This is a genomic window from Acidovorax sp. SRI_002, from assembly GCF_057586455.1.
This window is the reverse complement of sequence record NZ_JBYCZW010000005.1, coordinates 381189-491717: the sequence shown is the minus strand read 5'-3', so window position 1 is coordinate 491717 and position 110529 is coordinate 381189. Positions and strand designations below refer to the sequence as shown.

Below are 110529 nucleotides of genomic sequence, written 5' to 3'. Positions count from 1 at the left end.
GCCATGGGTGATGCAGGCATTGGCAAGGTGGTGGCGGTGGCCGACTGGCTGCCCAATGTGCCAGGCGCCCAGAGCGAGGCGTTCTACCAGTCTTTCCGCGAGCGTTTTCCCAAGCCGCAGGACGACTACGTGCACATGCGCATGCAGCTCATGGTGGAGGCGCTGGCCCAGTCCATCGAGCGTGCGGGCAGCACCGACGCCGTGGCCGTGGCGCGCCAGATGGAGAAGGCCGATGTGCGGCTCTCGGGCCAGGGCGGCAGCATGCGCGCGGCGGACCACCAGTTCCAGCAGGCGCTGGTGGTGGGCGTGATGGACAAAAAAGGCGCGCCGGGCGTGAAGTTTGATGTGGAAGGCTCTGGCTACGGCTTTCGCGTGGTGCGGCAGATTCCTGCTGCCAAGGCGCAGCAGCCGCACAGCTGCAGTATGCAGCGGTATTGAGTCCACGTCCTGAACCGTTCACGCTGAGTCCGCCGAAGGGCTCAGCCTGAATGTTTTTGGGGCGGCGGGCTCAACGCCGGATGCGGCGCCCCGTCTTGAACACCCACCACACCACGACGAGGCACGCGGCCATGAACACCAGCGTCATGCCCGTGCTCACGCCAATGTGGACATCTGCCTGGCCGTAGAACGCCCAGCGCAGTCCGCTGATGAGATAGACCACCGGGTTGAACAGCGAAACGGTCTGCCAGAACGGTGGCAGCATGTTGATGCTGTAGAACGCCCCGCCCAGAAAGGTCAGCGGCGTGATGACCAGCAGTGGGATGACCTGCAGCTTTTGGAAGCTGTCGGCCCACAGGCCGATGATGAAACCGAACAGGCAGAACGTGACGGCGGTGAGCACGAGGAAACCCACCATCCACACCGGGTGCGCCACTTCGTAGGGCACAAACACCCGGGCCGTGGTAAGGATGAGCACCGACACCAGCAGCGACTTGCTGGCCGCCGCGCCCACGTAGCCCAGCAGTACCTCCACCCAGTTCACCGGCGCGCTGAGCAGCTCGTAGATGGTGCCCGACCACTTGGGCATGTAGATCCCGAAGGCCGAGTTGGAGATGCTCTCGGACAGCAGCGACAGCATGAGCAGCCCGGGGATGATGTAGGCGCCGTAACTTACGCCGCCGATGTCGCCCATGCGTGAGCCGATGGCGGAGCCAAAGACGATGAAGTACAGCGCGGTGGTGAGCACGGGTGCGATCAGGCTCTGCATCCAGGTGCGAAACGCACGGTTCATCTCAAAGCGGTAGATGGCGCTGACGCCATGCCAGTTCAGGCCGTTCATGCTTGGGGTGCTTTCTGCTGAGGGGTGTCCTGGTGCACCAGGCTCACAAAGATGTCTTCGAGCGAGCTTTCGCTGGAGTGCAGATCCTTGAAGTCAATGCCGTGCTCGGCCAGTGCGCGCAACAGTGCGGCAATGCCCGTGTCCTCCTGCTGCGTGTCGAAGGTGTAGGTCAGCGCGGTGCCGCCCTGGCTCAGCACGAGCGGCCAGCGTGCCAGCGCGTCGGGCACTTGGTCCATCGGCTGCTGCAGGGTCAGCGTGAGCTGCTTCTTGCCCAGCTTGCGCATCAGCACGTCCTTGTCTTCCACCACGATCAGCTCACCCTTGCGAATCACACCGATGCGGTCGGCCATGTCTTCGGCCTCTTCGATGTAGTGGGTGGTGAGGATGATGGTGGTTCCCGCGTCGCGCAACTCGCGTACCAGGCGCCACATGTCATGGCGCAGCTCCACGTCGACGCCAGCACTGGGTTCGTCCAGAAACAGGATTTTGGGCTCGTGCGACAGCGCCTTGGCGATCAGCACGCGGCGCTTCATGCCGCCCGACAGCGCGAGGATCTTGCTGTCCTTCTTGTCCCACAGCGACAGGTCCTTGAGGATCTTCTCGATGAACGCCGGGTTGGGCGCCTTGCCAAACAGGCCCCGGCTGAAGTTGACTGTGGCCCACACGGTTTCAAACGAATCGGTGTGCAGCTCTTGCGGCACCAGGCCAATGGCCGCGCGGGCGGCGCGGTAGTCGCGCACGGTGTCGTGGCCGTCTGCGGTGATGGAGCCGGCCGTGGCATTGCTCATGCCGCAGATCACGCTGATGAGCGTGGTCTTGCCCGCGCCGTTGGGCCCGAGCAGGGCAAATATTTCGCCGCGCCGGATGTCCAGGTCGATGTTCTTGAGCGCCTGAAAGCCGCCCGCGTAGGTTTTGCTCACGCCGCGCACCCGGACGATGGCGTCCACAGCGGGCGTTGGAGAAGGTGATACAGGCATGAAGAAAAGGGGTGGGTGGGGGTGGGCAAAGAGGTGTGCCGCTGCTGCAGGGCTGCCGGGCCAGCGGTCCAAGCCGGGCATTGTGGACTGACTTGCGCAAGCGCGCTTGCAGGCGCCGCCAAACCCCGCATCGGCCGTCCGGCCGTCCTCCTGCCGGGCCTGCGGTGCGCCGCAGCGCCTCCCCCAAAAAACGCCCCGGTGCGCCTGCGCGGGTCAGCGCGCGCGCGCCGCCGCCACTTCGCGGCCCAGCTCGATCACCGCCATCGCGTAGTAGCTCGACCAGTTGTAGCGGGTGATGGCGTAGAAATTTTCGGTGCCCGCCACATAGCTCGGCGCCTCTGCGCCGTTTTGCAGCTCCACCAGCGCAAGCGGGCCGTTGTGTTGTACGCCAGCCGCGTCGAGCACAGCGCCCTTGGCTTGCATGCTGGCCACGCTGAAGGTGGGCAGGATGTCGGGCGCCAGCAGGTCATCCATCTGCAGCCGTGCCGTGTCGAACTGCACGCCAAAGTGCGTGGGCATGCCCGGCGTCCAGCCGTGGCCCCGGAAGTAGTTGGCTACCGAGCCGATGGCGTCGGCCGGGCTGTTGAACAGGTCCACGCGGCCATCGCCGTCATAGTCCACGGCGTAACGCACCCAGCTCGACGGCATGAACTGTCCCAGGCCCATGGCACCAGCGTAGCTGCCGCGCGGCTCGAACGGGTCGGTGTTGCTGCGGTTGGTGAGGCTCAGGAACTGCTCCAGCTCGCGGCGGAAAAATTCGGTGCGCTCCTTGGCGCGAGGATGGGCTGATGGGAAATCAAACGCCAGCGTGGCCAGCGCGTCCATCACGCGGAACGTGCCCATCTGCTGGCCGTAGATGGTCTCCACGCCGATGATCCCCACGATGATCTCGGCAGGCACGCCGTACTCGCGCTCGGCCCGCTCCAGCATGGCCTGGTTCTCCTGCCAGAACCGCTGGCCGGCGCGGATGCGGATGGGGTCGATGAAGCGGCTGCGGTACACGCGCCAGTTCTTGGCCGTGCCCTTGGGTGGCGGCAGCATGAGCCGGGGCACCTGCGGCAAAAAATGCGCCTGCCCGATGGCCTGGCGCACCCATTCGCGGTCCAGGTCGCGGCGCGCAGCCAGGTCGTCGGCAAACTGCAGCGCCTCGGGGCGCGATGCGTAGAGCACGGCTGGCTTTTGCTTTGTGATGCTGGTTTTGGAGGATTTTTGCGGGCTAGCGCTTACTGGTAGTGCGCAAGCAGCTATCAAAAATATAGCTGTTGTGATCCATGGAGCTGTCTTCTTCATTTGGGTTGTTCGTTACTTTGTTTTGTCCCTGCGCCCCGAAACCGACGCGACCCAGGCCAGGGATGCCAAGCAAGGGCCGCCCCGCAGCAAGGGCATCGTCCCCTTGGGGGGAAGCGGCGAAGCCGCTCAGGGGGGATTCATCGGTTTGGCCAGGGCAGTGCGCGAAACTCGCGCCGCAGGGCTCCCAGTTCGGTGTCGGGGTGGGGGGCGTAGCGCAGGCGTTCCAGCCGCAGCAGCCAGTCTGCCACCCCAGCAGCCTGCGGGCCGAAGTGCGCGCGCACCCGTTCGGCCATGGCGCGAGGGGGCAGGGTTTCGGGCAGCGTCAGGCCGGCGCGCGCCAGGCGCTGGCGCGTGCGGGCCAGTAGCCGCAGCCAGGGGTCGTGCTGGGCACGTTCCCAAAGGCTCCAGCCCATGCCACCCAGTGCAGCCGCGATGACCAGGCTGCCCAGCACGGTGGTGAGGTCCTGCCAGCTGGGAGATTCAAACCCCAGCGCCTTGAGCAGGTCCATCTGGCGGCTCTGGGTGTAGTTGAGCACCCACTGGTTCCAGCCGTTGTTGACGGCTTCCCACACGGCCCGCAGGTTCTGCACCATGCCCGGGCTGAGAGTGCCCAAGGCGTTGGCGAACGCACCCTGGGGCGCGCGCAAACGCTGGAACTGGCCCACGCGGTTCGGCGAGACGGCGCCTGTGGGATCTACACGCACCCAGCCACGCCCCTCCATCCAGACTTCGGACCAGGCATGGGCATCGGCGTTACGCACCGTCCAGTAGCCATCCACGGGGTTGCGCTCGCCGCCCTGGTAGCCCGTGACGATGCGTGCTGGCACATCCATCGCGCGCATCAGCACCACGAAGGCCGAGGCAATGTGTTCGCAAAAGCCTTCCTTGCGGTCAAACCAGAACTCGTCGGCGGTGTGCTGGCCATAGACGCCTGGATCGAGGGAGTAGTTGTAGCCCCCTGTGCGCAGGCGTTGCAGGACGGCATTCACCAGAACTTCCGTGCGGGCGTTCGCCAGTGCAGGGTCTGCCCGCATCTGTGCCGCCAGCTCCAGGGTGCGCGGATTGAAGCCCGGTGGCAGCTCGGTGTACACGCGCAACTGCCGCACCGACTGCTGCGGGCCATGGCGGAATTCCGGGTAGCTCACGGCCTGGTAGCGCATCACCTCGGTGATGGGACGTGCGGTCATCCACTGCAGATCCTGCGTCATGTAGGCCTGCATGTTGTTGGGCAGCTGGGGCGCCTCGGGGGTCGCCTCCAGCACCATCAGCCAGGGCTGGCGCTGGGGTTCGAGCGTTACTTCATAGCGCACCGCCGGGCCGCTGACCTGCAGATTGGCGGGCAGGGCTGCACGTGCGGCCCAGGCGCTGTCTTCGCGGAAGGGCTCGGCCTGCCATTCCCGGCCATCGAACGCGGTCATGACGGGTCCACGAAAGTACAGCGTGGATTGCGCAGGCACATCGGTGGGCGCCCCCTCAAAGCGCAGGCGGATGGCCACGCGCTCATCCAGTGCGATCTCGGCCATGTCCCCGATCTTCATCGTGCCCGACAGGCCGCTACGCCCGGAGAGGTTTTCGCCGGGCATGCCCCACAGCGGTGACATGCGTGGGAACAGCATGAACAGCGCCACCATGATGGGCGCGCCCAGCAGGGCCATGGTGCCCGCCATGCGAAAGGTCTGCGCCAGCGGCGGGCGCCCTACCGGCATGTGGGCATTGACCAGTGCCATGAGCAGCCCCAGCAGCGCCACCAGCATGGCGGCGGCAGTCAGCAGAGATTGCGAGAAGAAGAAATTGCTGAGCATCGTGAAGAAGCCCAGGAAGAACACCACCATGGCATCGCGGCGTGCGCGCAGCTCCAGCATCTTGAGGGCGAGCAGCATGACGATGAGGGTGACACCCGCATCCCGCCCGAGTATGGTGCGGTGCGTGAACAGCGTGCCTGCCACCGCTACCAGGAGCAGGGCGGCCACTGTCCAGCGGCCGGGCAGAGGGCGGCCCGTCCAGGCCAGCCAGCCGCGCCACAGCAGCAGGCCGCCAGCCAGAAGGCTGGTCCACACCGGCAGGTTGGACACCTGCGGCGCGATCACCCAGACGATCACGAACAGCAGAAAAAGCGTGTCGCGGGCGTCGCGAGGCAGGGAAACAAGGGTCTGTCGCAGGTTCATGGCAAGGGGGCACGCCCGACAGGTGGTGATTGATTTGCTATCAAAAATGTAGCTTTCTGCGCTTTTCTAGCAAGCGCAAGGTGCCAGTTTGATCTAAATTTTGAGGGACGAATCAGCACAATGCCAGTGCCTCCAGGCAATTTCTGCGATGGGCCGCCCCCGTGTCCGGGGCGATCTCCACACCCGGCAGGCGCAAGCCATAGTCCAGCCCCAGCCGGTCGGCCTGCAGCACCCAGGCGGTGAGGCGCGAGATGCGGGCCTCGTGGTCGGGCAGTGAGGCACGGGCCAGGTCCAGCCACAGCTCGTGCCGCTGGGCCTGCTGGGCGTCGCGGCTCACCAGGTCGTCGGTGCCAGTGGCCAGCGACTTGGCGGCCTTCTTCCAGACCACGAGCTTGAGCGGATCGCCCCGGCGGTAGGCGCGCACACCGTCGAATTCGCCAATGCCCTGTGTGGGCGTGTTGCCCGCTCCGCCCGCGCGCGGTTCGCCAGACGGCAGGGGCGGTGTCGGTGTTTCGGGTGCGGGGTAGACCAGCACCTGGGCAGCGGGGCGCCAGTAGGTCCAGACGCGGAAGGTGCCCAGCGGAAAGCGCGTCTCGGCGGTCAATGTGGGAACGCGGTGCAGGCCCCGGCGCTCGGGCTTGAAAGCGACTTGCACGCTGGACTGTCCTTGCGCTGGCACGTCGGTCCAGGCCCAATGATGGGGTTCCTTTTGCGCCTCCTTGCCCGTGCCGTGCACCGACAGGGCGATGCCGTAGCGCGGGGTCTTGCGCTCGCTGGACAGCTGGATGTCAAACGCGGTGCTGCTGCCCATGAAGTGCGGCTCGGGTGCTTTCAGGTGCAGGGTCAGGCCGCGCAGGTTGGCGTGGCAGATGTGCATGCCGATCACCGCACTGCCCGCCAGCAAAAAGGTGAGCAGGTAGCCCAGGTTGAGCTGGTAGTTGATGGACGCGATGAGCAGCACGATCAGCGTCAACGCCAGCATCCAGCCCGAACCGGTGGGCAGGATGTAGACATTGCGCTGCGTGAGCGCCAGCGTGTCGCTCAGCGGCAGGCGCGCCTGCCACCAGCGCTGGAAGCGGCGGCGCAGCGGCGCAAATGGGTTGAGCGTGGCGGCCAGGCTGCGCCAGCGCGCAAGGGGTGGGAGGGGCGGTGGGGTGGCGGATTCCATGGGTCAGGGCAACGGAACCGCTTCGACCATCGCGCGCACCTGCTCCACCGCACCGCGTCCGGCGTCGCCCACGGGCACCAGGCGGTGGGCAATGGTCTGGGGCAGCACCGCCTGCACATCATCGGGCGCCACATAGTCGCGCCCGCTGATGAGGGCCTGCGCCTTGGCCGCGCGCACCAGGGCAATGCCCGCGCGGGGCGAGAGCCCTTGCAGAAACCACCGGCCCGAGCGGGTGGCCGCAATCAGGTCCTGCACATAGTTGAGCAGCGGATCGGCCGTGTGGATGGCCTGCACCTGGCGCTGCAGCTCGGCCAGTTCCTCGTCGGACAGCAGGGGCAGCATGGTGTCCACCATGTCGCGCCGGTCCGCGCCCGCCAGCAGCACACGTTCGGCGGCGCGGTCGGGGTAGCCGATGGAGATGCGCATCAAAAAGCGGTCGAGCTGCGACTCGGGCAGCGCGAAGGTGCCCAGCTGGTCGTGCGGGTTCTGCGTGGCGATCACGAAGAACGGGTGGGGCAGGGCGCGGGTTTCGCCCTCCACCGACACCTGCTTTTCTTCCATGGCTTCGAGCAGCGCGCTTTGCGTCTTGGGGCTGGCGCGGTTGATTTCGTCGGCCAGCAGCACCTGGGCAAACACCGGGCCGGGGTGGAACACGAAGGCTTCCTTGCCGCGTTCGTACACCGACACGCCGGTCAGGTCGCTGGGCATCAGGTCGGCCGTGAACTGCACGCGCGAGAACTGCAGGCCGAAGGTGCGTGACAAGGCGTGGGCCAGGGTGGTCTTGCCCACCCCGGGCACGTCTTCGATCAGCAGGTGCCCCCCCGCCAGCAGGCAGGCCACGCAGTCCTGGACCTGGGCCTGTTTGCCCACGATCACCGTGTTAAGCTGATCCAGAAGTGATTTGATTTTGTGCTGTGCGTTCATGGCATGACGTTATCCGAAAAATTGAGAAAAATGCGACACGCGGGGACAAGACTGTGAGCAAGACGGGCTATTTCACCCATCGGGATTGTTGGAAGCACGAGATGGGCCCGGGCCACCCCGAATGCCCCGAACGGCTGGACGCCATTGAGGATCGCTTGCTGATCACCGGCGTGGCCGACGCGCTGGAGCGCTACGACGCCCCCGAGGCCTCGCTGGCCGACATCGAGCTGGCCCACGGCCGCATGCACATTGCGGCGTTGCGCGGCCTGTCCGACCGGCTCAACGAAGAGCTGATGGCTGGCGGCCCCAACTACGCGCAGATCGACACCGACACCTCCATCAACGCCCACACCTGGAAGGCGTCGCTGCGCGCTGCGGGGGCGGCCCTGGCCGCCACCGATGCCGTGATGGCGGGCGAGGTGGAAAACGCGTTCTGCTCGGTGCGTCCCCCCGGCCACCATGCCTGCCGCGACAAGGCCATGGGTTTCTGCTTCTTCAACAACGTGGCTGTGGCGGCCAAATATGCGCTGCAGCGCTACAACCTGCAGCGTGTGGCGGTGGTGGACTTTGACGTGCACCACGGCAATGGCACCGAGGACATCCTGGCCAATGACCCCCGGGCGCTGATGGTCAGCATCTTCCAGCACCCGTTCTACCCCTACAGCGGCGACCATGATCCCGCCCCGAACATGGTCAACGTGCCCGTGCCCGCGTACACGCGGGGCATGGACATCCGCGAGATCATCGAAATGATGTGGATGCCCCGGCTGGAAGCCTTCAAGCCCGAGATGATTTTTGTGAGTGCGGGTTTTGACGGCCACCGCGAGGACGACATGGGCCAGCTGGGCCTGACCGAGCAGGACTACGCCTGGATCACCCAGCGTGTGAAGGACGTGGCGCGCCGCTATGCCAAGGGCCGCATCGTGTCGTGCCTGGAGGGCGGCTATGTGATGGGGCCGCTGGCGCGCAGTGTGGAGGCACATTTGCGGGTCCTCGCGGATTTGTGACCAACCCCCTGAGCGGCTTCGCCGCTTCCCCCTTCTCTTGCATCGCTGCGCGATGCGGAAGGGGGACGCCGCCAGCGCGGCGGGGCGGCCCTTGCGCGGCGGCCCCCGCCTGGGCAGTGCCAGTTTCAGTCGGCGTGCAGATGGCTGAGAGGAGCAAACTATGACGACAAAGAACTTCGATGATGTGCTGACGACCACCCGCGACGCCCGTGGCGTGGTCACCTTGACCCTGAACGACCCGGCCCGATTCAACGCGCTGGGTGCAGAGATGCTCTCTGCGCTGCAACAGGCGCTGGACGATGCGGGCCGCGACGAGTCCGTGCGGGTGGTGGTGCTGGCCGCAGCAGGCAAGGCCTTCTGTGCCGGGCACAACCTCAAGGACATGGCGGCGAACCCGGAGCTGGCGTACTACCAGAAGCTGTTTGCGCAATGCAGCCGCATGATGCTGACCATCCACAAGCTGCCAGTACCCGTGATCGCCAGGGTGCAGGGCATGGCGACGGCGGCGGGCTGCCAGCTGGTGGCGCAGTGCGACCTGGCGGTGGCGGCCGACAGCGCCAGCTTTGCCACCAGTGGCATCCACTACGGTCTGTTCTGCGCAACGCCGAGCGTGCCGCTCGTGCGCAATGTGCCCGCCAAGCGGGCTATGGAAATGTTGCTCACCGGCGATTTCATCGATGCGCCCACCGCGCTGGCGCAGGGTCTGGTGAACCGTGTGGTGCCCGCCGATGCGCTGGATGCCGAGGTCGAAAAGTTGGTGGAGTCCATCCTGCAAAAGCCCCGCGTGGCCGTAGCCATGGGTAAGGCGCTGGTGTACCAGCAGCGGGAGCTGGGCATCGATGCGGCCTACCAGCTGGCGGGCCAGACCATGGCCACCAACATGATGGACGACGCCGCGCAGGAAGGCGCGCGCGCCTTCGCCGAAAAGCGCCAGCCTACCTGGAAGCGCTGAGAGCCATGGCCACGACAGAAACCCCCATGCTGGAAGATGTGGGCCGTTGGGCCGAGGCGTTTCTTCGACCCACGGTGCTGGTGGAGTTTGCCGCCCTGGCCGCCTGCCTGGGCCTGGCCTGGTTGCTGGTGTCGCTGCTGCAGCGTGGGCTGCACCGGGGTGACCCGCGCTCCATCCTGTTCGGCACGCGGATTGTCGATGGCGCACTGTTTCCGCTGGCGCTGCTGAGCCTGGCTTATGTGGCGCGCACCGTGCTGCTGCAGTGGGTTCCGCTGGCCGTGTTCAAGGTCGCCGTGCCGGTGCTGGTGTCGCTGGTGGTCATCCGCATCGGGGTGAAGGTGCTGCAGGTGGCCTACCCGGATGCCGCCTGGGTGCGGCCGATTGAACGCTCCATCTCGTGGCTGGCCTGGCTGGGCATGGTGCTGTGGGTCACAGGGCTCTTGCCCTTGGTGCTCGAAGAGCTGGACCAGATCCACTGGAAGGTGGGAGGCGCCACGCTGTCGGTGCGCACCATGATTGAAGGGGCACTGACGGCTGCTGCCGTGCTGCTGATCGCGCTTTGGATATCTGCCGCCATCGAGTCGCGCCTGCTGCGCTCGGCCACCGGGGCCGAGCTGTCGCTGCGCAAGGCCGTGAGCAATGCCGTGCGGGCGCTGCTGATCTTCGTCGGGCTCATCATGGCCCTGTCGGCAGTGGGCATTGACCTGACCGCGTTGTCTGTGCTGGGCGGCGCTGTGGGGGTGGGGATTGGCTTTGGCCTGCAGAAGCTGGCGTCCAACTATGTGAGCGGTTTTGTGATCCTGGCCGAGCGCAGCATGCGCATTGGCGACAACGTGCGGGTGGACAACTTCGAGGGGCGCATCACCGATATCAATGCGCGCTACACGGTGGTGCGCTCGTCCACGGGCCGCGAGTCCATCGTGCCCAATGAGATGCTGATCATCCAGCGGGTGGAAAACCTGTCGCTGGCGGACCCCCGCGTCTGGTTGTCCACCGTGGTGAGCGTGGGCTATGACAGCGATGTGGACCTGGTGACGCGGCTGCTGGGCGAGGCCGCCTTTGCCAGCAGCCGTGTGCTGCGCGATCCAGCGCCCAGTGTGTCCTTGTCGGCGTTTGGTGCCGATGGGCTGGAGTTCACCGTGGGCTTCTGGATTGCCGACCCCGAGAACGGTTCGCTGGGCCTGCGCTCGGAGATCAACCGCGCCATCCTGAGTGCACTGCGCGCCCACAAGATCGAAATCCCTTATCCGCAGCGGGTCATGCATGTACAGGTCGAGGGAGCACTGCCCCCTGCTGTGTCGAATGCGGCGGTGGCCCGCGCACTGGCGGGTTCTGAGTAGCCTTGCCCGCTTGTCCGGCAGCTGCAGGTTGCCCAAGGCGACAGCAAACTCTAGACAGGTGCTGCGCGCACTCGCCTATAATCCACAAAAAGCACGATCGTTCTTTTTTCTAATCGTGTGATCTGTGTGCTGGGCCCGTAGCGCTTTCGTTGCAGTGCCGCATAGAATGTTCCAGTTTACGTAAACGTCAATTCAACCAACTCTAGGAGCCGCAGCAATGAAGGTCTTGGTCCCTGTCAAGCGCGTGGTGGACTACAACGTGAAGGTCCGCGTGAAGTCGGACAACACGGGTGTGGACATCGCCAACGTGAAGATGAGCATGAACCCCTTTGACGAAATCGCCGTCGAAGAGGCCGTGCGCCTGAAAGAAAAAGGCCTGGTGACCGAAGTCATCGCAGTCTCCTGCGGCGTGGCCCAGTGCCAGGAAACCCTGCGCACCGCCATGGCCATCGGTGCAGACCGCGCCATCCTGGTGGAAACCGACGTCGAGCTGCAGCCCCTGGCCGTGGCCAAGATCCTCAAGGCCCTGGTGGACAAAGAGCAGCCCGGTCTCATCATCCTGGGCAAACAAGCCATCGACGACGACGCCAACCAGACCGGCCAGATGCTCGCGGCCCTGGCCGACCTGCCCCAGGCCACGTTCGCCAACAAGGTCGAACTGTCGGCCGACAAGGTCAGCGTGACGCGTGAAGTGGACGGCGGCCTGGAAACCTTGGCCCTGACACTGCCAGCGGTCATCACCACCGACCTGCGCCTGAACGAGCCCCGCTACGTCACCTTGCCCAACATCATGAAGGCCAAGAAAAAGCAGCTCGATACCGTCAAGCCCGAAGACCTCGGCGTGGACGTGGCTCCGCGCCTGAAGACCCTGAAGGTGACCGAGCCCGCCAAGCGCGGTGCTGGCATCAAGGTGGCCGACGTAGCGGCACTCGTTGAAAAACTCAAGAACGAAGCGAAGGTGATCTAAATGTCGGTACTCGTTATTGCTGAACACAACAACGCGTCCATCAAGGGCGCCACGCTGAACACCGTGACGGCCGCTGTGGCCTGCGGTGGCGACGTGCACGTGCTGGTGGCCGGCCACAACGCCGGTGCAGCCGCCGCCGCAGCCGCCCAGATCGCCGGTGTCGCCAAGGTCATCCACGCCGACGCCCCTGGCCTCGAACACGGCCTGGCCGAGAACGTGGCCGCGCAAGTGCTCGCCATCGCAGGCAACTACAGCCACATCCTGTTCCCCGCCACCGCCAGCGGCCGCAACGTGGCCCCCCGCGTAGCCGCCAAGCTGGACGTGGCGCAGGTCAGCGACATCACCAAGGTGATTTCTGCCGACACCTTCGAGCGCCCCATCTACGCCGGCAACGCCATTGCTACCGTGCAAAGCGCCGACAGCGTAAAGGTCATCACCGTGCGCGCCACGGGCTTTGACGCCGCAGCCGCCACGGGCGGTTCCGCAGCCGTTGAAACCGCCGCAGCCACCGCAGACGCTGGCAAGAGCAGCTTCATGGGCAGCGAAATCGCCAAGAGCGACCGCCCCGAACTCACGGCCGCCAAGATCATCGTCTCCGGTGGCCGAGCCCTCGGCAGCAAGGAAAAGTTCGACGAAGTGATGACGCCGCTGGCCGACAAGCTGGGCGCCGCTTTGGGTGCCAGCCGGGCCGCAGTGGACGCAGGCTACGCCCCCAACGACTGGCAAGTGGGCCAGACCGGCAAGATCGTGGCGCCGCAGCTGTACATCGCAGCGGGTATCTCTGGCGCCATCCAGCATTTGGCGGGCATGAAGGACTCCAAGGTGATCGTGGCGATCAACAAGGACCCTGAGGCGCCGATCTTCAGCGTGGCCGACTATGGGCTGGAAGCGGATCTGTTCACGGCTGTGCCGGAGCTGGTGAAGGCCCTGTAAGAACGCCACTGTGCGCACAAAGGCATCGCTCGCGATGCCTTTTTTTTGACGAAATTTCGCTTTCCCGGAGACACCCATGAGCTACACCGCCCCCGTCAAGGACATGCTGTTCGCCATCGAGCACCTGGCCAACATTGAACAGATTGCGCAGATTCCCGGCTTTGAAGACGCCGGCCTGGACACGGCGGCTGCCGTGCTGGAAGAGTGCGCCAAGTTCAATGAAGGGGTGCTGTCGCCGCTCAACTGGGAAGGCGATAAGAATCCATCGAGCTTTCAATCCGGCGTGGTCACCACCACCCCCGGTTTCAAGGAAGCCTTCCGCCAGTATGGCGAAGGCGGCTGGCAAGGCCTGCAGCACCCCGCCGACTTTGGCGGCCAGGGCCTGCCCAAGACCATCGGCGCGGCCTGCATCGAGATGACCAACAGCGCCAACATGAGCTTTGCGCTGTGCCCGCTGCTGACCGATGGCGCCATTGAGGCGCTGCTCACCGCAGGCAGTGACGAGCTCAAGGCCACGTACCTTGAAAAGCTGGTGACCGGCGAATGGACCGGCACCATGAACCTGACCGAACCCCAGGCGGGCTCAGACCTGGCCCTGGTGCGTACGCGTGCAGAACCCCAGCCCGACGGCACCTACAAGATTTTCGGCACCAAGATCTTCATCACCTACGGTGAGCACGACATGGCCGAGAACATCATCCACCTGGTGCTGGCCCGCGTGCAGGGCGCGCCTGAGGGCGTCAAGGGCATCAGCCTCTTCGTCGTGCCCAAGTTCATGGTCAACAAGGATGGAAGCCTGGGCGCGCGGAATGACGCGCATTGCGTGAGCATCGAGCACAAGCTGGGCATCAAGGCCAGCCCCACGGCCGTGCTGCAGTTTGGCGACCATGGCGGCGCCGTGGGCTACCTCGTGGGCCAGGAAAACCGCGGCCTCGAATACATGTTCATCATGATGAACGCGGCCCGCTACGCCGTGGGCATGCAGGGCATTGCGATCTCCGAGCGCGCCTACCAGAAGGCCGTGCAGTACGCCAAAGACCGCGTGCAGAGCCGCCCCGTGGACGGCAGCATCAATGCCAGCGCCGCCATCATCCACCACCCCGACGTCAAGCGCATGCTCATGACGATGCGCGCCACCGTGGAAGGCTGCCGTGCCATGGCCACCGTGGCCGCAGCAGCGTTCGATGCAGCCCACCACCACCCCGATGCGGAAACGCGCAAGCAGAACCAGGCGTTCTATGAATTCATGGTGCCGCTGGTCAAGGGCTACAGCACCGAGACCAGCCTGGAAGTGACCAGCCTGGGCGTGCAGGTGCATGGCGGCATGGGCTTCATCGAAGAAACCGGCGCGGCCCAGTACTACCGCGACGCCAAGATCCTGACCATCTACGAAGGCACCACCGCCATCCAGGCCAACGACCTCGTGGGCCGCAAGACGGCGCGCGACGGCGGCCAAGTGGCCAAGGGCATCGCCGCACAGATCGAGAAGACCGAGGCCGATCTGTTGGCCAGCGGCACCCCCGCCGCGCTGGCAGTGGCCAAGCGCCTCACGGCGGCGCGCAAGGCGCTGCTCGATGTGATTGACTTTGTGGCCGGTGGCACCAAGGCCCAGCCCAACGCCGTGTTTGCGGGCAGCGTGCCTTACCTGATGCTGGCGGGCAATGTGGTGGCGGGCTGGCAGCTGGCGCGCAGCCTGCTGGTGGCACAGGACCTGTTGCAAAAGGGACAGGACGAAGCGTTCATGCGCGCAAAAATCACTACGGCCCAGTTCTACGCTGATCACATCCTGGTGAAGGCCCCGGGCCTGCGCGACAGCATTGTGGAAGGCGCGGCCAGCGTTACCGAGTTGGCGCTGGAAGCCTTTTGAAGGTTGAGCGTGTTGTGAGGAGACGGACTGCCCGCAGAGCGGGCAGCTCATTGATATAAAAATGATAGCTGCTAGCGCTTGATGAATAAGCGCTAGAGCCCTATTTCATCCAAAAACCTGTTCAGGAAGTTGTTGCCATGTCCAAACTGCCCGCCGCGCTGCAAAACCTCTCGCTGCCTGTCATCGGCTCGCCGCTGTTCATCATCAGCAACCCCAAGCTCGTCATTGAGCAGTGCAAGGCGGGTGTGGTGGGCTCCATGCCCGCGCTCAATGCCCGCCCCGCTGAGCTGCTCGACGAATGGCTGGCCGAGATCACCGAGACGCTGGCTGCCTACAACAAGGCCAACCCCGACAAGCCGGCCGCGCCTTTTGCCATCAACCAGATCGTGCACAAGAGCAACGACCGGCTGGAGCACGACATGCAGGTGTGCGCAAAGTACAAGGTGCCGATCATCATTACCAGCCTGGGCGCGCGCGAGGATGTGAACCAGGCCGTGCATGCCTGGGGTGGCATCGTGCTGCACGACATCATCAACAACAAGTTTGCCCACAAGGCGATTGAAAAGGGCGCCGATGGCCTGATCGCCGTGGCCGCCGGTGCGGGCGGCCATGCGGGTGTGAAGAGCCCGTTTGCGCTCATCCAGGAAATCCGCCAGTGGTTCGACGGCCCCGTAGCGCTGAGTGGTTCCATCGCCAGCGGCGACGCCGTGCTGGCCGCGCAGGCCATGGGTGCAGACTTTGGCTACATCGGCTCGGCCTTCATCGCCACACACGAAGCGCGTGCCAGCGATGCCTACAAGCAGGCCATCGTGGACGGCAACTCCGACGACATCGTCTACAGCAACCTGTTCACCGGCGTGCACGGCAACTACCTGGCTCCGTCGATTCGCGCTGCGGGCATGGACCCCGACAACCTGCCCGAGTCCGACCCCAGCAAGATGAACTTTGGCGGCGATGCCAAGAAGGCCTGGAAAGACATCTGGGGCTGCGGCCAGGGCATTGGTGCCATCAACGCCGTGACCAGCACCGCCGAGCTGGTGGGCAAGCTGCGCCGCGAGTACGAGGCTGCGCGCGCGCGCCTCAAGCTCTGATGCTGCGCTGAGCTTTTTGGACTCCACACCGCCGCCGCTGCCCAGGGCGTGGTGGCCTTGGGCAAGAGGGCTTCATTCGCCCGCAGTGCGCCTGGTGTGCACTGCGGGCGAAGCTGTTTCTGGCGCTCCCGAGGCAAGGGCAAACCCCCATAAGCCTGTTCTGGTGGCTGCGGATAATGATGATCAATAACCAAATCGCGTGTGCTTGGGTTGCTCGGTCAGCACATTCTTTGCAAGGTGGGTGCGTGATGTTTCGTTCTTTTCTGGTGCTGCTGGTTGCCTTGTGCACAGGTGGCCTGGGCCATGCCCGCAACGAGGGCGTGACCGCCGATGAAATCCGTCTCGGCGCATCGGCGGTGCTGTCGGGGCCGCTCGGGCCACAGACTGCGCAGTATGGCGAGGGCTCGCGGCTCATGTTCGACGCGGTGAATGCGCAGGGCGGCGTGCATGGCCGCATGATCCGATACACCACACTTGACGACGGCTTCGATCCCCAGAAAGCGGTGGAGAACACGCGCCAGCTGCTGGAGACCGACAAGGTCTTCATGATCTACAACAGCACCGGCACGGCGCAGACGGCCGCCATATTGCCCCTGATCAAGGAGCACCGCACCCTGCTGTTTGGCCCGGTCACGGGCGCTTCGGTGTTTCGGGAAACCCTCAACCCCTACGTCTTTCATGTGCGCGCAGGGTATGCGAGCGAGGCTGCAAAAATCGTCTCGCAGCTGCGCCAGCAGGGCATCAGCCGCGTGGCCGTGTTCTACCAGGACGACGGGCTGGGCAAAACCTTGCTGGCCGAACTCAAGAAAGCCTCCGATGAGGAAAAGCTGGCCTTCGTGGCGGAGATCAAGGTAGATCCCAAACAGCCGGACTTCGCTGCTGCGGCGCAGGCCACCGAAAAGGCACAGCCCCAGGCCGTGATCGTTGCAACCGCAGGAACCACGTTCACCAGCTACATCAAGGCCGTGCAATCGACAGCGGCGCGGCCCGCGTACTACGGGTTCTCTGTAGCCAGCATGGACGTGATCCACCGCGAACTTAAAGAAAAGGCGCGCGGCATCATCCTCGCGCAGATCATGCCGTCGCTGCGCAGCACCACGGTGCCCGTGGTGGCCGAATACCTGGCCCTGCTGCGCGCCAAGTCCCCCAGCGCCCAGCCTTCGGCTTCGCAGTTCGAGGGATTCGTGCATGCCCGGCTGCTGGTGGAGGGGTTGCGCCGCACGGGGCGCAACCTGACCACGGAGTCTTTCATCAAGACGATGGAGGATGCCGGTGAAATATCCTTTGGGCGCTTTAACGTCAAATACTCGCCCAAGAGCCACAACGGCTCGACTTATGTGGAACTGGCCATTGTGGACGCGGAAGGGAGTCTGCGGTATTGAGCGGAGGTTTCACAACCCGTATGTCAGCTCCCGCGCCTTGCCCCAGAACACCCGGTACATGAAGATGGTGTAGGCAATGATCGCTGGCAGCGTGATGGCCACGCCGATGCCGATCACCACCAGCGATTCCGTGGCGCTGGCGGCCTGCCACACTGTCAGGCGGTCGATCACGATGTAGGGATAGATGCTGTAGGCGAGTCCCAGGAAGGCCAGCACAAAGATCAGCACGGTGGCCCCGAACACGATCCAGCCGTAGCCGGCCTGCACCACGCGCGGCGTGGCCAGCACATGGCGGATGGCAAAGAAGGCTGCCACACAGGCCAGCGGGATGGGCAGCAGCGCAAACAGCTCGGGCAGTACAAACCACTTGGCAAACACCGTGGGGCTGACCAGCGGCGTGGCCAGCGAAATCCCCATGAGCGCAAACCCCATGGGCCACAGCGCACCCTGGCCCCAGCGGGCGGCCTTGCGCTGAAGCTCGCCATCGGTCTTCATGAGGAGCCAGCCCGCGCCCAGCATCGCGTAGGCCGCAGGCAGGGTGATGGCAATGCCTGCAGAAAACAGCAGGCCCCAGGTGTCGTTCTGAAAGCCGGTGATGTAGGCCCCCAGCATCCAGCCCTGGGCCAGGGTGGTCGCCAGAGAGCCTGCCGCAAACAGGCGGTTCCATGTGGTCTTGTGCGAGTCGCGGGCCTTCACGCGAAAGTCGAAAGCCACGCCGCGCAGTATCAGGCCCACCAGCATCACGGCTACCGGCAGGTACAGGGCCGACAGCACCACGCCGTGCGCGGTCGGAAAACAGATGAGCAGCACCCCCACGCCCAACACCAGCCAGGTCTCGTTGGCGTCCCAGAAAGGGCCGATGCTGGACACCATCACGTCCTTCTCCGCATCGGTGGCAAAGGGCAGGAGGATGCCCACGCCCAGGTCGTAGCCGTCGAGGATCACATAGGCCAGCAGGGCCAGGCCCATTACGGCCATGAAGATCAGGGGCAGGGCGGTGGCCCAGTTCATTGCGTCCATGGAGGCCTCCTTAAACGGCGCGAGGGGCTGGCGCGGGATGGGACGCCGCCGGTGTGGGCATGGCTGGGTGTTCGGCCATGTACTTGATCACGCCCACATAGGCCACCAGCAGCAGCCCATAGACGATGAGATAGGCAGCCAGCGTGCTGGCCACCATGGCGGGCGCGTGGGGGGCCACGGCGTCGGCGGTCTTGAAAAGGCCATAGACCAGGTAAGGCTGGCGACCGATTTCGGTCACGTACCACCCGGCCAGCGTGGCCACCCAGCCTGAGAACGCCATACCCACCAGCGTGTAGAGCAGTGGCCGGGGCAGGGTGGCCAGGTCTTGCTTGCGGCGGCGATACAGCACAAAAGCACCCACCCAGGCCACGGCCAGCATGAGCAGGCCCACACCCACCATCACGCGGAACCCCCAGAAAACGGGCGCCACGGGCGGATGGGCGCCTGGGAATTCGTTGAGCCCCTTCAGCTCGGCGTCGACGTCGTGCGCCAGGATCAGGCTGGCCGCCTTGGGGATCTGCAAGGCGTAGTCGGTGCGACCTTCCTTCTCGTTGGGCAGGCCAAACAGCGTAAGTGGCGCACCCTTCTCGGTGTGCCAGATGCCCTCGATGGCGGCGATCTTGGCGGGCTGGTGCTCCAGCGTGTTGAGACCATGCAGGTCGCCCATGAAGATCTGCAGCGGGATCACGACGGCCACGGCGGTGATGGCCGTGCGCAGGGCCTTGCGCGTGCCTTCGTTGGCCGTGCCCTTGATGAACTGCCAGGCACTCACCCCGGCGATCAAGAAGCCTGCCGTGAGGGCCGATGCCAGCAGCTTGTGGCCCAGTCGGTAGGGGAAGGACGGGTTGAACACAATCGCCAGCCAGTCCACCGCGTGGAACTTGCCATCGATGATCTCGTAGCCCACGGGCGTCTGCATCCACGAGTTCAAACTCAAGATCCAGAAAGCCGACAGCGTGGTGCCAAAAGCCACCATGAGCGTGGCGACAAGGTGCATGCGCTCGGACACGCGCCCCCGGCCAAACAGCATGATCCCCAGGAAGGTGGCCTCCAGAAAGAACGCCGTCAGCACCTCATAGCCCAGCAGCGGTCCGGCAATGTTGCCCACATGCTCCATGAAGCCCGGCCAGTTCGTGCCGAACTGAAAACTCATGGTGATGCCCGACACCACGCCCAGCGCAAAGGTCAGCGCAAACACCTTGGTCCAGAAGTAGTAGGCCTGCTCCCAGCCCAGCGCCGCCGGTGTGCCGCGCGTGGCCGTGTGCCGCAGGCGGAAGAACACCAGAAACCAGCACAGCGCAATCGTGATGGTGGGGAACAGGATGTGAAAGCTGATGTTGGCCGCGAACTGGATGCGCGAGAGCGTGAAGGCGTCCATGGCGTCAAACTCCTGAGGGATTGCTCTTTGGCGAGTGACTGCCCTTGCCGGTCAGCCGGTCCTTGAATTCGAGCACCCGGGTAACGGCGGTGCCCATGCCCATGAGCTGCATCGCTGTTTCAGGCGCCAGGCGCTGCACGTCGTCGAACCATGTCATGAGCCGGTCGATCAGTTCGTGCATCTCGCGCATGCGTTCCTGGGCGTGGCGCTCTTCATCGGAGGAGGGCTCTTCGAGTAGCGCCATGCGCAGCATCGACAAGGTGGGTTCGATCTCGCGGCGGCGGCGTTCCTCGGCCAGCACACGGAAGATCTCCCACACGTCCTTGGGTGCCTCGAAGTATTCGCGCCGGTCGCCCGGCTGGTGGCTCAGTTTCACCAGCCGCCAGGCCTGAAGCTCCTTGAGCCCCATGCTCACGTTGGAGCGCGAAAACTCCAGCGTTTCAGCAATCTCGTCGGCGTTGAGCGGGCGAGGAGACAGGAAGATGAGTGCATACATCTGGCCGACCGTGCGGTTGATGCCCCAGCGGCTGCCCATCTCGCCAAAGTGGGCCACGAACTGGCGGTTCAGAGGGGGTAAATGGTTGACGTAGGTCATATAGGCACGTATTGTGCGCTTGATTTTTGAAATTTCAGTAATTTCTGAAAATTCAGGAAATTGCACCTTCAGAAGGCGGGGTACTGCGGCAGGCTCTAGGGCTGCGCAAACTGCTGGATGCGGGGGACAATAGAGGTTTTTGTCTGCCGGTGCGGCCCCGCCTCGGCACATGCCATACCTCCCCGCTCCCATGTCTTCGTCTCCTTCCCGTATGCCCCTGATCGATATGGTCAAGGGCGTGGCGTGCATCACCATCGTCTGGCACCACCTGGCCTTTTATGGCCCGATGTCGGACATCGCCCAGCCTCTCGCCCCCGCCTTGATGGCCTGGCTGTATGACTATGGGCGCATGGCGGTGCAGGTGTTTCTGGTGCTGGGCGGCTACCTTGCCGCAGCCAGCCTGGCGCCCCAGGGCGTGGCGCGGTTTGACCATGCTGGCAATGCAGTGGCCAAGCGTTTTGTACGGCTGGTGGTTCCCTACGCGGTGGCGTTGTTGCTGACGGTGGTGGTGGCCGCCTTGGTGCGCCCCTGGATGGAGCACTCTTCTGTTCCGGGAGAACCCACCTTGGCGCAATTGCTGGCCAATGCCTTGTTGCTGCAGGACATCGTGGACGAAGATGCCCTGTCTGCCGGTGTCTGGTATGTGGCCATCGACTTCCAGCTTTTTGCATTGAGCGTGCTGCTCTGGGCGGGCGTCAGAGCCCTGCCGGGCGTGTGGGCCCAGCGGCACGGGGCTGTTTTGGCCCGGGTGCTCATCGTGGCAGGTGTGGCGGCGTCGCTGTGGGTTTTCAACCGCATGGCCGGGCTCGACATGTGGGCGATCTACTTCCTGGGTGCCTATGGCCTGGGCATGCTGGCGTACTGGGCTGTGCGCGCAGCCAGCCCGGTGGGGTGGCTGAGCGCCATGGTGCTGCTGGGCGGTGTGGCCCTGGCGCTGGACTTCCGGGGCCGCATCGTGGTGGCGCTCGTCACGGCGCTGTGCCTGGTGGTGGCGTTGCGGTCCGAACGTCTGCGTGCCTGGGGCGGTTTTGCGCCGCTGGTTCGCGTGGGGCAGATGTCTTACTCCATCTTCCTCGTGCACTTTGCCGTGTGCCTGCTGGTCAATGCCGTGGTCAGCCACTTGTGGCCTGCTTCGCCGGTGCCCAATGCACTGGGCATGCTGCTGGCGTTTGTCCTGTCCCTCGCCGCCGGGCGCCTGCTCTACCTGCGGGTGGAGCGGCATGTGCCCACCTGGTCCACCGCATTGCGCTGGCAGGCGGGGCTGGTGGGCACCGGTCTGCTGGTGGCTGTTACCAACAACGGGTTCTGAATGAGGGCTCGTGAAGAGCTCTTCAACGCTGTAGCTTGCGCTCGCGCCGCTTGCGCTGCCGGTCCAGAAACCAGGCCATGAAGGGCAGGATCAGCATCGAGCCCGGAATCACCCAGATGAACAGGTAGGGACTCACGGACGAGGCTGACCGCATCACATCCCGCAAATGGGCGCGCTCTGCGGCATCCCAGTTGCCCTGGCGGCGCTGCTGCACCAGCCACACCACCGAGCCCTTCATTGTTGCCATCTCGCGCTTGAGGCGGCTCTTTTCGCGGCTGTTTCCCGCCAGGAAGGAGCAGAACCATTCAGGAGCCCGCTCCATTCGCCGCTGGAATGCGACCGTCGAGTCCGGGTCGAACTGGTCAATCGATGGAGGGATGTCTGGCGTGTGTGGTGCGGGCGGTGTGGTCATGGCGGCTGCCATTGTCGCGGCTCATGGCGCTTTGCACCACCCCAATCCGTGGCACTCACTTGCACCCTCCAGGCAGGGCTCGCCGGGAATAGAAGGCGCGCAGTGCTCCAGCGGGCTCCAGCTACCCAATAGCCTCAGAAACCGGCGTGCTCAAAGGCCAGGGCAGCCAAGCAGGGGCCGCCCCGCAGCGAGGGCGGCGTCCCCCCGCCCGCAGTGCGCAGCGCTGTGAGAGCGAGGGGAAGGCGCGCAGCGCCTCAGGGGGTGTCCCGAATTCAACGATGCAGTTCGCCGGCACTTTCAGGCTGGTACAGGATGTCTTTCACGCGCACCGTCATCGACTTGCCGCCCGGTCCGGGCCAGGCCAGTTCATCGCCCACCGCCAGGCCCAGCAGGGCGCTGCCCACGGGCGCGAAGATCGAGATGCGGTCCGCAGTGCCATCCGCGTCGCGCGGGTAGACCAGGGTCAGGCAGAACTCCTTGCCCGTCTCCAGGATGGAGAACTGCACGGTGGAATTCATGGTCACCACGTTGGGCGGGATGTCCTCGGGCGGCACCACATCGGCCCGGTCCAGCTCTGCTTGCAGGTCCGCCTTGCCCGGGAAGACACTGGCCGGGATGGCGGCCAGCAGGGCTTCGATGCGGTCAACGTCGAGCGACGACAGGATGATCTGGGGCTTGCGCGCCATGGCAGTACCTCTAAGGTGGTGACAAAGCGCGGGACTGTAGACCATCGCGAATCTCGCACTGCCACGCGCGGTCAATCTCCCTGGATGTTGCGCGCCTTGATCAGTGCGCCAAACCGTGCGCTGTCGATGGAAGCCCGTGCGTTGAAGTCGGTGGGCGACATGGGGGCAGGCACCCCGCCCAGCGCCGTGATGCGGTCCTTGACGGCCTGCGTGCCCAGCACCTTGTTGATCTCGCGGTTCAGGCGCGTGACCACGTCGGGCGGTGTGCCCGCCGGTGCATAAAAACCAAACCAGGTGTCTGCGTCAAAGCCCTTCAGGCCCACTTCGTCCAGTGTGGGAACGTCCGGGAAGAGGGGTGAGCGCTTGGCGCTGCCCACGGCCAGCAGCCGGAGCTTGCCCGCTTTCACATGCGAGAGGCCGATACCCGGGTCGAACATGAAGTCCAGCTGCCCACCCAGCAGGTCCTGCATGGCCGGTGCCGCGCCCCGGTAGGGCACATGCACCGCAAATACATTGGCCTGGGTCTTGAGCATCTCGGCCGCCAGGTGGGGCGAGCTGCCGTTGCCCGGCGTGCCAAAGCTCAGCTTGCCGGGGTTGGCCTTCAGGTGCGCGAGGAACTCCTGGATGGTGTTGACCGGCAGTGTGGGGCGCACCTCCAGGAAGACCAGCACCCGTGCAGCAGCAGCCACGGGTGTCAGGTCCTTGACGGGGTCGAAAGGCATCTTGGGATACAGGTGCGGGTTGACTGACACCATGCCGCCCGAACTCATGAGCAGGGTATAGCCATCGGCCGGGGATTTGGCCACAGCCTCCCCGCCGATGTTGCCGCCCGCACCGCCCCGGTTCTCCACCACCACCGACTGTCCCAGCGCGGCCTGCAGGGGCTGGGTGACGGCGCGCGCAATCTGGTCGGCGGCGCCCCCGGCGGGGAAGTTGACGATGACTTTGATCGGCTTGCTGGGCCAGGTGTCTGCCATGGCGGCGGTGCTGAGCAGCACGCTGGCAGCGGCGCATGCCAGCGTGCGCAGCAGGTGGCGGGGGGTTGGGGAGGGCGGGTTGTGAACGATGTGCATGGTTGTCTCCAGTCAGGGTGAGCGCCCGGGTGCGCCGGGTCTGGTGTGTTGTGGTGATGGGGTGAGCCGGGAAGAACGGGTTGTGCAGGGCCTGTCAGGCCACGTCCACCTCAACCAGGATGCCGCGCGGGCTGGCCAGTGCATCGCGCAGCGCCTGGTGCAGCAAGGCGGGGTCGCTCACACGCACGGCCTCGCAGCCCTGGCCACGGGCGAGCGCGAGGAAGTCGAGATCTGGCAGGTCGGTGCCTTCGAGCTTGTCGCCTGCGTGGAAGCCGAAGGTGGGGGCAAACTCCTGCAGCGCCGCGTAGCGGCGGTTCTTGAGGATGATGAAGGTGATGGGCAGCTTCAGCTGCGCCGCGCTCCACAGGGCCTGGATGGAATACATCGCCGAGCCGTCACCCAGCAGCCCGATCACCTTCTTGTCGGGTTTGGCCAGCGCCACGCCCACGGCGGCAGGCATGCCATAGCCCAGGCCGCCGCTGCACATGGTGTAGAAGGTTTCGCTTTGCACAATGGGCAGGTAGGCGTGCATGGCTGCGCGCGAGCTGGGCGCTTCTTCCACCACGATGGAGGCCGCGTCGCGCACCTCGGCCAGGGTCTGCATCACATAGGGCACGCTCATCAGCGGCCCCGTGGGCTCCACACGCGGGCGTGCGGGGCGCGGTTGTGGCAAGGCGCGTGGCGGTGGTGCGGGGCGCGCCAGCAGGTCGAGCACCCCGAGCCGGATGCCGCCAACGGCCGAGGTGCCTTCAGGCGTCCAGGCGGCGGTGCCGGGGTCTTCAATCAGCTGCACCAGTTGCGCGCCCGGCGGCACATGCGGGCCAAAGCCTTCCACGTGGTAGGTGAAGGCGGCGGCGCCCAGCGCAAACACCAGGTCGTGGCCGGCGAGCAGCGCGACGATTTTCTCGCGCATGGCGGGCAGCACCCCGGCGAACAGGCGGTGGTCCTGCGGAAAGCCGCAGCGGCCCGCCATGGGGGCAATCCACACGGCAGCGTTGTGCCGCTCGGCCAGCGCCACCACCTCGTCCCAGGCACGGTCGCGGTCCACGGCGGCACCCACCACGAAGACGGGGCGCCGCGCGGCATCCAGCGCATCGCCGATGGCCTGCAGCACCCGGGGCTCGGGGCGCGACTCGGTGCTCACGGTGCGCGCCTTCAGCGGCTCGCAAGGCTTGTCCCAATCGTCTGCGGGTATGGACACCAGCACCGGCCCACGCGGCTGCTGCATGGCGATGTAGTAGGCGCGGGCGATGGCCAGGGGTACGTCTTCGGCGCGCGCGGGCTCCACGCTCCACTTCACGTAGGGCTTGGGCAGCTCGGTGGCCTGGCCCGAGAACAGGAAGGGGTCGAACGGCAGGATGGAGCGCGCCTGCTGCCCGGCCGTGATGACCATGGGCGTGCGGTTCTTGTGTGCCGTGAAGATATTGCCCATGGCGTGCCCCACGCCGGCCGCCGAGTGCAGGTTCACAAAGGCGGCGTTGTGGGTGGCCTGCGCATAGCCGTCGGCCATGCCCACCACCACCGATTCCTGCAGGCCCAGGATGTAACGGAAGTCGCTGGGAAAGTCGAGGAACAGTGGCAGCTCGGTGGAGCCCGGGTTGCCAAAGATGGTATCGATGTGAAAGCCGCGCAGCAGGTCGAGCACGGCCTCGCGCACGGTGGGGAGATGGGGTTGTTCTGAAGGCATCCCCGCATCTTCGGACGGCTTTCTCTATCCATCAATACAATGAAGTGACTAAGCGGTATTCACTCAATGCATATCAAGGACATCGACCTCAACCTGCTGCGCCTGTTCGATGCCGTCTACCGCACACGCAATGTGAGCCGGGCCGCAGAGCTGCTGGACCTGACACAGCCGGCAGCCAGCCAGGCGCTGACGCGGCTGCGCCTGCTCATCAAAGACCCGCTGTTTGTGCGCGCAGGCGGCGGCGTGCAGCCCACCCCCAAGGCCGACCGGCTGGCCGACGCCGTGCGCAGCGCGCTGGGTTTGCTGGAAGAGGCCCTCAACGAGTCGGCCCTGTTTGACCCTTTGCAGTCGCACAAGGTGTTCCGCATTCACATGAGCGATATTGGCGAAGGCCGTTTTCTGCCCGACCTGATGGTGGCACTGCAGCATCAGGCGCCCGGAGTGCGTCTGGAGACCCTGCCCGTGCCACGCCACGAGATCCCCCAGCGGCTGGACAGTGGTGCCATCGACTTCGCCTTTGGCTTTTTGCCCACGGTGAAGGATACGCAGCGTGTGCAGCTCCTCCAGGACCGCTACATGGTGCTGCTGCGCGCAGGCCACCCCTTCGCCGCCACCAGGCGCAGCGGCCCTGTCCTGCTCAGCGCCCTGCACCAGCTGGAATTTGTGGCCGTGCGCACCCACTCCGACACCCTGCGCATTCTGGAGATGCAACAGTTGCAGGACCGCATCCGCCTGACCACCGAGCACTTCATGGTGCTGCCCGCCATCGTGCGGGCCACGGACCTGGCCGTGGTCATGCCCCGCAACATCGCACGCACTTTTGCGGCCGACGGTGGCTACACCCTGATCGAGCCCGCACTGCCGCTGCGTGACTTCACGGTGTCGCTGCACTGGAGCCGCCGCTTTGAAAGCGACCCCGGCAACCAGTGGATGCGGGGGCTGATCGAGCAGCTGTTCAAGGAGTAAACCGTGCCAAGGCCGCGCGCATGCTTGCGGGGGCGGAGGGGCAAGCACGCAGCACCAAATGGCTGTATATTTATACAGTTATGTCTCGCACCTTCACGGACAAGTCCGACATCCCCGCGCCGCCCGAAGAGGTCCGCATCCCGCTGCAGGCCATCCGTGGCCGGGGCGCGGCCACGGCCCTGGCTCACCGGTTTGCGCGCGATGTGCGCGAGGCGGCCGACGACGGCTGGGGCCAACTGCCGGGGGGTAACGATGCGGGCGACGATGCATCCGCCGCCCCCGCCGCTACCCGCGTGCATCTCGAAGCCGCGCGCAGCGCCATCTGCGCCAACGACTCGCCAGACATCTTCTTTGAACTCTCGGTGAACCCCTACCGGGGCTGCGAACACGGATGCATTTACTGCTACGCGCGGCCTACCCACAGCTACCTTAACTTCTCACCGGGGCTCGACTTTGAAACGCAGATCGTGGCCAAACACAACATTGCCGAAGTGCTGCGTAGCGAGCTGTGCGCGCCGCGCTACGTGCCCCGTTTGATCAATATCGGCTCGGCCACCGACTGCTATCAACCTGTGGAGCGCGAACTGAAGCTCACCCGCAGCCTCATCGAAGTGATGCGCGACGCGCGCCACCCGTTTTCGCTCATCACCAAATCCAGCGGTGTGGAGCGTGACCTGGATTTGCTGGCTCCGCTCGCAGCGCAACGCCTAGCGGCGGTGTACGTCACCATCACCACGCTCGATGCCACGCTGGCCCGCCGCATGGAGCCCCGCGCCGCAGCGCCCCACCGGCGCCTGCGCACCATCCGCGCGCTTGCCGAGGCTGGTGTGCCCGTGGGCGTGAGCGTGGCGCCACAGATCCCCTTCATCACCGAAGACATGGAACAGGTGCTGGAGGCTGCGCGCGACGCGGGCGCGCGCAGCGCCTTCTACACCGTGCTGCGCCTGCCGTGGGAGCTGGATACGCTCTTCCGCGAATGGCTGCAGGTGCACTACCCCCAGCGCGCCGCGCGCGTGATGGCCCGTGTGCAAGACCTGCACCACCTCAGCGACGCCGAGCGCCGCGCGGGCAAAACCTACAACAGCGACTTCGCCACCCGCATGAAAGGCACCGGCCTGTGGTCCGACCTGGTGCGCCAGCGTTTTGCCACCACCTGCCGCAGGCTGGGCCTGAACCGCGAACGCGTGGAGCTGGACGTGGGCCAGTTCCGCCCCGGGCTGCTGCAGGGGCAAAGCAGCCTGTTCTGACACGGCTGTGTGGCGCATTGGGTTGAAGATTTGAATAAAATGGCCGTTTACGCCCGTCCAGTATGCCTCAATAGCTATTTAAATGATAGCAAGTGAATCGGGCTCTACAGGCGCACGCCAGGGGCCACGTGTGGGCTGTATGCATTGCCCCTCACACGGCCCACAGGCTTTGCACCACCTGCGTGTACAGCGGAATGCCCAGCACGATGTTGAGCGGAAACGTCAGCCCCAGCGACAGGCTCACATACAGCGACGGGTCGGCCTCGGGGATGGCATAGCGCACCACCGCAGGCACGGCGATGTAGGACGCACTGGCCGCCAGCACCATCAGCAGCACCGCATCGCCTGCAGGCACCGCCACCAGCCAGGCCAGGCCCAGCGCCAGCGTGGCGTGGGTGATGGGGCCCAGCACCGCATAGGCCAGCAGCCAGGGCGACTGCTGGCGCACCGCAGGCAGGTTGCGTGCGGTCGATAGGCCCATGTCCAGCAAGAACAGGCACAGCATGCCCTTGAACAGATCACCCGAAAACGGCTGCATGGCCGCCTTGCCCGCATCTCCCGTCAGCAGACCAATCAGCATCGCGCCCAGCAGCAGCAACTGCGTGCCATCGGTGAACGACTCGTGCAGGATCTTGCCCACCGACAGGTGGGGGCCGCCCTTCCCACTGACGCTGCCCGGGCCATGACCGCCCAGCGTGGCGGCGCCCCCGCCTGTCATCGCCACCACGGGCGGGGCGGCGGTGGCCATGGCCACCGCCTGTTGTTTTTGCCGCAGCGCATTCGCCAGCAGCACTGCGAGGATGATGGCGGGCGACTCCATCAGCGCCATCGCCGCCGCCATGTGGCCGCCGTAGGCGATGTGCTGCGACTCCAGGTACTGCGTGGCCGTCACAAACGTCACCGCGCTCACCGATCCATAGGTGGCTGCCACCGCCGCCGCATTGAAGCCCGACAGCACCCGCCGCAAGAGCGCATAGCCCACCAGCGGCACCACGATGGCCAGCAGCACTGCCAGCCCCAGGCTGGTGGCCACGTTGGACGTAAAGCCCGACGCCGCCAGCGCAAACCCGCCCTTGAGGCCCAGCGCCATCAGCAGGTAGATCGACAAGAACTTCGAGATCGCCGCAGGCATCTCCAGGTTGGACCGCACCAGGCCCGCAAACACACCCAGGGCAAAAAATAGGATCGCAGGGTCCAGCAAGCTTTGCATCATTCAACTCCTTGGGCGCCAATGCTATGCAGTGCAGGGTGCAAAGTAAAATCGATTCGAATGCGCTTATCTATAGATAAAAATCTATGAACATCACCTTTCGCCAGCTGCGCCTTTTTCTGGCGCTGGCCGAAACCGGCAGCGTCAGCGCCGCCGCCCGGGTCATGCACGTCACCCAGCCCACCGCCTCCATGCAGCTGCGCGAGGTGTCTCAGGCCGTGGGCCTGCCGCTGTACGAAGTCATCTCGCGCCGCGTGCACCTCACCGAAGCGGGGCATGCCCTGGCCCGCACCGCGCGCGCCATTGCGGGCGAGTGGGATGCGTTTGAGCAGCGGGTGTCTGGCGCCAAGGGCCTCACCAGCGGACGCCTCAAGGTCGCCGTGGTCAGCACCGCCAAATACTTTGTGCCGCGTCTGCTGGGCAGCTTCTGCAAGCTGCACCCGCAGATCGACATCTCGCTGGAGGTGCTCAACCGCGACCATGTCATCAACCGGCTGCGCAGCAACCTGGACGACCTCTACGTCATGTCCATGCCTCCGGCCGATTTGCCGCTGGAAGACCACATCCTCATGCCCAATCCGCTCGTCGTCATCGCCGCCGCGGGCCACCCACTCGCTGCGAAAAAGCGCGTCAAGTTCACGCAATTGCAGGCCGAGCGCTTCATCCTGCGCGAAAAAGGCTCCGGTACCCGTATGGCCACCGACACGCACCTGCGTCAGCTGGGCTTTGTTCCCAGCGCCGTACTGGAGCTTGGTAGCAATGAGGCCATCAAGGAATCGGTGGAAGGCCAGCTGGGCGTCTCCATCGTTTCCCGCCACAGCCTCGGCCCCCACCAAGAGGGCCTGGCCGTGCTCAACGTGCAGGGCTTCCCCATCCAGTCGCAATGGCACCTGGTCTGGCCCAAGGGCAAGCAGCTGTCACCGATTGCGGAGGTGTTCCGGGGACATCTGATGGGCGAGGTGAAGGGGTGGATGGAAGGACGGTGAGGGCGACGCTTCTGGCTTGAATGGCTGATATCGGCCACCCAAGACCCCATTACCGACGTGGAGTCCTCTGCACAGCCGCATTCACTGATGGGCGTTGCAAGCCAGGCCTGGGTTCTGGCAGATCACGGTCCAGCAGGCAGTCGATGAAAGCCGTCAATGCCGGTGATGGATGGCGCCGGTTGGAGTAGTACAGGAACAGGCCGGGCTTTGCCACCGACCAGTCGGCAAGCACCTGCACCAGCCGCCCCTGGTCAATGTGGTTGTCCACCCGCTCACGGTCAAACGCATAGGCAATGCCCAGGCCCTGCACGGCCGCAGCCACGCCCATGTCCGAGTGGTTGGTCACCAGCGGTCCTTCTGCCGCAATCTCCACCCGTTTTCCTTTTTTCTCGAACTCCCAGCGGTAGGTCCGGCCATCCATCTGAAGCCGCCAGTTGATGCACGCGTGGCCGTGCAGGTCGGCCGGCGCCTTTGGCGTGCCGCGCTGCGCCAGGTAGTCGGGCGAGGCCACGGCAATCATCTTCACGTCCGGTGTCAGGCGCACGGCGATCATGTCTTTTTCCAGCCGCCCGCCCACGCGGATGCCCGCATCAAAGCGGCCCGCAACGATGTCGCTCAGCCCGTCGTCCACCACGATGTCCAGCACCACATCCGGGTGGGCCTGGTGGAACCGCCCAAGCCGTGGCGCGATGACCTGTGTGGCGGCCATGCCCAGCGTGTTGATGCGCAGCGTGCCCCCCATCTGGCCGGCCGCCGCACTGGCTTCGGCCACTGCGTCGGCCATGTCCCGAAATAGAGGGGCCATGCGCGCATACAGCTGCGCCCCGGTGGCTGTGGGCGCCACGCTGCGCGTGGTGCGGTTCAGCAATCGCGCGCCCAAGCGGGCTTCCAGCTGGCGAATCGTCTGGCTCAGCGCCGACGGCGACAGCCCCAGGTGATCCGCCGCGCGCGCAAAGCTCGCGCGCTCGACCACGGCGGCAAAGGCCTTCAGTTCTGCAAAATCCGATCCACGCATTCTGTGTTTTTTTCTACATAGCCTATTCAAATTCTAGGCCATTCACTAATTGGTGCTACAGGCGCATGCTGACGACTCCACCACCCGATGACTAGCCCATCGACCAACCCAAGGAGTTTGTCACCATGACCCCTTTGAGCCTCCCTGACGCCATTGCCGCCTACTTTGCGGCCGACCAACAAAAGAACGCTGAGGCCATTGCCCGGTGCTTCACGGCACAGGCCGTCGTCAAGGACGAGGGCCGCACCCATTCGGGCATCGACGCCATCAAGGCCTGGAAGGCCGCGGCATCGACAAAGTACACGTACACCACCGAACCCTTTGCGCTGCAGCAGAGCGACGGCCACCAGGTCGTCACCAGCCGCGTCGAGGGCAACTTCCCTGGTAGCCCGGTCGATCTGCGCTACCGCTTTCGCCTTGTGCGTGGCCTGATTGCGTCGCTGGAGATCACGGTATGAGCTTCGACCTTCAACTGCGCGGCCAGCGCGCACTCGTCACGGGCGGCACCAAAGGCGTGGGCGCTGCAGTGGTGCAGGCTTTGGTGGACGCCGGTGTGCAGGTGATGGCTACCGCGCGTTCAGCCCCTCCGCACCCGATTGGCGGCGTGCTGTACGTGCCTGCCGACGTCTCCACCGCAGAAGGCGCTGTAGAGGTTGTGCAGGCGGTGCTCACGCACTGGGGCGGCGTGGACATTCTGATCAACGTGGTGGGCGGCTCCAGCGCGCCAGGCGGGGGCTTTGCAGCGCTGGACGATGCGCAGTGGTTCAACGAACTGAACCAGAACCTGATGCCCGCCGTGCGCCTGGACCGCGCTTTGTTGCCCGCCATGCTGGCCAAGGGCGCGGGCGTCATCGTCCACGTCAGCTCCATCCAGCGCGTGCTGCCGCTGCCCGGGTCCACCACCGCCTACGCCGCTGCCAAGGCGGCCCTGTCCACCTACAGCAAGGCCTTGTCGAAAGAGGTCACGCCACAAGGCGTTCGCGTGCTGAGCGTCTCGCCCGGCTGGGTCGAAACCGAAGCCGCCGTCGCCCTGGCCGAGCGCGTGGCCACCCAGGCGGGCACGGACTACGAAGGCGGCAAGCGGATCATCATGCAGTCGCTGGGCGGCATCCCGCTGGGCCGCCCCGCCAGACCGCAAGAGGTGGCCGACCTGATCACGTTTTTGGTGTCACCGCGTGCGGGAGCGATATCGGGCTCGGAGCATGTGATTGATGGGGGCACGGTGCCGACGGTTTAGAGGCGCAGCAATGCGGCTTCTCACATCAGCCCTCGTGGAACGCCAGGAACTGACACCCGGTTGAGCTGCGGCCCGTCTTACCGCACCCCTGCCAGGCCCCCGCCACCGACAGCCCGCGTTACGGGGCAGTTGATGACGATATCGGTGACTTCGAGCGAGACCAGGCCTTTTTCTTCGGCAGCCAATAGCTCCTCCTCCGATGTCAGCTCGGGCCCCGGATCGTGTGTCGTTCTCGTCACCAGGACGAGGCGCCACAGTGGGCTGTAGCTTCGGTCCGTGTTCGCCGCGCCCACGGGATGTGGCGCAGATTGAAAGATGCTGATCTGTTCGCCCTGCGAGAATTTGTACACACGCTCCAGCACCGAGGGGCGCGCGGCGATGGCGTCGCGCAGGCGAGGGACATGGTTCACACCGGCGGCCTCCGCCATGGCGCCGTCCGAGATGTCTGTCGTGATGTATTCCACCTGTCGCCCGTCAACCCAGGCACGATGCAGTGGAAGTACCGTTTCTGTCCGTCCGGCATCAAAACGGGGCCCCGCGCATCCGATGAGCAGAACCACGGATGCAATGGCGATGGTGAGACGAATCAAGTGCGACGCTCCTGGTGAGGCTGAACGTTGATCCTGAGCAGCATGTGGTGGCTATCCGACGTGAGTCGGCTCGTGCGACGGATGGGAGTGCTGGCGCATGGTGCTGCCATTTTGCCCAAGCGACGTCTGACTCCAAGAAGCAAAAAAAACCCCGGCGAGCGGATCCAATCAGTGGGTTGAGGCTGTCGCGTCCCCGTCATAGGGCCTGCCTAAACCAGCACATCCCGAATAGCCACGTCCTTGTCAAACTGTGCCTTGGCAAACGGGCACAGCGGGACCACTTTGGTACCCGTAGCCCGCGCCCACAGCACCAGCGCGTCGAGCAGTGCGCGTCCGACACCTTGCCCGCTGAGTGATGGATCTACCTCGGTGTGGTCCACGATGACCATCGTGGCGTTGGTGCGGCTGTAGGTCATCTCGGCCAGGCGCTGGCCGCTGTTCTCGATGGTGAAGGCGCCTTTGGCGTCTTGCTCCTGGTGCTGGATGGTGTGCTGCATGGGGTGGTGAATGAAGCAGATGGAATAGGTGCCGGAGTATGGCGCAGCAGGTATTGCCGCCGCTGACCGATTGATGAATGGGTTGCTTCTTCGGTCGGTCGGCCAGTTCAGGTTTGCTGATGCTTTGGTTGCGAAGGCAGCGCCAAGCAGCATGCCGTTTTCCGCTACGCCTGACCAAATGCCTCCGACAGAAACTCTGCCGTGGCGCGGACGCGGGCGGTGCGCTGCAGGTCGGGGTGCATGACTTGCCAGACCTCGTAATCGGTGGTGCGGCGGCGTTGGGGCCAGATGCGGACCAGGCCTTCGCGCTCGCCCATCCACACCGGCATTTCACCCAGGCCAATGCCCGCTGCCACCGCCTTGCGCACCAGCAGGCTGGAGCGCACGGCCATGGCGATGCGGGCCTGGCGGGCGGGCACACCGGCCATGGTCAGAAACGGGCTGTGCTCCAGGTAGGGGCCATAGGCCACCAGGTGGTGGCCCCGCAGCTCGTCGTCGGGCACGGGTTCGCCAAAGTGCTCGATATAGCCCGCGCTGGCAAACAGGCCCACCGGCCATGACACCACGCGGCGCACGATCAGGTCGGGCGTCTCCGGGCGGACGTTGCGAAACGCTATGTCCACCTGCCTGCGGCTGAGGCTGAGCAACTGGGTGGAGACCTCCAGGTCCACACGGATGTGGGGCCAGTGCCGCTGCAGGCGCTCGACGGCGGGCAGCAGCAGGTCGATGGCGATGGAGTCGGTACTGGTGACGCGCACGATGCCGCCGGGGTTTTCGTCCTGGCCTTCGATTTTGGTGCGCAGGTCGAGGGCTGCGCTTTCCATGCGGCGGGCGGCTGCCAGGGCCGTTTCGCCTGCTGGCGTGAGCAGGTATCCATCTTTGGCACGCAGGAACAGCTTGGCGCCCAGCTCGGCCTCCAGTGCATTCAGCCGCCGCCCCACGGTGGCCTGGTCGATGCCCAGGCTGCGCGCGGCGGCGCGCAAGGAGGGAGCTCTTGTCAGCGCGAGAAAGACGCGGGTGTCGTCCCAGTTCATGGTGGTGTTCATCCTGAGGTGGTGATGCAATTTTGCATCACTAAAGAGCGAAATTGCTGCGTTTGAATTGTGTGTTGGCGCTGTAACCTTGCAAGCCTGAATGACATTTTTGAGGACTGCAACCCATGCCCACCGCTTTGAGTGAACAACATCCCGCCACTGTGCAGACCGCCGTACCACCCACCATGCAGGCCATCGTGTTCGACGACTTCGGTGGGCCTGAGGTGCTGGTGGCCCGGGAGGTCCCGACCCCCGAGGTGCGTCCGCACGACCTGTTGGTGCGCAACGCCTCCATCGGCGTGAACCGCGCTGATCTGTTGCACCGCAAGGGGGCTTACGGTCGCGCCTACTTTGGCGATGCGGACACCATGGGGCTGGAGATCGCGGGCACGGTGGTCGAGGTGGGCCCGCTGGTGCGCGGCTTTGCCGTGGGCGACCGTGTGATGGGCATTGTGGGCGGCGGGGCCTACGCCGAGCTGTCGCGCATCGACCACCGCATGGCCATGCATGTGCCGGAGGGCCTGGGCCTGGTGGCAGCGGGTGCGGTGGCGGAGGTGTTTGTGACTGCACACGAGGCGCTGTTCCACCTGGCCAACCTGCAGGCGGGCGAGTCGGTGCTGATCCACGCAGCCGCAGGCGGCGTGGGCTCGGCGGCGGTGCAACTGGCGAAAGCGGCGGGCGCACGGGTGTTTGGCACAGCAAGCGGTGACAAGCGCGATGCAGTGCTGGGCTTTGGCGCAGATGTGTTCATTGATTACCGCAGCGAGGACTTTGCGGCCGTGGTGGCGCAGGCAACGGACGGCAAAGGTGTGGACGTGGTGATCGACTTCATTGGTGCGCCATACTTGGAGCGCAACGTGCGGTCGTTGGCCGTGGGCGGGCGCATGGTGGCCGTGGGCTTGCTGGGTGGTGCGCAAGGCGCCACGTTGCCGATGGACGCCGTGCTGTACCGCCATCTGCAGATCTTTGGCACGGTGATGAAGTCGCGCCCGCCCGAGGTCAAGCAGGCCATGGTGCAGCGCTTTGCCGAGCGGTGGCTGCCTGCGCTGGCGGCCGGTGCGATCTGGCCGGTGATTGACAGCACCTACCCGTTGGCAGATGCCGCGCAGGCCCACAGTCGCATGGAATCTGGCGTCAACGTCGGCAAGATTCTGCTGCTGCCAGGGGCGGCGTGAGGCGCGCAGAAGTTCATTGTTGCGGTTGGGGCATGGCGCCCGGGCAGGCCCGACTCCGCGTCAGCCCGCCGCTCTGGCCGCCCCTGCCGCCTGTCGGCAACCTGCAAACATGTCCAGCCCCGCGCTGTACGCCCCAGTCTTCACATCCATCAGCCCCAGCACCGAGTGAAAGTAGTTGTCGTGGGTGATGCGCCGCTCGGCCAGCTCGTGCTGCAGGCAGCCGGTGGCGACCTGGGTGCGCGCCTGCATGGCGGGCGAGAGCCAGGTGATCCACGGCACATGCTTTTGCACGTCGGGCGCAATGGAGTAGGGCAGGCCGTGCAGGTAGAGGTTGTTCTCGCCCAGTGATTCGCCATGGTCTGCTGCATAAATCATAGCTGTTTGCGCTTTGCTATCCTGCGCTGTGAGCCATTTGAGCACTGAATCGAGGAAAAAGTCCGTCTCCACGACGCTGTTGTCATACGCGTTGACGACCTGCTGGCGTTCACACTCCTGCAGGGAGGTGGATGTGCATTCGGGGCCAAACTTCTTGTTGTCGGGCGCCGAGCGTTTGTAGTACGCGGGGCCGTGGCTGCCCATCTGGTGCAGCACGACCACGGTGCCGCGCTGGCGCTGTTCGGCGGGCAGGGCGGCGATGCGGGTGTCCAGGTCTTGCAGCATCACGCGGTCCAGGCATTCGCCGCCGGGGCACAGGGCGGGGTCTGGCGTCGGGCTTTTTGGCGCGCTGGTGAGGGTCTCGCCAATGCGGTCGCACACGCCTTTGCAGCCAGACTGGTTGTCTACCCACAGCACGGCCAGGCCTGCGTGGTGCAGCACGTCGATGAGGCTTTCAAAGTTGGCAGCGCGCGCTTCGTAGCCCGTGCGGCCCAGGTGCGAGAACATGCAGGGCACCGATGCTGCGGTGCTGGTGCCGCACGACCAGGCGTTGCGGGCGCTGACGAGGTCCGTGCGGGCCGCGAGCAGCGGTGTGGTGTTGCGCTCATAGCCGTTGATGCCGAAGTTGCCGCTGCGGCCGGTTTCGCCCAGCACCAGCACCAGCAGCGGGGGCTTGGCCTGGCCCGCATAGCTGGCGCCCAGTTGTGCATCGCGCCCCAGGGGCAGCAGCTTGCTGGTGTCCATGCGCAGGGGCTTGGTGGCGATGTTGCCCAGCGCGTACACGCTGTTGAGCGGGTTGATCAGGTAGCGCAGCTTGGTGTGGTTGCGCATGGTCGATGCAAAGTCCTGGAACACCAGCAGCAGGCACACCACGATGACGGCGATGGCGCCCGCCAGCAGCAGCCCGTTGTGCGCCGCGTGGCGCAGGGTGCTCAGCCGCAACACGGGGCGGCGCAGCAGCCACCACAGCGGTGGCACGGCCAGCGCCAGCACGGTGGCCAGCATGCGCCAGTTGAGCAGGTCACCCGCCTCTTTGACGTCCGTTTGCAGCACGTTGGTGAGCATGCTGGCGTCAATGGCCACGCCGTAGGCCAGCATGAAATACGCGCCAAACGCAGCCATCACCACCAGCACGGTGGCGGCGGGCTTGAGCGTCCAGCGCCAGGCCAGCAGGCTCAGCAGTGCGGCATTGCCCGCTGCCACGATGAGCGCAAACGCGATGGCAAAGCCCCAGCCGCGCAGGCTGCCCTGGCCCGGCAACTGCGCCACCTCGCGCCACAGCGGCACATTGCAGGCCGTGGCCAGCCAGGTGCTGATGAGCACCACCACCCAGGCGGGGTGCAGGTGGCGTGTTGCGGTGGAAACGGGCCGGGGCGCGGTGCCCGTGGCCAGGTGGGGAAGCAGCAGGCGCTGCAGTATCAAAGGCATGGGGCGCACTGTGGCGCCCGAGGCTTAAGGCCGCATTAACGTTCGGACTGCGGCAGCAGGTTTCTGGCGTGGTGCGCCAGGTGGTCGGCCATGAAGGTCTGGATGAAGTAGTAGCCGTGGTCGTAGCCCGCGTGGCGGCGCAGGCTGAGCGGCTGGCCGATGGCCTGGCACGCAGCTTCGAACAGGTGTGGGTGCAGTTGGTCGGCCAGAAACTTGTCGGACAGGCCTTGGTCGATGAGGATGCCCGCTGGGTACGGCGCGACCGGCTGGTGCTGCATGAGCACCGTGGCGTCGTGCTCGATCCAGCCCGTGCGGTCTGCGCCCAGGTAGCCCGTGAAGGCTTTCTCACCCCATGGGCACTGGGTGGGCGCGCAGATGGGTGCAAAGGCCGACAGGCTCTGGAACCGGCCTGGGTGGCGCAGCGCCAGCGTGAGCGCGCCATGCCCGCCCATCGAGTGGCCGGTGATGCCCAGGCGGGTGCCGTCGATGGGCAACTGGGCTGAGACCAGCGGCAGCAGCTCTTTCAGAAGGTAGCTCTCCATGCGCCAGTGGGTGTGCCAGGGCGCTTGGGTTGCGTCCAGATAAAAGCCTGCGCCCGCGCCAAAGTCCCAGCTCTCGGCCTCGCCCGGCACGTTGGCGCCACGCGGGCTGGTGTCGGGCGCGATGAGTGCCAGGCCCAGCTCGGCCGCCAGGCGCTGGGCACCGGCCTTGACCATGAAGGTTTCTTCGGTGCAGGTCAGCCCCGCCAGGAAGAGCAGGGCGGGCACGGGCCCTTGCTGCGCCTGCGGGGGCAGGAACACCGAGAACTTCATCGGCAGCCCGATTTCGGTGGAGGCGTGCTGGTAGAAGCGCTGCTCGCCGCCAAAGCAGGCGTGGCTGCTGAGGGGTTCCAGGGAGGTGGTCATGGTGGATGCTCTGAAAATAATAGCTGCTAGCGCTTGATGGATAAGCGCTGGAGGTCTTCTCTGCTCGAATTGGAAATTGACCTTAGACCGAGCCCGTTTGCCCTGAGCCTGTCGAAGGGTTGGTGGCAAGGCGTGCCATGGCTTCGACAGGCTCAGCCCGAACGGGTAAAGGGGCGTTCGGGCGTCTCAAACGTTGGCTGCTCTGCAGGGCTCAGGCCACCGCGTATTTAACGACGGAGCGGATCGACTTGCCTTCGTGCATCAAATCAAACGCTTCGTTGATGTCCTTGAGGCCCATGGTGTGCGTGACAAACGGCGCGAGCTGGATCTTGCCCGCCATCGCGTCTTCGACCATGCCGGGCAGCTCGCTGCGGCCCTTGACGCCGCCGAACGCCGTGCCCATCCACTTGCGGCCGGTGACGAGCTGGAAGGGGCGGGTGCTGATCTCTTGCCCCGCACCGGCCACGCCGATGATGACCGACTGGCCCCAGCCGCGGTGTGCGCATTCGAGGGCGGCGCGCATCACGTTGACGTTGCCGATGCACTCAAAGCTGTGGTCCACGCCCCAGGTTGTCATCTCCACGATGACCTGCTGGATCGGCTTGTCGAAGTCCTTGGGGTTCACGCAGTCGGTGGCGCCAAAGGTGCGGGCCAGGTCGAACTTGGACGGGTTGGTGTCCACGGCGATGATGCGCCCGGCCTTGGCCAGCTTGGCGCCTTGAATGACCGCCAGGCCGATGCCGCCCAGGCCGAACACGGCGACCGTATCGCCCTCTTGCACCTTGGCAGTGTTCTTGACGGCGCCCAGGCCCGTGGTCACGCCGCAGCCCAGCAGGCAGACCTGTTCGGGGTTGGCGTTGGAGTTGACCTTGGCGAGCGACACCTCGGCCACCACGGTGTATTCGCTGAAGGTGCTGCAGCCCATGTAGTGGTAGATGGGCTGGCCGTTGTAGCTGAAGCGCGTGGTGCCGTCGGGCATCACACCCTTACCCTGTGTGGCGCGCACGCTCACGCACAGGTTGGTCTTGCCGCTCTTGCAGAACAGGCACTCGCCACATTCGGCGGTGTAGAGCGGGATCACATGGTCGCCGGGCTTCACGCTGGTCACGCCTTCGCCCACTTCCACAACGATGCCAGCGCCTTCATGGCCCAGCACCACGGGGAACAGGCCTTCGGGGTCGTCACCGCTCAGGGTGAAGGCGTCGGTATGGCACACACCGGTGTCGGTGATCTTGATGAGCACTTCGCCCTTCTTGGGCGGGGCCACGTCGATCTCGACGATCTGCAGGGGTTCTCCGGCTTTGAAGGCGACGGCGGCACGGGATTTCATGGGGTGTTCCTTTCGGTCAATCGGATGGGGACGGTCTATTTGAGGTAGGAGCGAAGCAACGCCAGTGTTTCGTCAATGGCCTGCTGCGACGGTGCTGGTTTTTCCGCCAGCGTCTCGCGCACATGGCTGTCGAGCAGGTCGGCCATCAGCCCGTGCACGGCGCCGCGCATGGCGGCCAGCTGCTGCAGGATGGGGGCGCAGTCGCTGCCCGCCTCCACGGCGCGCTCCAGCGCCTCGGCCTGGCCCTTGATGCGGCGCAGGCGGGTGATGGCGCGTTGCTTGTCTTCGGGGGTGTGGGGCATGGGCTGCGGGTGTGGGGTGCGGGTGCTGCCTGTGTACTGGGTGGCAGTATAAAAGATAGCCCCATACTGGTCGCGCGGTAGGCCGTTAAAAAACCTTTTAACTAGGGGGGAGTATGTGTACCCAGCGGGGCCTGTCCTTGGTGTGGCGCCCATGAAAAAAGCCCGCAGGCACAAGGCCTGCGGGCTTGGGGAGGGGCGGACGGCGCGCTGGGCGCCGTGCCAGCGATCAGCGGCTGGCCAGTGGGGGCACGTCGCGGCGCACGGAGCCGGTGAACAGCTGGCGGGGGCGGCCGATCTTGTACTCGGGGTCGCCAATCATTTCGTTCAGCTGGGCGATCCAGCCGACGGTGCGGGCCAGGCTGAAGATGCCGGTGAACAGGTTCACGGGGATGCCGATGGCGCGCTGCACGATGCCGGAGTAGAAGTCCACGTTCGGGTAGAGCTTGCGCTGCACGAAGTAGTCGTCTTCCAGGGCGATCTTTTCCAGTTCCTTGGCCAGCTTGAACAGCGGGTCGTTTTCCAGGCCCAGCTCGGCCAGCACTTCATTGCAAGTCTCTTGCATGAGCTTGGCGCGGGGGTCGTAGTTCTTGTACACGCGGTGGCCAAAGCCCATGAGCTTGACGCCGGAGTTCTTGTCCTTGACCTGCTTGATGAAGTCGCCGATCTTTTCCACGCCGCCTTGGGCCTGGATGTCGTACAGCATGTTCAAGGCAGCTTCGTTGGCGCCACCGTGGGCAGGGCCCCACAGGCAGGCCACGCCAGCGGCGATGGCAGCGAACGGGTTGGTGCCCGACGAGCCGCACAGGCGCACCGTGGAGGTCGAAGCGTTCTGCTCGTGGTCAGCGTGCAGGATGAAGATGCGGTCCAGTGCGCGCTCCAGCACGGGGTTGACCTTGTACTCTTCGCAGGGCGTACCGAACATCATGCGCAGGAAGTTGCCGGCATACGAGAGGTTGTTCTGCGGGTACATGTAGGGCTGGCCCATGCCGTACTTGTAGGCCATGGCGACCAGCGTGGGCATCTTGGCGATCAGGCGGATGGCGGCGATCTCACGGTGCTGCGGATTGTTGATGTCCGTGCTGTCGTGGTAGAAGGCCGACAGGGCGCCCACCAGGCCGGTCAGCACGGCCATGGGGTGCGCGTCACGGCGGAAGCCACGCAGGAAGAACTGCATCTGCTCGTTGACCATGGTGTGGTTGGTCACGCGGCTCGTGAAGTCGGTCTTCTGCGCTGCGTTGGGCAGGTCACCGTACAGCAGCAGGTGGCAGGTTTCCAGGAAGTCGCAGTTTTCAGCCAGCTGCTCAATGGGGTAGCCGCGGTACAGCAACTCGCCCTTGTCGCCGTCGATGTAGGTGATGGCGGACTGGGTGGCTGCCGTTGACAGGAAGCCTGGGTCATAGGTGAACATGCCCGTCTGCGCATACAGCTTGCGGATGTCGATGACATCCGGGCCAATGGTGCCCTGGTAGACCGGCAGGTCCACGCTGGGACCGCCGTTACTGAACGACAGGGTGGCTTTGTTGTCAGCTAGCTTCATTGTTACTTTCCTTAGGTTTGCCGATGATCATCCGGTCTGGTGGGGCTGGGATCTTTTCAGAGCGAGAAAACCCGCTCGTCAGGTGCCCAGCACGGGGGTGCCGCCGCTTTCCCGCAGCATGCCCAGCACTTCATGCACCTCGGGCGCATCCAGCGTCTCACTGGGTTCCTTGCGGCAAAGCAGCAGGTCCAGGAGGTCGTTGTCGGCGAGGTCCATCAGGGCCGCAAGGCCCTGGGCGTGGCGCTGGTTCAGCTCAGGCTCGAAACGGGTGAAGAACTGTTCGATGAACAGATCGTTTTCCAGCAGGCCGCGCCGGCAGCGCCAGTGCAGCTTGCTGAGTTCGCGTTCCGTCAGCAGCGGCGAGGCTGCCGAGGGGGCGGTGGTGGCGGTTGCACCCATGGCGGTCCTGGGCCCCGGTCAGATGGCGCGACGCACCATCAGTTCCTTGATCTTGCCAATGGCCTTCGTGGGGTTCAGGCCCTTGGGGCACACGTCCACGCAGTTCATGATGGTGTGGCAACGGAACAGGCGGTACGGGTCTTCGAGGTTATCGAGGCGCTGGCCGGTGGCGTCATCGCGGCTGTCGGCGATGAAGCGGTAGGCCTGCAGCAGTCCGGCAGGGCCCACGAACTTGTCGGGGTTCCACCAGAAGCTGGGGCAGCTCGTGGAGCAGCTGGCACACAGGATGCACTCGTACAGGCCGTTGAGCTCTTCGCGCTCTTCGGGAGACTGCAGGCGCTCGCGGTCGGGTGGAATCTGCTCGTTGATCAGGTAGGGCTTGATCGAGTTGTACTGCTTGAAGAACTGCGTCATGTCCACGATCAGGTCGCGGATCACGGGCAGGCCGGGCAGGGGCTTGAGAACAATCGTGCCCTTCAGGGTATTCATGTTCGTCAGGCACGCCAGGCCGTTCTTGCCATTGATGTTCATCGCGTCGGAGCCACAGACGCCTTCGCGGCACGAACGGCGGAACGATAGCGTGGGGTCCTGCTCCTTGAGCTTCATCAGGGCGTCCAGCAGCATGCGTTCATGGCCGTCGAGTTCGATCTCGATGGTCTGCATGTAAGGCTTGGCGTCCTTGTCCGGGTCGTAGCGGTAGATTTGGAATGTGCGCTTTTGCATGGTTCTTCTCTCGTGGGGCTACTGTTTAGAACGTACGGACCTTGGGGGGCACGCTGTCCACCGTCAGGGGCTTGAGGTTGACCGGCTTGTAGGCGAGGCGGTTGCCTTCGCTGTACCACAGGGTGTGCTTCATCCACTCCTGGTCATTGCGGCCCAAGGGGAACTCGGCGTGGTCGGCTGGGTGCTCGTAGTCGTACACGGTGTGGGCGCCACGGCATTCCTTGCGCGCGGCGGCCGACACCATGGTGGCCTGCGCCACTTCGATCAGGTTGTCCACTTCCAGCGCTTCGATGCGGGCGGTGTTGAACACCTTGGACTTGTCCTTCAGCGTCACGTTGGCCACGCGGCTGCGGATCTCGGCGATCTTCTTGACGCCTTCGTCCATGCTGGCCTGGGTGCGGAACACGCCGGCATGCTGCTGCATGGTGGAGCGGATGTCGCCTGCCAGGTTTTGCGCGTAGATGCCTTCGTTCGACTTGTCGAGCTGGTTCAAGCGCTCCAAGGTGCGGTCGGCCGCATCCTTGGGCAGGGGCTTGTGCTCCTTGTTCTTGTTGTTGAACTCGACGATGTGGCGGCCAGCGGCCTTGCCGAACACCAGCAGGTCCAGCAGCGAGTTGGTGCCCAGGCGGTTGGCGCCGTGCACCGACACGCAGGCGCATTCGCCCACGGCGTACAGGCCGTTGACCACTTCGTTGTTGATGCCGTTGGCTTGTGCAACCACCTGGCCGTTGATGTTGGTAGGCACGCCACCCATCTGGTAGTGGATGGTGGGCACCACAGGAATAGGTTCCTTGGTGATGTCCACGTTGGCGAAGTTGACGCCGATTTCGTACACCGAAGGCAGGCGCTTATGGATGGTGTCTGCACCCAGGTGGTCGAGCTTGAGCAGGATGTAGTCCTTGTTGGGACCGCAGCCGCGACCTTCCTTGATTTCCTGGTCCATGCAGCGGGACACGAAGTCGCGCGGGGCCAGGTCCTTCATGGTGGGCGCATAACGCTCCATGAAGCGCTCGCCGTTGCTGTTGAGCAAAATAGCGCCTTCGCCACGGCAGCCTTCGGTCAGCAGCACGCCGGCGCCGGCCACGCCGGTGGGGTGGAACTGCCAGAACTCCATGTCCTGCAGAGCAATGCCGGCACGTGCCGCCATGCCCAGGCCGTCACCGGTGTTGATGAAGGCGTTGGTCGATGCCGCAAAGATGCGGCCAGCACCGCCGGTGGCCAGCAGCACGGTCTTGGCTTCCAGGATGTACAGGTCGCCGGTTTCCATTTCCAGGGCGGTCACGCCCACCACGTCACCGTCGGCGTCGCGGACCAGGTCCAGCGCCATCCATTCGACGAAGAAGTTGGTCTTGGCCTTCACGTTCTGCTGGTACAGCGTGTGCAGCATGGCGTGGCCAGTGCGGTCGGCAGCGGCGCAGGCGCGTTGCACGGGCTTTTCGCCATAGTTGGCGGTGTGGCCGCCAAAGGGGCGCTGGTAGATGGTGCCGTCGGGGTTGCGGTCGAACGGCATGCCGAAGTGTTCCAGCTCATACACCACCTTGGGTGCTTCGCGGCACATGAACTCGATGGCGTCCTGGTCGCCCAGCCAGTCGGAGCCCTTGATGGTGTCGTAGAAGTGGTAGTGCCAGTTGTCTTCGGACATGTTGCCCAGCGATGCGCTCACGCCGCCTTGTGCAGCCACGGTGTGCGAACGGGTGGGGAAAACCTTGGACAGCGAGGCCACGTTCAGGCCTGCGCGGGAGAGTTCAAGCGCGGCACGCATGCCGGAGCCGCCTGCGCCGACGATGACGACATCGAACTTGCGGCGGGTGATGTTAGCGTTGGTGTAGCTCATTATTTTTTGCCTTCAGTCGCGGGGATCAATCAGAGACGCCACAAAACCTGGATACCCCAGCCGGCACAGCCGACCAGCCAGACGATGCTGAACACCTGCAGTGCCAGGCGCAGGCCCACGGGCTTGATGTAGTCCATCAAGACTTCACGCAGGCCGATCCAGGCGTGCCAAGCCAGTGCAACGATCACGGAGAAGGTCAGCACCTTCATCCACTGGGCCGAGAAGATACCGGCCCATTTGTCGTAGCCGATGGGGCCTTTGGAGAAGATCACCTGGGCCAGCAGTGCCAGGGTGAACAGGGCCATCAGGACTGCCGTGACGCGCTGGCTGAGCCAGTCGCGCAGGCCATAGTGGGCGCCGACGACGACGCGCTTGGAACCGTAATTGACGGACATGGGAATTTCCTCTCGTTCTTCGGCGGGCACTGCCTGGCAGCAGCCGCCGCTTTTTGGGGTTGATCGATCAGTACAGGCCGAAAAGCTTGGCGCCCAGCACCAGGGTCAGCGTGATGCTGATGGCCAGGACGACAAAGGCCGAGGACTTGCCGAATTCCTTGTTCACGGCGCTGTGGCTCACGTCCATCCACAGGTGGCGCAGGCCGGCGGTGAAGTGGTGCAGATAGGCCCAGATCAGTGCCAGGGCCACCAGTTTGATGAACCAGCCGGGCACGAAGCCAATGCCGATGTTGAAAGCCGCCGAGAACCGGGCGAACGAGATTTCAGACGACACCGAGGTGTCGAACATCCAGATGATGAAAGGCAGCAGCAGGAACATGATCAGCCCGCTGCCGCGGTGCAGGATCGAAACCCACGCTGCAGGAGTCATGCGGTAGGTGGTCAGGTCCTTGAAGGCATTGATGTTGCGGAATTCAGGCCGTTTTTTGGCGAGTTCTGTCATGTTGTGTGCTTTCGTGGATGTAACTGCTTTGTAATTTGAAGATGCAAAGAACGCAAAATTCTATTGCAACGCAACAAGAAGGGTTTGCTCCAGCCCGAATGTTCTACGTTTCCGCTCAGTTGCCAGGGTGGTGTCAGCTCAGTTCGTTACGGTAATGGTGCGTGTCGGTCAGGTACAGGCCGCGCCGTAACTCCATCGGAACGTCGTTGTAGGTGTAGGCGATGCGCTCCACGCTCAGCAGCGGCGTGGCCTGTGGGATCTGCAGCATCGCCGCCTGGTCGGCATCGGGCAGTACGGCACGTATTTTCTCCTCGGCACGTACCATGCGTACGCCGAAGTCGAGTTCAAACATGGCGTAAGTAGGGCCTTGGTAGTTGGCCAGTTGTTCGGCCGTCAGCCCTTTGAAAGCCTGGCCGGGCAGCCAGATGTCTTCCAGGATGGTGGGTACGCCTGCGAATGACAGGACTCGCCGCGCCTGGACCACCGGGTCGGCGCTGCGCAGTGCCAGTGCGCGCGCAACGTCAGCGCTGGCACGCACACGCCGACAATCGATCACCTTGCGCTGTGCAGGGCCCTCCACGCGGACGTCTCCCGTGTCGGGCATGAGCTTGAGAAAACGGTACTGCACATGCTGCTCGGCATGGGTGGCCACAAAGGTACCCTTGCCCTGGCGCCGCATCACGAGGTTTTCGGCCGCCAGCTCGTCAATGGCCTTGCGCACCGTGCCCTGGCTCACGCGAAAGCGTGCAGCCAGCTCCATCTCGCTGGGGATGGATTCGCCCGGTTTCCACTCGCCCTGTTGCAGACTTTGCAGGATGAGCCCTTTGATCTGCTGGTACAGCGGGCTGAACGCGGGCGTGGCAGAGCCCGTGCCTGCCAAAGGCTGCGCAGGGTTGTCGGCGTTGAGCGGAAGCGAGGACATGGCGATCGGGAGAAGGGCGGGCCGCACACGAAGTGATACGCGGGCTGTGTCGGGGTGTAATCATATCTTATATAAGACATAAGACAAATTGACCGAGGTGTCCAATCAGCGGTACACTCCAAGGCTGTTTTGCGGGGCACGGGCTGCTGGTAACAGGCGCTGGTGCTTGCGTTGCACTCACACCTGTTTTCCTCACTTCCCTGGAGTTTTCACCATGAGCAAGAAGCCTGTTCGCGTCGCCGTCACCGGTGCCGCTGGTCAAATTGGTTACGCCCTGCTGTTCCGCATCGCCTCCGGCGAAATGCTGGGCAAGGACCAGCCCGTCATCCTGCAATTGCTCGAAGTGCCTGTCGAAGGCCCCCAGAAGGCGCTCAAGGGCGTGATGATGGAACTGGACGATTGCGCGTTCCCCCTGCTGGTGGGCATGGAAGCCCACAGCGACCCCATGACCGCTTTCAAGGACGCCGACTACGCCCTGTTGGTCGGTTCGCGCCCCCGTGGCCCGGGCATGGAACGCGCCGAACTGCTGGCTGTCAACGGCGCCATCTTCACGGCACAGGGCAAGGCCCTGAATGCCGTGGCTTCGCGTAACGTGAAGGTGCTGGTCGTCGGCAACCCTGCCAACACCAACGCCTACATCGCCATGAAGTCGGCCCCCGACCTGCCACGCAAGAACTTCACCGCCATGCTGCGCCTGGACCACAACCGCGCTGCCAGCCAGATCGCAGCCAAGACCGGCAAGGCCGTGGCGGACATCGAAAAGCTGACCGTCTGGGGCAACCATTCGCCCACGATGTACGCCGACTACCGCTTCGCCACCATCAACGGTGAAAGCGTCGCCAAGATGATCAACGACCAGGAATGGAACGCCAACACTTTCCTGCCCACCGTGGGCAAGCGCGGCGCTGCCATCATCGAAGCGCGTGGCCTGTCGTCGGCTGCTTCGGCTGCCAACGCCGCCATCGACCACATGCGTGATTGGGCCCTGGGCACCAACGGCAAGTGGGTCACCATGGGCATTCCTTCGGACGGCCAGTACGGCATCCCCAAGGACACCATGTTCGGTTTCCCCGTGACGTGCGAAAACGGCGAGTACAAGATCGTTGAAGGTCTGGAAATCGACGCGTTCTCGCAAGAGCGCATCAACATCACGCTGGCTGAGCTGCAAGGCGAGCAAGACGGCGTCAAGCACCTGCTGTAAACCAGGTGAGCGCCATGCAGCCGACGCCACAGGCATCGGGCCTTCGGGCCGCCCGGGTCCCCGCGCAGGGGCAGGGCGCTGCGCCATCCCATCCACGCGATGTGTTGCTGGGCGCCCAGGCGCAGACAGGCTTCCTGCCGGTCTGTGACCACTACAGCGGCGTCGAAGCGCGCATGCGCAAGAGCCTGCAGCTGCAGGCCGAGATGACGCAGGAGTTCGGTACCTGCGTCTTTGATGTCACCCTCGATTGCGAAGACGGCGCCCCCGTCGGCCTTGAACCCGACCACGCCCGGCTGGTTGCCCGTCTGGCCCTGGGCGCTGCACCCGGTGCCCGCGTGGCCGCCCGGGTCCACGCGGTGGACCACCCGGCATTCGCCAACGATGTCGCCACGATAGCGGGCGAAGCAGGCCATCGGCTCAGCCACATCATGGTTCCCAAGGTGGAATCTGTGGACGACGTACTGGCAGCGGAGCGGGCGCTGGAGAAAGCCTCTGCCGCCCCGGTACCGATCCATGTCCTCATCGAATCCCCTGCTGCGGTGCACCGTGCTTTTGAAATCGCAGCCCACCCGCGCGTGCAGAGCCTGAGTTTTGGCCTCATGGATTTTGTGTCGGCCCATGGTGGCGCCATCCCTGCGCATGGCATGACTTCGGCGGGGCAGTTTTCGCACCCACTGGTGGTGCGTGCCAAGCTGGAGATTGCCGCTGCCTGCCATGCCCACGGCAAGGTGCCATCGCACTGTGTGGTGACGGAGTTCTCCGATACGGTGGCCATGCAAGGCGCCGCCAGCCGTGCCGCGCGCGAGCTGGGCTATACCCGCATGTGGAGCATCCATCCCGCACAGATCCGACCCATCCTGCAGGCGTTTGCGCCTCAGCAGGATGACATCGAAGTTGCTTCAAAAATAATAGCTGCTGCCGCAGATTCTGATTGGGCTCCCATCAGCTTTGAAGGCACGTTGCACGACCGCGCCAGTTATCGCTTTTACTGGCAGGTGCTGGAGCGCGCCCACCGTACCGGGCGCACACTTCCTCTTGCCGTGCGCCATTGGTTTGGCGCGTCGGCCTCCGTTCCGTTGTGAACATTCCTGAATTTTTCCACGCAGGACCTCCCATGAAATCCTTTATCGCCTCTGCCCTGATGCTGCTGGCTCCAGCCCTCGCCCTGGCGCAAACCCCTGCCAAGACCGAAGCAAAACCCGAGACCAAGGCTGCCGCCAAACCTGCAGCAAAGCCCGCTGCCAAGCCCGATACGAAGTCTGCCAAGGCTGCGGACAAGGCGCCTGCCGCCAAGAAATCTTCGGTAGCCAAAACCGAAGGCACCAGCAGCCGCAGCCAGCTCAAGAGCGCGGCGAACCAGGTGGCCACCGGCATCATTGCTGCCGAAGCCGCGCTGTCCCCCGAAGAACTGGCCATTGCCGAACGTGTGCACGTGGGCCGCATCCCCTGCGAACTCGGTGCCTTTGTCACCGTGACCGCCGAGCCTGCGAGCCCAGGCCACTTCCATGTGGAAGGCAAGGGCTTCAAGTACTTCATGGCCCCCGTCGCTACCACCACGGGCACGGTGCGCCTGGAAGACCAGAAGGGTGGCGCCGTCTGGCTGCAGATCGCCAACAAGTCCATGCTGATGAACCAGAAACTGGGTCAACGCCTGGCCGACGAATGCATGAGCCCGCAGCAGGTGGTGGTGGCCGAGGCCATCAAGAAAAACCCGCCCGTGAGTGTGCTGGAACCCCTGAAGTAAGTCCTTCACCAGCGCAGCGCCACAGAGAAGAAAACCGCACGACCCCGCGCATGCAGGCGCCCCGGCTATCGAAAAACGCCGCCGCGCTGCACGCCGCCCCACTTTAGAACGCAACCGGAGAAAAATGATGTTGAAAGCCTACCGTGACCACGTGGCCGAGCGCGCCGCCCTCGGCATCCCGCCCCTGCCGCTGACTGCCAAGCAGACCGGCGAGCTGATCGAGCTGCTCAAGAACCCCCCTGCGGGCGAAGAAGCCACGCTGGTCGACCTGATCACGCACCGAGTGCCTGCCGGTGTGGACGACGCCGCCAAGGTCAAGGCCAGCTACCTGGCTGCCGTGGCGCACGGTACTGAGGTGTGCACGCTGATTGGCCGCGAGCGCGCCACGCAGCTTTTGGGCACCATGCTGGGCGGCTACAACCTCACCCCCCTGATCGACCTGCTGGACGACGCTGCGGTGGCCTCCGTCGCCGCCGAAGCGCTCAAGAAGACGCTGCTCATGTTCGATCAGTTCCATGACGTCAAGGAGAAGGCTGACAAGGGCAATACCTTCGCCAAGGCCGTGCTGCAAAGCTGGGCCGATGCCGAGTGGTTCACCAGCCGCCCCGAAGTGCCCCAGAGCATCAAGCTCACCGTGCTCAAGGTCACTGGCGAAACCAACACCGACGACCTGTCGCCCGCACCTGACGCTTGGAGCCGCCCCGACATCCCGCTGCACGCGCTGGCCATGCTCAAGAACAAGCGCGACGGCATCACGCCCGAAGAAGACGGCAAGCGCGGCCCGGTGAAGTTCATCGAAGACCTGCGCGCGCGTGGCAACCTGGTGGCCTACGTGGGCGACGTGGTCGGCACGGGTTCGAGCCGCAAGTCCGCCACCAACAGCGTGCTGTGGTTCACGGGCGAAGACATCCCGTTCGTGCCCAACAAGCGCTTCGGCGGCGTGTGCCTGGGCAGCAAGATTGCGCCCATCTTCTACAACACCATGGAAGACGCTGGTGCACTGCCCATCGAACTGGACGTGAGCCAGATGCACATGGGCGACGAGATCGAACTGCTGCCCTACGCTGGCAAGGCGCTCAAGGACGGTAACGTGATTGCCGAATTCGAAGTCAAGAGCGAAGTCCTGTTCGACGAAGTGCGTGCCGGTGGCCGCATTCCGCTGATCATTGGCCGTGGCCTGACTGCCAAGGCCCGCGAAGCCCTGGGCCTGCCGCCTTCCACGCTGTTCCGCCTGCCGCAAGTGCCTGCCGCCACCGGCAAGGGTTTCACGCTGGCCCAGAAGATGGTCGGCCGCGCCTGCGGACTGCCCGAAGGCCTGGGTGTGGTGCCCGGCACCTACTGCGAACCCCGCATGACCTCGGTGGGCTCGCAGGACACCACCGGACCCATGACCCGCGACGAACTCAAGGACCTGGCCTGCCTGGGCTTCAGCTCCGATCTGGTGATGCAGTCCTTCTGCCACACGGCTGCGTACCCCAAGCCCGTGGACGTGAAGATGCACCACGAGCTGCCTGACTTCATCAGCACGCGCGGCGGCATCTCGCTCAAGCCTGGCGACGGCATCATCCACAGCTGGCTCAACCGCATGCTGCTGCCCGACACGGTGGGCACTGGCGGCGACTCGCACACGCGTTTCCCCATCGGCATCAGCTTCCCTGCAGGTTCGGGCCTGGTGGCATTCGCAGCAGCCACGGGCGTGATGCCCCTGGACATGCCTGAATCGGTGCTGGTGCGCTTCAAGGGCCAGATGCAGCCCGGCGTCACGCTGCGTGACCTGGTGCACGCGATTCCCCTGTACGCCATCAAGCAAGGCCTGCTCACAGTGGCCAAGCAGGGCAAGAAGAACATCTTCTCGGGCCGGATCCTGGAAATCGAAGGCCTGCCTGACATGAAGGTCGAGCAAGCGTTCGAACTGTCTGACGCCTCGGCCGAGCGCTCTGCCGCTGGCTGCACGGTGCGCCTGAACAAGGAACCCGTGATCGAGTACATCAACTCGAACATCGTGCTGCTCAAGAACATGATCGCCCAGGGCTATGCCGACGCGCGCACCATCGGCCGCCGCATCAAGGCCATGGAAGCCTGGCTGGCCAACCCCCAACTGCTGGCACCTGATGAAGATGCCGAGTACGCGGCCGTCATCGAGATCGACCTGGCCGAGATCACCGAGCCCATCGTCTGCTGCCCCAACGACCCCGACGACGCCAAGACGCTGTCGGACGTGGCGGGTGCTGCCATCGACGAAGTGTTCATCGGCTCGTGCATGACCAACATCGGCCACTTCCGTGCAGCCTCCAAGCTGCTCGAAGGCAAGAAGGACATCCCCGTCAAGCTGTGGATGGCCCCGCCCACGAAGATGGATGCGCACCAGCTCACCGAAGAAGGCCACTACGGCGTGTTCGGCGCGGCCGGTGCCCGCATGGAAATGCCCGGCTGCTCGCTGTGCATGGGCAACCAGGCGCAGGTGAAGGAAGGCGCTACCGTGATGTCCACCAGCACGCGCAATTTCCCCAACCGTCTGGGCAAGAACACCAACGTGTACCTTGGCTCGGCCGAACTCTCGGCCATCTGCTCCAAGCTGGGTCGCATTCCTTCCAAGGAAGAGTACCTGGCAGACATCGGCGTCATCAACCAGAACGGCGACAAGATCTACAAGTACATGAACTTCGACCAGATCGCCGAGTTCAAGGAAGTGGCAGACGGCGTGACCGCCTGATCCTTCCCCTCGGGGATGGATGGACCAGCAAAAAGCGGCTCTTCGGAGCCGCTTTTTTTTGGCGCTGGATGTTTGTTGCAAACCACGCAATCGCCAAGCCATGCCACGGCGTGTCACGCAATGGACGCGTGTTTGTCACGCAAATGTCATGATTTCGTCGCTATGCTCCAGCCATAAAAACAAAACGAAATGGGGGGACATCCATGGCAAGAGAGAAAAACAATGCCGACAAGACCAGCAGCGTAGGGGCACGCCTCGCGGCGCTGCTGATCAGCGCGGTCTTCGCTCTGGGGTTTGGGTTGGGCGGCTACCACGCCGGGCTCAAGCCCCTCGCCCGTACGCTCGATACTGCCCTGCAGGTGCGTGGCTGGCAGCCTGTGCAGGCCGAAGTCCTGTCGGCTGAACTCAAGACGCACCACAGCAGCGATGGCGCCACCTACGAAGTGCAGGCCCGCTACCGCTATCAGGTGGCGGGCAAGGCCTACGAAGGCACCCGCGTCGGCCTGGACGCGCGGGGCAACAGCGACAACATCGACGACTGGCCACGGCAGTGGGCGGGGCGTCTTCAGAGCGCGCAGGCACGGGGGCAGGGCATCACGGTCCTGGTCAATCCCAACAATCCGTCGCAGTCGCTTATCGATCCCACCATCCGCTGGTCGCTGCAGATTTTCCGCATTCCGTTTGCCCTGGTTTTTACCTTGGTGGGGCTGGTGGCGGCCTGGTTTTTTCTGCACACCCTGCTGGGTCTGGCCAGGGCCGGGGGGACATCGCCGGAAGCTGGCAGGGGCGGCCTGCAGCCGGGCTCGTCGCCCACCAGCTTGTTCGCGAAGGGCGCTTCCGGCACTTCGGTGGGTGCCATCTGGTTTTTCACCATCTTCTGGTGCGGTATTGCGTTCCCTATGGCAGCCCTGCTGTGGACCCAATCCAGCGCCCCCTGGTTTGCCAAGGCCTTCATCTCCCTCTTCGTGATGATCGGCCTGGGGCTGGTGGCCCTGTCGGTGCGCCATACCCACATGGCCTGGCGCTACGCGGGCGCAGAGCTGACCGCACTGCCCACAGTCCCGCGTGCGGGCCACCCGGTCGAGATGACACTGCTCCTGCCCGAGCGTGCCGCCGCCTACCAGCAGGGCCAGCAGTTGCAACTGCGCCTGGCCCAGTACCGGGTGGATGAATCGAGCTCCGGTTCGCCGGAGCGTTGTGTGGAGTCTTTCTCTGAAACCGCGCGCGTGCAGCCCACGGCCGATGGCGGACTGCGGCTGACGGCCCGTTTTGACCTGCCACCCGACGCACCCCCGCACGGCGCGCAGCGCTCTGGTGAACGTGTGGACTGGCGGCTGGAGTTGCTGCGCACCCCGGGCGGGGATGTAGAGCTGACCTACGACGTGCCCGTGCAGGCAGCCCCACAGGCGTTTGGTCACGAGCAGGCCGATCGCTTTGACCGGCGCGCTATCTGGAAGAAAGTGACCCCCATCGCGCCCGCTGATCCGGCCCACGGAGAAGGAGAAGCGGGCCTGGATGGTGAGGGCGCCTTGCTCCTGCCCGCTTCCGTTACGCTGCTGGAGACTCCGCATGCGTGGCAGTTTGAATTCAGCCGTCGCGGCTGGCGCTGGGCTGCAGGCCTGGTGCTGGCGGGTCTTGTGGTGGAGGCCTTCCTGAACGGCCGCTTCGGCTCTGGCGGCATCGCATTGCCACACTTCTTTGTGGCCACCGGCGCCTGGTGGCTGCTGGTTGCCTTTGTCCTGCAGGCTGCCACCTGCCGCTGGACCCTGTCTGTGCGGGATGAGGGCCTCACCGTGCGCCGCTACTCTGCGCTGTGGTCGCGGGCAGACGCCCTGCCCGGACAGGCCAGCCAGAGCCTGGTGCACAAGCTGCTGTATTCCACCGGCAGCGGCGCCAGCGAGACCCCTTACTTCGCTGTCTATGCGCGCGAGCGCAATGGCACCCTGGTTCGGTTGACCCCCGGCGTCAGTGGCGAAGGGGCTGCCACTGCGTTGGGCCAATCCATCGCGCGGGCCTGGTCGCACCGCCGGGACCATTTCAGCCCTGGCGCACAGCGGCCTGCCCGCGCCGTGCATTCGCGCCCGGCCTGGGGATTGCTGCTGCTGGCAGTTGCTCTGGCCTGGTGGATCTGGGGGGCGTCCCTTGTCGGCCTGGTGCGCCCGGCTCTGCCCGGGCCATCGGCTGCGCCCGTCGCCGCCGCCGTACAGCCACCTGCGTCGTATTCTGCAGCGGACGACGCGCTGCTCGACGCGCAGGACGCCGGTGATGCCCGGGCCCTGGGCGCAGCCCTGGCAGCAGGCGCCAACCCCAACCTGCTCGCGCCCAGCGGCTCGTCCGTGCTCATGCTGGCGGCCCACCGGGGGCAGCTGGAACACATCGAGCTGCTGTTGCAGGCTGGTGCCCAGCCCGACCTTCGCCAGACACACAAAGACAGCGAGCGTGGAGACACTGCGTTGTTGCGCGCCTTCTATGGCGGCCACCTCGCTGCCGCCCAACGCCTGGTGCAGGCCGGGGCCAGCCTGGCGGCCCGCAACCGGTGGGACTGGGGCCCGGCGCATATGGCGGCGCAAAGTGGTTGTGTGCCTTGTTTGCAGTGGCTGGCCGGACAGGGGCAGCCCCTGGACGAGCCTGCGCCCGCAAGCCGGGGCGAGACGCCTGCGATGCTGGCTGCTGCCAAAGGGCACATCCAGACGCTGGAGTGGTTGGAGGTGCGGGGTGTGGACCTTTGGCGCAAAGACCCGCATGGCAAGAATGCGCCGGATTGGGCGCGGTTTGGAAAGCAGCAAGAGGCGGAGCACTGGCTGGTGCAGCGCCAGCGCTGATGTGAGGCCAGGCCTCAGGCGCAAAGGGTGTCTATGGATGGGCTGAGGCGGTTGATGGCTGCTCTCATGGGGTTTGCTATAAAAAAGATAGCTAACAATGAAGCCCTTTAAGCGCTAGCAGCCAATTATTCTTGAAATATTGAGCCCTGGTTCCGGTGCCCGCCTAACGAACCTGTTTCTTTTCCAGCTTGCGGGTCAGGGTGCGGCGGTGCATGCCCAGGCGCCTTGCCGCTTCCGAGAGATTGAAGCCGGTTTCTGCCAGCACCTCGTTGATGCGCTCCCATTCCAGCGTCTTGATGGAACTGGAGCGGTTGGTCAGCTCCACTTCGGTGTTGCCCGCCTTCAGGCCAAAAGCGGCCTCGATGTCGTCGGTATTGGACGGCTTGGCGAGGTAGTGGCAGGCGCCCAGTTTCACGGCCTCCACGGCGGTGGCGATGCTGGCAAAGCCGGTCAGCACCACGATCAGCATGTCTTCGCTGGCGGCATGCAGCTTTTGTACGCAGGCCAGGCCCGAGGCTTCGCCCTTGAGCTTGAGGTCCACCACCGCAAAACCGGGCGTGTGTTGTGCGAGCAGGGTTTCGACCTCGGGCAGGCTGGCAGCCTGCAGCACGCGGTAGCCGCGCCGTTCGAAAGAACGGGCGAGCGTGCGGGCAAAGGCCTCGTCGTCTTCCACGATGAGCAGCAGGGGTTGCGCTTGTTCTCGTTCTTCGTCGTCGGTAGGGCTCATGGCTTCAGGCTTTGGCTTCAGGCAGTGCGATCGCCGCCAGTGGCAGTTCGATGGTTACTTCGGCGCCCCCTTCGGGGCGGTTGCGTGCCGCCACGCTGCCACCCAGCGTGCGTGCCACGTTGAGCACAAGGTACAGGCCCAGCCCACCGCCGGGGCGGTTTTTGGAGGACTGGTAGGGCGTGCCCAGCTTGGCCAGCATGTCGGGGGCAAAGCCCGGCCCTGCGTCGGTCACCGTGATGCGCAGTGCATCGGAGTTGCGGGTGACGGCTAGGCGCACCCAGCCGGGCGAGGCGTCGCGTGCATTGTCCAGCACATTGAAAACCATCTGCTGGAGCGTGGTGTCAGACACCATGGGCGTATCTGCGCCGAAGTCGTTGTCGTAGATGAACTGCGGCATCGACCGGGTGCTGCGCCATTCTTCTGCCAGGGCATCCACAAAAGTGCGTACGGTGGTCTGCATGGAGGCTTCGCCGCGTGTCTCTCCGGCCGAAAGCAGGATGCCGCTCACGATGCTCTTGCAGCGCTGCACCTGGGCTTGCATTTCGTCGATGTCTTCCTTCAGCGCTGGGTAGGCCGCCAGCTGCTTGTCGTGCTGCCAGTCCCCCAGGATCACGGCCAGCGTGGACAGCGGCGTGCCCAGCTCGTGGGCCGCGCCTGAGGCCAGCAGGCCCATGCGCACGATGTGCTCTTCTTCCACGCGGCGGCGGCGTGCTGCGGCCAGGCGCGCATCGCGTTCACGCAGGTTCAGGTTGATGCGGGTGATGAAGACCACCACCAGCGTGGCGTTGAGCACAAAGCACACCAGCAACCCGATCACGTAAAGGCTCGACAGGCCCTGGTGCAGGTTCTGCGGCAACTCCAGGGGCAGGTGGTGTGTGGCCAGCACGCCAAAACACAGCAGTGTGATGATCACGATGGACCAGATGTAGGCGCCGCGCAGCAGCACGGCCCCCAGCGTGATCTGCAGCAGGTACAGGAAGACGAATGGGTTGCTGGTGCCCCCGCTCAGGTACAGCTGCACTGTGAGCACGGCCACATCGATCAGCAGGGCCAGAAAAAGCTCCACATTGCGCACCATCACACCGGTGCGCAGCCGCAGCAGGCTCACTACGTTGAACACCGCCAGGCAGCCCACCACCAGCAGCATCTCGCGCACAGGCAGCGTGAGGTTCAGGCTGTAGTGCGCCATCTCGATGGTGAACACCTGGCCGACCACGGCAATCCAGCGCAGCTCGATCAGCTGCTGCAGGTTCTTGATGCCTGCGGCGGCATCGGCCGAGCGTGCGTTGCGCTGCGGCGCGGCGGTCGCAGTATCAGGACGAAGAGGTGTCATCAGGGGCGAAGGTGGTGGCAGGGCGCGCAAAGCCGCGCAGGCGGCGCTCGTAGCGTGCCACATACCAGCCAGCACCCGCAACCATGAGGGCCAGACCGTACCAGGTCAGTGCGTAGACCAGGTGGCTGTTATGGAAACGGATCACCGTCATGCCAGCGCGCGGCCAACGGGTGTCCGCTGCCGGGGGCACAGCGGCGCCTGGTACGGGAGGCAACCCCGCATCGATGAAGAAGGGGGCAGTCTCGGGCAACTGCAGCCAATGGCCGATGGCCGCAATGTCGCGCGAGTACCAGCGCTGCTCAGCCGGGGCATTGGTGCGCAGAAAACCACCGTCAGGCTCGCTCATGCGCAGCAGGCCCTGGACAGTCGCGGTGGTGGAGGTAGGGGGGATGGAGGCGGGCATAGGCTTTGCCAGCCATTGGGCGCGCTGCTCCTGCGGCACAAAACCCCGGTTCACCAGCACCTGCGCGCCATCATCCAGCTGCAAGGGCGTCATCACCCAGAAGCCCGAGCCCAGCTCGGTCAGGGCCTGGGTAAGCACGGTTTTCTCGGGCAGCCACCGGCCCTGCGCGGTGACGGGCAGGTATTCGTGGCTGGCCGCACTCACCTGGGGCCACTCTGGGCGGGAGGGCAGGGGTACAGGAGCAGCGTGCACGCGTTGATCGACGCGCTCGATCAACGCGAGCTTCCATGCGCGGCGCTGCACCTGCCAGGTACCCAGCGCGATAAAGCCCAAAAACAAGGCGATGCCCACCACTGCGAGCACCGCCTGGCGAAGCCGCCGGGACTGGGGGTCCGGGGCTGTGGGGTGGAATGGCATCAGGGCGTCGAGTGGCCCGGCGCCTCATGCGTTGCGGGTGTGGGGGTGGGGTGCTCGGGCATCATGTTCGCGTTCATGTGGAACATGACCCACAGCGTGCCCGCAATGGCAATGGCTACGAACACCACGGTGAAGATGGTGGACAGCATGGTCCAGCCGCCTTCGACCTTGCCGTTCATGTGCAGGAAATACACCATGTGCACCAGGATCTGGATCACGGCGAAGACGCCCAGCACCAGCACGGCGGTGTTGCGGTCGGCGATGACCTTGGCCATGACGAGCCAGAAGGGAATGGCCGTGAGGATGACCGAGAGCATGAAGCCGATCGTGTAGTCGCGCAGGCTGCTGTGCGGTTCCGCGTCGCCGTGGTGGTCGTGGCCGCCATGGTCATGCGCGCCGTGTGCGTGTGTTGTGTGTTGTGCGCTCATAGTTACAGCACTCCCATCAGGTACACAAAGGTGAAGACGCCAATCCAGACCACGTCCAGAAAGTGCCAGAACATCGACAGGCACATCAGGCGGCGGGTGTTGGCAGGGATCAGGCCGTGTTTGCCGATCTGCACCATCAGCACCACCAGCCAGATCAGACCGAAGGTCACGTGCAGGCCGTGGGTGCCCACCAGCGTGAAGAAGGCTGACAGGAAGGCGCTGCGCTGGGGCGTGGCGCCCTGGTGGATCAGGTGGGCAAACTCATAGAGTTCGAGGCCCAGGAAGCACAGGCCGAAGAAGCCGGTGACGGCCAGCCACAGCAGCGTGCCTTTCACATCCTTTTGCTGCTTGCGCAGCATGGCAAAACCGAAGGTGATGGACGACAGCAGCAGGAAGGCCGTATTGATGGCCACCAGCGTCAGGTCGAACAGCTGCGTACCGGTGGGGCCGGCCGCATAGCTGCGGCCCAGCACGCCATAGGTGGCAAACAGGGCGGCAAAGATGAGGCAGTCGCTCATCAGGTAGAGCCAGAAGCCCAGTGCGGTGCCGTTTTCGAGATGGGGCTCGTGCGCAAGGTGGTAGTCGCGCGGGGCCAGGGCGCCTGCGGCGGCGCCAGCGTTGAGGCGGAGTTCAGACATGGCGTGCCAGTTGGAGTGTGCGGGCTTCTTCGGTGGCGGCGACTTGGGACGCCGGGATGTAGAAGTCACGCTTGTAGTTGAACGTGTGGATGATCGAAGCCAGCAGCAGCGCCGCGAACGAAACGCCCGCAAGCAGCCACATGTGCCAGATCAGCGCGAAGCCAAAGACCAGCGACAAGGCCGAGATGACCGCGCCCGAGCCGGTGTTGGCAGGCATGTGGATGGGCGCAAAGCCGCCGAGCGGGCGCTTGTACCCATGCTTCTTCATGTCCCACCACGCATCGATTTCATGCACGACAGGGGTGAAGGCAAAGTTGTAGTCGGGCGGGGGCGACGAGGTGGCCCATTCGAGCGTGCGCGCATCCCACGGGTCGCCCGTGTGGTCGCGCAGCTGGTCGCGCTTGAGGTAGCTCACCACGATCTGGATCAGGAAGCAGGCGATGCCCGCAGCAATCATTGCGGCGCCGATGGCGGCGATCACGAACCAGATCTGCAGCGACGGGTCTTCAAAATGGTTGGCACGGCGCGTGACACCCATCAGGCCCAGCACATACAGCGGGCCGAACGCCACCCAGAAGCCCACCACCCACAGCCAGAAGGAGCGCACGCCCCAGGTGCGGTCGAGCTTGTAGCCAAAGGCCTTGGGATACCAGTAGTTGATGCCGGCGAACAGCCCGAACAGCACGCCACCGATGATCACGTTGTGGAAGTGGGCGATCAGGAACAGGCTGTTGTGCAGCACGAAGTCGGCCGGGGGCACGGCCAGCAGCACGCCGGTCATGCCGCCAATGGCAAAGGTCACCATGAAGGCCACGGTCCACATCATGGGCAGCTCGAAGCGGATGCGGCCCTTGTACATGGTGAACAGCCAGTTGAAGATCTTCGCGCCCGTGGGGATCGAGATGATCATCGTCGTGATGCCAAAGAAGGTATTCACGCTCGCACCTGAGCCCATGGTGAAGAAGTGGTGCAGCCACACCAGGTACGACAGGATGGTGATCACCACCGTGGCGTAGACCATGGAGGTGTAGCCGAACAGCCGCTTCTTGCAGAACGTGGCCACCACTTCAGAGAAGATGCCGAAGCACGGCAGGATCAGGATGTAGACCTCGGGGTGGCCCCAGATCCAGATCAGGTTCACGTACAGCATGGCGTTGCCGCCCAGGTCGTTCGTGAAGAAGTTGGTGCCGACATAGCGGTCCAGCGACATCAGCACGAGCGCTGCCGTCAGCACCGGGAACGAGGCCACGATCAGCGCGTTGGTGCACAGGGCAGTCCAGGTGAAGACGGGCATGCGCATCAGGTTCATGCCGGGTGCGCGCATCTTGATGATGGTGACGATCAGGTTGATGCCCGAGAGCGTGGTGCCCACCCCCGCAATCTGCAGGGCCCAGATGTAGTAGTCGAGCCCCACGCCGGGGTCCTGCGCCCCCAGGTTGGACAGTGCCAGCCAGCCGGATGTGGAGAACTCGCCCAGGAACAGCGACACCATCACCAGGATCGCGCCTGCCGTGGTCATCCAGAAGCTGAAGTTGTTGAGGAACGGGAACGACACGTCGCGCGCGCCGATCTGCAGCGGCACGAGGTAGTTCATGAGGCCCGTGACCAGTGGCATCGCCACGAAGAAGATCATGATCACGCCGTGGGCGGTGAAGATCTGGTCATAGTGGTGCGGCGGCAGGTAGCCCATGTTGTCGCCAAAGGCCATGGCCTGCTGCAGGCGCATCATCACGGCGTCGGCAAAGCCGCGCAGCAGCATCACGAGGCCGAGGATCATGTACATGATGCCGATGCGCTTGTGGTCGATGCTGCAGATCCAGTCGCGCCACAGCGTGCCCCACAGGCGGAATTTGGTGATGGCGGCCATCACGGCCAGGCCACCCAGCACGGTGGCGACAAAGGTCCAGAGCACGATGGGCTCGTGCGCCATCGGTATGGAATCCCAGGTGATTCGGCCCAGGGCCCAATGGGATGCGGTATCAGGTGCGGAGGACATAGAGGTCTTTGGAAGATGCCAACACCCGCTTGGCACGGGCGCCGACATGGCAAATCAAGGGCGGATCATTGGGCGGAGTTGGCGCGCGGTGCGTGGCGGGCTTCCAGGCTGGCCACCACCTGGGCGGCGTTCTGCGAGGTGCATACGTCCTGCGGCAGATTCAGGCCCACGGCGCGCACATAGGCGTCACCGCCGTTCTCGTCAATGGCCATCATGTGGTGCATGCACATCTTGCCGTCTTCGACACAGCGGTTCAGTACCTTGTCATACAGGCCTTCTTCCACGCTGGCAAAGCGCTGCACGGGGTCGCGCTCGCTGGGCTTGGCCAGGTCCATGTAGGCCTGGCGTGTAAGTGGCTTGCCTTCGGACTTGGTCTTGGCCACCCACTGCGCGAAGTCGCTCTCGCTCAGGCCATGGAACTTGAACGTCATGCCAGAGAAGCCAGCGCCGCTGTAGTGCGAGGACATGCCCTTGTACACGCCCGGTTGGTTGATCACGGCGTTCAGCTCGGTCTGCATGCCGGGCATCGCGTAGATCATGCCGGCGAGGTCGGGCACGTAAAACGCGTTCATCGTGGACGTGGCCGTGAGCTTGAACAGGATGGGGCGGTCCACCGGCGCAGCCAGTTCATTCACGGTGGCAATGCCCAGCTCAGGGTAGAAGAACAGCCACTTCCAGTCCATGGCCACCACCTGCACTTCCATGGGGGTGGATTGGGCGTCCAGCGGTTTGCTGGCCGAGATGCGGTCCAGCGGGCGGTAGGGGTCGAGCTTGTGGGTGCCGATCCACGTCAGGGCGCCGAGGGCGATGACGATCAAGAGCGGCACGGTCCAGATCACCAGCTCCAGCGTGGTGGAGTGGTGCCAGTCGGGGTCGTAGTCGGCCTCGGTGTTGGCAGTGTTGTTCTGGCGGTACTTCCAGGCAAACCACAGGGTGAGGGCAATCACCGGAACGATGATGATCAGCATCAACAGCGTGGCCTGGATGACCATGTGGCCTTGCTGGGCCGCGATGTCGCCGGCGGGGTTGAGGACGACCGCCTTGCTGCAGCCAGCCAGGCTGCCCAAGGCGGCCATGGCGGCGAGCCAGACAGGCACGCGAGGTAAAGGTAGTTTGGACATGTGACAGGCGCAACCAAGGCGTTTAAGGGTAAACGCGGATAACGAAGTGCCGTCGAATGTAATAGCCCTAGCTTTTTTGTACATTGGACATTTTGTCCAAGGTCAAAGTAATGCGCCCCACTTTGGTGCATTTCCGGCCCCTGCGGTGTTGTCCTGCACACGGCATAGTGAAACCGCACTTGTCCCAGATCAAACTTGCGTGTAGAACCAGAATGTCTTATTCAAACAACGACAAGGAGCCCTGTTCATGAGCAGCCCCGCCTCTGCCACTTACCCTGCGGCCGGCTTTGAAGAAAGCCCCGCTTCTCTCTCGCGGGCTGATACGCATGAAGACGTGACCCCCAGCGAAATTGCTGTGGGCGTGATCATCGGACGCTCGTCCGAGTATTTCGACTTCTTCGTTTTCGGGATCGCCTGCGTTCTCGTCTTCCCGTCCTTCCTCTTTCCATTCCTCTCGCGCCTGGATGGCACGCTGATGGCGTTTGCGCTGCTGGCGGTCGCTTTTGTCGTGCGCCCGGTGGGCACGGCCATTTCCATGGCCATCCAGCGGCGCTGGGGCCGGGGCACCAAGCTGACCATTGCACTATTCCTGCTGGGCGTGTGCACGGTGGGGATGGCGTTCTTGCCGGGCTACAAGGACGCGGGCCTGACTGCCGTGGTGGCGCTGCTGATCCTGCGCATTGGCCAGGGTCTGGCGCTCGGCGGTTCTTGGGACGGCCTGCCGTCGCTGCTGGCCATGTCGGCGCCCAAGGAACGGCGGGGCTGGTTTGCCATGATCGGACAGTTGGGCGCGCCGGTCGGGTTTGTGCTGGCGGCGGGTCTGTTTGCCTATCTGTACAGCAGCCTCAGCGTGCAGGAATTTCTGGCCTGGGGCTGGCGTTATCCCTTCTTCGTGGCCTTTGCCGTGAACGTGGTGGCCCTGTTTGCCCGCCTGCGCCTGGTGGTGGGGCAGTCGTACGCCGAGCTGCTGCAAGAGCGTGAACTGCAGCCCGTGCCTGTGAGCCGAGTGATCCGTGACGAAGGCAGCAATGTGGTGCTGGGTGCTTTTGCCGCGCTGGCCAGCTTTGCGCTGTTCCACCTGGTCACGGTGTTCCCGCTGTCTTGGATCACGCTGTATTCGGACCAGCCGGTGACCCAGATTCTGGGCGTGCAGATCGTAGGCGCCTTTCTGGCAGCGGGGGCCATCATGGTGTCGGGCTGGCTGTCGGACCACCTGGGCCGCCGCAAGCTGCTGGGCGGCATGGCGGTGTTGATCGGCGTGTTCAGCTTCATGGCCCCCGTGCTGCTCAACTCGGGTGAGGTGGGCAGCACCATGTTCCTGCTGCTGGGTTTTGTGCTGCTGGGCTTGTCGTATGGCCAGGCGTCGGGCACGGTCACGGCCAATTTTTCGCCCCAGTACCGCTACACGGGCGCAGCTCTCTCGGCCGACCTTGCCTGGATCATTGGCGCCGCGTTTGCACCGCTGGTGGCCCTGTACCTGTCGGCCCAATTCGGGCTGCTGGCGGTCACGGTGTATTTGCTGTCGGGCGTGGCCTGCACGCTGGGCGCGCTGAACCTGAATCGGCGCATGGAGCGCCGGGACCGGTAAGCGGCAGAGATTTGCTATTGTTTGTATAGCTGTTTGCGCTTGTCTAAAAAGCGCTAGAGGCTAAAAATGCTCTAAAAAAAGAGCGCCCGGTACTACCGGGCGTTTTTTTGTGGAGGCTCAGTCCTGTGGCCTGAAGCCAATGGTCAGTGAAGGCGGCACGCGGCCATCCACATCGCGCGGCAGGGTCTCGGTCTTGTCCAGGGCGCGGAGCACTGCGTCATCCCAGGCCTTGTTGCCGCTGGACTGCACCAGGCGTTTGCCCACGATGGTGCCATCGGGCGAAAGGCGGACTTCCACCTCGGCGCGCGGGTTGCCTGAGATCGCGTCGGGGTACACGATGTTGGGCTTGACCTTGGCTGCAACCTTGCCGCCATAGCTGCCCGACGGACCAGCGCTGCGCTGGGCTGTGCCTGTGGCGTTCTCGCCGCCCGTGGCCCCCGCCAGGCCCTGGAGGCGGCGCAGGTTGGCTTCCCGCTGTTCTGCCAGCTGTTTGGCCTCCGCGTCGGCCTTGCGCTTGGCGGCTTCGTCGGCCTTGCGCTTGTCTTCGGCCAGCTTCTTTTGCTTGTCCTGCTCGGCCTTCTTCTGCTCGGCCAGCTGCTTTTCGCGCTGTTCCCTTTCTTTTTCCTTTTCCTTTTGCAGGCGTTCCTTCTTTTCCTGCTCCAGGCGGTCGCGGCGTTCGTCTTCCTTGCGCTCACGTTCGCGCTTTTCACGTTCCAGCTGCTGCTCGCGCGCCTTCTTCTCCTGCTCCAGACGCTCTTTTTTGCGTTCGATGGCGATGTCCGCCTCGCGCGTGTCGGGCGGCTCCACGGCGCGGGGGGGCGGTGGTGGTGGCGGAGCGGGCGGACGCACTTCCGGGGGAGCGGGTGGTGGCGGCGGGGGCTCCACGGCGCGTGGTGCGGCCTGCTGGGGCACCGCAGCCCACAGTTCGGCCTCCACCGCAGGCTGGTCGGCGCTGTTCTTCCAGTTCACTCCCCAGGTGAGCGCACCGATGAGCACGACATGCACAAGCACCGCCAGTGAAATGGCGCGCAAGCGTGCCGGGGGGCGGGGCGGGGAAAACTGGTCGCGGTCGTTGTGGGCGTGCATGGGCTTCAGAGCGGCGGGCGTGCGTTCGGTTCAGCCACCCTGTTTGACGGAAAGACCCACGCGTTGCACGCCCGCCTTTTGCAAGGCATCCATGGCTTTCACCACGTTTTCGTACTGCACGCCCTTGTCGGCGCTGATGACCACGGCACTGGCGCTGTCAGCACCCTGGGCCTTCTGCCAGCGGCTGGCCGCGTCGCCGATCTCGCGCTGGTTCAGACTGCGTGTGGCTTCGGGCGTCTTGAACTGCAGCGTGCCGTCCTTGTTGACGATGACCTGGGCCACCACCTTGGGCATGTTCTTGCCTTTGCCCACGCTGGGCACATCAACAACGCCCGGCGTCAGCATGGGCGCCGTCACCATGAAGATGATGAGCAGCACCAGCATGACGTCGATGAACGGGACCATGTTGATCTCGTTGATGGTGCGGCGGCCTCGACCGCGGGATGCCATGGCGGGCATGTGGGCCTCCGTGCTCAGTGGCCCGAGGCCGTATGGCCTGCGGGTGCGGGCTGGGCGCCCAGATTGCGCTGCAGGATGTTGGAGAACTCTTCGATGAAGGTCTCCTGGTGCGTGGCCACGCGGTCGATGTCGCGGGCAAAGCGGTTGTAGGCGATCACAGCGGGGATGGCGGCAAACAGGCCGATCGCGGTAGCCACCAGGGCTTCGGCAATGCCAGGCGCCACAGTGGCCAGCGTGACCTGTTCCATGCCCGCAAAGCCGGTGAACGCGTGCATGATGCCCCACACGGTGCCAAACAGGCCTACGTACGGCGACACGGAGCCGACCGACGCCAGGAATGACAGGCTCGACTCCACCACGTCCATCTCGCGCTGGAAGCTCGCGCGCATGGCGCGGCGTGCGCCGTCGAGCAGGGTGCCGGGGTCCACGATGCGGCGTTCACGCAGCTTCTGGTATTCACGCATGCCGCTGGCAAAAATACGTTCCATGGGACCGGCCTGCTTGGCGTTTTGTGCGGCACTGGCGTACAGGTCGTTCAGGCTGGTGCCCGACCAGAACTCGCGCTCGAAATCCTCATTGAGCGCTTTCACGCGCTTGAGCGAAAACAGCTTGCGGAAGATGGCTGCCCAACTGGCGACGGAGACGCCCAGCAACAGCAGCATCACGAGTTGCACCACCCAGCTGGCGTGCAGCACCAGGGTGATGATGGACATGTCTTGGGAGTTCATGGTGAGAGTTGTTCCAGCAGGGTGTTCGGAATTCTTGCGGGGCGCATGGTGGCAGCATCAACCCATCCGATGCGGATGGTGCCTTCGCTTAGCAACAAAGGGGCTTGTTCGGTCATCTGCTCTGGTTTCAGGAGCGCGCGCTGCACTATTGTCAACGATGCGCGGCCCGAGGCCTGCAGGGCGGCGGTAACAATCAGTTCATCGTCCAGCCGTGCAGGCCGGTGGTAGCGAAGCTGGGCATCGGTTACGACAAACATGCCCCCGGTTTGTTCCCGCAATCGCTGCTGACCCACGCCCAGCGACCGCAGCCATTCGGTGCGAGCGCGCTCGAAGAACTTGAGGTAGTTGGCATAGAACACGATGCCGCCGGCATCGGTGTCCTCCCAATACACGCGGATGGGGAACTCGAATGCCATCGCGCGTTACCCCAGCACGCTGCGCAGCCGCGCCACAGACTCTTGGAGTTGCGCCATGGAGTTGGCGGTGGAAAAGCGCACAAAACGTTCTGGCTCGGCCGTGCCGAAGTCACGCCCTGGCGTCACGGCGATGTGCGCACGGCGCATCAGCTCAAAAGCAAAGTCCCAGCTGCCGCTGACACCCAGGCGCTCGGCGGCCTGCGTGCAGTCCGCCCAGGCGTAGAAGGCACCGTCGGGCATCACCGGCACCGAAAGGCCCATGGGCTGCAGGGCGGGGATAAAGAAGTCGCGCCGGGCCTTGAACTCGGCGCGGCGGCGTTCGTATTCAGCAATGCTCTCTGCCTCGAAGCAGGCCAGCGCCGCGTGTTGCGACACGGTGCTGGCGCAGATGAACAGGTTCTGCGCCAGGCGCTCGACCACCGGCACCATGGCTTCGGGCACCACCATCCAGCCCAGGCGCCAGCCGGTCATGTTGAAGTATTTGCTGAAGCTGTTGATGCTGATGATGTTGTCGTCGATGGCCAGTGCGGTGTGGCCAAACTCTTCCTCGTACGACAGGCCCAGGTAGATCTCGTCGATCATCGTGATGCCGTCATGCGCGCGGACCACGTCGTGGATTCGGCGCAGCTCACCGGGCGCGATGGAAGTGCCGGTGGGGTTGGACGGCGATGCGAGCAGCACACCCCGCGTCTTGTCCGTCCAGGCCGCACGCACCTTGTCGGCGCTCAGCTGGTAGCGTTCTGCGGCCGTGGTGGGCAGCAGTACGGCCTTGCCTTCTGCGGCGCTCACGAAGTGGCGGTTGCAGGGGTAGCTGGGGTCGGGCATCAGGATCTCGTCGCCCGACTCGATCAGCGCCAGGCACGCCAGCTGCAGCGCGGCCGAAGCACCGGCCGTGACCACGATGCGGCGTGCAGGCACGTTGACGCCAAAGCGGCTCTGGTACCAGCCGCTGATGCGCTCGCGCAGCGCATCCAGCCCCAGCGCGTTGGTGTACTGCGTAGCGCCGCTGTGCACGGCGCGCGCGGCGGCCTCTTGCACCAGGGGCGGCGCGGTGAAGTCCGGCTCGCCGATGTTCAGAAAGATCATCGGCTCGCGCGTGCCCGCCACCTCGCGGGCCAGGGCCTGCGCGGCCTTGGCGACCTCCATCACATAGAACGGTTCGATGCGCTCAGCGCGCGTGGAAAACTTCATGGGAAGGTGTCCTGCCCGTGCGGGTCGGGTGTTGCTCGGAAACTCAAGAAAGAAGGCCCGGTGCGTGGCAGTGGGTTGCACGCGCGGGGGCCTTTCGGCGGGGTGCGCTCAGGCTTCGTCGGCGGGCGCGCCAGGCATTGCGCCCGTGGCCTTGTCGGCCGCCACTTCCAGCGCACGCAGCTTGGGGGCCAGTCCGTTGAGCACGGCGTTCACGTACTTGTGGCCATCGGTGCCGCCAAACTCTTTGGCAAGCTCAATGCACTCGTTGAGCACCACACGCCATGGCACGTCCAGGCAGTGCTGAAACTCGTACACGCCGATCCACATCACGGCATGCTCGATGGGCGAGATCTCGGCCATCTTGCGGTCCAGCAGCGGGGTGATCAGCGCGTCCAGGTCGGCGGCGGTGTTGATGCAGCCGTGCAGCAGTGCGTCGTAGTGCACCGAATCGGCCTTGTGAAAGCCCGCCAGGTCGCGGGTGAACGCGTCGATGGCGTGCGCATCGTTGCCGCCCACCAGGTGCTGGTACAGCGCCTGCAGCGCGAATTCGCGCGCGCGGCTGCGGTTGGACTTGGAGGCTGCCTTGCGCGTGCCCGTGCTCTTGAGCCCGGTGCGGGCCTGCTTGGGCGGGCGTGCCGAGGACGGCGTGGGGGTGTTTTCGCTCATGACAGCTCGTCCAGCAGGTTGGCCATTTCCACCGCAACGCGGGCGGCATCGGTGCCTTTTTCGGTCTGGCGGGCGATGGCCTGCTGGACGTTTTCGGTGGTGATGATGGCGTTGGCAATCGGGATCTGGTAGTCCAGCGACAGGCGCGTGACGCCCGCGCCGGATTCGTTGGCCACCAGTTCGAAGTGATAGGTCTCGCCACGGATGATGCAGCCCAGCGCAATCAGCGCGTCGAATTCATCGCTTTCGGCCATGGCCTGCAAGGCCACGGGCACCTCCAGCGCGCCGGGCACCAGCACGTGCTTGATGTGCTTTTCTTGCACGCCCAGCGCCAGCAACTCGGCGCGGCAGGCGGCCGCCAGCGTGTTGGTGATGCTCTCGTTGAAGCGGGCCTGCACGATGCCGATGTGCAATTTCTTGCCGTCCAGCTTGTCCGCTGTTCCTTTGTCTGCGCCAAACATGTTCTTTATTCCTTGGGGATGAAGCCGGTGATTTCGAGGCCGTAGCCGGCCATGCTGGGCATGCGGCGGGGCTGGCCCATCAGGGCCATCTTGTGCACGCCACATTCGCGCAGGATCTGCGCGCCCACGCCATAGGTGCGCAGGTCCATGCGGCCGCGTTCAGGCGCTTGGGCTGCGCGGGCGGTGCCTTCAAACTGCGCCAGCAGCTGGGCGGCGCTTTCACCGCAGTTGAGCAGCACGGCCACGCCCTTGCCTTGCTTGACGAGGTATTGCAGGCTGGTATCGAGGCCCCACGAGTGCATGGAGCGGTTGACTTCGAGCGCGTCGAACACCGACAGGGGCTCGTGCACGCGCACAGGTACCACGTCGTCGGCGCTCCACTGGCCCTTGACCAGTGCCAGGTGCACGGCCTGGCTAGGTTTGTCGCGGAAGGCGTGGGCGGTAAATTCGCCGTAGGCGGTCTGCAGCGTGCGCGTGCCGACCTTTTCGACCAGCGACTCGTTGCGGCTGCGGTATTCGATGAGGTCGGCAATGGTGCCGATCTTCAGGCCGTGCTCGGCCGCAAACAGCTGCAGGTCGGGCAGGCGGGCCATGGTGCCGTCGTCCTTCATGATCTCGCAGATCACCGATGCGGGGCTGCAGCCTGCCATGGCGGCCAGGTCGCAACCGGCTTCGGTATGGCCTGCGCGCATGAGCACGCCGCCATCCACGGCCTGCAGCGGGAAGATGTGGCCGGGTTGGACCAGGTCGGTGGGCTTGGAGTTGCGGTCCACCGCCACCTGCACGGTGCGGGCACGGTCGGCCGCCGAGATGCCGGTGGTCACACCCTCGGCCGCCTCGATGGAGACGGTGAACGCCGTGCTGTACACCGTGCCATTGCGCGCGGCCATGGGTGGCAGCTTGAGGAACTCGCAGCGCTCACGGCTCAATGTCAGGCAGATCAGGCCCCGGCCGAAGCGGGCCATGAAGTTGATGGCCTCGGGCGTCACGTGGTCGGCGGCCAGGACGAGGTCGCCTTCGTTTTCGCGGTCTTCTTCATCCACCAGGATGACGATGCGCCCGGCGCGCATCTCGGCCACGATGTCCTCGACGGGGGAGATCGGCACGGGGGTGAGGGGGGAGGTCATGGAAGGGCGGGCTTTCGGTGGGCCGCGCGGGTGGCGCGCACCGCACGCTGTCCGGCCACGACCCGGGCGGGTCGATTCCAAAGAGCGGGCAGTGCGGGGCTGGCCGCACGGTGCGGGAGCGCTCTGCGCCCCGAAAGCCGAGATTTTAGTTCACTTGGGGCGCGGCCAAGGCGGATCACGCAGTCGAGCGGCCGCCGTCATGCCCGGCCAGCGCGCCGGCCACGATCAAGCCGACCAGCAGCATCAGGGACAGCATCTTGACGCCGCTGGCCACCGTCAGCACTGTGGGCCAGTGGGCGAGGTGCATGTGCAGCGTGGCAAAGTTTTCCACGAGGTCCGACACCACGAGCGCGCCCATCGCCCAGTGTGCATGGCGCGAAAGGCCACCCAGGGCCCGGCCCGGCGGCACGGCCCGTGCGACCAGCCGCCGCACGGCCCACGCCACCGGGTAGGCCAGCCACAGGGTGTAGCAGGCGAGCAGGGCCCAATCCAAGGCGATGACGCGGCGCACGCCCTCGGCGTTGCACATCACCTCCCAGCTGGCATGCCAGTGGGCCGACAGCTGAAAGCCCGTGGGCAGGATCTGCAGCCACAACGGCGCGGTATCCAGGTCGCAGGCGCGGTAGCCAGCGAGGGTGGTGATGGCGTACAGCACGGCCGTGGCGGCTGCCAGCGCTATGCCCATCCAGCGCCAGGGTTGCGTGCGCGGCACGGTGCTGGCGGGCACGGCGCCGCCCACCGGGCGGGCCGTGGGGTCGATGAAGTCGCTGGTCTCACGGCCACGGGCGTTCAGGCCGGTCCAGACCCAGTAGGGGCAGTCATACGCCTGGTCGTGCATGGCGGTGAGCGGGTCGCCGGGCTGCAGCCGGCTCTTGTCCACCCGCAAGCCGTGGGCAGCGGCTTCGTCCACCATCCAGGCCAGCGTGATGTTGGACAGCCCGTCGCGCGCGTACGAGCCGCCCACGTCGCTGTGCACGCCGCGGAACCAGCGCTGGTCGTAGCTGCGCCAGGGCTGCTCCTCGGCGGTGAAGTGCGGGTCTTCGTAGCGGCGGGGCGTGTACTTGCTGCGCGATTCATACAGCGACATGGCATGGCGCACGTGGGCAAAGCGCTTGCAGTCGAAGTCGGTGGAGTTGCTGATCTTGATGCTGCCCAGTCCGCCCAGGCCGATGGCCTCCACCGTGTCCCACACGCCCACGAAGTGCACCAGCGGCGTGCGGCCCAGCGAGAAGTTGTTGATCACGTCCTCCGCAAATTTCTCCCGGTCTTTGGTGCCAGCCTGGTTTTTGTGGCCGCGCGGCGCAAAGTAGGTGCGCACCAGCGTTTCGATGAGCGGCAGCCCCTCGGTGTGGATCAGGCCGTACATGTTGATCATCCCGGCCACCGACCGCGCCGTGAATGCGCCGCGCGAGAAGCCGAACAGGTAGATCCGGTCGCCCCGCTGGTAGGTATTGACGAGGAACCGGTAGGCCTCTGCGATGTTGGGGAACACGCCGTTGCCCAGTGCCAGACCTGCCAGTTGCCGCAGCTGGTTCTTGGCCTCGGACACGATCCCGTCCGCCGGGAACTCGTTGGTGGTGCCCACGCCGGGGTCGTAGTAAACGAGCTGGGTGGGCTCCTTGCCCGATGGGTCGTGGCCCTTGCCGAGCATGCGCAGCAGTTTGACCACGTTGGTGTCCTGCTGGTTGCCCAGAATGTTGCCGGTGCCGTCGAACAGCAGCACCAGGTTGCGGCCGGGCTTTTCGGCCCATTGCGCGTCCGCCGCGATGCACTGGGTCAGGATGTCCTCGCGGGTGGGGGGACGGTAGGCGGCGCGCGGTGGATTCGTGGCTACTGCGGCCGGTGTGGCAAATGCGTTCATGAAGTCCCCCCTCGCTCTGCAACCAATCATGACTGACGCAAACAGTGCTCAGGCAAGCGACACGCCCACGGCAAAGCCGGTTGCTGCATCCCGATTGGCGTAAGTCCTCAATGTATGTGCCGCAGATTCTGGGTGACTACTGCCGGGCATGGCAAGCAGGAAAGCGCCATTCGGGGGGGCGAGCCGGGGCAGGGGGGCAGGCCCCTTCAGCCAACGTCAGATGCTTTGCGCTTGCAACCGCACGTCGCTTGCCGGGTAGGCCACGCAGGGCAGCACGCAGCCCTCGGCCTTTTCTTCGGCAGACAGGCCGGGCCACTCGATGGCATAACGCACTTCGCCTTCGATCAGCATGCCGAGGCAGGTGCGGCAGGTGCCGTTGCGGCAGGAGCTGGGCCAGTCGATGCCGCCTTGCTCCAGCGACAACAGCAGGGGCTGCTCGGGCCAGGCGTCGCATTGCTGGCCGTCGGGCTCGACCTTGGCGATGAAAAAGGGGGCTGCGGTGGGTGTGTTCATGGGGTGCGTTTCTTCAAGCGTTGCGGGAGGCGTGTGTCCAAACCAGCAGCAGGTTGTTGGCGGGCATCGCATACCGTGCGGCCAGTTGCAGGTCGGCCTGGGCGGCGACGGCGGCCACGTCTTCGATGCGGCGGATGCCCCAGTCGCCGTCTTGTGCGCGCAGGCTGGCGTCGAAAGACAGGTTGCCAGGCGCGGTGGGCACGCCATCTTCCAGATACGGGCCGTAGGTGACGAGGTGGCCGCCCGGCGTCAGGTGGCGGGCGGCGCCTTGCATCAGCCCCGTGCAGCAGGCCCAGGGCGCGATGTGCAGCATGTTGGCACAGTAGACCAGGTCGAACGACGCGGCGCCGAATGCCGGGTCCTCGCTGGGCCAGCGGTCATGCAGCACGTCCAGCCGCTGTGGCGCCCGCACGTTGCGGGCACCTGCCTGCTCGGCCCAGGCGGTGATCGATGCGAAGTGGGTGTTGTGCAGGTCTGTGGGCTGCCAGGTCCAGCCGGGCAGGGCGGTTGCAAAGTGCGCGGCGTGCTGGCCGGTGCCGCTGGCAATCTCCAGCGCGGCGCCGGTAGGTGCCAACAGGGCCAGCAGCTTCGCCAGGATGGGGCCCTGGTTGCGTTCGGCGGCGGGGCTGTGCTGGAGGGGGGCGGTGGTCACTAAATATTTTGGTATTTTTAGCCTCTAGCGCTTATCTGGTAAGCGCTAGAGGCTATGAAATAAGGAGCGCTTCGAAGAAGCCGAAGGGGACTGTACCCCAGATGCTTTGTCCCGGCTGCACTGCCTGTTTTTTAAGCGGCATAAGAAGTTTCCTTGTAAATCAATGACTTAAAACTGTCATACAAGGCTTGTTCAGAGTTATCCACAAGATTGTCCAGTCCGGGAAGGGATAACCGGGGGTTTTGGGGGCCGTTTGAGGGCGTTGGCGGCGGGGGCGGATCGGGTTTTGTAATTGCCTGTTTTTTGAGCGTCACAAGGATATTCCTTGTAAATCAATCACTTAAAGCGTCCATACAAGGCTTATCCAAGGTTATCCACACCATTGTCCAGTGCAGAACGGGATAACCATCGCCATGGTGTTCTGCGTTGCCTAAAAATAAGGCAGTGCAGGGTGATTCTTTATAAATCAAGCACTTGGCGTTGTCATACAGGGCTTGTCAAAACTTATCCACATGATTGTCCAGTGCTGACAGGGATAACCCGCAGGTGGTGGGCTCCGGGGTGTTCACGGGGTGACCTTCACGCCCTTCCAGAACGCCACGCGGCCTTTGATTTCTTCGGCTTCGGGCTTGGGGTCGGCGTAGAACCAGGCGGCGTCGGTGTTCATTTCGCCGTTGACCAGCAGCGACAGGTAGCTGGCCTGGCCCTTCCAGGCGCAGGTGGTCTTGTGGTTGCTGAAGGTGAAGTAGTCGCGGTGGAGTGCGCTTTCGGGGAAGTAGTGGTTGCCCTCCACCACCACGGTGTCGTCGCTTTCGGCAACTACTACGCCGTTCCAGACTGCTTTCATGGGAAATCCTTGGTAAAAATGGCCGCTGGCGCTTGATTTATAAGCGCTGTTAGCTATGAAATTGTGAGTAATGGGGTGCCGCTGCGGCAGCAAGCCCCCGGAACGGGACTGCGAGGCCGATTATTCCCAATGCGCCGCAGCTGTGCACGGGCCTCTGGGAACGCAGGGCTTTAGACGGATATGCCTTCATTTATTCAGTCGCCTGCGCAACCGGCGGCCAGCGCCGCGTGGCTTACAGTGCAGCGCGCGGTGCCCGCACATTGGGGCTGGGCGCCAGAGGCGGTTTAGAGAGATGCGTTTCGTTTCTATTCCACTGATTGATGGACCAACCAAGACAACTGGACAGGAGAACCTTCACCATGGGTATTGATTTCAAAGGCCGTGTGGCCATCGTGACGGGCGCAGGCGGTGGCCTGGGCCGCCAGCATGCATTGGCTTTGGCAGCGCGCGGCGCCAAGGTGCTGGTCAACGATCTGGGCGGCGCGGTGGACGGCAGCGGCGGTACCGTGAGTGCTGCGCAGGCCGTGGTCGATGAGATCCGTGCTGCGGGCGGCGAGGCGCTGGCCAACGGCGCATCCGTCACCGACTTTGCCGCGGTCGAGGCCATGGTGCAGCAGGCCATCGACGCCTGGGGCCGGGTGGACATCCTGGTCAACAACGCCGGCATCCTGCGCGACAAGTCGTTCGCCAAGATGAGCATGGACGACTTCCGCCTGGTGGTGGATGTGCACCTGATGGGCGCCGCCAACTGCTGCAAGGCCGTGTGGCCGCACATGGTGGCCCAGCAATATGGCCGCATCGTGATGACCACGTCGTCCACCGGCCTGTACGGCAACTTCGGCCAGGCCAACTATGGCGCGGCCAAGCTGGCCCAGGTGGGGCTGATGCAGACCCTGGCCATCGAGGGCGCCAAGTACAACATCCACGTGAACGCCCTGGCCCCCACGGCCGCCACGCGCATGACCGAGGGCCTGATGCCCCAGGAAGTGCTGGACGCCCTGAAGCCCGAGGCCGTGGTGCCCGCCATGCTGGTGCTGGCGCACGAAAGCGCGCCCACGCGCACCATCCTGTGTGCGGGCGCGGGCACGTTCGAGGCCGCCCACATCACCCTGACGCAGGGCGTTCATCTGGGCATTGGCGCCGATGTGCCCGAGCAACTGGCGGCCCACCTGGCCCAGGTGACGGACCGTGCCGGCGAGCAAGTACCACAAAGTGGCGCAGCCCAAGGAACCAACGAAGTTGGAAAGGCCTTGGCCGCAAGGGCTTGATTTCCCCAGAGGCGGGCCAGCGCTCAACGTGCTAAGTTCCGGGCCGACAGAAGTTGGATCGGTATAAACATATGAGCACACTGCACGAGAGACTGGCCGCCTACCCGGCGGACGCCCTGGGGGGGATTCGCCGCGGCATCGAAAAGGAAGGGCTGCGCGTGCTGCCCACCGGCGGCCTGGCCCTCACACCCCACCCGCTGGCGCTGGGCTCGGCCCTCACACATCCCCTGATCACCACGGACTACAGCGAGTCGCAGCTGGAGCTGATCACTGGCGCCCACAAGGGCGTGCAGCAGTGCCTGGATGAGCTGACCGAGGTGCATCAGTTTGTGCACCACACCCTCAAGGACAGCGGTGGCGAGCTGCTGTGGGCCTCCAGCATGCCCTGCGGCCTTCCCACCGACGAGACGATTCCGATTGGCCGCTATGGCAGCTCCAATGTGGGCCGCGCCAAGAGCGTGTACCGCATGGGCCTGGGCCACCGCTATGGCCGCCGCATGCAGACCATCTCGGGCATTCACTACAACTGGTCGTTGCCGGGCGTAGACAGCGAGCAGTATTTCGCACTCATCCGCAACTTCCGCCGCCACGCGTTTGTGCTGCTGTACCTGTTCGGCGCGTCGCCCGCCTTGTGCCCCTGTTTTGTGGAAGGGCGCGAGCACCGCCTGGAGCGCATGGAGGGCGGCAGCGCGCTGTACCTGCCCCACGCCACGTCGCTGCGCATGGGCCGCCTGGGCTACCAGAGCGACGCGCAGGCCACGCTGGCCGTGAGCTACAACGGCCTGACGGGCTACGCCAACTCGCTGCACGAGGCGTTGACCAAGCCGTACCCCGCCTACGAAACCGTCGGCGTGCGCAACCCCGGTGGCGACTACAACCAGCTGGGCACCAGCCTGCTGCAGATCGAAAATGAGTTCTACGGCACCATCCGCCCCAAGCGCACCGTGCGCACCGGTGAGCGCCCGCTGCACGCGCTGCGCGAGCGGGGTGTGGAATACGTGGAAGTGCGCCTGATGGACCTGGACCCGTTCGTGCCCGTGGGCATCACCGCGCCCACCATGCGCCTGCTGGACGTGTTCCTGCTGCACTGCCTGCTGTCCGACAGCCCGCCCGACACGCCGGCCGAAATTGCCGAACTCAAGCAGAACCAGCACCTCACCGCAGAGCGGGGCCGCGAGCCCGGTTTGCACCTGTCGCGCAACGGCCAGAGCGTGCCGCTGACCGAATGGGGTGCCGAGGTGCTGGCCGCCTGCGAGCCGCTGGCTGCCGCGCTGGATGCCACCCATGGCACCGACGACTACAGTACCGCGCTGCGCGATGCCCGCGCGCTGATGGCTGCGCCCGAGCGCACACCATCGGCCCGCGTTCTCGACAGCATCGTGCAGAGCCACCACAACAGCTTTGAATCCTTTGCCCGCCAGCAGTCCATCGCTGCGCGCGACGCGTTGCTGGGCCTGCCGTGGACGCCTGAACAGCAGGCGCGCTACCTGGCGATGGCAGATGAATCGATTGCCGCGCAGAAAGCCATCGAGGCGGCAGACACGCTGCCGTTTGAGGAATGGCGCGAGCAGTACATGGCGGTGAAGGAGTTGACCCCCTGAGCGGCTGCGCCGCTTCCCCCAAGGGGGACGCCACCGGTGGCCTGGCGAAGCCAGTTCCACGGTGGCACTGGCCTTGGGCAGCGACAGTTTCAGCCGACATCTGCTGCAAGGCGGGCTGCCAGATGCTCTTAATTTGATAGCTGTCTGCGCTTATACATAAAGCGCTAGAGGCTATTTAGGCGCTAATTTCAGCCTTGCAGCTGCAGCAGCGCCTCTTGCCGCCAGTATTCGGCCGCGTCCAGAAACCCCTCCCACACGCAGCCATTGCACCCGCGCCCACAGCAGGTGGTGGGCTCGGGCGGCGGGGTGCGCAGCGCAATGCCCATGTCTGCAGCGCGTTGCTGCAGCGACTGGAACATCTGCTGCGCGGTCGCGCCGTCCACAGCGCGGGCCGGGGTTGCCATGGTGAGTGAAGTCACGGCTTGTGGCGCCCGGACTTGGCGCGGCGCACGGCGTACTGCACCCCAAACGCAATGCCCAGCACCAGCGCAAACCAGCCCACCAGGGCCGCCTGGCTCATCAGATCGCGCACGCTGGCAGAGCGGGCGACGTACGGCGCCAGCAGGATGACCAGACCAATCAGGGCCAAGGTCACGCTCTTGAACAGCAGATCCTTGTGGGCCTTGGTGGCGGTGGCTTTGCGCGGGGTGTCGAGAGGGGCTGGCATGAAGGTCAAACAACGCCGTGGCGTAGGGCAAGTGGGACCGCGATTATCCTTGCCACCCTCAGATTGATTTGAAAACACAAGAAAGTACCTCGCATGGCCATCCAGTGGTTCCCCGGTCACATGCACCTGACCCGCAAAGCCATCACCGAACGCATCAAGGACATTGACGTGGTGATCGAGGTGCTGGACGCCCGCTTGCCCGGCTCCAGCGCCAACCCGCTGCTGGCCGAGATCACCGGCCACAAGCCCACGCTCAAGGTGCTCAACAAGCAGGACGTGGCCGACCCCGAGCGCACGGCGCAGTGGGTGGACTGGTACAACGCCCAGAGCGACACGCGCGCCTTGCCACTCGATGCGTCCGACCCGGCCCCCACGCGCAAGCTGATTGACGCGTGCCACCTGCTGTCGCCCAACCGGGGCGGCATGGCCAAGCCCATGCGGGTGCTGATCTGCGGCGTGCCCAACGTGGGCAAGTCCACGCTCATCAACACGCTCAGCAACAAGCGCCAGGCCAAGACGGGCGACGAGGCCGGCATCACCAAGCTGGAACAGCGCATCACCCTGGCCGACGACTTCTACCTGTGGGACACGCCCGGCATGCTGTGGCCGCGCATTGTGGTGCCCGAAAGCGGCTACAACCTGGCCGCCAGCGGCGCGGTGGGCCGCAATGCCTACGACGAGGAGCTGGTGGCGTTGGAGCTGCTGCGCCGCCTGCAGAAAAACTACGCCCCACTGTTGGAGGCTCGCTACAAACTGGGCCTGCCCGAGGGGGCCGTGGCAACGATGCACGACGAAGAGCTGCTCGAAGCCATTGGCCGCAAACGCGGTGCCATGCTGGGCGGCGGCAAGGTCAACCTGCAAAAGACGGCCGAGATCGTGATGACGGATTTCCGCACCGCCATTCTGGGCCGCATCACGCTGGAGACGCCCACCGAGTTTGAAGCCTGGCGCGCTGCGGGCCTGGCCGAAGACGCCAAGCGCCAGGCCAAGAAGGATGCGCGCGCCAAGTCCAAAGGCAAGGGCTCTGGTGTGCGGGAGCCTGCGCCGGGCAGCGACGACGGCACGGACTGACCGGATTCCCGGCGCATCCCAGCTGGCGCGCAGGATGCCCGCCGTCGGCGTTGCGTGGCCGCCGCTGCTGGCGTTTTGCTGGTAGCCGATCCGTAAGAACCTGTTCAAGATCTTTTCGGGGATCGCATTGGAGTGCAATCGGGATGAGTGGAAGCTTCGGATGCGCCGCATGGGCTCATGCCCATGCAAGCAGCCGAGGCATTCAATCGCCCGATTTCACTCCAACCCTTCGGGCAAGTGCCTTGCCGGGCGGTCTGCGGCGTTGCGGCGCTTGCCAATAGCCGGGCTATTGGCCGCTCACCGCGCCTTGCATCCCATCCCGGCAAGGCACTTGTGCGACCCCGAAAAGATCTTGAACAGGTTCTAAGAACTTGAACAGGTTCTAAGGCAGCGGTTACGATGGCCTTCCTCCCGCTACCCCCGTCGCCATGGCCGAAGCCCCCGCTGTTCCGCTGCCCGACCACGAAGACGCCACCACACGCCATCTGGTGCGTGTGGCAGGGTGGGCCGTGATGCTGCTCGGTGGCGTCATCGGCGTGCTGCTGATGTTTGACGACCCCGTGCAGCCTGCGCGTGTGGCGCTCAATCTGGTGGCGGGCCTGGTGGGGGGCTCAGCGCTGTGGCTGGCGCGCCAGCAGCGCTGGACGCAGGCGGCCCACCTGCTGGTGTGGGGCGTGTGGGTATCGGTGTCGCTGGTGGCGGCCCGCAATGGCGGTGTGAACGGCCCCAACCTGCTCAACTACCCGGTGATCATCGTACTGGCCGGCTGGCTGCTGGGGGCCAGGGCCACCCTGACGCTGGTGGGGCTCACGGCGCTGCTGTTCCTGGGGTTCATCTGGGCCGACATCCAGGGCATGTTCAAGCCGGTGCAGGTGGCCAACCGGGTGGCCGGTGCGGTGTACCTGGCAGGCATTCTGGTGCTGACAGCAGCGGCCACGCTGCTGTCGCGCCGCAACTACATGAGCCGGGTGCAGGAGGCGCAGCAGACCGCCACCAACCTGGCTGCCAGCGAGGCTGCACTGCGCAAGCTGCTGCGGGCGGTGGAGCAGAGCCCCGAGAGCATCGTTATTACCGATCTGAAAGAAGACATCGAGTACGTGAATGACGCCTTCGTGCGCCGCACGGGTTATGAGCGCGATGAAGTGGTGGGCAAGGCATCGGCCGACTATTCCAGCAATGGCCTGGCGCCCGCGCAGCGGGACGGCCTGCGCGCCACCCTGGCCCGCGGCGAGAGCTGGGCGGGCGAGCAGGTCAACCGCCGCAAGGACGGCGCCGAGATTGCCGAGGCCGTGGTGGTGGCCCCCATCCGCCAGCCCGACGGCCACATCAGCCACTATGTAGAGCTCAAGCAGGACGTCACCGAGCGCAAGCGCGCAGCGCAGGAAATTCATCGCCTGGCGCATTTCGACAGCCTCACCAGCCTGCCCAACCGCTTCACGCTGATGGAGCGACTGTCTGCGCTGCAGGGCCGCGCGGGCCGCCCGCCCACCACGCAACACGCGCTGCTGCTGCTGGACCTGGACCGCTTCACCACCTTCAACGATGCACGCGGCAGCGAGATGGGCGACCGCCTGCTGTGCGCCGTGGCGCTGCGCCTGTCCGAGATACTGCCCCCCCAGGGCCTGCTGGTGCGTGTGGCGGGCGACGAATTTGCCGTGGTGCTGCACGGCCTGGGCGCCGATGCCTCGCTGGCGGGCCGGCGTGCCCTGGCCTTTGCCGAAAAGCTGCAGACAGCGCTGCTGCGGCCGCTGCACCTGCAAGACAACGACACCGAAGAAGCCCAGCTGGGTGCTAGCGTGGGCATCACGCTCTACCCGCAAAGCGCCAATGATGTTGCGCACGACGCCCTGCGCCGTGCAGGCACGGCGCTGCACCGCGCCAAGCAGGCCGGTGGTGGGCGGGCGGCTTTCTTCGAGCAAGGCATGGGCGAGGCGGCCGAGCAGCGCTTTCGCGTGGAGCGCGAGCTGCGCCAGGCCATCGGCGCGGGCGAGCTGCGGCTGTACCTGCAGTCGCAGGTGGACGTGTTGGGCCAGATCACCGGGGCTGAGGTGCTGGTGCGCTGGCAGCATCCGCGCGACGGTCTGGTGGCGCCGGGCGTTTTCATCCCCGTGGCGGAAGAGTCGGACCTGATCGTGAGCCTGGGCGGCTGGGTACTCTCCCATGCCTGCGCGCTGCTGGCGCAGCCATTGTTTCAGGAGCGGCGACTGCGGCTGTCGGTCAACCTGAGTGCCCGGCAGTTCCGGCAGGCGGGTTTTGTGCCGCAGCTGCGCGCCATGCTGGCTGCCAGCGGCGCCGACCCGCGCCTGCTCACCCTGGAGGTGACCGAAGGCCTGGTGATCGACGACTTTGACGACGCCGTGGCCAAGATGGGCGAGTTGGCGGCGCTGGGGGTGGACATGTCGCTGGACGACTTTGGCACGGGCTATTCGTCGCTGGCCTATCTCAAGCGCCTGCCGATCCAGGAGATCAAGATCGACCGCTCCTTTGTGCGCGACGCACCCACCAATGCCGACGATGGCGTGCTGGTAGAAGGCATCCTGTCGGTGGCCCGCCACTTCGGCCTGCGCGTGGTGGCGGAAGGGGTCGAGACCCGCGACCAGGCGGATTTCCTGAGCCAACGCGCTCCCGACATCGTGTACCAGGGCTACCTCTTCGGGCGCCCCGAGCCCGACACCGACTGGCTGGCCCGTGCAGCGCTGGTGGGCACCGCCACCGTGGAGGATGAAGGCTGAATTTCAAGCAAAAATAGCTGCCAGCGCTTATTGGTAAAGCGCTGGCAGCTATTTTTATGATAGCAAACGGCTTGTCGGCGCATGCGCGCCTCAGCACCACGGCCTGCGGGTGCCTGGTGACTTACTTGTTCTTCTCTTTGCCACGCGGGATGACGGCGGTCACCGGTGGCATGGGGCGGTCAGAGCCGCCGCTTTCCTTGGGCAGCGAAGTGTCCTTCTTGGGTTTCTTTGCCATCTTGTTGCTGCGTTGTTCGCCTTTGGCCATGGTGCCTCCTGTAAAGGTCTCGGAATGGGACCGTGCCGGGATGGTACGTCACAAACCGGCCCCTTTCAGCGCACGGCGGGCTGCGCCGCAGCGGGGTTCGCTGCCGCAGGCTGCGCTCGCAGAGCCAGGCGCTGGTCATGCGCCAGCGCCAGGGCGTTGAGCACCGCGATGCTCCCACCCAGCGCACAGGTGGCGCCCCAGCCGCCCCATAGCCAGGCCACGGACCCGAGCGCCGACCCGCTGGCCGCGCCCGTGAAGTAGCTGGTCATGTACACCGCGTTGATGCGCGCACGGGCCGTGGGGTCCAGCCGGTAGATCACGTTCTGATTGCTGATGTGCACGCCCTGCAGCGCCAGGTCTACCACCAGCATGCCCACTACAAACCACACCAGGTTGGTGGCGCCCAGCCAGAGCGCGCCCCAGCCCAGCAGCAGCAACCCCACCGAAACGGCCGTGGCCACCTGGGCCTGACCACGGTCGGCCATGCGGCCCGCCACATTGGCCATGAGCGCACCGGCCACGCCCGCCAGCCCCACCAGGCCGATGCCCGCATCGCCCAGGCGGTGGGCAGGCCCCGCCAGCAACAGCGCCATGGTGGAGAACAACACGCTGACCGACGCAAACGACAGCCCACCCAGCAAGGCCCGGCTGCGCAGCCGGGGGTGGCGCAGGGCCAGCGTGCCCAGAGAGCGCAGCACCTGGCCATACCCCTGGGCCCGCCCAGCGTTTCGCGAGCGGGGCATTGCCCACCACAGCGCCAGCGCCACGGCCACCATGGCCACGCCCGCCACGCGGTACACCAGCGTCCAGCCGCCCAGTTCAGACAGCAGTCCCGCCACACTGCGCGCCGCCAGAATGCCCACAAGCAGCCCGCTCATCACCAGCCCCACCGCGCGCCCACTGCGGCCCGGCGCAGCCAGCGTGGCCGCCAACGGCACCAGCACCTGCGCAGCCACCGAGAACAGCCCCGTTAGCACCGTGCCCAGCGCCAGCAGGGCGTAGCTGCCCGCAAACCCGCTGGTGAACAGCCCCAGAGCCGCCAGCAACATCAGCGTGGTGATGAGCCGCCGCCGCTCCAGCATGTCACCCAGCGGCACCAACAACAACAAACCCGCCGCGTAGGCCACCTGCGCCAGCGTGACGATGAGCGCCGCCGAGGCGTCACGCACCTGCAACTGCGTGGCAATGGAGTGCAGAAGGGGCTGGTTGAAGTAATTGCTGCCCGCGCACAACCCGCAGGCCACGGCCATGAGCAGCAGCACCGGCGTGCTGAGGCCTGGCGCCTCTGCGCGGGGCGTGCTGGGCGGTGTGGTGGATGCGGAGCGGGAGTGCGGTGGAGTGCTCATCTTGGGGACAGTGGTTGCCTGGGGTGGTGTGCATGCACAGCTCATGCCTGCATCACTGCTGTGGCCTCGATTTCAATCAGCATGCCGTCGAGCGCCAGCCGGGGCACCGGGATCAGCGTGCAGGCCGGTGCCGCCCCATCGGGCCAAAGGCTGCGCACCGCCTGGCTGAACAGCGCCAGCCGCTGCTCGGTGTGGTCCACCACCAGCACGGTGAGCTTGGCCACGTCATGCACGCTGGCCCCCGCGCCTGCCAATGCGATACGCAGGTTGGTGAACGCCTGGCGCAGCTGCTCGCCAAAGTCGGCAGACAGCTGGCCCGCCGCGTTCTCGCCACCTTGGCCCGCCACAAAGACAGTGCGTGCCGGGGCGGGCGCCACCACCACATGGGTGTAGCCATTGGCACGCGGGTCGTACAGGCCCGGCGGGTTGATGAAGCGCAGCGTGGAAGTTGCCGTGGCGGGGTGCTGGGTTGTTGCGGTATCAAGGCGCATGGTGCAGAAATCCTGAGAGGGGATGTGAAGGTGAAACCCAAGGTGGAATTGCCGGAAAGCCTGGGCGACCGCAGTCGCAGCGGCATCGGCGGCGGTTGCAAGGGCTTCGTGGGTTAGTATCAAACCTCAAGTTAAATTGAGGTCAATCGCCGTGAAGAAAGCCCTTGCAGAAGCTGTTGTGAAACCAGGCAAGCCCCGCATTCCCGTTGCCCGCGTGGTAGCGGACGCGCAGGCTGACCCGTCCGAGCTGTGCGAAAAATCCGAGCTGTCGGTGGGCGAGGTCGCCAGCCGCAGCGGGCTGGCCGTGTCGGCCCTGCATTTTTATGAATCGCGCGGGCTGATCGCCAGTGTGCGCAATGCGGGGAACCAGCGGCGCTACCCGCGCTCCGTGCTGCGCCGCGTGGCGGTGATCAAGGTGGCGCAGCGCATGGGCGTGCCGCTGGCCGCCATCGCCGAGGCCTTGCAGGCGCTGCCCGCCGGGCGCACGCCCACGGTGGCCGACTGGCGCCGCCTGTCCGCCCGCTGGCGCGATGACCTGGACGAGCGCATCCGCACGCTGACGGCGCTGCGTGACCAGCTGGATGGCTGCATTGGCTGCGGTTGTTTGTCGCTCAAGGTCTGCCCGCTGCGCAATGCGCAGGATGCGCTCGCAGAGGAGGGGCCTGGGCCGCATTTTTGAGAGGCGATGTGTGATTTGCTGCGCCCGCCGACGAAAGGGACGCATGGATTCCTGAAGGTCCTGTCCATTCATCCCCTCAATCTGCTCCGCCCGCGCGTGCCCAGGCCCGCCACCGCCATCACGCATGCGTTGAGCCGCTTCCGACTGCTGAAGGGCCCAGACCAATGCCTTTTGATCGTCATTCATGCTTGTCTCCCGTTGCGTAATTCGGTACTCCATCTGCGGCCGCCCTTGCGGGGGCGGGAACTGCGGTGGTTGTATGGGGTATCGGCATGAGCCGTCACGCAAGCCCGAATGACTTGCGCAAGCCCTTCCCGACAGGGCCTGCGGGCATGAAGCGGCGCAGTTTGGCCAGCATCGACGCTTCACCCTTGGGTGTGTGGCGCATTTTCCAAGTCCCCAGCGCGGCACGGACGATGGTGTCGGCCACGCCCTGGGGCGGGGGCGCCTTCTGCACGTTGCTCTGGATCGCTTGCGATACGACGTCCAGCTCCTTGCTGTAGTCAGCAATCCGGGCCACCGTTTGGGGCGCGTTCAGATCCAGGTTGGTCTTGGTGAAGGAGGGCTCGACCAGCGAGACGCGGATACCGAATTGGCGCACTTCGTGGTCCAGCGTTTCAGTCAGCCCTTCAACGGCGTGCTTGGACGCCGAATAGAGAGCCATGTAGGGCGCGGGCAAAAATCCGAGCACCGAACTCACATTGACGATGCGGCCAGAGCGCTGCCCGCGCATGTGCGGCAACACTGCCTTGATCACGCGCAAGACGCCGAAGAGGTTCGTGTCAAACAGCTTCTGAGCCTCCTCCACAGATGTTTCTTCCGCAGCGCCCAGCAGCGTCACCCCCGCGCTGTTGACCAGCACGTCGATGCGTTGGGCTTGCGCGATGATGGTCTGGATGCCGCTTTCAACGGACATTTCGTCGCGGATGTCCATCTCAACGAGCGTCACGTTGGGAATGGCGTGCGCTTTGGCGGTGTTGCGCACTGTGCCGAAGACCCGGCAGCCCTGTTCGGCAAACTTCATGGCGGCAGCACGACCGATGCCGGAGGACACGCCGGTAACAACGACAACTTTGGATTTCGACATGGCAGTTCCTTTGATAGTGAGATTCGCAAGGGGAATCAGATGGATGCGGGGGCTGAGCGAACGGGCCGGATGCCGAACCAGATCGAATACATCGCGGGCAGGAAAACGAGCGTCAGTACCGTGCCGGCCAGCGTGCCGCCGATCAAGGTGTAGGCCAACGTTCCCCAGAACACGGAGTGCGTCAGCGGGATGAACGCCAGGATCGCGGCCAGGGCGGTGAGGATCACCGGGCGGGCACGTTGCACGGTGGCTTCCACCACGGCGCGGAAGGGGTCCAGTCCGGCGTCTTCGTTTTCGCGGATCTGCCCGATCAGGATGAGCGTGTTGCGCATCAGAATGCCGGACAAGGCGATCAGGCCAACCAGCGCATTGATGCCAAAGGGCTGTTGAAACAACAGCAGTGTCGGCACCACGCCGATCAGGCCCAGCGGGCTGGTCAGGAAGACCATGACCATCCCTGAGATGGAGCGAACCTGCAGGATGATGATGAGCAGGGTGGCTGCCAGCATGATCGGGAAGATTGGCAGCATGGCGACCGTCGCCTTGCCGGCTTCCTCGATAGAGCCTGCTTCCACGATGCGGTAGCCGCCAGGCAGCTTGTCCATGAGGGGCTTCAGTTGCTGGGTGATGGCCGTGGATACGTCCGGAGGCTGCAAACCTTCGGCAATGTCGCCACGCACCGTGATCGTCGGCGTGCGGTCACGCCGACGCAGGATGGGATCTTCCATGCGCACATCGACCTTGCCCACCTGCGACAGCGGAATGCGCTGCCCGCTCGATCCCACCAGCGACAGGCCCGAAATCTTCGCAGGGTCGAGACGGACATCGCCGGCGGCCCGGCCCATCACTTGCACCGAGCGGATATCCTCGCGCACCTCCGTCAACGGGGCTCCGCTCAGCAGGAACTGCAGCTGCAGCGCCACGGAGCTGGAGCTGAGTCCCACGGCACTGAGGCGGTCCTGGTCGAGTGTGAAATGCAAGGTCGGAACACGCGGGCCCCAGTCCGTGTTGACGGTGCGCATCATCGGGCTGGCCTGCAGGACCGACTCGACCTCGGCGGAAATCTCGCGCAGCTTGTCCAGATCGGGCCCCATGACGCGGTATGCCACCGGGAAGGGCGAAGGCGGGCCAAACACGATTTGCGTGACACGCACCCGTGCCTCGGGCGCCAGGCCATCTGCCACCGCATGGCGCAGTCTGAATTTGAGCTCTTCCCGTTCCTTGTCATTGCCGGTGAGCACCACGATCTTGGCGAACGACGGGTCCGGCAGCTCGGGCGACATGGCCAGGAAAAAGCGCGGGGCGCCCTGACCGATGTAGGCGGTCACGACCTTGGCCTCCTCCTGCTTGGCCAGCCAAGCCTCCACCTTGGCCGTCGCAGCGCTGGTTTGTTCGATGGACGTGCCATAGGGCATCTGCACCTCGACCAGCACTTCCGGCCGGTCGGACGTGGGGAAGAACTGCTTCTTGACCAGCGCCATCCCCAGCACCGACACCACAAACAGGATGACGACGGAGGCTGCAACAATCCATTTGCGCGCAATGACGCGGCCAAGCAGCTGACGGAACTGGTTGTTGCGCGGTGTGTCGTAAATGGCGTCGTGTCCGCCTTCGACCGTTTTGAGGTCAGGCAACAGCTTGACGCCCAGGTAAGGCGTAAAAACCACCGCCACCACCCACGACGCAATCAATGCAATGCCTACGATCCAGAACATGTTGCTGGTGTATTCACCCGCCGTGGAGCGTGCGAAACCATTCGGCATGAAGCCAATGGCTGTGACCAGGGTGCCCGAAAGCATGGGGGCTGCCGTATGGCTCCAGGCGTAGGCCGAGGCCGCCACACGGCTGTAGCCTTCTTCCATCTTCACCACCATCATTTCAATGGCAATGATGGCGTCGTCCACCAGCAGGCCCAGGGCCAGGATGAGTGAGCCCAGCGTGATCCGGTCAAAGTTCTTGCCAGAGGCGGCCATGATCACGAACACCGCCGCCAGCGTCAACGGCACGGCGGCTGCCACGACGATGCCCACACGCCAGCCCATGCTGACAAAGCAGACCACCATCACGACGAGCAGGGCGACGAAAAACTTGACCATGAACTCGTCCACTGCCGAGCTGATGTTGACGGCCTGGTCGGTCACCTTGGTCAGCGTCATGCCCATGGGGAGTTCTGCATTGATCTTGGTGACCTCGGCCTCCAGCGCTTTGCCCAGATCGAGCCCGTTCCAGTCGTCGCGCATCACGACGCCCAGCAGCAGGGCTGGCTCGCCGCCGTTGCGCACCAGGAAGGTTGCGGGGTCTTCATAGCCGCGCTCGATAGTCGCCACATCCGACAGCTTCAGCGTCCGCCCCTGCGCGATGATCGGGGTCTGCCGGATCTTCTCCAACGTGTCGAACGCGCCATCCACACGCAGGAAAACCTGTGGTCCCTTGGTTTCGATGGAGCCTGCGGGCGTTAGCACGTTCTGGCTGTTGAGCGCGGCAAAAATGTCCTGCGGCGCCACGCCCAGCGTGGCCAGGCGATCATGGGAGAACGAGACGTAGATCCGCTCGGGTCGTTCCCCAATGATGTTGACTTTCTTGACGCCCGCCACATGCAGCAGTTGCTGGCGCAACACTTCCGCGTCGCGGACCAACTGTCTTTGGGGTTCACCCTTGGCCTTGAGGGCGAAGAGCGCAAAGGTCACGTCTGCATATTCGTCGTTGACCATAGGGCCGATGACGCCAGCAGGCAGTTTCCTCGCCTCGTCGCTGATCTTCTTGCGAGCCTGGTAGAACTCCTCCTGCACTTGCGACGGCGGTGCGCTGTCCAGCAGCGACACCATGGTGAAAGCCAGGCCGGGGCGGGTGAAGGTTTCTGTGCGGTCGTACCAGCGCAATTCCTGCATGCGCTTTTCCAGGGGTTCTGCAACCTGATCCTGCATCTCCTGGGCCGTGGCGCCAGGCCACGCCGTAACGATCGTCATCTGCTTGATGGTGAAAGGCGGGTCTTCGGCGCGCCCGAGTTTGGCAAACGCGAGAATGCCTGCTGCAGAGATCAGGAAGATCAGGAAGAGGGTGATGGCGCGCTCGCGCACTGCGAGCGCCGACAGGTTGAAACGGCCTTCGCTCACGGACGTGCTCCTTCCTTCGGAGCAGCTGCGGCAAGATCTGCCAGCCGGACCTGCTCGCCTTCGCGCAACAGGTGCGCACCCAGTGCGACGATTCGCTCCCCGGGCTTGATGTGGCCCGTCACGTAGGCGCCTGCATCGTCCAGGCGCTGGACGGCCACCGGCTGCCAGGCAACCTTGGCCGGTTCACCGCGAAGCACCCAAACTCCTGGGCCCTTGCCCGCATCGAACAAGGCGCCGATGGGCACCTGCAGGCCCGCCGCCGCAGAGGACTTTTCGTCCGGAATGCGAACCACCACCGTGGTGCCCAGGGGCGCGTTGGCCAAATCCCCTTCGAGCACATAGCGGGCCTCGAAGGTGCGCGTCACCCGGTCTGCCGAGCTGGAAAGCTGTCGCAGCTTGGCCGAGACGGCGGCCTCCTCCTTGCCAAACAAGGTGGCTTGTGCCTGCGACCCTATGGCGGGGCGCAAAGTCTCCGGCAGCTGCACGAGCGCTTCGCGTCGGCCTGCATGGGCCAGGCGGACTACCGGTTGCCCGGCGCTCACCACCTGTCCGGGTTCGGCCAGCGTTTCCACGACGACGCCGTCGCCGTCTGCCACCAGTTCGGCATAACGGCTTGCATTGCGGGATACATCCGCCTGGGCTTCGGCCGCACTGAGCTGCGCCTGGGCTGCGTCTGCAGCCGCCTTCACCTGGTCATAGGCCGCAGCGGAGATAGCGCCTGTGCCGCGCAGGTCGCGGTACCGTGCTTCATCGTCCGCCGTCTGGCGAGCACGCGCACTCGCAGCGGCCACGGCCTCTTGCTGCGCATGGGCGGCCAGTTTCAGATCGACCGCATCGATGCGCATGAGCAGCTGCCCGCGTTTGACGGTCTGCCCCGCATCCACTAGCCGTTCCAGCACCTTGCCCGAGACACGAAAGCCCAGGTCGCTCTGCACCCGGGCCGCTACGGTACCCGTGAACGCCCTGGAGGCAGCTGCGGCCTCTTGAACAATGGCTGCGCGCACCAGCGGCGCTTCGGTGCGTGGATCGGAAGAAGCCTTTTCGCCGCAGGCGACCAGCGCCAACGGCAAGGCAGAAATGAGAAACAGAGTGGCGAGGCGAGGCCGAAGCATGAAAGTCCCTTGTGCAGATGGATCGGGACTTTCATTGTGATTCTTGTGACCAAATTAGTCAATAGTCACAAATAAACTTTCGCTCATGGGGACAGGCTGCGCAGGACCAAGCTGGACAACTGGGTGGGCGCCTCGTTGGCGTAGTCCAGGCTGTGCTGCAGGATCAGCGGATTGAGGTAGGGGCGCATCACCAGGTGGATGGCTGCAGTGGTTTCATCCAGCGGCGTCTTGCGCTCGAAGTCGCCGGTCTGCCGGCCTTCCTGCAAAACATCCCGCAACAGCGCCTGCAGGCGCTCCTCGTACACGATGGTGGACTGCCAGCGTTCGGTTGCCGCAGAGGTGGCGATCTCGTAGAGCTTTCTGTCCTGGAAAAAGAGACGCAGGCTCGACTCCACAATGGCTTTGAACATGCGCCGCAGCTTCTCGGGTGGCCGATCGGCCTGGGTCACGGCCGCCCGGACCTCGCTCTCGATATCGCTCAGGCAGTTGGCGCAAATCATCTCGCCGATGGCCTGCTTGGATTCGAAGAACTTGTAGATATAGGCTTTGGAAAAACCGATCTCCTTGGCCAGGTCGGACACGGTGGTTTTTTCGTAGCCGTAGCGGCTGAAGTGCTCGGTGGCGGCGGTCACGATCTGGTTTCGCACCTCGTGGTCCGCAGGGCCCCGGCCTGCGGCGGTGGGATGGCTTGTTTTGGTCATGGGCAAAGCTTACGCCAGTCTTGGTGACTAGACAACGAGTGACTATTTGGTATTATGGTCACAATTCAATTGAACCATGACCGAAAAAACCATGCTGCCCAAACGCACACTCGCCGCCCTTCTTGTGGTCAGCCTCTCCGCCGGCTGCGCCGTGGGGCCGGACTATGTCCGGCCCGAGATTTCCCTGCCTGGGCACTACCAGGATCAGCCCGGCAGCAATCAACAGCCAGAGAAGGCCGCCGCCGAACTGGCCTCCTGGTGGTCTGCGTTTGGCGATCCTCAACTCACGCGATTCGTGTCGCTCGCGCTGGCGCAAAACCTCGATCTGGCGCAAGCCGCTGCACGGGTCGCCCAGGCGCGTGCGGGGCTGGGCGCGGCCGACGCCGCACTGTTGCCGTCCGCAGCCGTGTCGGGCCAGGCTGCGCGGGCCTATCAGTCCACGCAAACACCCTTGGGACAGGTCTTGAGTTCGACGCCGGGTTTTGACCGGTATGGCAGCGCTTACGAGGCAAACCTGGGCGCAAGCTGGGAGCTGGATGTGTTCGGCGGCCTGCGCCGGGGGCGGGAGGCGGCCACCGCCGAATACCAGTCTTCGGAGGCTGGTGCTGTTGCCACCCGATTGGCCGTGGCGGCACAGACCGCAGATATCTACATCACGATTCGCGGCCTGCAGGCCCGCCGAGACGTGGCCCGCCAGCAGGTGCAGACGCAACACGACCTGCTGTCCAACGTCAGGCTGCTGCACAGTAAGGGTCTTGCGGCAGAGCTCCAGGTGAGCCAGGCGGAGGGGGCGCTCTCGCAGGCGCAAGCAGCGATCCCGGTGCTGGACGCTTCCTTGGACACGGTAATGAACGCCATGGATGTCATCCTGGGAACTCCCCCGGGCACCCACCGCGCAGAACTGACCGCGCCGGGCGGCATTCCGGCAACTCCCCAAGGAATTGCGACGGGCTCGCCGAGCGAGCTGCTCAGGCGCAGGCCGGACCTCATCGCTGCGGAGCGCCGCTTGGCTGCATCCAATGCGCGCATTGGCGCCGCCATCTCCGAGTACTACCCCAAACTCTCTCTCAGCGGCCTGGTGGGGAGTGCAACGTCTGTGTCCAGCGGCAGCCTGTTCTCGGGCGGCGCCAGCCAGGCCACAGGCGTGCTCGGGCTGCGCTGGCGTCTTTTCGACTTCGCGCGCATCAATGCGCAGATAGAGCAGGCCAAGGGCCAGGAGGCAGAGATGCTGGCCGCCTACCGATTGGCGGCGCTGCGGGCCACGGAAGATGTGGAAAACTCGCTCTCCGCGTTTTCCAGGCGCCAGGAGCAAGTTTTGGTGTTGAAGGCCGGTGTCGATTCGCTGGGTCGCGCTCGCGCAGCGTCGTTCTCGGCCTACCAAAAAGGCGTTGTCAGCTTGATCGAAGTCTTGCACGCCGATGAGACCTTGCTCCGGGCTGCCGATGCGCGTGTACAGGCGCAGACGGAATCTGCCCGCGCGGCAGTGGCCATCTTCAAAGCACTGGGGGGAGGGTGGGAGTCCGGTGCATCTCCGACCTAGTCCACGTTCAATGGCCACGCCCAAGGCAGCGTTAACTTCCGACGAGTACGGTCACATCGCCTACCACCGCAACGGCCCGGTTTCATCGCTCCAGAAGATCCACCGCCGCACCTCCGCATACGGCGATGTGCCGATGGAATACGGGTCCATCCCCGTCTCCACGCGCTCCAGGCGCACCAGGTAGCCGCCGTAGCTGGCGGCCCACAGGGTGCTGCCGTCGGGCGACATGTCCATGGCACTGATGGTGCTGCCGATGTGGTGGCGCCACAGCGGGCGCCCGTCGTCGCTGATGGCGTGCAGGTAGCCATTGGCATCGCCCAGCACCACCATGCCCGGCAGGGTGGCAGATGCATACACGCGCCACTGGGTGTTGATGGCCGGGGCTTCGTGCGTTGCTTCTTCTCCACTGTCTGCCGCGAGGTCTGGCAACGCTGCACTCACTGGCGCGGCCAGCGTGCAGCCCCCGTAGAAGTGGCAGGAGTTGGCAAACAGCTGCGTGCCGTCGTGTGAGAAGGTGGTGTGGTGCGGGTAGGACGACAGGGGCTCGTAGCGGCGCACCACCTGGCCTCGGGCGTTCAGCAGGATGTGCACGCTGTCCTGGTCGCCCACGGCGATGTAGCGCTCGTCCGGTGACAGGGCCATGTGCAGCATGTCGAGCGCCAGCATCGTGACCTCGGCGCCGTTCACCGATTCGTCCTGCTGGTTCTTGGGCCAGGTGTAGGGGCCGTCTTCGTCAAAGGTTTGCGGGTGGATGCGCTGCACGGGGCTGCTGGCTTCCTCGGCACCCTCGGCGTGCAACAGATAGACGCCCGTGGGGTTGCGCAGCAGCACACGCTGGCCATCGTTGAAGGGGATCAGCTCGTCGCAGAGCTGGCCCAGGGGGCCGGGCGATACCACCACCTGAGCTGGCAGTGCTTCGTTGCCCTGGGGCAGTGCAAAGCGGGCGATGATGGGGCCGTCAAAACCATCGTGCGTGGTGACATGCTGGCCGTCGCTTTGCGCAAAGCAGCGCCGGTTGGGCGAGCGGCCGAGGCCGCGCAGTGCGGGCAAGGGGATGTGCCGCAGGCCCTGCAAGGCCACCCAGTGCGCCATGTTGTCGTAGGGGGCGCCGATGCGCGCCAGCACGCGGCCGTCGTCCAGCGCGAACACCGGGCCGATGAAGCGGCCCGCATCGGCGGCGTGCCGCACGAAGGCGTCGGGGGCAAATGCAAAGCGCTGGCGAAAGCGGTCGGCCAGGTCTTCGTCGGCGTGGGTGTTGACCACGCGGGCCAGCTGCAGCACGGTGGCTGCGGCCGCCTTGCGCGGGTCGGAGGGCAGGTCGCTGTCTTCGTTTTCTTCTTCTTGTTCTTCTTCGGTATCGCCGTTGCCTTTCTGCACCTCGGCCGAATCCAGTGCGAGCTGGTGCGCGCGGATGGCGGCCACATAGCTTTGCCCATCGGCCTGCCATTGGTCGGACAGCGTCATCAGCTCGACAGGGAAGACCGCTGCATCGGGCAGGTCGGGCGCCAGCGGGGGCGTGGCCAGCAGGTGCACGGCGGCTTCGATGCGCCGCGCCTCGGCTTTGCGGGCCTGCTCCTGTTCGTGCTGATCGCGTACGCGCAATTGGACCGCGCCGTAAAAACGCAGCAGCCGCGTTATGTGGTCGGCGGCGCTGCGGGGCAGGGTGGCGCGGGCATCGCTCTGGCGCTGCGCATAGGTGAACTCCACCACGGCTGGCCCGTCCAGCGCGGCTTCCACGTTGATCTGGTAGGCGCTGTGGGCGTTGTCGTCTTCGTCGCCGGGGGCTTCGTCGCCGTTTTCCCAGCTGAGCTTGAGGGCGCGGCCCCAAGGCTCGCCTTCGTGCATGCAGGGCTGGCGCGCACCCACCCACACGTCGCCTTCCCACCAGCCGTTCTTGTCGCTGTCCCACCAGTCGTTGTAGCGCTCGGTGAACACAGGCAGGGAGGTAAATTCTTCGATGCGCTCTGCGGTCAGCTCGGTCACCAGGCGCTGGTACAGCGGGTAGCGGGCGCGGTGCTGGCCCACGGCCTTGCTCAGGTAGTCCAAGACGCCGCGCCAGGCCAGCGTGCAGGCCTGCCAGGCTTCGGGGGCGGTGTCGGGTGCCAGGGGCAGCCATTCGCCGGGCTCGCCTTCGCTATAGGCGCGGTACACCAGCGTGAGCTGCGCGGTGGTGGGCACCTTGTGGCCCCGCACGGCGGCGGCCAGGCGCGCCAGCAGCCCCTGGCGTTCGGGCACCTGCGCCACCGACAGGTAAAAGTCCCAGGTCTTCCAGACGGTGATGAACACGTTGTCATCGCGCTGGTCGCCATCGGCGTCCACATGCCGCTGGCACAGCGAAAAATCAGTCTGCTGAAACCACCCGGTGGCCGTGTGCTCCTTGGGGCCGATCACGGGCGTGTGCACGGCGGCCAGGATGTTGCGCACGCTGATGGCCTCATCGGCGAACAGCTCGGCCTCCAGGGGCATCAGCGCGTGGATCTCGGCGCTGCTGCGCGTGGCGTTGTCGCCCGCGCGCACGGCGGCCACCACGCGGGCGCGGTCCAGCACGTAGCTGACGCCGCTTTCGCCATCGTCGATGCCGTCATGGAACTCAGGCGGGAACACGATGCCTACGATTTCGCTGGAGAACTCCGCCCGGTGCGGCACGCCGCGCACCTCGTCCATGAGGAACTCCACCTGTTCGGGCCCGGTGATGTCTACGGGGTATTCATCCGTGAACAGTGCCACCCGCGCCGTGAGCCCGCCACGCACGGTGAGCCCGCCGTGGTTGTAGTCGCCCCACAGCAGGTCGGCCACTTGCAGCGCGCCCTGCACATAAAGCAGCTGGCCGCCCACCACGGCGTTGTGCATGCGCGCGTCGCCCAGTACGACCAGGTGCGTGGCGCCATCGGTGTCGTCGCAGGTGAGCGCGCCGTCAATCTGCAGATGCCCTTCGATCAGGATCAGAAAGGGCTGGCCCGTGGGAGCTTGGTTGGTGTTGTTGCCGTCCTGCAGCAGCGCCCGCAGCGGGCTGCCGCTGGCCAGGGGCGCATCCAGGTGCAGCTCGGGCACCAGCACATCGCCGGTGATGCAGAGCACGGTTTCCGTGGCCAGCGCATCCGGGTCCTCTGCAAGGCGCTGGGCGATCCAGCTGTCGGCGGGCAGTCGGGCGGCCACATCGGCCAGCGGGCAAAGTCGGGCAGTGGGCATGGTGCGGCGGGGCGGTGGAACAACGGGCGGGGCATCGTACACCGCGCGCCATGTGGTTTTTGCTTTGCGCGGAGAATGATGTGTTGTCTTATTAATTGCCCGCCATGACACAAAACTCTCCCGTTTTCGAAGTCCTTCCCCGCGACCTGTCTGCCTACCGCCAGGGCAATGTGGGCATCGACTACGTGCACCGTTTTGAATCGGGCCAGCCAGGCCCCCACGTGCTCATCAATGCGCTCACGCATGGCAACGAGATCTGCGGCATGGTGGCGGCCACGCACCTGCTGGACACGGGCGTGCGCCCGCGGATTGGCACGCTGACCATCAGCTTTGCCAACGTGGCGGCGTATGCATCGTTTGATCCGACCCGTCCGTTTGAAAGCCGCCAGCTGGTGCACAACCTCAACCGCATCTGGTCCGCCGGTGAGCTGGACGGCACGGCCGCAAGCCCGGAGCTGGACCGCGCACGGGTGCTGCGCCCGGTGGTGGCTGCGGCCGACCACATCCTGGACATCCACTCCACCAGCCAGGACGTGCAGCCTTTCTGGGTGTACCCCGCTTATCCGCGCAATGCCCAGGTGGCGCTGGCCATCGGCCGCCCGCCCGTGCACCTGGTGATGCCCAGCGGGCTGGGCTCGGGCACGCCGCTCATCCAGCACGGCCGCCATGGGCTGGCTGAGAGCGATGGGGTGGCTTTGGTGGTGGAGTGTGGCCAGCATTTCCGCCAGTCGGCGGCCGACGTGGCCACGGCCGTGGCGCTGGATTTTCTGGCGCATTTCGGGCTGGTCGAAGCTGCTGCCAACCGCCCAGCGCCAGGCCCGCAGCGCCGCTATGAGCTGCTGGAGACCTGCATGGTGCGCACGCCGGACTTCCGCTTCACACGGCCTGTGCAGGGCTTTGAGCTGTTTGCCCAGGGCGAACTCATCGCCACCGATGGTCCGCACGAGATCCGCGCGCTGTGCGACGACTGCACGGTGATGATGCCCACGCGCGAGCCCATCGTGGGCCGCGAGGCGGTGTACCTGACCCGGCCGATCTGACCGGCAAGGTCCGGCAAGCTCAGAAGGACGAGCCGGGCTGCGCGAGGAAGGCCAGCTCCTGCGCCGTGGACGTGCGCCCCAGCACGGCGTTGCGGTGCGGGTAGCGCCCGAAGCGCGCAATGATGTCGCGGTGCGCCACCTCGAACTTCAGGTTGTTTTCCAGCCCCGGCTGGTCAAAGAGCACCATCGCCAGGGCGTGGATGGCGGCGGATTCGCTGTGCATGTAGGGCATGTAGGCAAAGGCGCGTTCGGTGGGGGCCAGTGCCTTGTCGTGCTGCCCGGCCACCAGCTCCTGCGCCAGGGCCAGCGCCTGGGCGTCTTGCGCAAACGCAAGCGGCGAGCCCCGGTGGATGTTGCGCGAGAACTGGTCCAGCACCAGGATCTCTGCCAGGCGGCCTTGGGGCGTGCCGCGCCAGTTCCACAACTCGCACTGCCGCGCTGCCTGCCAGGTGGCACCGAAGCGGACACGGATCATCGCGTCGATGGCGTCCTCTTGTGCAAAGTGCTGGGCGGGGGTGAGTTCTTCGAACCAGAAATGAAGGATGTCTTCGGCTTGCATCGTGAATATCGCATGAAATAGGGCTCTGGCGCTTGATCATAAAGCGCTGGCCGCTATCAGTTTCATAGTATCCGATGCGGATCGCTCAGTTCTGGAGGCGGATTTTTCCCTCGCGCACATACTGGTTGAACTGGTCCTTCGGGATCGCGGCGGAGCCCACGGCATCGTTGTCTGCGGTCCAGCTCAAGGTGGTGCTGTCTTTGGAAGGCGCCAGCTCCACGGGGCCTTTCGGAATGGTCAACGGCGCTCCGTCACCCGGGGTGTAGGTAACGTGGCCTGCAATGGTGGCGTGCTGGGTCATGGTGAATTCCTTTTTGGTGGTGCCGATGTGATGGAGCTTCCATTGCACTGCGCGCACGCGTACCGGGGTGTAAGACCATGCCGTGCCACCGCGCGGGCCGTGGCCGCCACCCGTAGCCCTTGAAACTGGCGCGGCCCAGGCGAGGGACGCCAAGCAAGGGCCGCCCCGCAGCGAGGGCGTCGTCCCCCTGGGGGGAAGGCGCGCAGCGACTCAGGGGGGACTCCTCCTCATGGAGGCACCACCGCCTGCGTCCGCTCCTGCCGCACCAGATACAACCCGCTGCCGATGATGATCGCGCCGCCCAGCAATGTGGAAACCCCCGGCACGGCCTGCCACAGCACCCAGTCGAGCCCCATGCCCCAGGCCAGGGCCGTGTATTCAAACGGTGCCACCACCGACGCCTGCCCGTGCCGGAACGCCTCGGTGATCGCCAGCTGCCCCAGAAACCCCGTGACCGCCAGGCCCGCCACCAGCGGCCAGTGTGCAGCGTCCACGCCCACCCAGCCCGGCCAGGCCAGCGTGCCCGCGCCCAGCGCCAGCAAGGCGGTGGTCCAGAAGACCAGGCTGGCGCTGGAGTCTGTGCGGCTGAGCACGCGCCCCGTGATGGCCGACACGGCGTATCCACACGCTGCGCCCAGCACCGCCAGCGCGCCCAGCGTGAAAAATGCGTCCTGGCTGGGCCGCAGGGCCACCACCACGCCCACCATGCCCAGCACGATCGCCACCCAGTGGGCGGCGCGCACCTTCTCGCCCAGCACCACGGTGGACAGCGCCGTGATCAGCAACGGGGCGATGAAAAACAGCGTGTAGGCCTCGGCCAGGCCCAGCTCCTTGAGTGCGTAGGTGAACAGGCCCAGCATGGTCACGTTGAGCACGCCACGCAGCAGGTGCAGCGGCCAGCGCACCTTGAGCAAGCCCCGCACCTCGCCGCGCCACAGCACATACAGCGCCACCAGCGGCAACGCAGCCCAGCCGCGCAGCGCCGCCACCTGCATGGCGGGGTAGCTGGCCGACAGGGTCTTGAGCAGGGCGTCCATCAGCGAAAAACACCCCACCGCCGCGACCATCGCGACGATGCCGCGCAGGTTGCCCGAGGCTGCCGCCTGCGCTGTGGTGGCCGTCGCAGTCGCAGTTGTGGTCGCGGCTGCAGATGCCGCAGGCTGAGCCTCGGTGTCGCTCGTCCGCGTCATGGTTGTACCGCCACAGGAAGGCTGCAGGCTGTGGCGGGTGGCAGGGTGGCAAACGGCGCAGGAGCTGTGCCGCCAAGGCAGCGGTGCTGCGCTGGAAGACTGTGCATGGGGTAACGAGAGGTGGCTGCCTGCGGCGCGTGGGCCTGCGCCGCAGCCAGGGGGTCGGTGGGCCAAAAAGTGTAGCGCAGCCCGCGCCAGCGGGCTGCCTCGGCTCGGCTCAGTCCGACTTGTGGCTGGCTGCGTTGCGGCTCACCTTGTCGTGCAGCATCGGAATGGCCCACAGCACCACCAGCGCGAGCACCGTGCTCAGCACCGCCGTGGCTTCGCGGCCCAGCCCGGCGGCCACGCCGATGGCGGCCGTGAGCCAGATGCCAGCGGCTGTGGTCAGGCCCTTGACCTGGCTTTCGGCATCGCCCTTGAGGATGGTGCCTGCGCCCAGAAACCCCACGCCCGCGATGATGCCCTGCAGCACGCGGCTGTTGTCTGCCGCTTCAATGCCGGCCTGCTGCGCGACCAGCACGAACAGGGCCGCGCCCATGGCCACCAGCATGTGCGTGCGCACGCCGGCGGCTTTGCCCGCGTGTTCGCGTTCCCAACCCAGCAGCCCGCCCAGCAGCGCTGCCATGGCCAGGCGCACCACGATGCGCGTGGCCTGTGTCGCATCGGGCACGTCCGAGAATTCCGAGGCCACCGTGCTGGCGATCTCCTGCCAGAGGTCAGCCATGGCCATGGTCCTTGCACCCGGTGACCGGCGTTGTGACGAGGGAGGGCGGTGTGCTCTGAGAGCGGTACGCGTGTGGTGGCATGGCGGGGAGTCCAGCGGAGGAGGGGGCGCAGCAACAGTGCTGCCCTGCGACTGTGCTGCTCCTACGCGGCAGCGTCTACCGGTGGCGGGCGAGCGCGGGGGTAGGACACTGCCGACGCACGCCAACGACCGCTTGGCGGGGTGTGGGCGCCAGGTTTTGATAGAAATTGGCACCTGGCGCTTGATGGTAAAGCGCTGGTAGCTATCAAAAGTGAAGCGTCTGGCGGTTGCCGCCCATGGCCACGTTCCTCCCGTGCCTTCCCAACCCGTCCCTGCGGGTGGCGCCATCTGCTCGGCGCTTGCACCCCGGGGTTGCGCGTGTCACGATTTGCCTTGGTGCCTGCAGCGGCCGCCATCACCGGCGGGCCTGGCGCCGCGAGGAGTTTTTGCCATGACGCCCCAACGCATTCTTCTGATACAGGGCCACCCGGACGCGAGTGCGCCCCACCTGTGCCACGCGCTGGCGCAGGCCTATGCGCAAGGGGCCATCGCGGCCGGCCACGAGGTGCGCGAGATCGAGGTGGCTGCCATCGACTTTGCGCTGCTGCGCAGCCAGCACGAGTGGGAGCTGGGCCTGCTGCCCGCATCGCTCAAGCCTGCTCAGGCGGACATCGGCTGGGCGCAGCACATCGTGCTGTTCTTTCCGCTGTGGCTGGGCGACATGCCAGCCCTGCTCAAGGGTTTTCTGGAGCAGGTGGCACGACCCGGGTTTGCCTTCAATACCGAAGGCAGCAACCCCTTTGGCCGCAAGGGGCTCATAGGGCGCAGTGCGCGGGTGGTCGTCACCATGGGGATGCCAGCGCTGGTCTACCGCTGGTACTTCCGCGCGCACAGCGTGAAGTCGCTGGAGCGCAATATCCTGGGCTTTGTGGGCATTGCGCCGGTGCATGAGACGCTGGTGGGCAGCGTGGAGCAACTGGGCGACGATGGGATTGCCAAGTGGAAGGCGCGCATGCGTGCGCTGGGCGCAAAGGCGGCGTAGAGCCCTGGCCCTACCCCTGCGCTGCGATGGCGATCAGCCAAATGACCGCGCTGCAGCCATGGCGCCCACGCGTTGGCTGATCGCAAAGAACTCCTGCACTGTGTCGTCAATGATCTGCTGCGCGGTCTTGACGGAATCGATGAGCCCGGCGGTCTGGCCCGCGAGGGCCGGTGCGGCCTCCATGTCGCCGTCAAAGTACACGCGCTGGATGCCCGCAAAGCTGTCGGCGGGCATGAGGCCTGCCTCATGGATGGCCTGGGTGCGCTGGGACTTGAGCGCGCGGATGCAAGGGCTGGCCTTGGTGTTGAGCATCCAGGTGCCGGTCACGCCCGCATCAATGATGGCGTTCTTGTAGTTGGCGTGCACGGGGCTCTCGGCGCAGCTCACAAACCGTGTGCCCATCTGTACCGCCTCAGCCCCCAGCGCAAAGGCCGCTGCCATGCCACGCCCGTCGCAGATGCCGCCTGCGGCCACCAGCGGCACATCCACCCGCGCGCGGATGGCTTGCAGCAGCACCAGGGTGGAGACTTCTTCGGGGTTCTTGAAACCGCCGCCTTCACCACCTTCGACCACCAGGCCGTCGATGCCTGCGTCCACGCATTTGAGCGCCGCGTCCACCGTGGGCACCGCGTGGTACACGGTGATGCCCGCATCCTTGAGGGGCGCAATGAACTTGGCCGGGCTGCCCGCCGAGGTGGTCACAAACTTCACGCCCGACGCGCACACAAAGCGCAGCATGGCGTCGTCCTTCAAAAAGCGGATGGGCAGATTCACGCCAAACGGCAGGCCCAGTGCGCTCATCTTGGTGATCTCGGCCTGGCAGTTGGCCGTCTCGCCCGACGATGTCTCGATGATGCCAAGCCCGCCCGCGCGGGACACTGCCGATGCCAGCTGCGTGCGCGCGATCCAGCCCATGGGCGCCTGGATGATGGGGTAGCGCGCGCCCGTGTGGGCGAGGACGCGGTTGGTGGCGGGTGCGGTCATGGGCGGAGTCTCCTGATTTTTGGAGTGCCCATTATTTCGACGGGTGCGCTGTCGTCGTGTCGCCCGGGTTACGGTGCAGTGGGCGTGCCTTGCGTCTCTTCCCACGGCAAGCGTGCAAACAGCCGCTGCCAATCGGAGACGGGGCTGGCGTTGGCGATCTCTGCCGTGTCGTGCCCGGGGCCCCAGCCCGCAGGCCCCGGCCATGGCCATGGCAGCCCGCTGTCAAACGTCATCACAGCGCCCGACACGGGGTGTGGCACCGTCAACTGCCATGCATGCAGCCACAGCCTTTGCTGCCCCAGCCGCTCGGCCCACCAGCGGTTGAGGGGGCCTTTGCCGTGTGTCGCGTCGCCAAGGATGGGGTGTGCCAGGTGTTTGAGGTGGCGGCGTATCTGGTGGCGCCGCCCGGTGGTGGGGATGGCTTCGACCAGCGAGGCGCGGGTGGTGGCAAAACGCGCATCACTGGCCTCGGGCAGCGTGAGCTGCGCCAGGCGCCGAAAGCGGGTGTGGGCGTCCTGGACGGCCGCATCGGCCGGGGCATCGTCGGGCTTCAAGGCGTGGTCCACCTCGATGGCCTCGGGCGCCCAGCCGCGCACCAGGGCCAGGTAGCGCTTGTGCGTGGCGCCGTGCTCGAAGGCCTGTGACAGTGCCCGCGCCGCATCGCTGTGCAGCGCCATCACGAGCACGCCGCAGGTGCCCTTGTCGAGCCGGTGCACGGGGAACACATGCTGGCCCAGCTGGTCGCGCAGGGTCTGCATCACAAACCGCGTCTCGCCCGCGTCCAGCCCCGTGCGGTGCACCAGCCAGCCCGCAGGCTTGTAGACGGCCACCAAGTGCTCGTCGCGCCAGAGGATGTGCAGAGGGGGCATGGAAGAAGAGAGAAAAAATGACGCGAGAAATTACGGACGGAGGCCCAACCGCACGACGGTATGGCCGATGCTGGGGGCTGGGGCTTATCGGGGGGCATCGTTTTTACTACACGGCGGAGGGCAGGGCGCCCGCATCGCCTGCACACTGCTGACAAACTCTGGCAGCAGGGGCGATAAGCTCCCGGTCCATCAGAGGGGGCTTCATGATCCATCGCTTTCAATGCCAGTGTGCCAAGGTCGTCGGCGAAGTGGCCGACACGCGCTCCGCCATCCACGCCATCTGTTATTGCCGGGACTGCCAGGCCTATGCCCACCATCTGGGGCAGCCCGACGCGGTGCTGAACCCTCTGGCCGGCACCGAGGTGGTGGGCACGCATGCCCGCAACGTGTCTTTCACCCGCGGCACCGACCAGCTGGCCTGCCTGTCGCTGTCCGAGGCGGGATTGCTGCGCTGGTATGCGCGCTGCTGCAATACCCCCTTGGCCAATACGGGGCGCGACTGGCGCATGCCCTATGTGGGGCTGGTCCACCTGTGCCTGCGCGCGGGCGGCGAGCCGCTTGCGCCCGCGTTTGGGCCGGTGCAGATGCACCTGGAAACCTCCAGCGCCAAGGGCACGCCGCCCCGCATGCGCTGGAGCCAACTGAAGGCGCTGCTGGGCTTCATGCCCCGCATTGCGGCGGCGCGATTCACCGGTAGCTACCGCCGCACACCATTCTTCACGGCCACTGGCGCGCCTGTGGTGGCGGTGCGTGTGCTGTCCACCGCCGAACGCGAAAAGGCAGTGGCAGCGGTGTAGCAGCTGGGCCTGGTGCCGTAGTTCTTTGCGCTACCAGCCACGCGCCAGGGCGTGCCAGAATGCTGACGGTTTGCCATGGAGCCCCTGGTCTGGAGGCATGTGCATCGGCCCGCGCTGCGCTCCTCGTAAAACCGAAAAACAATACAAGGAGACCCCATGTCCGCTGGAGACTGGAAAGACATGTACGCCGCCGCCGTGGCGGGCGACCTGGCACTGGTGCGCCACCACATCAGCGCGGGCGTCAACCCCAACTACCAGCACCCCGAAATTTTGTGCACACCGCTGGTGGCCAGCCTGATCCATGGCCACAGCGAGATCGCGCACTACCTGCTGGCCCACGGTGCTGATCCGCAGCTCAAGTCTGACTTTGACGACATGACACCGCTGCAGGCGGCCCGGCGCCATCAGCGCAGCGAGTTCATTGCGCTGCTGCAGGCCCGGGGCGCGAAGGAAGAGCGCAAACCGTTCTGGTGGCGCTGGCTGCCGGTGTAGACGCCGAGCACACGCGCATCCGTAGAGCCCGCGCAGTCCAGGCCAGCGGCCGCCTCGCCGCCCGGGCGGCGTCCCACTCGGGGGGAAGGGCCGAATGCGACTCAGAGTGGGCTTCCTTCCTTTGCCCGCATCTTGGCCGCGATGTACTCGCCATGCGTCACATGCAACAGCCCGGCCACCTTGCTGATGGTGTGGTTCTCGTTGGCATCTATGTGGGCGTCGGCATACGCCACCTGCCACATTGCCTCCACGAGCTGAATCTTCTGGTCCTGCGTGAAGTGATCGTTGAGGCTGCTGGTAAATCGCTGGTAGTCGTAGGCGGTCTTCGATGTGGTTACGGCCAGCTCCAGCAAGCGCTCCAGCTCATCATCGCTCAGCGCAAATTTGCTGCGCAGGGCGGTCACCATGGTGGAACGCTCGGCGTCGTCCATGGCGGCATCAAACCGCACCACCTCCACCAGCAGCACGGCGGCTGCCAGTTGCACGGCGTGGGCGCGCGCGGCGGGCGACTGGGTGGTGGAGGGCTGCGTGAAGCTGTCAAACAGGTCTTTGAGGGTTCGGAACATCGGGTGCTTTTCGGTGTGCGGGGCAAATGGGGTGGAGGCGCGGTGGATGGGTTGGTTCCCGCAGCGCGCGCGGGCGGGCTGCGCACTTTGCGTTCGCGTGGTGTACCGCCCCGGCGACAATCGGGGGCCATGACGAAGAAAACCATACTCCCCCTGCAACTGCTGGTTGCCCCCGACAAGAACGATCCCAAGCCGCTGATCCTGTACCACGGGCGCAATTGCCCCGACGGCTTTGGCGCGGCGCTGGCCGCATGGCTGTACTACGGCGACAGTGCTGAATACGTGGGGCTCGACCACGGCGATGTCAAGTCTGTGGACGACCTGCCGCCCCTGCAAGGCCGTGCGGTTTACATCCTCGACTTTTCTTTTGCCGCCGAGGTGATGGCTGCCATCGACGAGCGTGCCGCCAAGCTGGTGATGCTGGACCACCACAAGAGCGCCGCCGAAAAACTCACTGGCTTTGCCTGCCGCTGCGGTGTGGTGCACTTCGACATGAGCAAGTCGGGCGCGCGCCTGGCGTGGGAGTTCTTTCACCCGCACGAGCCTATCCCTGAGCTGCTCAAGTACGTGGAAGACCGCGACATCTGGAAGTGGGAGTTTGCCGAGAGCGCCGCGTTCTTGTCGGCCCTCGACATGGAAGAACAGGGCTTTGCGCGCTGGCGCGAGATCGCGGCCTTCACGCCCGAGCAGCTCCAACAGTTCATGGTGCGCGGTGAGGCCATGGACCAGAAGTACCGCAAGCTCTGCGCCGACATTGCCGAAGGCGCGCAGCCGCTGGTGTTCAACGGCATCACCGGGCTGATGGTGAATGCGCCCGGCATGTTCCACAGCCTGGTGGGCGACATCCTCTCGGCCAAGACCGGCACCTTTGCGCTGATATGGAGCGCTGGCGAAAAAGGCGTGAAGGTGGGGCTGCGTGCGCAGCGCAACTTTGACTGCATCGCGCTGGCCGAAAGCATGGGCGGCGGCGGGCATGCCCAGGCCTGCGGCTTCAAGATGAAGGTGGAGCGCCTGCCCGAGCTGCTCAGTGGCACCTTCAACGCCTGAAGCAGGGACTGGTTCTGAATAAAAATCGGCCTTTGCGCGCGATGGATAAGCGCTGATAGCTATTAAATTTATAGCAATCGGCGCAAGCTACACCAGCCGCAAGTCCGCCCCCTTGGTCCCTGGAAACACCCGCGCCACGGCGGCTGCGTTCAGTCCGTACATGCGCGCAAACAGCCCGCCCAGCACGGCGCGGTAGTCGTTGAGCACGGGGTAGTCGCGGTTCTGGAACAAGGTGGTGGCCGTCAGCGCCTGCTGCTCGCCCACAATGCGCCCGCCGCCCACACCGCCGCCCAGCACCCAGAACACGGTGCCGTGGCCGTGGTCGGTGCCCCGGTTGCCGTTCTCGCGGAAGGTGCGGCCAAACTCGCTGACCACCAGGACCACGGTGCTCTTCCATGCTGGGCCCATCTCGTCGGCAAAACCCGCAAGGCCCCGGCCCAGCTCTTCAAACCGGTTGGCCAGCGCGCCCGTGGCCGCACCCTGTGCCACATGGGTGTCCCAGCCGCCTACGTCCACAAAGCCCAGTTGGTAGCGCGTCTGCATCAGCTTTGCCATGCGCCGCGCCGTGCCTTCAAAACCCTTGGTGCTCAGCGCATTGCGGCTGGCGGCTTCCATCTCGCCCTGCATGGTGCGCGCCACTTCTTCGCGCGTGGCAAAACCTTCGGCCACGGGTGTGGCCAGTGGCGTGCCCCGGTACATGGATTCGATGAGCTGCGCCTGCCGCGCATCCACGCCGCTGCGGCCCGCCGCCGCGCTCAGCAGCGTGTTGGGCACATCCACTGCGCCGCGCAGCACCAGGGGCAGGGTGCTGGTGAAAGCCATGGGCTGCAGCGCGGCCGTGGCTGGGGTGTTGCCGGTGCGCGGGTTCAGCTCGGCCACCAGCCGGTTCAAGAAACCTGAGCGGTAGTCGCGCCGCCCGCCCACGGGCTGGCCCAGCTCCATGCTGTCTTGCGTGTCGAAGTGGCTGCGCGAGAGGTCGTCGGTGCCCGCAAAGGGCACAAAGGCCAGCTGGCGCTGCTGGTACAGCGGCAGCATCGATTCGGCCAGCGCGGGGTGCAGGCCCCAGTCGGGCGTGAGCGGCAGCGCGCCGCCGTCCTGCCCCGGACGGGCAATGGCGATGTTGGGCCGTGTCTCGTAGTAGTAGCTGCTGGCTGTGGGCACCAGCAGGCTGGCGCAGTCATAACCACCGCGCAAGAACACGAGCAGAAAACGCACGTCCTGCGCGCCGGGGGCGGCCATCGCGCTGGCGCTGTGCACGCCGAGGGCGCTGGCGCCCAGGGCTTGAAGAAGGTGTCGTCTGTGCAGCATGGGCTTGTCCTTTCATTCGCGCTCGCGCACACCATCGACTGCTGCGCATGAGCTTGCGCGGCCTAAGCCAGGGCAGCCGTGCAAGGGCCGCCCCGCCGCACGGGCTGCGTCCCCCTTCCCGAATTGCGGAGCAATTCGAGAGAAGGGGGAAGGCGCAAAGCGACTCAGGGGGATGTACTCCATGTTGCTCTAGCCGTGCATGAACTCGGGGGAGGCAAGGAACAACAGGTTCCACTCACGCGGTGATGTTGCCTGCGCCAGCGCATTGCGCGTGGCGGCCGACCAGGCGGGCTGCAGGGCGCGCACGTAGGCACTCTGCGCCAGCGGTGGGGGCGTGCGCTGTGATGCCGACTGTTCGGCCATCCTCATCTCCTTCTCGCGCGGGGTGGGCATGGGGGCGGTGGCCACACCGGCCCCGATGGCGCGGGCGATCTCGAAGCGCGTGGACATCTGCCCTGAGCCTGCCCATGCCGCCGCGTCCAGCGGGTAGCCGTCGGGCGTGGCGCGGCCATACAGGGGCTCGGCCAGGCGCTGCAGCCAGCCCAGTGCGGGCTCGGCGCCGGGCAGCACCGCGTCGCCATGGGCCAGGCGCAGGCTGGCCAGCACATAGTGCACCGGGTCGCGAAAGCGCTGGCCCAGCGATGCCCGAAATTCCGGCGCGCTGAACAGTGCCTCCAGCACGGCGGCGATTTCGCCATCGGTGCGCTCGAACGTGCGGGCCAGCGTCTGCAGCAGCGCAGGCGGTGGTTTGTCGCCCACCAGGAAGAGCGCGATCTTGCGGGTGATGAAGCGTGCGGTGGCCGGTGCGCGTGCCAGGCGGTCCAACGCCTCGTCCACCTCGGCCAGGCCTTCGGCGCGCAGGGGCTGGCCCAGCAGGGTCTTGGGTTCCCAGTCATGCCGCTGGGGGTTGAACTCGAACAGGCCATCGCGCACGTAGTGGCGGCGCAGCGCGGGCTTCATGCGCGGGGGCTCGTCGCTGTCTGGCTGGCGCGCAATGCCCACACCGGTCAGCACGCGTGCCAGCTCCTGCACGTCCTGCTCGCTGTAGCCGCCGTCCACGCCCAGCGTGTGCAGCTCCATCAGCTCGCGCGCGTAGTTTTCGTTGATGCGGCCCGCTGCGTTGCGGGCGTTGTCCAGGTAGTGCAGCATGGCCGGGTGGCGCACCGTGGCACCCAGCAGGTCGCGAAAGCGGCCCAGGGCATGGGGGCGGATGGCCCGTTCCTCGTAGTCGCCCACCAGCACACGCAGGTTGCCTTTGCCCGCAAACACGCTGAAGTGGTTCATCCAGAACCAAGTCATCTTCTCGCGCAGCTGGGTGTGCGAATACAGCGCGCGCAGCACAAAACGCTCGGCCGCCTCTTGCTGCAGCGTGCGCATGTCCTGCTGCCAGGCCTTGAGCGCGGCCTTGCGGCCGTCTTCGGTGGGCTGGGCCTTGGCGGCCTGGTGCTGCGCCTCCATGCGCGCGGCCAGCTCGGGCAGGGGCGTGCGGGTGATGGCCATGGCGTCGATCTGCGCCTGGGCCGCGCGCGGCAGCGTGGCGGGCGGGGGGCGCAGCTGCGCGGCCAGGTAGGCGGCAACCCCTTGCGGTGGCAGCACCTGTGCGCCCTGGGCGGTGTTGCCCCAGGTCACGCGGTCCAGCAGGCGGGTTTGCGTGGCTTCGTCGGCACTGGCCCAGCCAGCGGTACCCGCCGGGGTGGCGGCGCGGGCCAGGCCCAGCGGGGCGGTGGCAGCCATGCCCAGCAGGCCTGCGAGCACGGTGCGGCGTTGAAGAGGGCCGTGGTGAGGGGCGGAAGGAGCGTTCATGGAGTGCGCTTGGGGGCAGGCAGTGGGCGCATGGTGCTCCGCCCCAACGCGCCGTGCAAGCCTGCCGCGCGGGTTTTACCTGCGCGACACAAACGCCCCGGAGCTTGTTTACACGGGCTGACGCGCCGTCGCTGAACCTCTGAACCGCTCAGCTGCTGGCCTGCGCAGCTTCCTCGAAACGGTCCACCGTGCGCAGTGTCTTGAACGCCAGCATCCAGCCACCCACCACGCCCAGCGTGCACAGCCCGCCCACCACGGCGGCGGGCACCACGCCCAGCCAGGCGGCGCTGGTGCCCGCGCGGAACTCGCCCAGCTCGTTGGACGAGCCGATGAACAGCATGTTCACCGCGTTCACCCGTCCGCGCATGGTGTCTGGCGTGGAGAACTGCACCAGCGCGCCCCGGATGTACACGCTCACCATGTCGGCCGCGCCCGCCACCGTCAGCGCCGCAAACGACAGCCAGAACCAGTGTGAGAGCGCAAACACCAGGTTGGCCACGCCAAACACCGCTACCGCAATGAACATGGTGCGGCCCACATGGCGGTTGAAGGGCCGCATGCTCAGGTACAGCCCCGCACCCACCTCGCCCACGGCCATGGCGCTGCGCAGCGCGCCCAGGCCCGCCGGGCCCACATGCAGCACCTCTTGCGCGTAGATGGGCAGCAGGGCCACCACGCCGCCCAGCAGCACGGCGAACAGGTCCAGCGAGATGGTGCCCAGGATGATGGGCCGGGTGCGGATGAAGGTGATGCCTGCGCCAAAGCGCTCGAACATCGTTCCCTGCGCGGGGCCGGGCGCCGTGGCATGGGCCACCACCACACGCAGCAGCAGCGCCACGCCCAGCACAAAACACGCGCAGCACACTGCATAGGTCAGCTCGCCACCGCCCAGCGCATACAGCAGCCCGCCCAGCAGCGGCCCTCCGATGCTGGCGACGCGCATCAGCATGCTGTTGGCGGCAATGGCCTGCGCGAGCTGCCCGCGCGGCACGATCTGCGGCAGCAGGCTTTGCATGGCTGGCCCCGAAAAAGCACGTGCGCAGCCATACAGCACCAGCACCGCATAAATGCCCGCCACGCCGCTGGCCCCATGGCCCGCCAGCCACCACAGCAGGGCACTGCACACGCCGCCCACCGACCAGGCCAGCGCCAGGATGCGCCTGCGGTCAAAGCGGTCGATCAGATCGCCTGCTGGCAGCAGCAGGGCCAGCATGGGCAGAAACTGCGCCAGACCCACATAGGCCAGTGCCAGCGGCTCGCGCGTGAGGTCATACACCTGCCAGGCCACCACCACGGCCTGCACCTGGGTGGCGACCACGGCCACCACGCGGGCGATCAGAAAGGAAATGAAGCCGGAGTGGCCGTAGACGCTGGAGGTCTCCGCATCGGGTGCTGCAGGGGGGGAATGGGGGACTGTCATGAAAACGGAACGGGGGCGGCCGGGGCAGCGCACGCTGGGGGCCAGATGGGAAAGACCCCAGGATGCTAGCGGCTGTGCAGCCTGCACGCTGGGGGCTTGGGGGAAGACCCGCAGAAAGGGGTCTTCAGGTTTTGCCCTGGCCCGCCGATAAGGCAGAGAGGAAGAAGCGGGTTTGCGGCCTCGGCGCTGCTACTGCGTAGGGCTGGGCGTGCCGCTTCGACCGGTTCGTACCGTTTGTCTATTCATCTGCTTTGACCAGGAGTCCCCGGGGCGTGCCATGGCGTTGACGATCAACACCAACATGATGTCGCTGAATGCGCAGCGCCGGCTTGGCGGTGCACAAAGTGACATGGGCACGACCGTGCGGCGCCTGTCCTCGGGCTTGCGCATCAACAGTGCCAAGGACGACGCGGCGGGCCTGGCGATCTCCGAGCGGTTCACTTCGCAGATCCGGGGGCTCAACCAAGCGGTGCGTAATGCCAACGACGGCGTTTCGCTCATGCAGACGGCCGAGGGCGCGCTGCAGAGCGTCACGGCCAGCCTGCAGCGCATCCGCGAGCTGGCTGTGCAGGCCGCCAACGACACCAACAGCGCGTCTGACCGCCAGGCCATCCAAGCCGAGGTGACGCGGCTGGCGCAGGAGATCGACCGCACCGGGCGCACCACGCAGTTCAATGGTATGGACGTGTTCGATCGCTCCGAAGCCAGCGTGGTGGGCGACGAGAACCAGCTGTCTGTGTTTGACGGCCTGACCAGCGCGGGCAGCTGGCTGGAGAGCAGCGAAAACCTCATCCGCAACTACTTTGGTCTGCAGGGCGATGGCGCGGCCATCGACATCCGCTACACCGGCTTTACCGACAACGCGGGCGGTGTGGCCGCCTATGTGCAGGTCACCGGGTTTGACGGGCAGGGGCGGGGCAACAACCTGGTGCTGCAGGTGGACATGGCCGACTTCGTGCCGCCCAACCCTCCCAATGGCGGCTCTGCGCCGTTCTACAACGACCGTGTGATTGCCCACGAAATGGTGCACGCGGTGATGGCCCGCTCCACCAACTGGCAGAACATCACCGGCAGCCACTTGTGGTTTGCCGAAGGAGCGGCCGAGTTCATCCACGGCGCCGAAGAGCGCGTGCGCAACGACGTGGCCAACCTGGGCGTGGCGGCCGTGGTGGCGGCCATTGGCGGGCCCAGCAATACCAGCGAGTTCTACTCGTCCAGCTACTCGGCAGTGCGCTACATGCACGACCGCATCAAGACGGCGGGCGGCACCGGCATCAAGGATGTGCTCACCTACATGAGCAACAACCCCGGCTCCACGCTGGACGCGGCCATTGGCGCAGCCTCGGCCGGGGCCTTCACCAACGCTGGGGATGTGCTCACGCAGTTCGGGCTCAACGGCGCGGCCTTCATCGGCGGTTTTGACCTGAACAATGCCGACACCGGCGCCATTGGCGGCGCCGACGTGGACGGCGGCATGGTGCGCGACGCCAAGGCGGCGCTGCCCAACCAGGGCAGCCGCTCGGGCAAGGACGCGCTGCAGGGCTTCACCGAGACCTACGAAAACATCGCCTCGACCAGCGGCGCCATCAGCACCAAGGTGTTCCAGGTGGGCGCCAATGCCAACCAGACCCTGGAAACCCGCGTGGGCGCGATTGGCCTGGGGGCCATGGGCCTGCGCAACACGCTGGACGTGACCACCTCGGCCGCGCAGGCCATCGTGTCGGTAGACCGCGCGCTCGACTATGTGAACAGCCAGCGCGCCGTCATCGGCGCCCAGTCCTCGCGGCTGGAGTCGGCCATTGCCAACCTGCAGATCGGCAGCGAAAACCTGTCGGCCAGCCGCTCGCGCATTGTCGACACGGATTTCGCGGTAGAGACCGCCAGCCTGGCCCGCCAGCAGATCCTGCAGCAGGCGGGCAACGCCATGGTGGTGCAGGCCAACCAGATGCCCCAGGGCGTGCTGGCACTGCTGCGCACCTGAGGCAGTGTGACAAGAGGGTCAGCGCTGGCTGTGCCGGTGCCGGTAGGTCCACGGCGCCAGCGGCCGCTTCTGTGACCACAACCCTGTGCCGCTGCTGCGCGCCTGGCGCTGCAGAGCCACCAGCTGCGGGCGGGATTCGGCATAGGGCGTGTACACCCAGGCCAGGCCGGCACGCACCTGGGCGGTGGCCACATCGGCGCTGCCGCAGCGCACATGGGCCACCGTGCGGCCGTAGCTGTCTTCATCCACCGGCTGCAGCGTGGCGCGCTGCCTG

General features: G+C 65.3%; 103 protein-coding genes (2 of these 103 running past the window's edge). 34 read left to right on the top strand and 69 right to left on the bottom strand.

Annotated elements, in window-relative coordinates:
• Positions 1 to 438 carry the 3' portion of a branched-chain amino acid ABC transporter substrate-binding protein gene (locus tag AC2YJX_RS16590; RefSeq protein ID WP_487256677.1) on the top strand. Its footprint begins 909 nt before the window's first position, so 438 of the gene's 1347 nt are visible here — the last part of the coding sequence; its start codon lies off the left edge, out of view; its stop codon occupies positions 436 to 438.
• 70 nt (positions 439 to 508) lie between these two features.
• Here the strand turns inward: AC2YJX_RS16590 and AC2YJX_RS16585 are convergent, their stop codons facing one another.
• The 6 genes from AC2YJX_RS16585 to AC2YJX_RS16560 all read right to left on the bottom strand — a co-directional run bounded on the left by AC2YJX_RS16585 (position 509) and on the right by AC2YJX_RS16560 (position 7803).
• Complete coding sequence (locus tag AC2YJX_RS16585; RefSeq protein ID WP_369801391.1) at positions 509 to 1279, bottom strand: ABC transporter permease; 771 nt, start codon at positions 1277 to 1279, stop codon at positions 509 to 511.
• Positions 1276 to 2256 (bottom strand): ABC transporter ATP-binding protein, encoded by a 981-nt coding sequence (locus tag AC2YJX_RS16580; RefSeq protein WP_228900101.1) that lies wholly within the window; start codon positions 2254 to 2256, stop codon positions 1276 to 1278. Before AC2YJX_RS16580 ends, AC2YJX_RS16585 begins: the two co-directional genes overlap by 4 nt.
• A gap of 213 nt (positions 2257 to 2469) precedes the next feature.
• On the bottom strand, positions 2470 to 3546 hold the full coding sequence (mltB, locus tag AC2YJX_RS16575) for a lytic murein transglycosylase B (protein WP_487256676.1): 1077 nt from the start codon (positions 3544 to 3546) through the stop codon (positions 2470 to 2472).
• Positions 3547 to 3683: 137 nt separating this feature from the next.
• Complete coding sequence (locus tag AC2YJX_RS16570) at positions 3684 to 5711, bottom strand: transglutaminase TgpA family protein (protein WP_228900095.1); 2028 nt, start codon at positions 5709 to 5711, stop codon at positions 3684 to 3686.
• Positions 5712 to 5823: 112 nt separating this feature from the next.
• Complete coding sequence (locus AC2YJX_RS16565; protein WP_121419432.1) at positions 5824 to 6879, bottom strand: DUF58 domain-containing protein; 1056 nt, start codon at positions 6877 to 6879, stop codon at positions 5824 to 5826.
• Positions 6880 to 6882: 3 nt separating this feature from the next.
• The gene (locus AC2YJX_RS16560) at positions 6883 to 7803 is read right to left on the bottom strand and encodes an AAA family ATPase (RefSeq protein ID WP_010460095.1); all 921 of its coding nucleotides are present in this window, start codon (positions 7801 to 7803) and stop codon (positions 6883 to 6885) included.
• A 101-nt stretch (positions 7804 to 7904) separates the two neighbouring features.
• Here AC2YJX_RS16560 and AC2YJX_RS16555 point away from each other — a divergent pair, with 101 nt between their 5' ends.
• The 8 genes from AC2YJX_RS16555 (at position 7905) to AC2YJX_RS16520 (ending at position 17342) form a co-directional block, all read left to right on the top strand.
• Positions 7905 to 8810 (top strand): histone deacetylase family protein, encoded by a 906-nt coding sequence (locus AC2YJX_RS16555; protein ID WP_121507086.1) that lies wholly within the window; start codon positions 7905 to 7907, stop codon positions 8808 to 8810.
• 160 nt (positions 8811 to 8970) lie between these two features.
• On the top strand, positions 8971 to 9762 hold the full coding sequence (locus tag AC2YJX_RS16550; RefSeq protein WP_487256675.1) for an enoyl-CoA hydratase: 792 nt from the start codon (positions 8971 to 8973) through the stop codon (positions 9760 to 9762).
• A gap of 5 nt (positions 9763 to 9767) precedes the next feature.
• Positions 9768 to 11102, top strand: a complete 1335-nt coding sequence (locus tag AC2YJX_RS16545) for a mechanosensitive ion channel family protein (protein ID WP_487256674.1) — start codon at positions 9768 to 9770, stop codon at positions 11100 to 11102.
• A gap of 217 nt (positions 11103 to 11319) precedes the next feature.
• A complete protein-coding gene (locus AC2YJX_RS16540; RefSeq protein WP_487256673.1) occupies positions 11320 to 12069 on the top strand; it encodes an electron transfer flavoprotein subunit beta/FixA family protein in 750 nt (249 codons plus the stop codon).
• Positions 12070 to 13002, top strand: coding sequence for an electron transfer flavoprotein subunit alpha/FixB family protein (locus AC2YJX_RS16535; RefSeq protein ID WP_121507083.1), 933 nt, complete (start codon positions 12070 to 12072; stop codon positions 13000 to 13002).
• A 76-nt stretch (positions 13003 to 13078) separates the two neighbouring features.
• Positions 13079 to 14869 (top strand): acyl-CoA dehydrogenase, encoded by a 1791-nt coding sequence (locus tag AC2YJX_RS16530; protein WP_487256672.1) that lies wholly within the window; start codon positions 13079 to 13081, stop codon positions 14867 to 14869.
• Positions 14870 to 15006: 137 nt separating this feature from the next.
• The gene (locus AC2YJX_RS16525) at positions 15007 to 15960 is read left to right on the top strand and encodes an NAD(P)H-dependent flavin oxidoreductase (RefSeq protein ID WP_055394253.1); all 954 of its coding nucleotides are present in this window, start codon (positions 15007 to 15009) and stop codon (positions 15958 to 15960) included.
• Positions 15961 to 16208: 248 nt separating this feature from the next.
• Positions 16209 to 17342 carry an ABC transporter substrate-binding protein gene (locus AC2YJX_RS16520; protein WP_121419439.1) on the top strand — a complete coding sequence of 378 codons (1134 nt, stop codon included), beginning with the start codon at positions 16209 to 16211 and terminating at the stop codon, positions 17340 to 17342.
• A 9-nt stretch (positions 17343 to 17351) separates the two neighbouring features.
• Here AC2YJX_RS16520 and AC2YJX_RS16515 read toward each other — a convergent pair whose 3' ends face one another.
• From AC2YJX_RS16515 to AC2YJX_RS16505, 3 genes are read right to left on the bottom strand one after another with little or no spacing between them, the layout of a single operon-like run.
• On the bottom strand, positions 17352 to 18362 hold the full coding sequence (locus AC2YJX_RS16515; protein ID WP_121419440.1) for a cytochrome d ubiquinol oxidase subunit II: 1011 nt from the start codon (positions 18360 to 18362) through the stop codon (positions 17352 to 17354).
• Between the two features lie 10 nt (positions 18363 to 18372).
• Positions 18373 to 19740: a cytochrome ubiquinol oxidase subunit I gene (locus AC2YJX_RS16510; protein WP_487256671.1), complete on the bottom strand. Its 1368-nt coding sequence runs from the start codon at positions 19738 to 19740 to the stop codon at positions 18373 to 18375.
• A gap of 4 nt (positions 19741 to 19744) precedes the next feature.
• Entirely contained in the window at positions 19745 to 20335 is a 591-nt protein-coding gene (locus AC2YJX_RS16505; protein ID WP_121419442.1) for a GbsR/MarR family transcriptional regulator, read from the bottom strand.
• A gap of 190 nt (positions 20336 to 20525) precedes the next feature.
• On the opposite strand from AC2YJX_RS16505, the gene AC2YJX_RS16500 reads away from it, so the two are divergent.
• Positions 20526 to 21644 carry an acyltransferase family protein gene (locus AC2YJX_RS16500; RefSeq protein ID WP_121422631.1) on the top strand — a complete coding sequence of 373 codons (1119 nt, stop codon included), beginning with the start codon at positions 20526 to 20528 and terminating at the stop codon, positions 21642 to 21644.
• Positions 21645 to 21666: 22 nt separating this feature from the next.
• Here the strand turns inward: AC2YJX_RS16500 and AC2YJX_RS16495 are convergent, their stop codons facing one another.
• The 4 genes from AC2YJX_RS16495 to mdlC all read right to left on the bottom strand — a co-directional run bounded on the left by AC2YJX_RS16495 (position 21667) and on the right by mdlC (position 25502).
• Entirely contained in the window at positions 21667 to 22056 is a 390-nt protein-coding gene (locus AC2YJX_RS16495) for a hypothetical protein (protein WP_055394290.1), read from the bottom strand.
• A 272-nt stretch (positions 22057 to 22328) separates the two neighbouring features.
• Complete coding sequence (rnk, locus tag AC2YJX_RS16490; protein ID WP_055394263.1) at positions 22329 to 22742, bottom strand: nucleoside diphosphate kinase regulator; 414 nt, start codon at positions 22740 to 22742, stop codon at positions 22329 to 22331.
• A 71-nt stretch (positions 22743 to 22813) separates the two neighbouring features.
• Positions 22814 to 23815: a Bug family tripartite tricarboxylate transporter substrate binding protein gene (locus AC2YJX_RS16485; protein WP_487256670.1), complete on the bottom strand. Its 1002-nt coding sequence runs from the start codon at positions 23813 to 23815 to the stop codon at positions 22814 to 22816.
• A gap of 94 nt (positions 23816 to 23909) precedes the next feature.
• Positions 23910 to 25502 carry a benzoylformate decarboxylase gene (gene mdlC / locus AC2YJX_RS16480; protein ID WP_487256669.1) on the bottom strand — a complete coding sequence of 531 codons (1593 nt, stop codon included), beginning with the start codon at positions 25500 to 25502 and terminating at the stop codon, positions 23910 to 23912.
• 66 nt (positions 25503 to 25568) lie between these two features.
• Between mdlC and AC2YJX_RS16475 the strand changes: the two genes are divergently transcribed.
• Both AC2YJX_RS16475 and AC2YJX_RS16470 read left to right on the top strand, forming a co-directional pair.
• Entirely contained in the window at positions 25569 to 26468 is a 900-nt protein-coding gene (locus AC2YJX_RS16475; RefSeq protein WP_487256668.1) for a LysR family transcriptional regulator, read from the top strand.
• A gap of 80 nt (positions 26469 to 26548) precedes the next feature.
• Positions 26549 to 27715 carry a PA0069 family radical SAM protein gene (locus tag AC2YJX_RS16470; RefSeq protein WP_487256667.1) on the top strand — a complete coding sequence of 389 codons (1167 nt, stop codon included), beginning with the start codon at positions 26549 to 26551 and terminating at the stop codon, positions 27713 to 27715.
• Positions 27716 to 27866: 151 nt separating this feature from the next.
• Here the strand turns inward: AC2YJX_RS16470 and AC2YJX_RS16465 are convergent, their stop codons facing one another.
• Positions 27867 to 28925, bottom strand: coding sequence for a sodium-dependent bicarbonate transport family permease (locus AC2YJX_RS16465; RefSeq protein ID WP_487256666.1), 1059 nt, complete (start codon positions 28923 to 28925; stop codon positions 27867 to 27869).
• Between the two features lie 86 nt (positions 28926 to 29011).
• Here AC2YJX_RS16465 and AC2YJX_RS16460 point away from each other — a divergent pair, with 86 nt between their 5' ends.
• Positions 29012 to 29911: a LysR family transcriptional regulator gene (locus AC2YJX_RS16460; protein WP_487256665.1), complete on the top strand. Its 900-nt coding sequence runs from the start codon at positions 29012 to 29014 to the stop codon at positions 29909 to 29911.
• Between the two features lie 49 nt (positions 29912 to 29960).
• Here AC2YJX_RS16460 and AC2YJX_RS16455 read toward each other — a convergent pair whose 3' ends face one another.
• Positions 29961 to 30926, bottom strand: coding sequence for a LysR family transcriptional regulator (locus AC2YJX_RS16455; protein WP_487256664.1), 966 nt, complete (start codon positions 30924 to 30926; stop codon positions 29961 to 29963).
• A gap of 125 nt (positions 30927 to 31051) precedes the next feature.
• On the opposite strand from AC2YJX_RS16455, the gene AC2YJX_RS16450 reads away from it, so the two are divergent.
• Both AC2YJX_RS16450 and AC2YJX_RS16445 read left to right on the top strand, forming a co-directional pair.
• Positions 31052 to 31384, top strand: coding sequence for a nuclear transport factor 2 family protein (locus AC2YJX_RS16450; RefSeq protein ID WP_487256663.1), 333 nt, complete (start codon positions 31052 to 31054; stop codon positions 31382 to 31384).
• Positions 31381 to 32163, top strand: a complete 783-nt coding sequence (locus tag AC2YJX_RS16445) for an SDR family oxidoreductase (RefSeq protein WP_487256662.1) — start codon at positions 31381 to 31383, stop codon at positions 32161 to 32163. The genes AC2YJX_RS16450 and AC2YJX_RS16445 overlap by 4 nt, the downstream gene beginning before the upstream one ends.
• Positions 32164 to 32240: 77 nt before the next feature.
• Here AC2YJX_RS16445 and AC2YJX_RS16440 read toward each other — a convergent pair whose 3' ends face one another.
• The 3 genes from AC2YJX_RS16440 to AC2YJX_RS16430 all read right to left on the bottom strand — a co-directional run bounded on the left by AC2YJX_RS16440 (position 32241) and on the right by AC2YJX_RS16430 (position 34284).
• A complete protein-coding gene (locus AC2YJX_RS16440) occupies positions 32241 to 32753 on the bottom strand; it encodes a DUF7482 domain-containing protein (protein WP_487256661.1) in 513 nt (170 codons plus the stop codon).
• 209 nt (positions 32754 to 32962) lie between these two features.
• Entirely contained in the window at positions 32963 to 33403 is a 441-nt protein-coding gene (locus tag AC2YJX_RS16435) for a GNAT family N-acetyltransferase (RefSeq protein ID WP_370641323.1), read from the bottom strand.
• A gap of 11 nt (positions 33404 to 33414) precedes the next feature.
• On the bottom strand, positions 33415 to 34284 hold the full coding sequence (locus tag AC2YJX_RS16430; RefSeq protein ID WP_487256660.1) for a LysR family transcriptional regulator: 870 nt from the start codon (positions 34282 to 34284) through the stop codon (positions 33415 to 33417).
• Between the two features lie 185 nt (positions 34285 to 34469).
• Between AC2YJX_RS16430 and AC2YJX_RS16425 the strand changes: the two genes are divergently transcribed.
• Positions 34470 to 35459, top strand: a complete 990-nt coding sequence (locus AC2YJX_RS16425) for an NAD(P)H-quinone oxidoreductase (RefSeq protein ID WP_436131203.1) — start codon at positions 34470 to 34472, stop codon at positions 35457 to 35459.
• Positions 35460 to 35519: 60 nt separating this feature from the next.
• Here AC2YJX_RS16425 and AC2YJX_RS16420 read toward each other — a convergent pair whose 3' ends face one another.
• From AC2YJX_RS16420 to AC2YJX_RS16370, 11 genes are all read right to left on the bottom strand, one after another.
• Positions 35520 to 37262, bottom strand: a complete 1743-nt coding sequence (locus AC2YJX_RS16420) for a phosphoethanolamine transferase (RefSeq protein WP_487256659.1) — start codon at positions 37260 to 37262, stop codon at positions 35520 to 35522.
• A gap of 35 nt (positions 37263 to 37297) precedes the next feature.
• The gene (fghA, locus tag AC2YJX_RS16415) at positions 37298 to 38167 is read right to left on the bottom strand and encodes an S-formylglutathione hydrolase (RefSeq protein WP_487256658.1); all 870 of its coding nucleotides are present in this window, start codon (positions 38165 to 38167) and stop codon (positions 37298 to 37300) included.
• Between the two features lie 211 nt (positions 38168 to 38378).
• A complete protein-coding gene (locus tag AC2YJX_RS16410) occupies positions 38379 to 39497 on the bottom strand; it encodes an S-(hydroxymethyl)glutathione dehydrogenase/class III alcohol dehydrogenase (protein WP_431152387.1) in 1119 nt (372 codons plus the stop codon).
• A 35-nt stretch (positions 39498 to 39532) separates the two neighbouring features.
• Positions 39533 to 39799: a metal/formaldehyde-sensitive transcriptional repressor gene (locus AC2YJX_RS16405; protein WP_055402789.1), complete on the bottom strand. Its 267-nt coding sequence runs from the start codon at positions 39797 to 39799 to the stop codon at positions 39533 to 39535.
• A gap of 226 nt (positions 39800 to 40025) precedes the next feature.
• Positions 40026 to 41336, bottom strand: a complete 1311-nt coding sequence (locus AC2YJX_RS16400) for a citrate synthase (protein WP_487256657.1) — start codon at positions 41334 to 41336, stop codon at positions 40026 to 40028.
• Between the two features lie 78 nt (positions 41337 to 41414).
• Positions 41415 to 41735, bottom strand: a complete 321-nt coding sequence (locus tag AC2YJX_RS16395) for an FAD assembly factor SdhE (protein WP_055393121.1) — start codon at positions 41733 to 41735, stop codon at positions 41415 to 41417.
• Positions 41736 to 41753: 18 nt separating this feature from the next.
• Complete coding sequence (locus tag AC2YJX_RS16390) at positions 41754 to 42458, bottom strand: succinate dehydrogenase iron-sulfur subunit (protein ID WP_055393124.1); 705 nt, start codon at positions 42456 to 42458, stop codon at positions 41754 to 41756.
• A gap of 25 nt (positions 42459 to 42483) precedes the next feature.
• Complete coding sequence (sdhA, locus tag AC2YJX_RS16385) at positions 42484 to 44292, bottom strand: succinate dehydrogenase flavoprotein subunit (protein WP_055393127.1); 1809 nt, start codon at positions 44290 to 44292, stop codon at positions 42484 to 42486.
• Positions 44293 to 44321: 29 nt separating this feature from the next.
• Positions 44322 to 44687, bottom strand: a complete 366-nt coding sequence (sdhD, locus tag AC2YJX_RS16380) for a succinate dehydrogenase, hydrophobic membrane anchor protein (RefSeq protein ID WP_055393129.1) — start codon at positions 44685 to 44687, stop codon at positions 44322 to 44324.
• A gap of 67 nt (positions 44688 to 44754) precedes the next feature.
• Entirely contained in the window at positions 44755 to 45189 is a 435-nt protein-coding gene (gene sdhC / locus AC2YJX_RS16375; protein ID WP_487256656.1) for a succinate dehydrogenase, cytochrome b556 subunit, read from the bottom strand.
• A gap of 133 nt (positions 45190 to 45322) precedes the next feature.
• Positions 45323 to 46111, bottom strand: coding sequence for a GntR family transcriptional regulator (locus AC2YJX_RS16370; protein ID WP_055393133.1), 789 nt, complete (start codon positions 46109 to 46111; stop codon positions 45323 to 45325).
• Between the two features lie 214 nt (positions 46112 to 46325).
• On the opposite strand from AC2YJX_RS16370, the gene AC2YJX_RS16365 reads away from it, so the two are divergent.
• The 5 genes from AC2YJX_RS16365 to AC2YJX_RS16345 all read left to right on the top strand — a co-directional run bounded on the left by AC2YJX_RS16365 (position 46326) and on the right by AC2YJX_RS16345 (position 54591).
• On the top strand, positions 46326 to 47312 hold the full coding sequence (locus AC2YJX_RS16365; RefSeq protein ID WP_055393136.1) for a malate dehydrogenase: 987 nt from the start codon (positions 46326 to 46328) through the stop codon (positions 47310 to 47312).
• Between the two features lie 14 nt (positions 47313 to 47326).
• Positions 47327 to 48394 (top strand): HpcH/HpaI aldolase/citrate lyase family protein, encoded by a 1068-nt coding sequence (locus AC2YJX_RS16360; RefSeq protein WP_487256655.1) that lies wholly within the window; start codon positions 47327 to 47329, stop codon positions 48392 to 48394.
• Between the two features lie 32 nt (positions 48395 to 48426).
• A complete protein-coding gene (locus AC2YJX_RS16355) occupies positions 48427 to 49056 on the top strand; it encodes a hypothetical protein (RefSeq protein WP_431152389.1) in 630 nt (209 codons plus the stop codon).
• Positions 49057 to 49183: 127 nt separating this feature from the next.
• The gene (acnB, locus tag AC2YJX_RS16350) at positions 49184 to 51769 is read left to right on the top strand and encodes a bifunctional aconitate hydratase 2/2-methylisocitrate dehydratase (RefSeq protein WP_055393150.1); all 2586 of its coding nucleotides are present in this window, start codon (positions 49184 to 49186) and stop codon (positions 51767 to 51769) included.
• 203 nt (positions 51770 to 51972) lie between these two features.
• Positions 51973 to 54591: an ankyrin repeat domain-containing protein gene (locus AC2YJX_RS16345; protein WP_487256654.1), complete on the top strand. Its 2619-nt coding sequence runs from the start codon at positions 51973 to 51975 to the stop codon at positions 54589 to 54591.
• A gap of 163 nt (positions 54592 to 54754) precedes the next feature.
• Here AC2YJX_RS16345 and AC2YJX_RS16340 read toward each other — a convergent pair whose 3' ends face one another.
• The 7 genes from AC2YJX_RS16340 to cyoA form a co-directional block, all read right to left on the bottom strand.
• On the bottom strand, positions 54755 to 55318 hold the full coding sequence (locus AC2YJX_RS16340) for a response regulator transcription factor (RefSeq protein ID WP_121507064.1): 564 nt from the start codon (positions 55316 to 55318) through the stop codon (positions 54755 to 54757).
• 4 nt (positions 55319 to 55322) lie between these two features.
• Positions 55323 to 56651 carry an ATP-binding protein gene (locus AC2YJX_RS16335; protein WP_487256653.1) on the bottom strand — a complete coding sequence of 443 codons (1329 nt, stop codon included), beginning with the start codon at positions 56649 to 56651 and terminating at the stop codon, positions 55323 to 55325.
• On the bottom strand, positions 56632 to 57471 hold the full coding sequence (locus AC2YJX_RS16330) for an SURF1 family protein (protein ID WP_426307085.1): 840 nt from the start codon (positions 57469 to 57471) through the stop codon (positions 56632 to 56634). The genes AC2YJX_RS16335 and AC2YJX_RS16330 overlap by 20 nt, the downstream gene beginning before the upstream one ends.
• On the bottom strand, positions 57471 to 57899 hold the full coding sequence (gene cyoD, locus AC2YJX_RS16325) for a cytochrome o ubiquinol oxidase subunit IV (protein WP_487256652.1): 429 nt from the start codon (positions 57897 to 57899) through the stop codon (positions 57471 to 57473). Before cyoD ends, AC2YJX_RS16330 begins: the two co-directional genes overlap by 1 nt.
• A gap of 2 nt (positions 57900 to 57901) precedes the next feature.
• A complete protein-coding gene (cyoC, locus tag AC2YJX_RS16320) occupies positions 57902 to 58537 on the bottom strand; it encodes a cytochrome o ubiquinol oxidase subunit III (protein ID WP_487256651.1) in 636 nt (211 codons plus the stop codon).
• On the bottom strand, positions 58530 to 60533 hold the full coding sequence (gene cyoB / locus AC2YJX_RS16315) for a cytochrome o ubiquinol oxidase subunit I (RefSeq protein ID WP_055402916.1): 2004 nt from the start codon (positions 60531 to 60533) through the stop codon (positions 58530 to 58532). Before cyoB ends, cyoC begins: the two co-directional genes overlap by 8 nt.
• Positions 60534 to 60598: 65 nt before the next feature.
• Positions 60599 to 61654 (bottom strand): ubiquinol oxidase subunit II, encoded by a 1056-nt coding sequence (cyoA, locus tag AC2YJX_RS16310; RefSeq protein ID WP_121419466.1) that lies wholly within the window; start codon positions 61652 to 61654, stop codon positions 60599 to 60601.
• Between the two features lie 247 nt (positions 61655 to 61901).
• Between cyoA and AC2YJX_RS16305 the strand changes: the two genes are divergently transcribed.
• The gene (locus tag AC2YJX_RS16305) at positions 61902 to 63242 is read left to right on the top strand and encodes an MFS transporter (protein ID WP_055402920.1); all 1341 of its coding nucleotides are present in this window, start codon (positions 61902 to 61904) and stop codon (positions 63240 to 63242) included.
• 117 nt (positions 63243 to 63359) lie between these two features.
• Here AC2YJX_RS16305 and tolA read toward each other — a convergent pair whose 3' ends face one another.
• The 12 genes from tolA to AC2YJX_RS16245 all read right to left on the bottom strand — a co-directional run bounded on the left by tolA (position 63360) and on the right by AC2YJX_RS16245 (position 73249).
• The gene (tolA, locus tag AC2YJX_RS16300) at positions 63360 to 64328 is read right to left on the bottom strand and encodes a cell envelope integrity protein TolA (RefSeq protein ID WP_487256650.1); all 969 of its coding nucleotides are present in this window, start codon (positions 64326 to 64328) and stop codon (positions 63360 to 63362) included.
• Between the two features lie 30 nt (positions 64329 to 64358).
• The gene (locus AC2YJX_RS16295; protein ID WP_055398910.1) at positions 64359 to 64787 is read right to left on the bottom strand and encodes an ExbD/TolR family protein; all 429 of its coding nucleotides are present in this window, start codon (positions 64785 to 64787) and stop codon (positions 64359 to 64361) included.
• Between the two features lie 14 nt (positions 64788 to 64801).
• On the bottom strand, positions 64802 to 65515 hold the full coding sequence (gene tolQ, locus AC2YJX_RS16290) for a protein TolQ (protein ID WP_055398908.1): 714 nt from the start codon (positions 65513 to 65515) through the stop codon (positions 64802 to 64804).
• On the bottom strand, positions 65512 to 65931 hold the full coding sequence (gene ybgC / locus AC2YJX_RS16285; RefSeq protein WP_121419468.1) for a tol-pal system-associated acyl-CoA thioesterase: 420 nt from the start codon (positions 65929 to 65931) through the stop codon (positions 65512 to 65514). The genes tolQ and ybgC overlap by 4 nt, the downstream gene beginning before the upstream one ends.
• 6 nt (positions 65932 to 65937) lie before the next feature.
• Complete coding sequence (locus AC2YJX_RS16280) at positions 65938 to 67122, bottom strand: pyridoxal phosphate-dependent aminotransferase (protein ID WP_487256649.1); 1185 nt, start codon at positions 67120 to 67122, stop codon at positions 65938 to 65940.
• Between the two features lie 108 nt (positions 67123 to 67230).
• Positions 67231 to 67788, bottom strand: coding sequence for a transcription antitermination factor NusB (nusB, locus tag AC2YJX_RS16275; RefSeq protein ID WP_487256648.1), 558 nt, complete (start codon positions 67786 to 67788; stop codon positions 67231 to 67233).
• Complete coding sequence (gene ribH, locus AC2YJX_RS16270) at positions 67785 to 68249, bottom strand: 6,7-dimethyl-8-ribityllumazine synthase (RefSeq protein WP_487256647.1); 465 nt, start codon at positions 68247 to 68249, stop codon at positions 67785 to 67787. Before ribH ends, nusB begins: the two co-directional genes overlap by 4 nt.
• Before the next feature lie 5 nt (positions 68250 to 68254).
• The gene (ribBA, locus tag AC2YJX_RS16265) at positions 68255 to 69376 is read right to left on the bottom strand and encodes a bifunctional 3,4-dihydroxy-2-butanone-4-phosphate synthase/GTP cyclohydrolase II (RefSeq protein ID WP_055398900.1); all 1122 of its coding nucleotides are present in this window, start codon (positions 69374 to 69376) and stop codon (positions 68255 to 68257) included.
• Between the two features lie 175 nt (positions 69377 to 69551).
• Positions 69552 to 71237: a T6SS phospholipase effector Tle1-like catalytic domain-containing protein gene (locus AC2YJX_RS16260; RefSeq protein ID WP_487256646.1), complete on the bottom strand. Its 1686-nt coding sequence runs from the start codon at positions 71235 to 71237 to the stop codon at positions 69552 to 69554.
• 216 nt (positions 71238 to 71453) lie between these two features.
• Positions 71454 to 71750, bottom strand: coding sequence for a 2Fe-2S iron-sulfur cluster-binding protein (locus tag AC2YJX_RS16255; protein WP_055398898.1), 297 nt, complete (start codon positions 71748 to 71750; stop codon positions 71454 to 71456).
• A 13-nt stretch (positions 71751 to 71763) separates the two neighbouring features.
• Positions 71764 to 72402, bottom strand: coding sequence for a DUF938 domain-containing protein (locus tag AC2YJX_RS16250; RefSeq protein ID WP_487256645.1), 639 nt, complete (start codon positions 72400 to 72402; stop codon positions 71764 to 71766).
• Positions 72403 to 72967: 565 nt separating this feature from the next.
• Positions 72968 to 73249, bottom strand: coding sequence for a DUF427 domain-containing protein (locus tag AC2YJX_RS16245; RefSeq protein ID WP_055398894.1), 282 nt, complete (start codon positions 73247 to 73249; stop codon positions 72968 to 72970).
• Positions 73250 to 73608: 359 nt separating this feature from the next.
• Here AC2YJX_RS16245 and AC2YJX_RS16240 point away from each other — a divergent pair, with 359 nt between their 5' ends.
• Both AC2YJX_RS16240 and gshA read left to right on the top strand, forming a co-directional pair.
• Positions 73609 to 74517, top strand: coding sequence for an SDR family oxidoreductase (locus tag AC2YJX_RS16240; protein WP_487256644.1), 909 nt, complete (start codon positions 73609 to 73611; stop codon positions 74515 to 74517).
• A gap of 71 nt (positions 74518 to 74588) precedes the next feature.
• On the top strand, positions 74589 to 76118 hold the full coding sequence (gshA, locus tag AC2YJX_RS16235; RefSeq protein ID WP_487256643.1) for a glutamate--cysteine ligase: 1530 nt from the start codon (positions 74589 to 74591) through the stop codon (positions 76116 to 76118).
• 188 nt (positions 76119 to 76306) lie between these two features.
• On the opposite strand, the gene AC2YJX_RS16230 is transcribed toward gshA, so the two are convergent.
• Both AC2YJX_RS16230 and AC2YJX_RS16225 read right to left on the bottom strand, forming a co-directional pair.
• Complete coding sequence (locus AC2YJX_RS16230) at positions 76307 to 76522, bottom strand: oxidoreductase-like domain-containing protein (RefSeq protein ID WP_055398886.1); 216 nt, start codon at positions 76520 to 76522, stop codon at positions 76307 to 76309.
• 11 nt (positions 76523 to 76533) lie between these two features.
• The gene (locus tag AC2YJX_RS16225) at positions 76534 to 76785 is read right to left on the bottom strand and encodes a hypothetical protein (protein WP_121507050.1); all 252 of its coding nucleotides are present in this window, start codon (positions 76783 to 76785) and stop codon (positions 76534 to 76536) included.
• A 93-nt stretch (positions 76786 to 76878) separates the two neighbouring features.
• Here AC2YJX_RS16225 and ylqF point away from each other — a divergent pair, with 93 nt between their 5' ends.
• Together ylqF and AC2YJX_RS16215 are read left to right on the top strand one after the other, a co-directional pair.
• The gene (gene ylqF / locus AC2YJX_RS16220; RefSeq protein ID WP_055398883.1) at positions 76879 to 77856 is read left to right on the top strand and encodes a ribosome biogenesis GTPase YlqF; all 978 of its coding nucleotides are present in this window, start codon (positions 76879 to 76881) and stop codon (positions 77854 to 77856) included.
• 428 nt (positions 77857 to 78284) lie between these two features.
• Positions 78285 to 80588 (top strand): putative bifunctional diguanylate cyclase/phosphodiesterase, encoded by a 2304-nt coding sequence (locus AC2YJX_RS16215; protein WP_055398881.1) that lies wholly within the window; start codon positions 78285 to 78287, stop codon positions 80586 to 80588.
• 121 nt (positions 80589 to 80709) lie between these two features.
• Here the strand turns inward: AC2YJX_RS16215 and AC2YJX_RS16210 are convergent, their stop codons facing one another.
• The 3 genes from AC2YJX_RS16210 to AC2YJX_RS16200 form a co-directional block, all read right to left on the bottom strand.
• Entirely contained in the window at positions 80710 to 80853 is a 144-nt protein-coding gene (locus AC2YJX_RS16210; RefSeq protein WP_199727021.1) for a hypothetical protein, read from the bottom strand.
• A gap of 65 nt (positions 80854 to 80918) precedes the next feature.
• The gene (locus tag AC2YJX_RS16205) at positions 80919 to 82199 is read right to left on the bottom strand and encodes an MFS transporter (RefSeq protein WP_487256642.1); all 1281 of its coding nucleotides are present in this window, start codon (positions 82197 to 82199) and stop codon (positions 80919 to 80921) included.
• Between the two features lie 41 nt (positions 82200 to 82240).
• Positions 82241 to 82690, bottom strand: coding sequence for a RidA family protein (locus AC2YJX_RS16200; RefSeq protein ID WP_121507048.1), 450 nt, complete (start codon positions 82688 to 82690; stop codon positions 82241 to 82243).
• Positions 82691 to 82904: 214 nt separating this feature from the next.
• On the opposite strand from AC2YJX_RS16200, the gene soxR reads away from it, so the two are divergent.
• On the top strand, positions 82905 to 83369 hold the full coding sequence (soxR, locus tag AC2YJX_RS16195; RefSeq protein ID WP_304505251.1) for a redox-sensitive transcriptional activator SoxR: 465 nt from the start codon (positions 82905 to 82907) through the stop codon (positions 83367 to 83369).
• 280 nt (positions 83370 to 83649) lie between these two features.
• Here soxR and AC2YJX_RS16190 read toward each other — a convergent pair whose 3' ends face one another.
• The 4 genes from AC2YJX_RS16190 to AC2YJX_RS16175 all read right to left on the bottom strand — a co-directional run bounded on the left by AC2YJX_RS16190 (position 83650) and on the right by AC2YJX_RS16175 (position 89382).
• Entirely contained in the window at positions 83650 to 84456 is an 807-nt protein-coding gene (locus tag AC2YJX_RS16190; RefSeq protein WP_487256641.1) for an oxidoreductase, read from the bottom strand.
• A gap of 35 nt (positions 84457 to 84491) precedes the next feature.
• Positions 84492 to 87569: an efflux RND transporter permease subunit gene (locus tag AC2YJX_RS16185; RefSeq protein WP_487256640.1), complete on the bottom strand. Its 3078-nt coding sequence runs from the start codon at positions 87567 to 87569 to the stop codon at positions 84492 to 84494.
• Positions 87566 to 88681 (bottom strand): efflux RND transporter periplasmic adaptor subunit, encoded by a 1116-nt coding sequence (locus AC2YJX_RS16180; protein WP_487256639.1) that lies wholly within the window; start codon positions 88679 to 88681, stop codon positions 87566 to 87568. Before AC2YJX_RS16180 ends, AC2YJX_RS16185 begins: the two co-directional genes overlap by 4 nt.
• 83 nt (positions 88682 to 88764) lie before the next feature.
• Complete coding sequence (locus AC2YJX_RS16175; protein WP_487256638.1) at positions 88765 to 89382, bottom strand: TetR/AcrR family transcriptional regulator; 618 nt, start codon at positions 89380 to 89382, stop codon at positions 88765 to 88767.
• Positions 89383 to 89473: 91 nt separating this feature from the next.
• On the opposite strand from AC2YJX_RS16175, the gene AC2YJX_RS16170 reads away from it, so the two are divergent.
• Positions 89474 to 90922, top strand: coding sequence for an efflux transporter outer membrane subunit (locus AC2YJX_RS16170; protein ID WP_487256728.1), 1449 nt, complete (start codon positions 89474 to 89476; stop codon positions 90920 to 90922).
• A 60-nt stretch (positions 90923 to 90982) separates the two neighbouring features.
• Here AC2YJX_RS16170 and AC2YJX_RS16165 read toward each other — a convergent pair whose 3' ends face one another.
• A complete protein-coding gene (locus AC2YJX_RS16165; RefSeq protein WP_487256637.1) occupies positions 90983 to 94111 on the bottom strand; it encodes a WD40 repeat domain-containing protein in 3129 nt (1042 codons plus the stop codon).
• A gap of 104 nt (positions 94112 to 94215) precedes the next feature.
• Between AC2YJX_RS16165 and AC2YJX_RS16160 the strand changes: the two genes are divergently transcribed.
• Entirely contained in the window at positions 94216 to 95151 is a 936-nt protein-coding gene (locus tag AC2YJX_RS16160; RefSeq protein ID WP_487256636.1) for a M14 family metallopeptidase, read from the top strand.
• A gap of 19 nt (positions 95152 to 95170) precedes the next feature.
• On the opposite strand, the gene AC2YJX_RS16155 is transcribed toward AC2YJX_RS16160, so the two are convergent.
• From AC2YJX_RS16155 to AC2YJX_RS16140, 4 genes are all read right to left on the bottom strand, one after another.
• Complete coding sequence (locus AC2YJX_RS16155; RefSeq protein WP_487256635.1) at positions 95171 to 95710, bottom strand: DUF924 family protein; 540 nt, start codon at positions 95708 to 95710, stop codon at positions 95171 to 95173.
• 85 nt (positions 95711 to 95795) lie between these two features.
• On the bottom strand, positions 95796 to 96011 hold the full coding sequence (locus AC2YJX_RS16150) for a hypothetical protein (protein ID WP_431152407.1): 216 nt from the start codon (positions 96009 to 96011) through the stop codon (positions 95796 to 95798).
• A 227-nt stretch (positions 96012 to 96238) separates the two neighbouring features.
• Positions 96239 to 97201: a DMT family transporter gene (locus AC2YJX_RS16145; RefSeq protein WP_436131117.1), complete on the bottom strand. Its 963-nt coding sequence runs from the start codon at positions 97199 to 97201 to the stop codon at positions 96239 to 96241.
• Between the two features lie 217 nt (positions 97202 to 97418).
• Entirely contained in the window at positions 97419 to 97925 is a 507-nt protein-coding gene (locus AC2YJX_RS16140; protein ID WP_487256634.1) for an MgtC/SapB family protein, read from the bottom strand.
• Positions 97926 to 98397: 472 nt separating this feature from the next.
• Between AC2YJX_RS16140 and AC2YJX_RS16135 the strand changes: the two genes are divergently transcribed.
• Positions 98398 to 98988, top strand: coding sequence for an NAD(P)H-dependent oxidoreductase (locus tag AC2YJX_RS16135; RefSeq protein ID WP_487256633.1), 591 nt, complete (start codon positions 98398 to 98400; stop codon positions 98986 to 98988).
• Between the two features lie 33 nt (positions 98989 to 99021).
• Here the strand turns inward: AC2YJX_RS16135 and AC2YJX_RS16130 are convergent, their stop codons facing one another.
• Together AC2YJX_RS16130 and AC2YJX_RS16125 are read right to left on the bottom strand one after the other, a co-directional pair.
• Positions 99022 to 99972 carry an NAD(P)H-dependent flavin oxidoreductase gene (locus AC2YJX_RS16130; protein ID WP_487256632.1) on the bottom strand — a complete coding sequence of 317 codons (951 nt, stop codon included), beginning with the start codon at positions 99970 to 99972 and terminating at the stop codon, positions 99022 to 99024.
• A 68-nt stretch (positions 99973 to 100040) separates the two neighbouring features.
• Positions 100041 to 100841, bottom strand: a complete 801-nt coding sequence (locus tag AC2YJX_RS16125; protein ID WP_487256631.1) for a pseudouridine synthase — start codon at positions 100839 to 100841, stop codon at positions 100041 to 100043.
• A 203-nt stretch (positions 100842 to 101044) separates the two neighbouring features.
• Between AC2YJX_RS16125 and AC2YJX_RS16120 the strand changes: the two genes are divergently transcribed.
• Both AC2YJX_RS16120 and AC2YJX_RS16115 read left to right on the top strand, forming a co-directional pair.
• Positions 101045 to 101638, top strand: coding sequence for a DUF6151 family protein (locus tag AC2YJX_RS16120; RefSeq protein ID WP_487256630.1), 594 nt, complete (start codon positions 101045 to 101047; stop codon positions 101636 to 101638).
• A 156-nt stretch (positions 101639 to 101794) separates the two neighbouring features.
• Positions 101795 to 102130 carry an ankyrin repeat domain-containing protein gene (locus AC2YJX_RS16115; protein ID WP_121507037.1) on the top strand — a complete coding sequence of 112 codons (336 nt, stop codon included), beginning with the start codon at positions 101795 to 101797 and terminating at the stop codon, positions 102128 to 102130.
• 101 nt (positions 102131 to 102231) lie between these two features.
• Here the strand turns inward: AC2YJX_RS16115 and AC2YJX_RS16110 are convergent, their stop codons facing one another.
• The gene (locus AC2YJX_RS16110) at positions 102232 to 102696 is read right to left on the bottom strand and encodes a tellurite resistance TerB family protein (protein ID WP_121419499.1); all 465 of its coding nucleotides are present in this window, start codon (positions 102694 to 102696) and stop codon (positions 102232 to 102234) included.
• A 129-nt stretch (positions 102697 to 102825) separates the two neighbouring features.
• Here AC2YJX_RS16110 and AC2YJX_RS16105 point away from each other — a divergent pair, with 129 nt between their 5' ends.
• Positions 102826 to 103743, top strand: coding sequence for a DHH family phosphoesterase (locus AC2YJX_RS16105; protein ID WP_487256629.1), 918 nt, complete (start codon positions 102826 to 102828; stop codon positions 103741 to 103743).
• Positions 103744 to 103830: 87 nt separating this feature from the next.
• Here AC2YJX_RS16105 and AC2YJX_RS16100 read toward each other — a convergent pair whose 3' ends face one another.
• The 3 genes from AC2YJX_RS16100 to AC2YJX_RS16090 all read right to left on the bottom strand — a co-directional run bounded on the left by AC2YJX_RS16100 (position 103831) and on the right by AC2YJX_RS16090 (position 108274).
• Positions 103831 to 105051, bottom strand: coding sequence for a DUF1501 domain-containing protein (locus tag AC2YJX_RS16100; RefSeq protein WP_487256628.1), 1221 nt, complete (start codon positions 105049 to 105051; stop codon positions 103831 to 103833).
• Between the two features lie 189 nt (positions 105052 to 105240).
• A complete protein-coding gene (locus tag AC2YJX_RS16095) occupies positions 105241 to 106854 on the bottom strand; it encodes a DUF1800 domain-containing protein (protein ID WP_487256627.1) in 1614 nt (537 codons plus the stop codon).
• A gap of 148 nt (positions 106855 to 107002) precedes the next feature.
• Complete coding sequence (locus tag AC2YJX_RS16090; RefSeq protein WP_487256626.1) at positions 107003 to 108274, bottom strand: MFS transporter; 1272 nt, start codon at positions 108272 to 108274, stop codon at positions 107003 to 107005.
• A 277-nt stretch (positions 108275 to 108551) separates the two neighbouring features.
• Here AC2YJX_RS16090 and AC2YJX_RS16085 point away from each other — a divergent pair, with 277 nt between their 5' ends.
• The gene (locus AC2YJX_RS16085; RefSeq protein ID WP_487256625.1) at positions 108552 to 110255 is read left to right on the top strand and encodes a flagellinolysin; all 1704 of its coding nucleotides are present in this window, start codon (positions 108552 to 108554) and stop codon (positions 110253 to 110255) included.
• Positions 110256 to 110273: 18 nt separating this feature from the next.
• Here the strand turns inward: AC2YJX_RS16085 and AC2YJX_RS16080 are convergent, their stop codons facing one another.
• Positions 110274 to 110529 carry the 3' portion of a thermonuclease family protein gene (locus AC2YJX_RS16080; RefSeq protein WP_487256624.1) on the bottom strand. It continues 182 nt past the right edge of the window, so only the last 256 of its 438 coding nucleotides appear in the window; its start codon lies off the right edge, out of view; the stop codon is at positions 110274 to 110276.

Excerpts from the sequence above, each read along its gene's own strand:
- sdhC (WP_487256656.1), bottom strand. The coding sequence starts at position 45,189 with ATGACAGAACTCGCCAAAAAACGGCCTGAATTCCGCAACATCAATGCC.
- AC2YJX_RS16130 (WP_487256632.1), bottom strand. The coding sequence starts at position 99,972 with ATGACCGCACCCGCCACCAACCGCGTCCTCGCCCACACGGGCGCGCGC.
- ribBA (WP_055398900.1), bottom strand. The coding sequence starts at position 69,376 with ATGACCTCCCCCCTCACCCCCGTGCCGATCTCCCCCGTCGAGGACATC.
- AC2YJX_RS16330 (WP_426307085.1), bottom strand. The coding sequence starts at position 57,471 with ATGCCATTCCACCCCACAGCCCCGGACCCCCAGTCCCGGCGGCTTCGC.
- AC2YJX_RS16505 (WP_121419442.1), bottom strand. The coding sequence starts at position 20,335 with ATGACCTACGTCAACCATTTACCCCCTCTGAACCGCCAGTTCGTGGCC.
- AC2YJX_RS16370 (WP_055393133.1), bottom strand. The coding sequence starts at position 46,111 with ATGTCCTCGCTTCCGCTCAACGCCGACAACCCTGCGCAGCCTTTGGCA.
- cyoB (WP_055402916.1), bottom strand. The coding sequence starts at position 60,533 with ATGTCCTCCGCACCTGATACCGCATCCCATTGGGCCCTGGGCCGAATC.
- tolQ (WP_055398908.1), bottom strand. The coding sequence starts at position 65,515 with ATGAACTCCCAAGACATGTCCATCATCACCCTGGTGCTGCACGCCAGC.
- ybgC (WP_121419468.1), bottom strand. The coding sequence starts at position 65,931 with ATGGCATTCGAGTTCCCCATCCGCGTGTATTGGGAGGACACCGATGCC.
- AC2YJX_RS16175 (WP_487256638.1), bottom strand. The coding sequence starts at position 89,382 with ATGACCAAAACAAGCCATCCCACCGCCGCAGGCCGGGGCCCTGCGGAC.
- AC2YJX_RS16305 (WP_055402920.1), top strand. The coding sequence starts at position 61,902 with ATGAGCAGCCCCGCCTCTGCCACTTACCCTGCGGCCGGCTTTGAAGAA.
- cyoC (WP_487256651.1), bottom strand. The coding sequence starts at position 58,537 with ATGTCTGAACTCCGCCTCAACGCTGGCGCCGCCGCAGGCGCCCTGGCC.
- AC2YJX_RS16420 (WP_487256659.1), bottom strand. The coding sequence starts at position 37,262 with ATGCCTTTGATACTGCAGCGCCTGCTGCTTCCCCACCTGGCCACGGGC.
- AC2YJX_RS16225 (WP_121507050.1), bottom strand. The coding sequence starts at position 76,785 with ATGCCAGCCCCTCTCGACACCCCGCGCAAAGCCACCGCCACCAAGGCC.
- AC2YJX_RS16105 (WP_487256629.1), top strand. The coding sequence starts at position 102,826 with ATGACGAAGAAAACCATACTCCCCCTGCAACTGCTGGTTGCCCCCGAC.
- fghA (WP_487256658.1), bottom strand. The coding sequence starts at position 38,167 with ATGACCACCTCCCTGGAACCCCTCAGCAGCCACGCCTGCTTTGGCGGC.
- AC2YJX_RS16390 (WP_055393124.1), bottom strand. The coding sequence starts at position 42,458 with ATGCAAAAGCGCACATTCCAAATCTACCGCTACGACCCGGACAAGGAC.
- AC2YJX_RS16345 (WP_487256654.1), top strand. The coding sequence starts at position 51,973 with ATGGCAAGAGAGAAAAACAATGCCGACAAGACCAGCAGCGTAGGGGCA.
- AC2YJX_RS16450 (WP_487256663.1), top strand. The coding sequence starts at position 31,052 with ATGACCCCTTTGAGCCTCCCTGACGCCATTGCCGCCTACTTTGCGGCC.
- sdhD (WP_055393129.1), bottom strand. The coding sequence starts at position 44,687 with ATGTCCGTCAATTACGGTTCCAAGCGCGTCGTCGTCGGCGCCCACTAT.
- AC2YJX_RS16200 (WP_121507048.1), bottom strand. The coding sequence starts at position 82,690 with ATGCGCCTTGATACCGCAACAACCCAGCACCCCGCCACGGCAACTTCC.
- AC2YJX_RS16470 (WP_487256667.1), top strand. The coding sequence starts at position 26,549 with ATGTCTCGCACCTTCACGGACAAGTCCGACATCCCCGCGCCGCCCGAA.
- AC2YJX_RS16120 (WP_487256630.1), top strand. The coding sequence starts at position 101,045 with ATGATCCATCGCTTTCAATGCCAGTGTGCCAAGGTCGTCGGCGAAGTG.
- AC2YJX_RS16550 (WP_487256675.1), top strand. The coding sequence starts at position 8,971 with ATGACGACAAAGAACTTCGATGATGTGCTGACGACCACCCGCGACGCC.
- AC2YJX_RS16125 (WP_487256631.1), bottom strand. The coding sequence starts at position 100,841 with ATGCCCCCTCTGCACATCCTCTGGCGCGACGAGCACTTGGTGGCCGTC.
- ribH (WP_487256647.1), bottom strand. The coding sequence starts at position 68,249 with ATGTTTGGCGCAGACAAAGGAACAGCGGACAAGCTGGACGGCAAGAAA.
- AC2YJX_RS16090 (WP_487256626.1), bottom strand. The coding sequence starts at position 108,274 with ATGACAGTCCCCCATTCCCCCCCTGCAGCACCCGATGCGGAGACCTCC.
- AC2YJX_RS16255 (WP_055398898.1), bottom strand. The coding sequence starts at position 71,750 with ATGAACACACCCACCGCAGCCCCCTTTTTCATCGCCAAGGTCGAGCCC.
- AC2YJX_RS16210 (WP_199727021.1), bottom strand. The coding sequence starts at position 80,853 with ATGGCCAAAGGCGAACAACGCAGCAACAAGATGGCAAAGAAACCCAAG.
- AC2YJX_RS16365 (WP_055393136.1), top strand. The coding sequence starts at position 46,326 with ATGAGCAAGAAGCCTGTTCGCGTCGCCGTCACCGGTGCCGCTGGTCAA.
- AC2YJX_RS16530 (WP_487256672.1), top strand. The coding sequence starts at position 13,079 with ATGAGCTACACCGCCCCCGTCAAGGACATGCTGTTCGCCATCGAGCAC.
- gshA (WP_487256643.1), top strand. The coding sequence starts at position 74,589 with ATGAGCACACTGCACGAGAGACTGGCCGCCTACCCGGCGGACGCCCTG.
- AC2YJX_RS16085 (WP_487256625.1), top strand. The coding sequence starts at position 108,552 with ATGGCGTTGACGATCAACACCAACATGATGTCGCTGAATGCGCAGCGC.
- AC2YJX_RS16395 (WP_055393121.1), bottom strand. The coding sequence starts at position 41,735 with ATGGGTGCAACCGCCACCACCGCCCCCTCGGCAGCCTCGCCGCTGCTG.
- AC2YJX_RS16515 (WP_121419440.1), bottom strand. The coding sequence starts at position 18,362 with ATGGACGCAATGAACTGGGCCACCGCCCTGCCCCTGATCTTCATGGCC.
- AC2YJX_RS16240 (WP_487256644.1), top strand. The coding sequence starts at position 73,609 with ATGGGTATTGATTTCAAAGGCCGTGTGGCCATCGTGACGGGCGCAGGC.
- AC2YJX_RS16095 (WP_487256627.1), bottom strand. The coding sequence starts at position 106,854 with ATGAACGCTCCTTCCGCCCCTCACCACGGCCCTCTTCAACGCCGCACC.
- AC2YJX_RS16545 (WP_487256674.1), top strand. The coding sequence starts at position 9,768 with ATGGCCACGACAGAAACCCCCATGCTGGAAGATGTGGGCCGTTGGGCC.
- AC2YJX_RS16165 (WP_487256637.1), bottom strand. The coding sequence starts at position 94,111 with ATGCCCACTGCCCGACTTTGCCCGCTGGCCGATGTGGCCGCCCGACTG.
- AC2YJX_RS16100 (WP_487256628.1), bottom strand. The coding sequence starts at position 105,051 with ATGCTGCACAGACGACACCTTCTTCAAGCCCTGGGCGCCAGCGCCCTC.
- AC2YJX_RS16215 (WP_055398881.1), top strand. The coding sequence starts at position 78,285 with ATGGCCGAAGCCCCCGCTGTTCCGCTGCCCGACCACGAAGACGCCACC.
- AC2YJX_RS16555 (WP_121507086.1), top strand. The coding sequence starts at position 7,905 with ATGGGCCCGGGCCACCCCGAATGCCCCGAACGGCTGGACGCCATTGAG.
- AC2YJX_RS16180 (WP_487256639.1), bottom strand. The coding sequence starts at position 88,681 with ATGCTTCGGCCTCGCCTCGCCACTCTGTTTCTCATTTCTGCCTTGCCG.
- AC2YJX_RS16155 (WP_487256635.1), bottom strand. The coding sequence starts at position 95,710 with ATGCAAGCCGAAGACATCCTTCATTTCTGGTTCGAAGAACTCACCCCC.
- tolA (WP_487256650.1), bottom strand. The coding sequence starts at position 64,328 with ATGCACGCCCACAACGACCGCGACCAGTTTTCCCCGCCCCGCCCCCCG.
- rnk (WP_055394263.1), bottom strand. The coding sequence starts at position 22,742 with ATGGCGCGCAAGCCCCAGATCATCCTGTCGTCGCTCGACGTTGACCGC.
- AC2YJX_RS16560 (WP_010460095.1), bottom strand. The coding sequence starts at position 7,803 with ATGAACGCACAGCACAAAATCAAATCACTTCTGGATCAGCTTAACACG.
- AC2YJX_RS16360 (WP_487256655.1), top strand. The coding sequence starts at position 47,327 with ATGCAGCCGACGCCACAGGCATCGGGCCTTCGGGCCGCCCGGGTCCCC.
- AC2YJX_RS16580 (WP_228900101.1), bottom strand. The coding sequence starts at position 2,256 with ATGCCTGTATCACCTTCTCCAACGCCCGCTGTGGACGCCATCGTCCGG.
- AC2YJX_RS16565 (WP_121419432.1), bottom strand. The coding sequence starts at position 6,879 with ATGGAATCCGCCACCCCACCGCCCCTCCCACCCCTTGCGCGCTGGCGC.
- AC2YJX_RS16160 (WP_487256636.1), top strand. The coding sequence starts at position 94,216 with ATGACACAAAACTCTCCCGTTTTCGAAGTCCTTCCCCGCGACCTGTCT.
- AC2YJX_RS16520 (WP_121419439.1), top strand. The coding sequence starts at position 16,209 with ATGTTTCGTTCTTTTCTGGTGCTGCTGGTTGCCTTGTGCACAGGTGGC.
- AC2YJX_RS16475 (WP_487256668.1), top strand. The coding sequence starts at position 25,569 with ATGCATATCAAGGACATCGACCTCAACCTGCTGCGCCTGTTCGATGCC.
- AC2YJX_RS16410 (WP_431152387.1), bottom strand. The coding sequence starts at position 39,497 with ATGAAATCCCGTGCCGCCGTCGCCTTCAAAGCCGGAGAACCCCTGCAG.
- AC2YJX_RS16205 (WP_487256642.1), bottom strand. The coding sequence starts at position 82,199 with ATGAGCACTCCACCGCACTCCCGCTCCGCATCCACCACACCGCCCAGC.
- AC2YJX_RS16465 (WP_487256666.1), bottom strand. The coding sequence starts at position 28,925 with ATGCAAAGCTTGCTGGACCCTGCGATCCTATTTTTTGCCCTGGGTGTG.
- AC2YJX_RS16430 (WP_487256660.1), bottom strand. The coding sequence starts at position 34,284 with ATGAACTGGGACGACACCCGCGTCTTTCTCGCGCTGACAAGAGCTCCC.
- AC2YJX_RS16585 (WP_369801391.1), bottom strand. The coding sequence starts at position 1,279 with ATGAACGGCCTGAACTGGCATGGCGTCAGCGCCATCTACCGCTTTGAG.
- AC2YJX_RS16335 (WP_487256653.1), bottom strand. The coding sequence starts at position 56,651 with ATGACACCTCTTCGTCCTGATACTGCGACCGCCGCGCCGCAGCGCAAC.
- nusB (WP_487256648.1), bottom strand. The coding sequence starts at position 67,788 with ATGAGCGAAAACACCCCCACGCCGTCCTCGGCACGCCCGCCCAAGCAG.
- AC2YJX_RS16500 (WP_121422631.1), top strand. The coding sequence starts at position 20,526 with ATGTCTTCGTCTCCTTCCCGTATGCCCCTGATCGATATGGTCAAGGGC.
- AC2YJX_RS16135 (WP_487256633.1), top strand. The coding sequence starts at position 98,398 with ATGACGCCCCAACGCATTCTTCTGATACAGGGCCACCCGGACGCGAGT.
- AC2YJX_RS16540 (WP_487256673.1), top strand. The coding sequence starts at position 11,320 with ATGAAGGTCTTGGTCCCTGTCAAGCGCGTGGTGGACTACAACGTGAAG.
- AC2YJX_RS16445 (WP_487256662.1), top strand. The coding sequence starts at position 31,381 with ATGAGCTTCGACCTTCAACTGCGCGGCCAGCGCGCACTCGTCACGGGC.
- AC2YJX_RS16455 (WP_487256664.1), bottom strand. The coding sequence starts at position 30,926 with ATGCGTGGATCGGATTTTGCAGAACTGAAGGCCTTTGCCGCCGTGGTC.
- AC2YJX_RS16405 (WP_055402789.1), bottom strand. The coding sequence starts at position 39,799 with ATGCCCCACACCCCCGAAGACAAGCAACGCGCCATCACCCGCCTGCGC.
- mdlC (WP_487256669.1), bottom strand. The coding sequence starts at position 25,502 with ATGCCTTCAGAACAACCCCATCTCCCCACCGTGCGCGAGGCCGTGCTC.
- AC2YJX_RS16280 (WP_487256649.1), bottom strand. The coding sequence starts at position 67,122 with ATGAAGTTTTCCACGCGCGCTGAGCGCATCGAACCGTTCTATGTGATG.
- acnB (WP_055393150.1), top strand. The coding sequence starts at position 49,184 with ATGTTGAAAGCCTACCGTGACCACGTGGCCGAGCGCGCCGCCCTCGGC.
- AC2YJX_RS16570 (WP_228900095.1), bottom strand. The coding sequence starts at position 5,711 with ATGAACCTGCGACAGACCCTTGTTTCCCTGCCTCGCGACGCCCGCGAC.
- mltB (WP_487256676.1), bottom strand. The coding sequence starts at position 3,546 with ATGAAGAAGACAGCTCCATGGATCACAACAGCTATATTTTTGATAGCT.
- AC2YJX_RS16355 (WP_431152389.1), top strand. The coding sequence starts at position 48,427 with ATGAAATCCTTTATCGCCTCTGCCCTGATGCTGCTGGCTCCAGCCCTC.
- AC2YJX_RS16510 (WP_487256671.1), bottom strand. The coding sequence starts at position 19,740 with ATGGACGCCTTCACGCTCTCGCGCATCCAGTTCGCGGCCAACATCAGC.
- AC2YJX_RS16150 (WP_431152407.1), bottom strand. The coding sequence starts at position 96,011 with ATGACCCAGCACGCCACCATTGCAGGCCACGTTACCTACACCCCGGGT.
- AC2YJX_RS16140 (WP_487256634.1), bottom strand. The coding sequence starts at position 97,925 with ATGGCTGACCTCTGGCAGGAGATCGCCAGCACGGTGGCCTCGGAATTC.
- AC2YJX_RS16400 (WP_487256657.1), bottom strand. The coding sequence starts at position 41,336 with ATGAAGCTAGCTGACAACAAAGCCACCCTGTCGTTCAGTAACGGCGGT.
- AC2YJX_RS16170 (WP_487256728.1), top strand. The coding sequence starts at position 89,474 with ATGCTGCCCAAACGCACACTCGCCGCCCTTCTTGTGGTCAGCCTCTCC.
- AC2YJX_RS16190 (WP_487256641.1), bottom strand. The coding sequence starts at position 84,456 with ATGTCGAAATCCAAAGTTGTCGTTGTTACCGGCGTGTCCTCCGGCATC.
- AC2YJX_RS16245 (WP_055398894.1), bottom strand. The coding sequence starts at position 73,249 with ATGAAAGCAGTCTGGAACGGCGTAGTAGTTGCCGAAAGCGACGACACC.
- AC2YJX_RS16295 (WP_055398910.1), bottom strand. The coding sequence starts at position 64,787 with ATGCCCGCCATGGCATCCCGCGGTCGAGGCCGCCGCACCATCAACGAG.
- AC2YJX_RS16425 (WP_436131203.1), top strand. The coding sequence starts at position 34,470 with ATGCAGGCCATCGTGTTCGACGACTTCGGTGGGCCTGAGGTGCTGGTG.
- AC2YJX_RS16435 (WP_370641323.1), bottom strand. The coding sequence starts at position 33,403 with ATGCTGCTTGGCGCTGCCTTCGCAACCAAAGCATCAGCAAACCTGAAC.
- AC2YJX_RS16495 (WP_055394290.1), bottom strand. The coding sequence starts at position 22,056 with ATGACCACACCGCCCGCACCACACACGCCAGACATCCCTCCATCGATT.
- AC2YJX_RS16485 (WP_487256670.1), bottom strand. The coding sequence starts at position 23,815 with ATGCACATCGTTCACAACCCGCCCTCCCCAACCCCCCGCCACCTGCTG.
- AC2YJX_RS16340 (WP_121507064.1), bottom strand. The coding sequence starts at position 55,318 with ATGAGCCCTACCGACGACGAAGAACGAGAACAAGCGCAACCCCTGCTG.
- cyoA (WP_121419466.1), bottom strand. The coding sequence starts at position 61,654 with ATGTCCAAACTACCTTTACCTCGCGTGCCTGTCTGGCTCGCCGCCATG.
- sdhA (WP_055393127.1), bottom strand. The coding sequence starts at position 44,292 with ATGAGCTACACCAACGCTAACATCACCCGCCGCAAGTTCGATGTCGTC.
- AC2YJX_RS16460 (WP_487256665.1), top strand. The coding sequence starts at position 29,012 with ATGAACATCACCTTTCGCCAGCTGCGCCTTTTTCTGGCGCTGGCCGAA.
- ylqF (WP_055398883.1), top strand. The coding sequence starts at position 76,879 with ATGGCCATCCAGTGGTTCCCCGGTCACATGCACCTGACCCGCAAAGCC.
- AC2YJX_RS16525 (WP_055394253.1), top strand. The coding sequence starts at position 15,007 with ATGTCCAAACTGCCCGCCGCGCTGCAAAACCTCTCGCTGCCTGTCATC.
- AC2YJX_RS16230 (WP_055398886.1), bottom strand. The coding sequence starts at position 76,522 with ATGGCAACCCCGGCCCGCGCTGTGGACGGCGCGACCGCGCAGCAGATG.
- AC2YJX_RS16260 (WP_487256646.1), bottom strand. The coding sequence starts at position 71,237 with ATGAACGCATTTGCCACACCGGCCGCAGTAGCCACGAATCCACCGCGC.
- AC2YJX_RS16110 (WP_121419499.1), bottom strand. The coding sequence starts at position 102,696 with ATGTTCCGAACCCTCAAAGACCTGTTTGACAGCTTCACGCAGCCCTCC.
- AC2YJX_RS16115 (WP_121507037.1), top strand. The coding sequence starts at position 101,795 with ATGTCCGCTGGAGACTGGAAAGACATGTACGCCGCCGCCGTGGCGGGC.
- AC2YJX_RS16145 (WP_436131117.1), bottom strand. The coding sequence starts at position 97,201 with ATGACGCGGACGAGCGACACCGAGGCTCAGCCTGCGGCATCTGCAGCC.
- cyoD (WP_487256652.1), bottom strand. The coding sequence starts at position 57,899 with ATGAGCGCACAACACACAACACACGCACACGGCGCGCATGACCATGGC.
- AC2YJX_RS16535 (WP_121507083.1), top strand. The coding sequence starts at position 12,070 with ATGTCGGTACTCGTTATTGCTGAACACAACAACGCGTCCATCAAGGGC.